Source organism: Comamonas sp. CAH-2 (assembly GCF_009668305.1).
GTDB lineage: Bacteria > Pseudomonadota > Gammaproteobacteria > Burkholderiales > Burkholderiaceae_C > Comamonas > Comamonas aquatica.
Genome location: NZ_VSWF01000006.1, coordinates 1 through 115,343 on the forward strand (window position 1 = coordinate 1; position 115,343 = coordinate 115,343).

General features: G+C 66.8%; 99 protein-coding genes and 2 tRNA genes (1 of these 101 running past the window's edge). 43 read left to right on the forward strand and 58 right to left on the reverse strand.

Annotated features, from left to right (window positions below):
- Positions 1 to 163: 163 nt before the first annotated feature.
- Positions 164 to 817: a TetR family transcriptional regulator gene (locus FYM52_RS05845; protein WP_043381420.1), complete on the reverse strand. Its 654-nt coding sequence runs from the start codon at positions 815 to 817 to the stop codon at positions 164 to 166.
- 227 nt (positions 818 to 1,044) lie between these two features.
- Positions 1,045 to 2,142, reverse strand: coding sequence for a hypothetical protein (locus tag FYM52_RS05850; protein ID WP_154163418.1), 1,098 nt, complete (start codon positions 2,140 to 2,142; stop codon positions 1,045 to 1,047).
- 63 nt (positions 2,143 to 2,205) lie between these two features.
- On the opposite strand from FYM52_RS05850, the gene FYM52_RS05855 reads away from it, so the two are divergent.
- Entirely contained in the window at positions 2,206 to 2,763 is a 558-nt protein-coding gene (locus tag FYM52_RS05855) for a hypothetical protein (RefSeq protein ID WP_154163419.1), read from the forward strand.
- 130 nt (positions 2,764 to 2,893) lie between these two features.
- Here the strand turns inward: FYM52_RS05855 and FYM52_RS05860 are convergent, their stop codons facing one another.
- Positions 2,894 to 5,338 (reverse strand): membrane-bound PQQ-dependent dehydrogenase, glucose/quinate/shikimate family, encoded by a 2,445-nt coding sequence (locus FYM52_RS05860; protein ID WP_154163420.1) that lies wholly within the window; start codon positions 5,336 to 5,338, stop codon positions 2,894 to 2,896.
- 343 nt (positions 5,339 to 5,681) lie between these two features.
- Between FYM52_RS05860 and FYM52_RS05865 the strand changes: the two genes are divergently transcribed.
- Positions 5,682 to 6,257, forward strand: a complete 576-nt coding sequence (locus FYM52_RS05865; protein ID WP_154163421.1) for a GNAT family N-acetyltransferase — start codon at positions 5,682 to 5,684, stop codon at positions 6,255 to 6,257.
- A gap of 232 nt (positions 6,258 to 6,489) precedes the next feature.
- Here the strand turns inward: FYM52_RS05865 and FYM52_RS05870 are convergent, their stop codons facing one another.
- On the reverse strand, positions 6,490 to 6,936 hold the full coding sequence (locus FYM52_RS05870) for a thioesterase family protein (protein WP_162524659.1): 447 nt from the start codon (positions 6,934 to 6,936) through the stop codon (positions 6,490 to 6,492).
- 254 nt (positions 6,937 to 7,190) lie between these two features.
- Between FYM52_RS05870 and FYM52_RS05875 the strand changes: the two genes are divergently transcribed.
- From FYM52_RS05875 to FYM52_RS05905, 7 genes are all read left to right on the forward strand, one after another.
- Complete coding sequence (locus FYM52_RS05875) at positions 7,191 to 8,219, forward strand: ABC transporter substrate-binding protein (RefSeq protein WP_043381021.1); 1,029 nt, start codon at positions 7,191 to 7,193, stop codon at positions 8,217 to 8,219.
- Positions 8,220 to 8,281: 62 nt separating this feature from the next.
- Positions 8,282 to 9,109 (forward strand): ABC transporter ATP-binding protein, encoded by an 828-nt coding sequence (locus FYM52_RS05880; RefSeq protein WP_154163423.1) that lies wholly within the window; start codon positions 8,282 to 8,284, stop codon positions 9,107 to 9,109.
- A 17-nt stretch (positions 9,110 to 9,126) separates the two neighbouring features.
- The gene (locus tag FYM52_RS05885) at positions 9,127 to 9,903 is read left to right on the forward strand and encodes an ABC transporter permease (RefSeq protein WP_043381006.1); all 777 of its coding nucleotides are present in this window, start codon (positions 9,127 to 9,129) and stop codon (positions 9,901 to 9,903) included.
- A gap of 442 nt (positions 9,904 to 10,345) precedes the next feature.
- Positions 10,346 to 10,915, forward strand: a complete 570-nt coding sequence (locus FYM52_RS05890) for a nucleoside deaminase (protein ID WP_238826139.1) — start codon at positions 10,346 to 10,348, stop codon at positions 10,913 to 10,915.
- A gap of 65 nt (positions 10,916 to 10,980) precedes the next feature.
- On the forward strand, positions 10,981 to 11,811 hold the full coding sequence (locus FYM52_RS05895) for an urease accessory protein UreD (RefSeq protein ID WP_154163424.1): 831 nt from the start codon (positions 10,981 to 10,983) through the stop codon (positions 11,809 to 11,811).
- Positions 11,812 to 12,328: 517 nt separating this feature from the next.
- Positions 12,329 to 12,700 carry an Hsp20/alpha crystallin family protein gene (locus FYM52_RS05900; RefSeq protein WP_043380976.1) on the forward strand — a complete coding sequence of 124 codons (372 nt, stop codon included), beginning with the start codon at positions 12,329 to 12,331 and terminating at the stop codon, positions 12,698 to 12,700.
- 190 nt (positions 12,701 to 12,890) lie between these two features.
- Positions 12,891 to 13,733, forward strand: coding sequence for a M48 family metallopeptidase (locus FYM52_RS05905; protein WP_154163425.1), 843 nt, complete (start codon positions 12,891 to 12,893; stop codon positions 13,731 to 13,733).
- Between the two features lie 34 nt (positions 13,734 to 13,767).
- Here the strand turns inward: FYM52_RS05905 and urtE are convergent, their stop codons facing one another.
- From urtE to FYM52_RS05940, 7 genes are all read right to left on the reverse strand, one after another.
- The gene (urtE, locus tag FYM52_RS05910) at positions 13,768 to 14,460 is read right to left on the reverse strand and encodes an urea ABC transporter ATP-binding subunit UrtE (protein ID WP_154163426.1); all 693 of its coding nucleotides are present in this window, start codon (positions 14,458 to 14,460) and stop codon (positions 13,768 to 13,770) included.
- Positions 14,461 to 14,757: 297 nt separating this feature from the next.
- A complete protein-coding gene (urtD, locus tag FYM52_RS05915; RefSeq protein ID WP_154163427.1) occupies positions 14,758 to 15,630 on the reverse strand; it encodes an urea ABC transporter ATP-binding protein UrtD in 873 nt (290 codons plus the stop codon).
- Positions 15,627 to 16,772, reverse strand: coding sequence for an urea ABC transporter permease subunit UrtC (urtC, locus tag FYM52_RS05920; RefSeq protein WP_154163428.1), 1,146 nt, complete (start codon positions 16,770 to 16,772; stop codon positions 15,627 to 15,629). Before urtC ends, urtD begins: the two co-directional genes overlap by 4 nt.
- Before the next feature lie 148 nt (positions 16,773 to 16,920).
- Complete coding sequence (gene urtB / locus FYM52_RS05925) at positions 16,921 to 18,522, reverse strand: urea ABC transporter permease subunit UrtB (protein ID WP_154163429.1); 1,602 nt, start codon at positions 18,520 to 18,522, stop codon at positions 16,921 to 16,923.
- A gap of 100 nt (positions 18,523 to 18,622) precedes the next feature.
- Positions 18,623 to 19,891 (reverse strand): urea ABC transporter substrate-binding protein, encoded by a 1,269-nt coding sequence (gene urtA, locus FYM52_RS05930; protein ID WP_043380954.1) that lies wholly within the window; start codon positions 19,889 to 19,891, stop codon positions 18,623 to 18,625.
- A 92-nt stretch (positions 19,892 to 19,983) separates the two neighbouring features.
- Positions 19,984 to 20,961 carry a response regulator gene (locus FYM52_RS05935; RefSeq protein WP_154163430.1) on the reverse strand — a complete coding sequence of 326 codons (978 nt, stop codon included), beginning with the start codon at positions 20,959 to 20,961 and terminating at the stop codon, positions 19,984 to 19,986.
- Positions 20,958 to 24,548, reverse strand: a complete 3,591-nt coding sequence (locus FYM52_RS05940) for an ATP-binding protein (protein WP_154163431.1) — start codon at positions 24,546 to 24,548, stop codon at positions 20,958 to 20,960. The genes FYM52_RS05935 and FYM52_RS05940 overlap by 4 nt, the downstream gene beginning before the upstream one ends.
- Before the next feature lie 197 nt (positions 24,549 to 24,745).
- Between FYM52_RS05940 and FYM52_RS05945 the strand changes: the two genes are divergently transcribed.
- The 4 genes from FYM52_RS05945 to ureC all read left to right on the forward strand — a co-directional run bounded on the left by FYM52_RS05945 (position 24,746) and on the right by ureC (position 27,772).
- Positions 24,746 to 25,048: an urease subunit gamma gene (locus FYM52_RS05945; RefSeq protein ID WP_042415127.1), complete on the forward strand. Its 303-nt coding sequence runs from the start codon at positions 24,746 to 24,748 to the stop codon at positions 25,046 to 25,048.
- Positions 25,049 to 25,111: 63 nt separating this feature from the next.
- A complete protein-coding gene (locus tag FYM52_RS05950) occupies positions 25,112 to 25,729 on the forward strand; it encodes a HupE/UreJ family protein (protein ID WP_154163432.1) in 618 nt (205 codons plus the stop codon).
- A 17-nt stretch (positions 25,730 to 25,746) separates the two neighbouring features.
- Positions 25,747 to 26,052 (forward strand): urease subunit beta, encoded by a 306-nt coding sequence (locus FYM52_RS05955; protein ID WP_042415133.1) that lies wholly within the window; start codon positions 25,747 to 25,749, stop codon positions 26,050 to 26,052.
- A 1-nt stretch (position 26,053) separates the two neighbouring features.
- The gene (ureC, locus tag FYM52_RS05960; RefSeq protein WP_154163433.1) at positions 26,054 to 27,772 is read left to right on the forward strand and encodes an urease subunit alpha; all 1,719 of its coding nucleotides are present in this window, start codon (positions 26,054 to 26,056) and stop codon (positions 27,770 to 27,772) included.
- A 4-nt stretch (positions 27,773 to 27,776) separates the two neighbouring features.
- Here ureC and FYM52_RS05965 read toward each other — a convergent pair whose 3' ends face one another.
- Positions 27,777 to 28,250 (reverse strand): gamma-glutamylcyclotransferase family protein, encoded by a 474-nt coding sequence (locus FYM52_RS05965; protein ID WP_154163434.1) that lies wholly within the window; start codon positions 28,248 to 28,250, stop codon positions 27,777 to 27,779.
- 81 nt (positions 28,251 to 28,331) lie between these two features.
- On the opposite strand from FYM52_RS05965, the gene ureE reads away from it, so the two are divergent.
- The 6 genes from ureE (at position 28,332) to FYM52_RS05995 (ending at position 32,350) form a co-directional block, all read left to right on the forward strand.
- Positions 28,332 to 29,051 (forward strand): urease accessory protein UreE, encoded by a 720-nt coding sequence (ureE, locus tag FYM52_RS05970; protein WP_154163435.1) that lies wholly within the window; start codon positions 28,332 to 28,334, stop codon positions 29,049 to 29,051.
- Entirely contained in the window at positions 29,048 to 29,383 is a 336-nt protein-coding gene (locus tag FYM52_RS05975; RefSeq protein ID WP_154163436.1) for a multidrug efflux SMR transporter, read from the forward strand. Before ureE ends, FYM52_RS05975 begins: the two co-directional genes overlap by 4 nt.
- 1 nt (position 29,384) lies before the next feature.
- Positions 29,385 to 30,083 carry an urease accessory protein UreF gene (locus FYM52_RS05980; RefSeq protein WP_154163437.1) on the forward strand — a complete coding sequence of 233 codons (699 nt, stop codon included), beginning with the start codon at positions 29,385 to 29,387 and terminating at the stop codon, positions 30,081 to 30,083.
- Between the two features lie 11 nt (positions 30,084 to 30,094).
- Entirely contained in the window at positions 30,095 to 30,427 is a 333-nt protein-coding gene (locus FYM52_RS05985; RefSeq protein ID WP_154163438.1) for an antibiotic biosynthesis monooxygenase, read from the forward strand.
- A 29-nt stretch (positions 30,428 to 30,456) separates the two neighbouring features.
- On the forward strand, positions 30,457 to 31,119 hold the full coding sequence (ureG, locus tag FYM52_RS05990) for an urease accessory protein UreG (RefSeq protein ID WP_042415155.1): 663 nt from the start codon (positions 30,457 to 30,459) through the stop codon (positions 31,117 to 31,119).
- Between the two features lie 148 nt (positions 31,120 to 31,267).
- Positions 31,268 to 32,350 (forward strand): DUF697 domain-containing protein, encoded by a 1,083-nt coding sequence (locus FYM52_RS05995; RefSeq protein ID WP_162524660.1) that lies wholly within the window; start codon positions 31,268 to 31,270, stop codon positions 32,348 to 32,350.
- A gap of 547 nt (positions 32,351 to 32,897) precedes the next feature.
- Here FYM52_RS05995 and arsC read toward each other — a convergent pair.
- The 15 genes from arsC to FYM52_RS06070 all read right to left on the reverse strand — a co-directional run bounded on the left by arsC (position 32,898) and on the right by FYM52_RS06070 (position 50,342).
- The gene (gene arsC / locus FYM52_RS06000) at positions 32,898 to 33,248 is read right to left on the reverse strand and encodes an arsenate reductase (glutaredoxin) (protein WP_042415164.1); all 351 of its coding nucleotides are present in this window, start codon (positions 33,246 to 33,248) and stop codon (positions 32,898 to 32,900) included.
- Between the two features lie 63 nt (positions 33,249 to 33,311).
- Positions 33,312 to 33,707, reverse strand: coding sequence for a DUF423 domain-containing protein (locus FYM52_RS06005; protein ID WP_162524661.1), 396 nt, complete (start codon positions 33,705 to 33,707; stop codon positions 33,312 to 33,314).
- A 51-nt stretch (positions 33,708 to 33,758) separates the two neighbouring features.
- Positions 33,759 to 35,180 carry a dihydrolipoyl dehydrogenase gene (locus tag FYM52_RS06010; RefSeq protein WP_154163441.1) on the reverse strand — a complete coding sequence of 474 codons (1,422 nt, stop codon included), beginning with the start codon at positions 35,178 to 35,180 and terminating at the stop codon, positions 33,759 to 33,761.
- 87 nt (positions 35,181 to 35,267) lie between these two features.
- Complete coding sequence (locus FYM52_RS06015; protein WP_238826140.1) at positions 35,268 to 36,041, reverse strand: 1-acyl-sn-glycerol-3-phosphate acyltransferase; 774 nt, start codon at positions 36,039 to 36,041, stop codon at positions 35,268 to 35,270.
- Positions 36,042 to 36,149: 108 nt separating this feature from the next.
- Complete coding sequence (locus tag FYM52_RS06020) at positions 36,150 to 37,445, reverse strand: dihydroorotase (RefSeq protein ID WP_154163443.1); 1,296 nt, start codon at positions 37,443 to 37,445, stop codon at positions 36,150 to 36,152.
- 209 nt (positions 37,446 to 37,654) lie between these two features.
- Positions 37,655 to 38,617: an aspartate carbamoyltransferase catalytic subunit gene (locus FYM52_RS06025; protein ID WP_042415178.1), complete on the reverse strand. Its 963-nt coding sequence runs from the start codon at positions 38,615 to 38,617 to the stop codon at positions 37,655 to 37,657.
- 1 nt (position 38,618) lies between these two features.
- Positions 38,619 to 39,128, reverse strand: coding sequence for a bifunctional pyr operon transcriptional regulator/uracil phosphoribosyltransferase PyrR (pyrR, locus tag FYM52_RS06030; RefSeq protein WP_042415181.1), 510 nt, complete (start codon positions 39,126 to 39,128; stop codon positions 38,619 to 38,621).
- Positions 39,125 to 39,577 carry a Holliday junction resolvase RuvX gene (ruvX, locus tag FYM52_RS06035; RefSeq protein WP_154163445.1) on the reverse strand — a complete coding sequence of 151 codons (453 nt, stop codon included), beginning with the start codon at positions 39,575 to 39,577 and terminating at the stop codon, positions 39,125 to 39,127. The genes pyrR and ruvX overlap by 4 nt, the downstream gene beginning before the upstream one ends.
- Entirely contained in the window at positions 39,574 to 40,173 is a 600-nt protein-coding gene (locus FYM52_RS06040; RefSeq protein WP_042415187.1) for a YqgE/AlgH family protein, read from the reverse strand. Before FYM52_RS06040 ends, ruvX begins: the two co-directional genes overlap by 4 nt.
- Before the next feature lie 194 nt (positions 40,174 to 40,367).
- Positions 40,368 to 46,457: an Hpt domain-containing protein gene (locus FYM52_RS06045; protein WP_154163446.1), complete on the reverse strand. Its 6,090-nt coding sequence runs from the start codon at positions 46,455 to 46,457 to the stop codon at positions 40,368 to 40,370.
- A gap of 64 nt (positions 46,458 to 46,521) precedes the next feature.
- Positions 46,522 to 48,756 carry a methyl-accepting chemotaxis protein gene (locus FYM52_RS06050; protein ID WP_154163447.1) on the reverse strand — a complete coding sequence of 745 codons (2,235 nt, stop codon included), beginning with the start codon at positions 48,754 to 48,756 and terminating at the stop codon, positions 46,522 to 46,524.
- A 24-nt stretch (positions 48,757 to 48,780) separates the two neighbouring features.
- A complete protein-coding gene (locus tag FYM52_RS06055; RefSeq protein WP_154163448.1) occupies positions 48,781 to 49,323 on the reverse strand; it encodes a chemotaxis protein CheW in 543 nt (180 codons plus the stop codon).
- 11 nt (positions 49,324 to 49,334) lie between these two features.
- Positions 49,335 to 49,706 (reverse strand): response regulator transcription factor, encoded by a 372-nt coding sequence (locus FYM52_RS06060; protein ID WP_042415197.1) that lies wholly within the window; start codon positions 49,704 to 49,706, stop codon positions 49,335 to 49,337.
- Positions 49,707 to 49,743: 37 nt separating this feature from the next.
- A complete protein-coding gene (locus tag FYM52_RS06065; protein WP_043380869.1) occupies positions 49,744 to 50,130 on the reverse strand; it encodes a PleD family two-component system response regulator in 387 nt (128 codons plus the stop codon).
- A 59-nt stretch (positions 50,131 to 50,189) separates the two neighbouring features.
- Entirely contained in the window at positions 50,190 to 50,342 is a 153-nt protein-coding gene (locus FYM52_RS06070) for a rubredoxin (protein WP_042415201.1), read from the reverse strand.
- Positions 50,343 to 50,452: 110 nt separating this feature from the next.
- Here FYM52_RS06070 and FYM52_RS06075 point away from each other — a divergent pair, with 110 nt between their 5' ends.
- Together FYM52_RS06075 and hemL are read left to right on the forward strand one after the other, a co-directional pair.
- Positions 50,453 to 51,442: a bifunctional hydroxymethylpyrimidine kinase/phosphomethylpyrimidine kinase gene (locus FYM52_RS06075; RefSeq protein WP_154163449.1), complete on the forward strand. Its 990-nt coding sequence runs from the start codon at positions 50,453 to 50,455 to the stop codon at positions 51,440 to 51,442.
- Entirely contained in the window at positions 51,426 to 52,730 is a 1,305-nt protein-coding gene (hemL, locus tag FYM52_RS06080) for a glutamate-1-semialdehyde 2,1-aminomutase (protein ID WP_045266247.1), read from the forward strand. Before FYM52_RS06075 ends, hemL begins: the two co-directional genes overlap by 17 nt.
- A gap of 58 nt (positions 52,731 to 52,788) precedes the next feature.
- Here hemL and FYM52_RS06085 read toward each other — a convergent pair whose 3' ends face one another.
- The 7 genes from FYM52_RS06085 to FYM52_RS06115 form a co-directional block, all read right to left on the reverse strand.
- Positions 52,789 to 53,394, reverse strand: a complete 606-nt coding sequence (locus FYM52_RS06085; RefSeq protein WP_154163450.1) for a DNA-3-methyladenine glycosylase I — start codon at positions 53,392 to 53,394, stop codon at positions 52,789 to 52,791.
- Between the two features lie 290 nt (positions 53,395 to 53,684).
- A complete protein-coding gene (locus tag FYM52_RS06090; RefSeq protein ID WP_043380849.1) occupies positions 53,685 to 55,157 on the reverse strand; it encodes an amino acid permease in 1,473 nt (490 codons plus the stop codon).
- Between the two features lie 443 nt (positions 55,158 to 55,600).
- Complete coding sequence (locus FYM52_RS06095; RefSeq protein ID WP_154163451.1) at positions 55,601 to 56,047, reverse strand: c-type cytochrome; 447 nt, start codon at positions 56,045 to 56,047, stop codon at positions 55,601 to 55,603.
- Between the two features lie 236 nt (positions 56,048 to 56,283).
- Positions 56,284 to 57,870, reverse strand: a complete 1,587-nt coding sequence (gene purH / locus FYM52_RS06100; RefSeq protein WP_154163452.1) for a bifunctional phosphoribosylaminoimidazolecarboxamide formyltransferase/IMP cyclohydrolase — start codon at positions 57,868 to 57,870, stop codon at positions 56,284 to 56,286.
- Positions 57,871 to 57,954: 84 nt separating this feature from the next.
- Complete coding sequence (locus FYM52_RS06105; protein WP_042415216.1) at positions 57,955 to 58,203, reverse strand: helix-turn-helix domain-containing protein; 249 nt, start codon at positions 58,201 to 58,203, stop codon at positions 57,955 to 57,957.
- A complete protein-coding gene (gene dusB, locus FYM52_RS06110) occupies positions 58,200 to 59,252 on the reverse strand; it encodes a tRNA dihydrouridine synthase DusB (protein ID WP_154163453.1) in 1,053 nt (350 codons plus the stop codon). Before dusB ends, FYM52_RS06105 begins: the two co-directional genes overlap by 4 nt.
- A gap of 125 nt (positions 59,253 to 59,377) precedes the next feature.
- A complete protein-coding gene (locus FYM52_RS06115; RefSeq protein WP_154163454.1) occupies positions 59,378 to 59,920 on the reverse strand; it encodes a D-Ala-D-Ala dipeptidase in 543 nt (180 codons plus the stop codon).
- Positions 59,921 to 59,980: 60 nt separating this feature from the next.
- Between FYM52_RS06115 and FYM52_RS06120 the strand changes: the two genes are divergently transcribed.
- Entirely contained in the window at positions 59,981 to 60,505 is a 525-nt protein-coding gene (locus FYM52_RS06120) for a YqaA family protein (protein WP_154163455.1), read from the forward strand.
- A 102-nt stretch (positions 60,506 to 60,607) separates the two neighbouring features.
- On the opposite strand, the gene FYM52_RS06125 is transcribed toward FYM52_RS06120, so the two are convergent.
- From FYM52_RS06125 to FYM52_RS06140, 4 genes are all read right to left on the reverse strand, one after another.
- Positions 60,608 to 61,534, reverse strand: coding sequence for a membrane protein (locus FYM52_RS06125; RefSeq protein WP_045266242.1), 927 nt, complete (start codon positions 61,532 to 61,534; stop codon positions 60,608 to 60,610).
- A gap of 1 nt (position 61,535) precedes the next feature.
- Positions 61,536 to 62,630, reverse strand: a complete 1,095-nt coding sequence (ychF, locus tag FYM52_RS06130; protein ID WP_042415225.1) for a redox-regulated ATPase YchF — start codon at positions 62,628 to 62,630, stop codon at positions 61,536 to 61,538.
- Positions 62,631 to 62,913: 283 nt separating this feature from the next.
- Complete coding sequence (locus FYM52_RS06135) at positions 62,914 to 63,216, reverse strand: hypothetical protein (RefSeq protein WP_154163456.1); 303 nt, start codon at positions 63,214 to 63,216, stop codon at positions 62,914 to 62,916.
- Positions 63,217 to 63,264: 48 nt separating this feature from the next.
- Positions 63,265 to 64,149 carry an MOSC domain-containing protein gene (locus FYM52_RS06140; RefSeq protein WP_154163457.1) on the reverse strand — a complete coding sequence of 295 codons (885 nt, stop codon included), beginning with the start codon at positions 64,147 to 64,149 and terminating at the stop codon, positions 63,265 to 63,267.
- 107 nt (positions 64,150 to 64,256) lie between these two features.
- On the opposite strand from FYM52_RS06140, the gene FYM52_RS06145 reads away from it, so the two are divergent.
- From FYM52_RS06145 to FYM52_RS06170, 6 genes are all read left to right on the forward strand, one after another.
- Positions 64,257 to 65,396, forward strand: coding sequence for an FAD-dependent monooxygenase (locus tag FYM52_RS06145; RefSeq protein WP_154163458.1), 1,140 nt, complete (start codon positions 64,257 to 64,259; stop codon positions 65,394 to 65,396).
- An 82-nt stretch (positions 65,397 to 65,478) separates the two neighbouring features.
- Complete coding sequence (locus FYM52_RS06150; protein ID WP_042415235.1) at positions 65,479 to 66,192, forward strand: DsbC family protein; 714 nt, start codon at positions 65,479 to 65,481, stop codon at positions 66,190 to 66,192.
- A gap of 90 nt (positions 66,193 to 66,282) precedes the next feature.
- The gene (locus FYM52_RS06155; protein ID WP_154163459.1) at positions 66,283 to 68,046 is read left to right on the forward strand and encodes a M61 family metallopeptidase; all 1,764 of its coding nucleotides are present in this window, start codon (positions 66,283 to 66,285) and stop codon (positions 68,044 to 68,046) included.
- A 65-nt stretch (positions 68,047 to 68,111) separates the two neighbouring features.
- Positions 68,112 to 68,891: an enoyl-CoA hydratase gene (locus FYM52_RS06160; protein WP_045266227.1), complete on the forward strand. Its 780-nt coding sequence runs from the start codon at positions 68,112 to 68,114 to the stop codon at positions 68,889 to 68,891.
- A gap of 28 nt (positions 68,892 to 68,919) precedes the next feature.
- Positions 68,920 to 68,996: transfer RNA gene (locus tag FYM52_RS06165), tRNA-Met, on the forward strand.
- A 6-nt stretch (positions 68,997 to 69,002) separates the two neighbouring features.
- Positions 69,003 to 69,079, forward strand: a tRNA-Met gene (locus FYM52_RS06170).
- 63 nt (positions 69,080 to 69,142) lie between these two features.
- Here FYM52_RS06170 and FYM52_RS06175 read toward each other — a convergent pair.
- From FYM52_RS06175 to ffh, 3 genes are all read right to left on the reverse strand, one after another.
- Positions 69,143 to 69,562, reverse strand: coding sequence for a hypothetical protein (locus FYM52_RS06175; RefSeq protein WP_154163460.1), 420 nt, complete (start codon positions 69,560 to 69,562; stop codon positions 69,143 to 69,145).
- 84 nt (positions 69,563 to 69,646) lie between these two features.
- Positions 69,647 to 70,210: a C40 family peptidase gene (locus FYM52_RS06180; RefSeq protein WP_238826142.1), complete on the reverse strand. Its 564-nt coding sequence runs from the start codon at positions 70,208 to 70,210 to the stop codon at positions 69,647 to 69,649.
- Between the two features lie 294 nt (positions 70,211 to 70,504).
- Positions 70,505 to 71,896, reverse strand: a complete 1,392-nt coding sequence (gene ffh / locus FYM52_RS06185) for a signal recognition particle protein (protein WP_154163462.1) — start codon at positions 71,894 to 71,896, stop codon at positions 70,505 to 70,507.
- Between the two features lie 287 nt (positions 71,897 to 72,183).
- On the opposite strand from ffh, the gene FYM52_RS06190 reads away from it, so the two are divergent.
- The 8 genes from FYM52_RS06190 to FYM52_RS06225 all read left to right on the forward strand — a co-directional run bounded on the left by FYM52_RS06190 (position 72,184) and on the right by FYM52_RS06225 (position 82,638).
- Complete coding sequence (locus FYM52_RS06190) at positions 72,184 to 72,999, forward strand: inner membrane protein YpjD (protein WP_154163463.1); 816 nt, start codon at positions 72,184 to 72,186, stop codon at positions 72,997 to 72,999.
- Positions 72,996 to 73,229, forward strand: a complete 234-nt coding sequence (locus tag FYM52_RS06195) for a PP0621 family protein (RefSeq protein ID WP_154163464.1) — start codon at positions 72,996 to 72,998, stop codon at positions 73,227 to 73,229. Before FYM52_RS06190 ends, FYM52_RS06195 begins: the two co-directional genes overlap by 4 nt.
- Positions 73,230 to 73,250: 21 nt before the next feature.
- Positions 73,251 to 74,990, forward strand: a complete 1,740-nt coding sequence (locus FYM52_RS06200; RefSeq protein ID WP_238826143.1) for an MFS domain-containing histidine kinase — start codon at positions 73,251 to 73,253, stop codon at positions 74,988 to 74,990.
- An 8-nt stretch (positions 74,991 to 74,998) separates the two neighbouring features.
- On the forward strand, positions 74,999 to 76,465 hold the full coding sequence (locus FYM52_RS06205; protein WP_045267718.1) for a sigma-54 dependent transcriptional regulator: 1,467 nt from the start codon (positions 74,999 to 75,001) through the stop codon (positions 76,463 to 76,465).
- Positions 76,449 to 77,048, forward strand: coding sequence for a 1,6-anhydro-N-acetylmuramyl-L-alanine amidase AmpD (gene ampD, locus FYM52_RS06210; protein ID WP_154163465.1), 600 nt, complete (start codon positions 76,449 to 76,451; stop codon positions 77,046 to 77,048). The genes FYM52_RS06205 and ampD overlap by 17 nt, the downstream gene beginning before the upstream one ends.
- 518 nt (positions 77,049 to 77,566) lie before the next feature.
- Positions 77,567 to 80,482 (forward strand): ribonucleoside-diphosphate reductase subunit alpha, encoded by a 2,916-nt coding sequence (locus FYM52_RS06215; protein WP_154163466.1) that lies wholly within the window; start codon positions 77,567 to 77,569, stop codon positions 80,480 to 80,482.
- Positions 80,483 to 80,605: 123 nt separating this feature from the next.
- Positions 80,606 to 81,691: a ribonucleotide-diphosphate reductase subunit beta gene (locus FYM52_RS06220; protein ID WP_154163467.1), complete on the forward strand. Its 1,086-nt coding sequence runs from the start codon at positions 80,606 to 80,608 to the stop codon at positions 81,689 to 81,691.
- Between the two features lie 197 nt (positions 81,692 to 81,888).
- Positions 81,889 to 82,638, forward strand: coding sequence for a hypothetical protein (locus FYM52_RS06225; RefSeq protein WP_154163468.1), 750 nt, complete (start codon positions 81,889 to 81,891; stop codon positions 82,636 to 82,638).
- A 70-nt stretch (positions 82,639 to 82,708) separates the two neighbouring features.
- Here FYM52_RS06225 and FYM52_RS06230 read toward each other — a convergent pair whose 3' ends face one another.
- From FYM52_RS06230 to FYM52_RS06255, 6 genes are all read right to left on the reverse strand, one after another.
- Positions 82,709 to 84,967 (reverse strand): hypothetical protein, encoded by a 2,259-nt coding sequence (locus FYM52_RS06230; protein ID WP_238826144.1) that lies wholly within the window; start codon positions 84,965 to 84,967, stop codon positions 82,709 to 82,711.
- A 110-nt stretch (positions 84,968 to 85,077) separates the two neighbouring features.
- Positions 85,078 to 86,637, reverse strand: coding sequence for a PAS domain-containing methyl-accepting chemotaxis protein (locus tag FYM52_RS06235; protein WP_162524662.1), 1,560 nt, complete (start codon positions 86,635 to 86,637; stop codon positions 85,078 to 85,080).
- Between the two features lie 180 nt (positions 86,638 to 86,817).
- The gene (dinB, locus tag FYM52_RS06240; protein ID WP_154163497.1) at positions 86,818 to 88,020 is read right to left on the reverse strand and encodes a DNA polymerase IV; all 1,203 of its coding nucleotides are present in this window, start codon (positions 88,018 to 88,020) and stop codon (positions 86,818 to 86,820) included.
- Positions 88,021 to 88,083: 63 nt separating this feature from the next.
- Complete coding sequence (locus FYM52_RS06245) at positions 88,084 to 89,016, reverse strand: DMT family transporter (protein ID WP_154163471.1); 933 nt, start codon at positions 89,014 to 89,016, stop codon at positions 88,084 to 88,086.
- 221 nt (positions 89,017 to 89,237) lie between these two features.
- Complete coding sequence (locus FYM52_RS06250) at positions 89,238 to 90,419, reverse strand: alpha-hydroxy acid oxidase (protein ID WP_162524663.1); 1,182 nt, start codon at positions 90,417 to 90,419, stop codon at positions 89,238 to 89,240.
- Positions 90,420 to 90,551: 132 nt separating this feature from the next.
- Complete coding sequence (locus tag FYM52_RS06255) at positions 90,552 to 90,875, reverse strand: diguanylate cyclase domain-containing protein (RefSeq protein ID WP_154163472.1); 324 nt, start codon at positions 90,873 to 90,875, stop codon at positions 90,552 to 90,554.
- 272 nt (positions 90,876 to 91,147) lie between these two features.
- Between FYM52_RS06255 and FYM52_RS06260 the strand changes: the two genes are divergently transcribed.
- The 3 genes from FYM52_RS06260 (at position 91,148) to lldD (ending at position 94,920) form a co-directional block, all read left to right on the forward strand.
- Positions 91,148 to 92,947: an L-lactate permease gene (locus FYM52_RS06260; RefSeq protein WP_154163473.1), complete on the forward strand. Its 1,800-nt coding sequence runs from the start codon at positions 91,148 to 91,150 to the stop codon at positions 92,945 to 92,947.
- Positions 92,948 to 93,016: 69 nt separating this feature from the next.
- Positions 93,017 to 93,784, forward strand: coding sequence for a transcriptional regulator LldR (gene lldR, locus FYM52_RS06265; protein WP_154163474.1), 768 nt, complete (start codon positions 93,017 to 93,019; stop codon positions 93,782 to 93,784).
- Positions 93,781 to 94,920 carry an FMN-dependent L-lactate dehydrogenase LldD gene (gene lldD / locus FYM52_RS06270; RefSeq protein WP_043380699.1) on the forward strand — a complete coding sequence of 380 codons (1,140 nt, stop codon included), beginning with the start codon at positions 93,781 to 93,783 and terminating at the stop codon, positions 94,918 to 94,920. The genes lldR and lldD overlap by 4 nt, the downstream gene beginning before the upstream one ends.
- A 32-nt stretch (positions 94,921 to 94,952) precedes the next feature.
- Here the strand turns inward: lldD and pbpC are convergent, their stop codons facing one another.
- Both pbpC and FYM52_RS06280 read right to left on the reverse strand, forming a co-directional pair.
- Positions 94,953 to 97,409: a penicillin-binding protein 1C gene (pbpC, locus tag FYM52_RS06275; protein WP_154163475.1), complete on the reverse strand. Its 2,457-nt coding sequence runs from the start codon at positions 97,407 to 97,409 to the stop codon at positions 94,953 to 94,955.
- Positions 97,354 to 98,238 carry an endonuclease/exonuclease/phosphatase family protein gene (locus FYM52_RS06280; RefSeq protein WP_154163476.1) on the reverse strand — a complete coding sequence of 295 codons (885 nt, stop codon included), beginning with the start codon at positions 98,236 to 98,238 and terminating at the stop codon, positions 97,354 to 97,356. Before FYM52_RS06280 ends, pbpC begins: the two co-directional genes overlap by 56 nt.
- A 131-nt stretch (positions 98,239 to 98,369) precedes the next feature.
- Here FYM52_RS06280 and tenA point away from each other — a divergent pair, with 131 nt between their 5' ends.
- A complete protein-coding gene (tenA, locus tag FYM52_RS06285; RefSeq protein ID WP_154163477.1) occupies positions 98,370 to 99,044 on the forward strand; it encodes a thiaminase II in 675 nt (224 codons plus the stop codon).
- A 144-nt stretch (positions 99,045 to 99,188) separates the two neighbouring features.
- Here the strand turns inward: tenA and FYM52_RS06290 are convergent, their stop codons facing one another.
- The 3 genes from FYM52_RS06290 to FYM52_RS06300 all read right to left on the reverse strand — a co-directional run bounded on the left by FYM52_RS06290 (position 99,189) and on the right by FYM52_RS06300 (position 106,809).
- On the reverse strand, positions 99,189 to 99,500 hold the full coding sequence (locus tag FYM52_RS06290) for a YciI-like protein (RefSeq protein WP_043380686.1): 312 nt from the start codon (positions 99,498 to 99,500) through the stop codon (positions 99,189 to 99,191).
- Positions 99,501 to 99,772: 272 nt separating this feature from the next.
- The gene (locus tag FYM52_RS06295) at positions 99,773 to 105,688 is read right to left on the reverse strand and encodes an alpha-2-macroglobulin (RefSeq protein ID WP_370513805.1); all 5,916 of its coding nucleotides are present in this window, start codon (positions 105,686 to 105,688) and stop codon (positions 99,773 to 99,775) included.
- 89 nt (positions 105,689 to 105,777) lie between these two features.
- Entirely contained in the window at positions 105,778 to 106,809 is a 1,032-nt protein-coding gene (locus FYM52_RS06300) for an AraC family transcriptional regulator (protein ID WP_154163479.1), read from the reverse strand.
- Between the two features lie 375 nt (positions 106,810 to 107,184).
- On the opposite strand from FYM52_RS06300, the gene FYM52_RS06305 reads away from it, so the two are divergent.
- Positions 107,185 to 107,979 (forward strand): crotonase/enoyl-CoA hydratase family protein, encoded by a 795-nt coding sequence (locus FYM52_RS06305; protein ID WP_154163480.1) that lies wholly within the window; start codon positions 107,185 to 107,187, stop codon positions 107,977 to 107,979.
- Between the two features lie 33 nt (positions 107,980 to 108,012).
- Here FYM52_RS06305 and FYM52_RS06310 read toward each other — a convergent pair whose 3' ends face one another.
- Complete coding sequence (locus tag FYM52_RS06310) at positions 108,013 to 109,005, reverse strand: Bug family tripartite tricarboxylate transporter substrate binding protein (RefSeq protein WP_162524667.1); 993 nt, start codon at positions 109,003 to 109,005, stop codon at positions 108,013 to 108,015.
- A gap of 218 nt (positions 109,006 to 109,223) precedes the next feature.
- On the reverse strand, positions 109,224 to 110,681 hold the full coding sequence (gene argH / locus FYM52_RS06315; protein WP_154163481.1) for an argininosuccinate lyase: 1,458 nt from the start codon (positions 110,679 to 110,681) through the stop codon (positions 109,224 to 109,226).
- Between the two features lie 52 nt (positions 110,682 to 110,733).
- Here argH and FYM52_RS06320 point away from each other — a divergent pair, with 52 nt between their 5' ends.
- Entirely contained in the window at positions 110,734 to 111,813 is a 1,080-nt protein-coding gene (locus tag FYM52_RS06320) for a sensor histidine kinase (protein ID WP_162524665.1), read from the forward strand.
- Between the two features lie 28 nt (positions 111,814 to 111,841).
- Positions 111,842 to 112,621: a LytTR family DNA-binding domain-containing protein gene (locus FYM52_RS06325; RefSeq protein ID WP_154163483.1), complete on the forward strand. Its 780-nt coding sequence runs from the start codon at positions 111,842 to 111,844 to the stop codon at positions 112,619 to 112,621.
- A gap of 85 nt (positions 112,622 to 112,706) precedes the next feature.
- On the opposite strand, the gene FYM52_RS06330 is transcribed toward FYM52_RS06325, so the two are convergent.
- The 4 genes from FYM52_RS06330 to polA form a co-directional block, all read right to left on the reverse strand.
- Positions 112,707 to 113,531: a ZIP family metal transporter gene (locus FYM52_RS06330; RefSeq protein WP_042419270.1), complete on the reverse strand. Its 825-nt coding sequence runs from the start codon at positions 113,529 to 113,531 to the stop codon at positions 112,707 to 112,709.
- A gap of 169 nt (positions 113,532 to 113,700) precedes the next feature.
- Positions 113,701 to 114,009 (reverse strand): AzlD domain-containing protein, encoded by a 309-nt coding sequence (locus FYM52_RS06335; RefSeq protein WP_154163484.1) that lies wholly within the window; start codon positions 114,007 to 114,009, stop codon positions 113,701 to 113,703.
- The gene (locus FYM52_RS06340; RefSeq protein ID WP_197022610.1) at positions 114,006 to 114,701 is read right to left on the reverse strand and encodes an AzlC family ABC transporter permease; all 696 of its coding nucleotides are present in this window, start codon (positions 114,699 to 114,701) and stop codon (positions 114,006 to 114,008) included. The genes FYM52_RS06335 and FYM52_RS06340 overlap by 4 nt, the downstream gene beginning before the upstream one ends.
- A 134-nt stretch (positions 114,702 to 114,835) precedes the next feature.
- A protein-coding gene (gene polA / locus FYM52_RS06345; protein ID WP_154163485.1) for a DNA polymerase I crosses the window boundary here: on the reverse strand, positions 114,836 to 115,343 show its 3' portion. Its footprint extends 2,288 nt past the window's final position; the window shows 508 of its 2,796 coding nt (coding positions 2,289-2,796); its start codon lies beyond the right edge, outside the window; the stop codon is at positions 114,836 to 114,838.

Sequence of the window (115,343 nt, forward strand, 5' to 3'; positions counted from 1 at the left end):
GCAGCGGACGGGGAGGACGGGGAGGACGGGGAGGACTTGGGGGGCATTGTGGTCTCCATTGGCCCCGTGCATCAGGGCGCAGGAATAAGTGTAGATGCACGTATTCACGCCCTCTGTCATCCCTGCGACGGCCGCCCTAGGGCGCGGCAGACCGGTCGCCGTCTCAGGGCTGGAGGGCCACCATGGCGTCCAGTTGGTCCAGCAGCAACTGCAGGTGGCGGCTGCGGATGGGATCGCTCAGCAGATCGATCTGCAGCAAGCCCGCCCAGGTGGAGGCATGGTCCACACGAAAGCCGGACAAGGCCGAGATCAGGTAGTGCACATCGGCCGCTTCCAGGCCCGCGCGAAAAATGCCCGACTGCTGGCCCCGATCCAGGATGCGCTGCAAGGGCTCCAGGGCCGCCTGGCGCAGGGCATCCATCGTGGGCACCTGGCGCAGCATCTCCCCGCCCTGGAAGTTTTCCTGCAGCACCAGCCGGGTGAAGTTGCGGTTGTTCTCGTGGTAGTGGAAGCTCTGCACGGCCAGGGCACGCAAGGCCTCGCGCGGAGGCAGAGTGTCCAGCGCCAGCTGCTGCTCCGACGCGCGGATGTCGCTGTAGCACTGCTCAATCACCGCCAGGTACACATCCTTCTTGTTGCCGAAGTAGTAGTACAGCATGCGCTTGGCGCACCCGGCCTTGGCCGCAATGCGCTCCAGCCGCGCACCGTCATAGCCGAAGTTGGCAAACTCCTCCTTGCCGGCCTCCAGCAAGGCCTGGCGCATGTCGGCCGTGGCGGTGTCTTCGGTGGAAGGGGTGGGGGTCTCTGGGTTCTGCACGCTCAATACCGTTCTCCATGGCCACAGCGCGACCCGCTGGGGCCATCCGGCCAGGGCCTGTCACTGTTCATCAGCTGGGGCTGCCAGCGTATCACGCAAGGTAAAACCCACGCCGCTTCCATACCCTGCGCGCAGCCCACGTGGCGGACGGCAAGAGCCTGGCCATCCGGCAGTACCCGCTCGCGGCCACGCACCGCGCCCCGGCGGGCTTCTCACTGCGCGGCCGCTCAGGGCGACGCCGGCACACCATCCGGCAGCGCCAGGGGACGCACCCGCAGTTCGTCCGTGGCAAACACATAGTCATAGGCATACACCCCGGACACGGCGTGGATGTCGCCCGCATCGAAGGCGTCTGGGGCCACGATGCCCCGCAACACCATGCGCCCCTGCACACGGTCCAGCAGGGCAAACGCGGTATGGCCTTGCCGCAGACCCTGCGCCTGCAGCCGGGCGGGGATCTGGTAGGCCTCGAGCAGGCTGCGCGATGGCTCCAGGTAGATGCGGTAGCGCTGGAACAGATGGTTGTGCCTGCGCATCGCCTCGATCTCGGCGTAGCACGCCGCACGCAAGCGGGGCTGGCGTGCGCTCACGATGTAGGGCGCCGGCCGTGCCTGGGCACCCAGCCGCCAGTGGGCATCGCCCCCGCTGTCCTGGGCCTGCATGAAGGTCTCGGGCGCCCCCCGGATGAACTCGACCATGCCGTGGTAGCCCTTGGCCAGCGGTTGGGCATATGCCGGTTTCAAGGATGCCGGGTAGATATCGATCATGGGCTCGGGGTCCAGGTGGACCACCTCCGAGAAAGCGCGCAGCACCGCCTCGTCCAGCAGGTCGGCATCCTTGTGCAGGGCCTGCGGGTCCGCAAAAACCGCAATCGACCAGCGCATGCTGCCGTACAGCGGCGACAGGGCGCGCAGCGAGAAGAAGTCGCCCTGCACGCCGGCGCGCTGCAACTGCGCCAGTGCCGCACGCTGGCTAGCGACGAACTCACGCGATGCGGCGCGGGCCACCAGCACCTTGTCGCGCAGGGCCTCGGCACCCTCGCCGGGCTCCAGCCGCACCATGAAGTCGCTGCCCGTGGCTTGGTCCCGCAGGTACACGCCATAGCGCCCCTGCCAGCGCGCCATGGGCTCCGAAGGCTGCAATTGGAGGGTGCGCAGCAACTGCAGCTCACCCGCAAAGTGGCTGTCGATGGTGCGCGCCACCATGTCCGCAGGGGCAGCGGTGGAACAGGCGACCAGCAGCCAGGGCAGTGCCGCTACGCCCAGGGCCCGCTGGCACACCCTGCGGCACAGGCGCCTGCGCCCCAGCGCCCTGATCCATCGCAAGACATTGCTCAACAATCGATAGCGCACGGGGGTAGGATGCCGGTTTGGTTGGAGAGGTACATGGTGCAATTTTGTTTTTCGACGATGGTGCGTGCGGGGATTGTGATGGCAGCCGGGGCGGTGATGGCCGCGGGGGCGGCAGAAAGCCAGCAGCGGGAGCCCGACCCCCACAAGGTCGATGTGGCCCAGATGGTGGCCTGCAAGTATGACGTTCCCACGTACAACGACTACGCGATGGCCTTGGGCGCCTCGGGCGAAGGGGCGGCGGCCCTGGGGCTGACCCGCATCGAGGATACGCCCAACCCCTTCATGCACGAGTACCAGCTGGCGGCGCCCATCGACGTGCTGGGCTGGCGCACACAGCGCGTGGCCCTGGCCTCTGGCGCCTTGCTGGCCGTGCTGGACCAGGTGAAGCCACAGGACGTTGCCCAGCGGCTGGGCATCGAAGAGGCCCTGCGGGACGATGACTTCAAGTACATGGCGATGCGCGTGGCACACCACACGCAGGAGAAGGTGGGCAGCAGCACGCTCAACACAGTCATCAGCCATGAGGTGTCCACCGTGATCACCCACCCCGGTCAGGTGCTGGTCGGCTGCAGCTACCGCGTGAACACGTACTGATCCGCACCTTGCATGCCCGCCACAGCGTGCGCGGGGATGACCATAAAAAAAGCCCTGGCGGCGCAGACTGCGCTTGCAGGGCTTTTTCATGTGCCAGCCTGCCACCGAGGCAGGCTGGATGGCTTGGCGCTTACTTCTTGGCAGCGCCAGGCAGGGCGTAGGCGATCACGTAGTCGCCACGGTCCGGCGACTGGCGGGCGCCGCCTGCGGAAATCACCACGTACTGCTTGCCGGTCTTGGGCGATTGGTAGGTCATGGGGCCACCCTGGCTGCCCACGGGCAGGCGGCCCTTCCAGACTTCCTTGCCGGTGGAGGTGTCCCATGCGCGCAGGTAGTAGTCCTGCGTGCCAGCGAAGAACACCAGACCGCCTTGCGTGGCCAGCGAGCCACCCAGGGTGGGCAGGCCCACGGGGAAGGGCATGCGCATCTTGATGCCCATGGGGCCCTGGTCCTGCACGGTGCCCACGGGGACCTGCCAGGCCACTTGCTGGGTCTTCATGTCGATGGCCGTCAGCGTGCCAAACGGGGGCTTCTGGCAAGGAATGCCCAGCGGCGACATGAAGCGGTCCTTGACCACGGCATACGGTGTGCCCCCCAGGGGCACCTGGCCCATGCCGGCGTTCGGTGCTTCACCGCCATCCGACAGCGCGGCGTCCTGCTTCTGCGGCACCATCTTGACCCACAGGCCCAGACGCATGTCGTTCACGAAGAGCAGGTGGTTGGTCGGGTCGGCCGACAGGCCGCCCCAGTTCATGCCACCCAGCGAACCGGGGAAGCTCAGCGACACATCGGTGTCCGGCACGGTGAACAGGCCGTCATAGCGCATGGACTTGAACTTGATACGGCACATCAGTTGGTCCAGTGGCGTGGCGCCCCACATATCGGCTTCGGTCAGGGTCTGGGTGCCAATCTGCGGCATGCCCACGGACAGTGGCTGGGTGGCCGCGTACTTCTCGTTCGGAATGGTGCCGGGCTTGACGGCCACTTCTTCCACCTTGGTCAGCGGCTGGCCGGTGTGGCGGTCCAGCACGAAGATCTGGCCGGCCTTGGTGCCCACCACCAACGCGGGGGTGGTCGTGCCGTCCTGGCGGGGGAAGTCGATCAGCGTGGGCGCCATGGGAATGTCGAAGTCCCACAGGTCGTTGCGCACGGTCTGGTAGACCCACTTTTCCTTGCCGGTGGCGGCATCCAGCGCCAGGATGGAAGCGCCGTACTTCAGGTCCATGGGCGAACGGGTCGCACCGTACAGGTCCACCGAGGCCGAACCCATGGGCAGGTACACGGTGTTGGAGCTGGGGTCGTAGGTGGTACCGGCCCACACGTTCGCCGAAGAGCGGGTGTAGGTCTCACCGGGCTGGAGCACGGCATTCGGCGTGCTCGAACCCGAGTCGAAGGCCCAGCGCAACGCACCGGTCACCACATCGAAGCCGCGGATCACGCCGCCGGGCATGTCCACCTGCACGTTGTCGGCCACACGGCCACCGATCACCACCGTGGTGCCCGCCACCGTGGGGGCGGCCGTCAGGGTGTAGTAGGCCGGGTTGGGAATGTTGCCAATGCCCTGCTTCAGATCGACCACGCCGTGGTCGCCAAACTCGGCGCACAGCTCGCCGTTGTCGGCGTTGATAGCGAACAGGCGGGCATCGATGGAGTTCATCAGGATGCGGCGCTCACAGCTAGCGCCCGCGGGCAAGGCCACGGCCTGCACCGGGGTGGAACCCGGCACGGTCGGCTGGGCCACCTGCGCGTTGGCGTCGAAATAGGCCAGGCCCCGGCAGCGTTCCCAAACACCGCCGACGTGGGCGTTGACGTCGTGGCGCCACAACTCCTTGCCACTGTCGGCATCCAGCGCGATCACGTTGTTGCTGGGGGTGCAGACGAAGACCTTGTCACCCACCTGCAGCGGGGTGGTCTGGTCTTCGGCGCCAGCGCCCGTGGACTTGGGCACGTCACCGGTGCGGTAGGTCCAGGCCACTTCTAACTGGTTGACGTTGTCCGCGTTGATCTGGTCCAGCGCGGCAAAGCGGTCGTTCTTGTAACCGTTGCCATAGTGGTCCCAGTTCTGCTGCGTCTCACCCTGTGCCACCGGCTTGCGCGTGGCGGCGGCGCTGGCGGCCTTCACCTCGGGGTGGATCTGGAACATAGACACAAAGGCGGCCAGGCCGGCCACCAGGAACACCCCGGCCAGCGACAGCGCGGCCTTGGTCTGCGCGGGTTGGCCGGCGGCCTTGCGCAGCAGCGGCAGGCTGGCGGCGACCACGGCCGCACCAAACGTCAGCGCCAGCAGGCGCGAGATCAGGCTCCAGTAGTCAAAACCCACTTCCCACAGCGCCCAGGCGACGGTGAGGGCAAAAGCGCCCAGGTAGATCCAGGCGCCTGCAGGGCGCTGGCGCACGAACTGCACGCCCGAAGCCAGCAAGGCCGCGCCCGCCAGCGCAAAGTACCAGCTGCCGCCCAGGGTGATCAGCTTGCCGCCGCCCACCAGGAAGAACAGACCGGCCAACGCCAGCACTGCCCCCAGTATGCACAGCCATACGCGTGCCGCAGTGGACTGCGGCTGCTTGTTCTTTTGCATGAGAACCTCTCCGTACAGTCAGTGCCCACTAGCTTTCAAGGCGAAAGCGCACGCGGGACTGCTGCCTAACAATCATGAGTGAGAAAAAAAGTCCATTGTTCATGGGAAAGAAAGTCCACGACCTGCACACGTGTACCGGATTTTTCAGAAAAAACTGAAACTTCTTGTGCGTACCAACCTGCGCCTGGTCTGCGGCAGACCTGTGGCCCGCACGCAGCCACGGAGATCGGGTCTGCCGCCGGTTGATGGGTTGATGGGTTGATGGGTTGATGGGTTGATGGGTTGATGGGGCGATGGGGCGATGGGGCGATGGGGCGATGGCCCACGTCTACACTGCCCCACCATGACCACCGCCCTCCCTGTCCGCCTGACGACCGACCGCCTGCACCTGCGCCCCTGGCAGGTCAGCGATTTGCCGACGATGGCCCAGTTGCACGCCGATGCGCAGGCCATGCGCTACTTTCCGACCACCCTGTCGCGGGCCGACAGCGATGCCCTGGTGGCCCGCTTTCAGGCCCGCATCGACGAGCAGGGCTGGGGGTTCTGGGCGGCCGAGCACCGCGCCAGTGGCGAATGCATCGGCATGATCGGCCTGAACCGCCCGCGCGACGACCTGCCTTGCAGCCCCTGTGTGGAAGTGGGCTGGCGCCTGCGGCCGCGCTACTGGGGCCAGGGCCTGGCTACGGAAGGCGCCAGGGCCTGCGTGGACTGGGCGCTGACCACGCTGGGGCTGGACGAGGTCGTGGCCTTCACCGCCCTGCCCAACACACCGTCCCTGGCGGTGATGCAGCGCCTGGGCATGCGGGCGGATCCGCACACCTTCGTGCACCCGGCACTGCCGGCCGACCACGCGCTGGCCGAACATTGCCTGTACCGCCTGTCGCGTGCGGAGTGGCTGGCGTCGCATTCTCAAAAATAAGAGCTGACTGCGCTTTCCCTTCGGGCATTGCAGGATGAAAGGTCTCTGAAATTCAGGAACAGCGCGCGCAAGCCACTATGGATTTCAGTAGCGCCACGGCCGCCGCGCAGCACCAGCACCAGCACCAGCACCAGGCTGCTGCACAGCACCAAGGGGCCGCAGGCGCTGGCGCTCCCCGGTCCGGCAGGCCACCCGGGGGCCATGCGCCCGTGCGGAGAGGGGCCGCGCCAGATCAGGCCTCTGCCAGCAGCGGCTGCAGTTGCTGCAAGCGCTGGCGCAGGGCCTCGGGCAGGGCACAGGGGCGCTTGCTGTGCGGGTCCACGCAGACGACGCCGATCTTGCCCAGGGCCAGCAGCGTGCCGCTGTCGGCATCGACCAGACGCCAGACCAGGTCAAAGCCCTTGGCCGCGATGTCGCGCACGGCCATCTGCACCTCCACGGCCTGGTGCGGAAAGGCCTCGGCCCGGTACTGCACGGCCTGATCGCCGACGAAGACGCGCACGCCCGCCACATCACTCTCGCGCCAGCGCCACTGGGCGAAGAACTGCATGCGCGTCTGCGAGGCCAGTTGCAGCAGTTGCACATTGTCCGTGTGCGCGCCGGGGTGCAAGGGGGCGGGACACACCAGGCGGGTGGCAAACACTGCGTCGTCAAAGTCAGCGAACTGGATACGGGCCATGGCAAAAAGATTCCAACAGGTGCAGCCATTTGCTGCGATGCAGCATTTTGCGGCAGCCGGCAGGCCCCTGCAATCACCTTGGTGCACCTGCGGCCCCTGGCGCACCAAAGCAGCGCAATCCCTGCGACACCATACAAAAACTGCATACAAAAAAGCAGGCATTGTTTTTGCTCACTGCTGGTTACGAACGCCGCAGCGCCCCCTGGACTTGCAACGCTGTGGACCTTTCCAACCGCTTTGATCCTGGAGTTCCCATGCAAAAACGCAGCTTCCTGCAAGCAACCGCAGCACTGGCCCTGGTGGGCAGCCTGGGCATGGCCCACGCGCAGACCACGCCCCTGAAGTTCCAGCTGGACTGGCGCTTCGAAGGCCCCGCCGCCTTCTTCCTGCTGCCCGTGGCCAAGGGCTACTTCAAGGACGCGGGTCTGGATGTGACCGTCGACGCCGGCAACGGCTCGGGCGGCGCCGTGCAGCGCGTGGCCTCGGGCTCCTACGACATCGGTTTTGCCGACATGGCCTCGCTGATGGAATTCCACGCCAACAACCCCGACGCGCCCAACAAGCCCGTGGGTGTGATGGTGGTCTACAACAACACCCCCGCCGCCGTGATGGCGCTCAAGAAGAGCGGCATCAAAACCCCCGCCGACCTCAGCGGCAAGAAGCTGGGCGCACCCGTGTTCGACGCCGGCCGCAAGGCCTTCCCCACCTTCGCCAAGGTCAACAAGGTCAGCAACGTGGCCTGGACGGCCATGGACCCCCCGCTGCGCGAAACCATGCTGGTGCGCGGTGACATCGACGCCATCACCGGCTTCACCTTCACCAGCCTGCTGAACCTGGAGGCACGCGGCGTCAAGACCAGCGACGTGGTGGTGATGCAGTACGCCGACTATGGCGTGAAGTACTACGGCAACGTGATCATCGCCAGCCCCAAACTGATCAAGGAAAACCCCGAAGCCATCAAGAAGTTCCTGGCCGCCTTCACCAAGGGCGCCAAGGACGTGATGGCCAAGCCGGCCGACGCCATCCAGTACGTCAAGGCGCGCGACGGCATTGCCAACGCGGCCCTGGAAACCCGCCGCCTGCAACTGGCCATCGACACCGTGGTCAACAGCCCCGACGCCCGCAAGGAAGGCTTTGGCCGCCTGGATGTCGGCCGCCTGTCGCTGATGGCCTCGGAAGTCTCGGACGCCTTCGGCACCAAGACCCGCATCGACCCCAAGGCCGTCTGGAACGACAGCTTCCTGCCCAGCGCCGCGCAGCTGGACGTGCTGCCCAAGAAGTAAGACGGCTGTGTACAACCTGCGGCCGGGCCGATTGGTCTGGCCGCCCCCTCTGATGGATTCGTATGCAAAGCGCTGCCGACCCCTATTTCGTTGATTTCCGTGATGTCTGGCTGGCCTACAACGACGAGTTGCTGGCACAAAATCACTTTGCGGTCGAAGCCATTGACCTGCAGGTCAAACAAGGTGAGTTCATTGCCATCGTCGGCCCCTCGGGCTGCGGCAAGTCCACCTTCATGAAGCTGGCCACCGGCCTGCGCATGCCCTCCATGGGCAAGATCCAGATCGACGGCCAGCCCGTCACCGGCCCGTTGAAGATTTCCGGCATGGCCTTCCAGTCGCCCTCGCTGCTGCCCTGGCGCACCACGGTGGACAACGTGCTGCTGCCGCTGGAGATCGTGGAGCCGCACCGCTCCCAGTTCAAGGCGCGCCGCAAGGAATACGTGGAGCGCGCCCGCCACCTGCTGCAGAAAGTCGGCCTGGGTGGCTATGAGGACAAATTCCCCTGGCAGCTGTCGGGCGGCATGCAGCAGCGCGCCAGCATCTGCCGCGCGCTGATCCACGAGCCCAAGATGCTGCTGCTGGACGAGCCCTTCGGCGCCCTCGACGCCTTCACGCGCGAGGAGCTGTGGTGCATCCTGCGCGACCTGCACGCCGAGCAGCAATTCAACGTCATCCTGGTCACGCACGACCTGCGTGAATCCGTGTTCCTGGCCGACACCATCTACGTGATGAGCAAGAGCCCCGGCCGCTTCGTCGTGCGCCGCGATGTGGAGCTGCCTCGCCCCCGCGACCTGGAGCTGACCTACACCAAGGAGTTCACCGACATCGTGCACGAGCTGCGTGGCCACATCGGGGCCATGCGCAAAAGCGGTGCAGTGATCAACCAATGAGCAGCCAAGGATTCGCAATGAACAAACTCAACAACAAACTGCTGGAGCGCTGGTCGCCCTGGGTGCTGCTGCTGATGGTGGTGGTGCTGTGGCAGGTGGTCTGCGCGGCCTTCGAGGTCTCGGAATTCATCTTCCCCAGCCCCTGGCTGATCTTCCGCGACTTCATGGAATACCACGCCGTGATCGCCGGCCACGCCTGGCGCACCTTCTGGGTGACCATGGCCGGCTTCGGCGTCGCCATCGTGGTGGGCGTGCTGCTGGGTTTCCTGATCGGCAGCTCGCGCCTGGCCTATGCCGCCGTCTACCCGCTGATGACGGCCTTCAACGCCCTGCCCAAGGCGGCCTTCGTGCCCATCCTGGTGGTCTGGTTCGGCATCGGTGTGGGCCCGGCCATCCTCACCGCCTTCCTGATCAGCTTCTTCCCCATCATGGTCAACATCGCCACCGGCCTGGCCACGCTGGAGCCCGAGCTGGAAGACGTGCTGCGCGTGCTGGGCGCCAAGCGCTGGGATGTGCTGATGAAGGTCGGTCTGCCGCGCTCCCTGCCCTATTTCTACGGCTCGCTCAAGGTCGCCATCACCCTGGCCTTCGTCGGCACCACGGTGTCGGAGATGACGGCCGCCAACGAGGGCATTGGCTACCTGCTGATCTCGGCCGGCTCGTCCATGCAGATGGGCCTGGCGTTTGCCGGCCTGCTGGTCGTGGGCGCCATGGCCATGGTGATGTACGAACTGTTCAGCTGGGTGGAAAAGCGCACCACGGGCTGGGCCCACCGCGGCTCCCAGAACCACTGAGGGGCCGAGCCTCGTCCCCTTTCACCGATCCCCCGAACCTCGACTTGGGCCTGCCTCGTGCAGGCCTTTTTTTGTGCCTGCTGCGCCCGACGCGCCCACTCCCGCGGGCGCCGCGACCAGGCACTGGCATCCCCACGGTGGAGCGCGGCGGCTGGTACGGACGGCCCCCACGGATTGCACCAAAAACAGGCGCTGGCGCGCTTGCAGGCTGCGGATAGTGCTTTCTTTTTCGCAGCAAACCGATTACAGCAGCCCTTTGCCACCCCGTACCAACGCCCGGCGGCACAACCGCTTACAACTTGCCCCCCCGCCCACCTACAAACCACCCACACTTTTGGCACGGCCTGTGCATTGAAGCTGCGCGCCCCCGGATGCAACAACGCCGTCCCACCACGGTCCTGGTGTTGTGGACCCCGCTGTCTTGCCAGGAAAGGCCCACGCCATGCACACCCAGTTCTTCCAACACCCAGGCCCCACCCACGCCATGCCGCCCGACGACGAATACGCCCTCGACAGCACCGACAGCCACTGGCTGCGCCAGGCCTTCGTCTGGGCGAATGCCGCCCGCCTGCGCGGCAACCGCCCCTTCGGTGCCATCATCGTCTCCGGCAGCGGCCGCATCCTGGCCGAGGCCTTCAGCAACACCCGCGAGACCGGCGACGCCACCGGCCACGCCGAGATGAATGCCATCCGCCAGCTGGGCATGGCCCGCCTGGCGCCCGATGTGCTGGCCGGCGCCACGCTCTACGCCAGTGCCGAACCCTGTGTGATGTGCGCCGGCGCCATCTGCAGCAGCGGCCTGCGCCGCGTGGTCTTCGGTCTGGATGCACAGCGGCTGCACCACATCCGCCCCGACCTGCGCGCCTGCCTGCTGTCCTGCCACGATGTGCTGGCCCACGCCCAGGAGGCCATCAGCTGCACCGGCCCCTGCCTGGTCGAGGAAGCCCTGGCCGTCTACGAAGACAGCTGGCTGTCCCCCGGTGATGCCCCAGCGGATGCGTCCCCGGGCTGAGCCGCACGCCCCGTGCGGCGCTCCAACTTGGTGCAGCAGGCGCATTTCTTGCTTGGATGGCGACCATGCCTTGGCTCGCTCAACTTGATCTGGACTATTCCATGGCCGCGGAACGTACCCGCGTGCACTTCCACCACGACGGACCGCTGCGCGTGCTGCGCAGCCTGTACCCGGAGGGCGATGCCATCTGCCACAACGTGCTGGTGCACCCGCCCGGCGGCCTGGTCGGTGGCGACATCCTGGACATCCGGGTGCGCGTGCAACCCCAGGCCCATGCCCTGGTCACCACCCCCGGCGCCACGCGCTTTTACAAGACCCAGGGCGAAACCGCCACGCAGCGCACCCACCTGCAACTGGACGCCGGCGCCCGCCTGGAATGGCTGCCGCTGGAAGCGCTGGCCTACAACGCCTGCGACGCGCACAACCAGCTGACGCTGGCACTGGCGCCCGGGGCGGAGCTGATCGCCTGGGACATCACCGCCTTCGGCCTGCCCCATGCCGGTGAGCCCTTTGTGCAGGGCCAGTTCACCCAGCACATGGCGTGGCCCGGGCATTGGCTGGAACACGGCACCCTGCGCGCCGAAGACGCACGCCTGATGGACGGCCCCCTGGGCCTGGCCGGCCAGCGCTGCATGGGCAGCCTGGTGCTGGCCTGTGGCACGCCCCTGACCCGCGTGCAGCGCGAGCAACTGCTGGATGCCACGCGCGCCGTGCTCGATGCCCACCCGCAAGGCGCCTGGTGCGGTATCACCGCCCCCAACGAGCACATGCTGGTGCTGCGCGGCCTGGCCCCGGTGGTCGAACCCCTGATGCAGCTGTGGCAGCAGGTGCGGGCCTGCTGGCGCCAGCAGCACTGGGGACTGCAGGGCACGGCACCGCGCATCTGGAGCATGTAAGGCCCGCGGTGCCCGAAAGTAATCGGCACAGCATGGTCTGCAGCCAAGGATGCGCGCTTCCCCGCGTCAAGGCTGGATCCAGGGCTTGCTGCAGTGCGCGCAGGCCGCGCCGCCACAAGGGTGAACGGCCCATCGCCATCCTCGTTTTCCGCACAAGCTCATGCGCACAACGTCGTTCGCGGCGCCGGCCGCCCTGCCTACACTGGCGCACAGCCCCTCCGTTCACCCAGCCCTCGGCTGCCAGGACGGATGCTGTTTTGTCTCCTCGGCATGGCACCCTCGCCGCAGGTATTGGCGCTGCCCTGGGCAGCGCTTTTTTTTCTGCCCGGCCCCACCCACACCGCACACCGCACACCGCACGCCGCGCAGGCAGCGCGCAATAAAGGCTGTTGGCGGTTTTTCAAGGGGTTTTGGCGAAATTTATTGTTGAAAAAACAGGCTTGAAAAGCCCTGGGACGGCGATATCTACGGAACATCCAGGCGCAGACGGCGCCACCCCACACCAAGGAGTTATCGCATGTTCCTCGCAACCCCCATCATCCGCCATGTGACCCGCCCCGATGCCAGCCTGCAACGCTTCATGCAGGCCGCCACAAGTGCCGCCCAGCAGCTCAACGGAGACTTCCAGGTCAGCCAAACCGACGAAGCCACGGTGTTGAGCATCGACGTCCCCGGCCTGAGCCGCGAGCAGCTGCAGTTGCGCATCGAAGACAACATGGTGCACCTGCACAGCGTGGAAGGCGCGCCCCGCCAGGTGCGCCGCAGTTGGGAGCTGCCCCACGAGATCGATGTGCCAGCCTCCAGCGCCAAGCTGGACCTGGGCGTGCTGACCTTGACCCTGCAGCGCCGCAAGCCCGTCGACAAGACGGTCACGCTGAACATCCAGTAATTCCGGCGCACTGCCCCTCCCACGCCGTGGTCGCTTCACCGCCCCACGGCGTGCTGCCGTCCGGGTGGGACCACCCCGCACGTGCCAGGCCCAGCCGCTGCGCGGCCGACGCGGCAGGCTGTATGAAAATAGGCGCTTTGGTCTGCACACACCCTGGACCGTGCAGGCGCTGTTTTCCAAAGGACTGCACATGACCCGGGCACCCGCCTCCTTCTGGCGCACCATGGCCGCGCTGGCCTGCACCATCGGCCTGCTGCAAGGCTGCGCCAGCACCACCCAATCAGGGGCCATCGGCCTGCAACGCAGCCAGCTGATGCTGGTGTCCAGCGACAGCATCAACGCCCAGGCGGCCAAGGGCTTCCAGCAGCTCACGGCCGATGCCCAGTCCAAGAAAAAACTCAACACCGATGCGGCGATGACGCAGCGCGTGCGCCGCATCGGCCACGACCTGATTGCCCAGGTCGGGGTGTTCCGCCCCGATGCGCGCAACTGGGCCTGGGAAATCAATGTCTTCGAGTCCGATGACATCAATGCCTTCTGCGCCCCCGGCGGCAAGATCGGCGTGTACACCGGCCTCGTCAACCGGCTGCGCCTGACCGACGATGAGCTGGCCGCCGTCATGGGCCACGAAATCGCCCACGCCCTGCGCGAACACTCGCGCGAGCAGATGTCGCAAAAGGCCCTCTCCGGCCTCATCACCAGCACCATCGCCGTGGCCACGGGCGTCCCCGGGGAGCTGATGGATGCCGGCTCGCAGATGCTGGTGCACCTGCCCAATTCGCGCGCCATGGAGCTGGAGTCGGACGTGATCGGCCTGGAGCTGATGGCCCGCGCCGGCTACGACCCGCGCAATGCCTCGTCCATCTGGCGCAAGATGCAGCAGGTCAGCGGCGGCCAGCAAGGGGCCTCGTTCCTCAGCACCCACCCCGCGGGCGATCAACGCATTGCCGAGCTGGACGCCTATGTGCCCAAGGTGCTGCCGCTGTACCAGGCGGCCGTGGTGCAGAAAAAGGCCCCGGCCCGCAGCCGCTGAGGCTGGCCCCTACGCAGGGGCTGCCCAACCCACTCTAAATCGCCACCAGCTTCTGAATCCCCTTGGCCTGCATCTCGGTGCCCGGCCCTGCGGCGATCACCTCGCCGCGCTCCATCACCACGTACTGGTCGGCCAGCGCTTCGGCAAAGTCGTAGTACTGCTCGCACAGCAGCACGGCCATGCCGCGCTCCTTGGCCAGCATGCGGATCACGCGGCCGATGTCCTTGATGATGCTGGGCTGGATGCCTTCGGTCGGCTCGTCCAGGATCAGCAGGCCCGGCGCGGGCGCCAGGGCGCGGGCAATCGCCAGCTGCTGCTGCTGGCCGCCGGACAGATCACCGCCCCGGCGCTGCAGCATCTGCTGGAGCACCGGGAACAGCGTGTACAAGTCCTGCGGAATCGGCGTGCGGCCACTTTGGTAGGCCAGGCCCATGCGCAGGTTGTCCTCCACCGTCAGGCGGCCGAAAATCTCGCGCCCCTGGGGCACGAAACCGATGCCGGCACGCGCGCGCTCGTAAGGCGTCAGCCCCTGGATGGGCTGGCCGTTCCAGGTGATGGTGCCGCTGCGGATGGGCACCAGCCCCATCAGGCTCTTGAGCAGCGTGGTTTTGCCCACGCCGTTGCGCCCCAGCAGCACGGTGATCTGGCCGGACTCGGCCTGCACGCTCACATCGCGCAGGATGTGCGAGCCGCCATAGTACTGATGCAGGTTTTGAACTTTGAGCATTTTTGGCCTCCAGCGCAGATCAAGCCTGCGCAAGCAGCTCTTATTTCGAGAGCTGCCGTTTCAATTTTCATAGCTGCTTGTGCTGGTATTCAGAGGCTTTCAAAGCAAAAATCATTGAAGAACCTCTTAAGACAAGCGCTGACAGCTATCCATCTTCATTGACCCCCAGGTATGCAGACTCGCCAGCACCGCGTCGCGCTGCGGTGGCGACGAGGTGCCAAGCCGCAGACAGTCGCTGCGCTGCACTGCGATTTGGCTTGGCTTGGCAACGACGTATCCAGGCTGGTGTGCATCTCGCTAGCGACCCAGATAGACCTCGATCACGCGCTCGTCGGCCTGCACCTGGGCCAGCGTGCCTTCGGCCAGCACGCTGCCGTCGCACAGCACGGTGACCTTCTCGCTGATGGTGGCGATGAAGGACATGTCGTGCTCCACCACCATCAACGAGTGCTGGCCCTTGAGCGTCAGGAACAGCTCGGCCGTGCGCGCGGTCTCGTCATCGGTCATGCCGGCCACGGGTTCGTCGAGCAGCAGCAGCTTGGGCTCCTGCATCAGCAGCATGCCGATCTCCAGCCACTGCTTCTGGCCGTGGCTGAGCACGCCGGCCTGGCGGTGGACTTCGCTGGCCAGGTGGATGGTGTGCAGGATGCCGGCCAGCCGGTCGCTTTGCGCGCTGTCGAGCCGGAAGAACAAGGAGTGCTGCACACCCTTGTGCGTCTTGAGCGCCAGCTCCAGGTTCTCGAACACCGTCAGTTGCTCGAACACCGTGGGCTTCTGGAACTTGCGGCCAATCCCCAGCTGGGCGATCTGCGGCTCGTTGTGGCGCAACAGGTCGATGGTGGAGCCAAAGAACACCGAGCCTTTGTCCGGCCGGGTCTTGCCGGTGATGATGTCCATCATCGTGGTCTTGCCCGCGCCATTCGGTCCGATGATGCAGCGCAGCTCACCCGGCGCAATGTCCAGGTTCAGGCCGTTGATGGCCTTGAAGCCGTCGAAGCTGACGTGCACGTCTTCCAGGTACAGGATGCGGCCATGGGTCACATCGACTTCGCCCGGCGTCGCGATGCGCGCCATGCTGGCGCTGCGGCCACCTGACGCGGTGTGGTGCGTGGCCTTCTCGACCGCGGCACGCATGCGGACCGCGCCCGCTTCCATCAGGTCCGGGGTCATGCCGCACCTCCCTCTTGCTTCGATCCGAACTTGCCGCGCAGCTTGCGCACCACACCGACGATGCCCTGGGGCATCCACAGCGTCACAGCGATGAACAGGGCGCCCAGGAAATACAACCAGAACTCCGGCGCCGCCACGGTGAGCCAGCTCTTGGCGCCATTCACAGCAAACGCGCCGACGATGGGGCCGATCAGGCTGCCACGCCCGCCCACGGCCGTCCACACGGCGATCTCGATCGAGCTGGCGGCCGACATTTCCACCGGGTTGATGATGCCCACCTGGGGCACGTACAAGGCCCCGGCCAGGCCGCACATCATGGCGCTGATGACCCAGATGGTCAGCTTGTAGGGCAGCGGCGCATAGCCCGAGAACATGACGCGACTTTCGGCATCGCGGATGGCCTGCAGCACGCGGCCAAACTTGCTGCGCACCAGCCAGCGCGCCAGCAGAAAACAGCCCAGCAGGGTGCAACCCGTAAGCACGAACAGGGCCATGCGCATCTCCTGCGTGGCCAGCGGCATGCCGAGGATGCGCTTGAAGTCCGTGAAGCCGTTGTTGCCGCCAAAGCCGGTTTCATTGCGAAAAAACAGCAGCATCGCCGCATAGGTCAGCGCCTGCGTGATGATGGAGAAATACACGCCCTTGATGCGCGAGCGGAAGGCAAACCAGCCAAACACGAAGGCCACGACACCGGGCACCGCGAAGATCAGGATGAAGGTGGCGATGAAACTGTCCGACAGCGCCCAGAACCAGGGCAGCTCCTTCCAGGCCAGGAACACCATGAAGGCGGGCAGCTCCTCGGCGCCCACAGACTGGCGGCTCAGGTACATGCCCATGACGTAGCCGCCCAGCGCAAAGAACAGGCCGTGGCCCAGGCTCAGGATGCCGGTGTAGCCCCAGATCAGGTCCATGGCCAGCGCGCAGATGGCATAGCACATGATCTTGCCCAGCAGGCGCACGGCATAGTCGGACAGGTGGAACACGCTGCCCTCGCCCACCCACAGGTTCAGCACCGGGGCCACGGCACAGACCACGACCAGCGCCAGCATGAAGGCCGACCAGCCGGCCTTGGTGAGCAGCGGTTGGCGTGTTGGCAGCTCCACAGGCACAAACACGCTTGATTTCAAAACAGAACTTGTCATTACTTAGCTCCCGCACCCAGCAAGGAATAAAGCCAGCTTTCGCGGTAGACAGCCCGCAAGGGCCGCCCCGCAGCGAGGCTGTCGTCCCCTTTCCCGCGCAGCGAGAGAAAGGGGAAGCGGCGTAGCCGCACAGGGGATTGATTCAGGTTCATTCCGCGCTCCGCCCCTTCATCGCAAAGATGCCCTGGGGCCGCTTCTGGATGAAGGCGATGATGAACACCAGCACCGCGATCTTGGCCAGCACCGCGCCGGTCCAGCCTTCGAGGAACTTGTTCAGGATGCCCAGCCCCAGCGCGGCATACACCGTGCCCGCCAGCTGGCCCACGCCGCCCAGCACCACCACCATGAAGGAGTCCACGATGTAGCTCTGCCCCAGGTCGGGGCCGACATTGCCCACCTGGCTCAGCGCGCAGCCGGCCAGGCCGGCAATGCCGCTGCCCAGGGCAAACGCCAGCGTGTCCACGCGCGCCGTGTTCACGCCCATGCAGGCCGCAATCGGGCGGTTCTGCGTGACCCCGCGCACGAACAGGCCCAGGCGGGTGCGTGCAATCAGGTAGGCCACGCCCGCCAGCACGGCGAAGGCAAAGGCGATGATGATCAGGCGGTTGAAAGGCAGGGTCAGGTTGGGCAGCAGCTGCCAACCGCCGCTCATCCACACCGGGTTTTCCACGGCCACGTTCTGCGCGCCGAAGGTGGAACGCACCAGCTGCATCAGCACCAGCGAGATGCCCCAGGTAGCCAGCAAAGTTTCCAGCGGGCGGCCGTACAGAAAGCGCAGCACACCGCGCTCCATCACCGCGCCCACCAGGGCCGAGGCCAGGAAGGCCACGGGCAGGGCCGCCAGCAGGTACCAGTCAAAGAAATCGGGCAGGTAGCTGCGGAACACGCCCTGCACCACATAGGTGGCGTAGGCGCCGATCATCATCAGCTCGCCGTGGGCCATGTTGATCACGCCCATCAGGCCGTAGGTGATGGCCAGGCCCAGGGCCACCAGCAGCAGGATGGAGCCCAGGCTGATGCCGGTGAAGGCCACGCCCAGGCGTTCGCCCCAGGCCAGCTGGTCCTTGACCTCGGCCAGGGCGCGCTTGAGCGCCGCCTGCACCTGGGCATCCTGCTCCTGCGCCAGTTGCTCGTTCAGCAGCAGGCGCGTGGCGGGCGTGGCGTGGCGCGCCAGCAGGGCCGCGGCGTCGATGCGCTGCTCGGCCTGCGGACTGCCCAGCAGGGCCGCGGATTTCGCCAGCGCCAGCGCGGCCTTAACGTCCGCCTGCTGCTCGCGCGCCAAGGCCTTGTCGAGCAGCGGCAGGCGTTCGGGCGTCGCGCCCTGCAACATGGCCTGGGCCGCTTCCAGGCGTTCGGCATCGTTGCCCACCAGCAGGTTCAGTGCGGCCAGGGCGTTGCCGATCTCGCGGCGCAGGCGGTTGTTGGTGCTGGCGTCGCTGGCCCCCTCGGGCAGCGGCACGGCCTGGCCCGTCACGGGGTCACGCGCTTCGCCCCCGCGCACGATGAAGGCCCCCGCGCCGGTGAACTGCACCTCACCGTCGCGCAGGGCCTGCAGGAAGTCGGCCGTGCGGGCGGCATCGCCCGTGGCCGCGGCATCCTGCATGGCGGCAATGCGGCTGTTGTTGTCGCCATCGGCCATGGCCAGCGCCTGCTCGGCCGTCAGCGCCTGGGCCGGGGCCTGCCACAAGGCCGCGCAGGCCAGCGCTGCGCCCAGCCAGGGCCGGAGGGTGCGCAAGAGGGGAAAAAGCATAGGTCATCCAATCAGCAAAAGGCCCGTCCGGTGGGGACGGGCCTTCGGGTCGAGGTGCGGTTCACCGGTGCGACCGCGCAGCGGCCGCACGCGTGTCCCCTCACTTCTTCTCGGGCTCGTCCTTCTTCTTGTCGTTGCCGTCGATGAAGGGGCTCCAGGGCTGGGCCTTGATGGGTTCCTTGGTCTTCCAGACCACGTTGAACTGGCCATCGGCCTTGATCTCGCCGATCAGCACCGGCTTGTGCAGGTGGTGGTTCTTGGCATCCATGGTCAGCGTGAAGCCGCTGGGCGCCTTGAAGGTCTGGCCGGCCATGGCGGCGATGACCTTGTTCACCTCCAGGGACTTGGCCTTTTCCACGGCCTGCTTCCACATGTGGATGCCGACGTAGGTGGCTTCCATGGGGTCGTTGGTCAGCGGCTTGGTGGACTGGCCGGGCAGGTTCTTGGCCTTGGCATAGGCGCTCCACTGCTTGATCCAGGCATCGTTGGTGGGGTTCTTGACGCTCATGAAGTAGTTCCACGAGGCCAGGTGGCCGACCAGGGGCTTGGGATCGAGGCCGCGCAGCTCTTCCTCGCCGACCGAGAAGGCCACCACGGGCACCTCGGTGGCCTTGATGCCGGCGTTGCCCAGTTCCTTGTAGAAGGGCACGTTGGAGTCGCCGTTGATGGTGGAGATCACGGCCGTCTTGCCCCCGGCGGCGAACTTCTTGATGTCGGCCACGATGGTCTGGTAGTCGCTGTGGCCAAACGGGGTGTAGGCCTCCATGATGTCCTTGTCGGCCACGCCCTTCTTCTTCAGGAAGGCACGCAGGATCTTGTTGGCCGTGCGCGGGTAGACGTAGTCGGTGCCCAGCAGCACCCAGCGCTTGGCGCTGCCGCCGTCCTCGCCCATCAGGTATTCCACGGCGGGAATGGCCTGCTGGTTGGGCGCCGCACCGGTGTAGAACACGTTCTTGGACAGCTCCTCACCCTCGTACTGCACAGGGTAGAACAGCAGGGCGTTGTTTTCCTCATAGACCGGCAGCACCGACTTGCGGCACACCGAGGTCCAGCAGCCGAAGGTCACGGCCACCTTGTCTTGGCTGATCAGCTGCTTGGCCTTTTCCGCCGCCAGCGGCCAGTTGGAGGCGGTGTCGATCACCACGGGCTCCAGCTTCTTGCCCAGCACGCCGCCCTTGGCGTTGATGTCCTCGATGGTCATCAGGGCCATGTCCTTGAGGGCGGTCTCCGAAATCGCCATGGTGCCCGACAGGGCGTGCAGCACACCCACCTTGATGGTGTCGGCCGCCTGGGCGGACAGTGCGGTAAAGCCCATGCCAGCAACGGTTGCGGCAGCGGCCAGGGTCTTCAGGGTGAAACGGCGTGGCATGGTGAGAACTCCTCTCGGTGGGTTGATGGAGTCCATGCTAGGGATGACCCGGTACGGCGCCTATACGCCGGATGGCGTACGCCCTGCGCCGTTCATCCGCCCTGGCGCAGCCGCCCCAGGGCCAGGGCCGCGGCGGCCGTGCGCGTTTCCACGCCCAGCTTGGCGTGGATGCGCTCCAGGTGCTTTTTCACCGTGGCCGGGCTGCTGCCCACGATGTCGGCAATGTCGCGGTTGATCTTGCCCTGCGCCACCCAGAACAGCACCTCGGCCTCCTTGGCCGTCAGCGCAAAGGCCTCGCGCAGCAGCTGGGCCGCGGCGCTGCCCGACTCCTCGCGCATCACCACCAGCAGCTCGCCACCCTGGCCCTCTTCCATCGGCGGGTGCAGGTGCAGCACCAGCCGCCGGTCGCTGCCGGCCACAGGCTGCGGGGCCGCCAGCACCCAGCGGGGTGGCTCGGCCAGCCCTTGCAGCACCCCGTCCAGCTGCCGCGCCATCCAGTGGCGCAGGGTCTCGCCCACGGTGGCGCCGCCGGCGTCACCGGGGCTGTCGCCATAGGCCAGCAGCAGGCGCCGCGCCAGCGCGGTCTGCCACAGGATGCGGCCGTCCGCCACGCGCACCGTCATGCTGGCATAGCCAAAGGCATCCAGCGCACTGCGCGCCTGCAGGGCCTGCTGCGCCTGGCTGCGGGCACGCCGGGCGGTGCCCAGGTGCACCTGCATGCGGGCCAGCACCTCGGCAGGCTTCAGGGGCTTGGTCACATAGTCCACGCCGCCGGCGGCCAGGGCGGCCACCAGGTGCTCGGTCTCGGTCAGCCCGGTCATGAAGACCACCGGGATGGCCGCGGTCTGCGCATCGGCCTTGAGGCGGCGCGCCACCTCGAAACCGTCCATGCCCGGCATCAGCGCATCCAGCAAGATGATGTCCGGCTGGGCCTGCGCGGCGCGCTGCAAGGCCTGCTCGCCATGCGTGGCCACCAGGACGGTGTAGCCCGCCTCATCCAGCGCGTCGTGCAGCACCGACAGGTTGTCGGGCACGTCGTCCACGATCAGCACCACGTCCGGCACGTTCATGGCTGCCCCACGCCCGTCGCCTGCTGCTGCGCCACTGCGCGCGCCAGGCCGTCCATGTCGAACTGCTGCACCAGGCCGCGCCACTGCGTCCACAGCGCCGCCTGCGCGGGGTGCGCCTGCTCCAACTGCGCCAGGGCCTGGCGCACGCCGCGCACATAGCCCAGTTGCAGCGCCTGGCACAGCGGTGCCAGGGCCTCGGCCGGGACCGCGGCGACGGGTGGGCCATTGCCCCCAGGTTCTTCGCTATTGAATTGCATAGCATCCTGCGCCCGCTGTCCGGGCGTTGCGGTGGGTTTTGCTTCTAGGGCGTAGTGCCACACCAGTTCCAGGCGCTGGGCCAGCCAGTGCAGCAGCTCGCTGTGGCGCACGGGCTTGACCAGGAAGTCCTGCGGCGCAATCCCCACGTCGTTGGGCAGCTCGCGGTCAAAGGCATTGGCCGAGACCACGGCGCAGGCGATGTCGCCGGCCTGCAGCGCCCGCAGGCGGCGCAACGTTTCCCAGCCGTCGATGCCGGGCATGGCCAGGTCCATGAAGACGGCATCGGGCACCCAACCGCCCGCCACCCAGGCCAGGGCCGCATGGCCGCTGTCGGCCTGCTGCACCTCAAAGCCCAGCGGCGCCAGCAGCTGCCGCAGCACGCCGCGGTCGGCCTCCTCGTTGTCCACCACCAGCACCCGGCGACGCGGCCCGGCATAACCCACGGGCATGCGCTGCAGCGGCGCGGCGGCCGGCGCCACGCCCTCGACCGAGGGCAGGAACAGCCGCACCTCGAACACCGCGCCCTGGCCCGGCGCGCTGTGCAGGGTCAGCATGCCGCCCATCAGCTCGGTCAGCATCTTGGCCATGGTCAGGCCCAGGCCCGCACCGCCCGCCGCCGTGGCGGCCTGGCCGCGCTCAAACGGCTCGAAGATGCGCGCCTGCTCCTCGGGCCCCAGGCCCGGGCCGGTGTCGATCACGCGCAGGATGGCCATCTGCCGCGCATGCTGCACCTGCAGGGTGACGTGGCCCTGCTGGGTGAACTTCAGCGCATTGCCCAGCAGGTTGATGACGATCTGGCGCAGCCGCTTTTCGTCGGCCCGCACCACGGCGGGCAGCCGCCCCTGCACCTCGTAGTGGAAGCCCAGGCCCTTGGCCTGGGCCTGCAGGGCGAACAGATCGGCCAGGGCCTGCATGCCTTCGGCAAAGTGCATGGGCGCCACCTGCAGGGCCAGCTTGCCCGATTCGATGCGCGCCACGTCCAGCGTGCCCTCGATCAGCGACAGCAGGTGCTCGCCGCCTCGCCGGATCACCTGCACCGCGTGCTGGCGGTGCGGGGGCACGCTGTCATCGGCCCCCATGAGCTGGGCGTAGCCCAGGATGCTGTTGAGCGGCGTGCGCAGCTCGTGGCTGATGGCGCTGAGGTAGCGGCTCTTGGCCTGGTTGGCGTGGTCGGCGGTTTCGCGCGCCGCCTCGGCCACGGCGCGCGCTTCTTCGGCGGCCTTGCGGGCGCTTTGCAGCGCGGCATCGGTCTGCTGGTGCAGGGCGATTTCGCGCACCAGCAGGCCGGTCTGGCGGTTGGACTCTTCCTGCGCCACGCGGCGGCTCTGGTGCGCCAGCACCAGCCACCAGGCCACGATGCCGGCAATCAGCAGCAGGCCCAGGTAGGCCTTGAGCATGGCCGAGCCCAGCGCCGCCTGTGCGGCCTGCAGCGCGGCCGGCGTCATGGCGGTGCGCTGCAGGGTCTGCAGCTCCTGGTGGTAGAGCAGGCCGAGCACCGCAGCCAGCAGCGGGGCAATCACCAGCATCAGCAGCAGAAAGTGCCCCAGGCCCTTGTCGAACAGCCGCCACAGCTGCTCCGGCAGCAGCCAGCGCAGCGCGGCGCGCCACTGCACGCCCCAGTGCGCCTGGGGCTTGCACAGGTCGCCGCAGCGCGCATCCAGGGTGCAGCACAGCGAACAGATGTGACCGCCATAGGCCGGGCAGTGGGCCATGTCCGGCACTTCGTAGTCGCGCTCGCACACGGTGCAGCGCAGGGTGTGCACGGCCTGGGCCTGGGGAATTGCGCTGCAGCCCGCACAGCCGGTGCAGGCGGGCAGCGTGGCCGTGCGCGCCAGGTAGTAGCGCCCGCGCGTGGCCCAGGCGATCAGCGGTGCGGCGACCAGGGCCACCACCATGGCGATCAGGGCCGAGAACGCCTGGGCCAGTGGCCCGAACACGCCCAGGTGGGCCGCGATCGACAGCCCCGAGGCCAGGCCCATCGCCCCCACGCCCACGGGGTTGATGTCGTACAGGTGGGCGCGCTTGAATTCGATGCCCCGGGGCGACCAGCCCAGCGGCTTGTTGATGACCAGATCGGCCACCACAGCCATGATCCAGGCGATGGCGATGTTGGAGTACAGGCCCAGCACCTCGCCCAGGGCGCGGAACACGTTCATCTCCATCAGCATGAAGGCGATCAGCGTGTTGAACACCACCCAGACCACGCGCCCGGGGTGGCTGTGCGTGAGGCGCGAGAAGAAGTTGGACCAGGCCAGCGAGCCCGCATAGGCATTGGTCACATTGATCTTGAGCTGCGAGATCACCACGAACAGTGCCGTGGCCGCCACCGCCCAGCCGTAGTGCGGGAACACGTACTCGTACGCCGCCAGGTACATCTGGTTGGGATCGACCGCATGGCTGGCCGGCACGGAGTGCGAGATCGCCAGGTAGGCCAGCAGCGCCCCGCCCAGCATCTTGGCCACGCCCAGCACCACCCAGCCCGGCCCGCCCAGCAGCACGCCGGACCACCAGCGCAGCCGCGTGGTCTGCGCACGCGCCGGCATGAAGCGCAGGTAGTCGGCCTGCTCCCCCATCTGGGTGATCAGCGCAATGCCCACGGTCAGCGCCGCACCAAAAAGAGGCAGTGAAAAATGTGCACCCGCGCCCGACTCACCACCGTAGTGCACCACCTGCGCAAACGCACCGGGATTGCGCAGCAGCACGTAGACAAAGGGCACGACCAGCATCAGCAACCACAGCGGCTGGGTCCACATCTGCAGCCGGCTGATCATGGACACCCCGTGCGTGACCAGTGGAATCACCACCAGGGCGCAGATCAGGTAGCCCCAGGCGGGCGGGATGTCCAGCGCCAGCTCCAGCGCATAGGCCATCACGGCCGCCTCCAGCGCGAAGAAGATGAAGGTGAAGGTGGCGTAGATCAGCGAGGTGATGGTCGAGCCGATGTAGCCAAAGCCCGCGCCGCGCGTTAGCAGGTCCATGTCCACGCCGTAGCGCGCCGCGTAGACGCTGATGGGCAGGCCCGCCGCAAAGATGATCAGGCCGGTGGCCACGATGGCCCAGAAAGCATTCGCCCAGCCGTACTGCACCAGCAGCGTGGCGCCCACGGCCTCCAGGATCAGGAACGAAGCCGCGCCGAAGGCGGTGTTCGCCACCCGCCACGCGGACCAGCGCCGAAAGCGCTGCGGCGTGTAGCGCAGGGCGTAGTCCTCCAGGGTTTCCGTCGCCACCCAGCCGTTGTAGTCGCGGCGCACCTTGACCACCTGCTGCGGCACGCAGGGGTCGGTCGAGGCAGGCGTCGCAGGCGCGGCAGCGGCAGGGGACTGGGTCATGGTGGGGCCAGCGATGCAGCTTCTGTGCCCGACTGGCACGGTGCTTGCACTGCAGGTGCCATGCCCTGGTGACCACCCGGGCGCCGCACGGCCCCGCCGTGTGTGCGCGCGCCGGGCGGCATGCAGGCCGCGACATGGCATGGCCGCCCCGTCCCCGTCCACAGGGCCGGCGCTGCGGACCGATGGAGGGAATCGACATGGAATTAACGCCGCGAGAAAAAGACAAGCTGCTTATCTTCACCGCCGCGCTGCTGGCCGAGCGCCGCCAGGCCCGTGGCCTGAAGCTGAACTACCCGGAATCCGTGGCCCTGATCAGCGCCTTCGTCATGGAAGGCGCCCGCGACGGCAAGACCGTGGCCCAGCTGATGAGCGCAGGCCGCACCGTACTGACGCGCGCCGACGTGATGGACGGCGTGGCCGAGATGATTCCCGACATCCAGATCGAGGCCACCTTCCCCGATGGCACCAAGCTGGTCACGGTGCACGAACCCATCGTCTGAGCGACCACCCAGAACTTGCAGGCTTTTAGGCCTCCATCCCTTATTCCACCAGCGCAGACAGCTATGAAAACCAAGAACCTGATCACCACCCTCCTCGCCACCGCGTCGGCCCTGCCGCTGAGCGCCCTGGCCCACGTGGGCGCGGACGGTGGCGGCCACCACAATTTCCTCGACAGCCTGGCCCACGCCTTCGCCCACCCCTTCGGCGGCGCCGACCACCTGGCGGCCATGCTGGCCGTGGGCGCCTGGAGCGCCCTGGCCTTTCCCCACCACGGCACGGCCTGGCGCGCCCCGGCAGCCTTTGTGACCCTGCTGGTGGCCGGCTGCCTGGCCGGCTTTGCGGGCCTGCACGTGCCGGCCGTCGAGCCCATGATTGCCGCCTCGGTGCTGGTGCTGGGCCTGCTGGTGATGGTGCGGCAGAAGATGGCCTGGGGTGCCGCCGCCGCCCTGGTGGGGGTGTTTGCCTTCTTCCACGGCGCGGCCCACGGCTATGAGCTGTTCGAGGACAGCGCCGCCGCTGCAGCCGGTGCCGTGCTGGGCATGGCAGCCGGATCGGCCCTGCTGCACCTGGGCGGCATGGCCCTGGGCCACCGCGTGATGCAGCGCCACCAGTTGCTGGCCAGGCTGGCAGGCGCCGCGACCGCCGTCCTGGGCGTGGCCCTGCTGACACGTCTGGCCTGATCCCACGGAGGCACCGCATGATTCCTGGTGAACTGCTCCTGGACGAGGGGGCCCACCCCCTCAACCCCGGCCGGCGCACGGTCACGCTGCTGGTCAAGAACGCCAGCGACCGGCCCATCCAGGTCGGCTCGCACTACCACTTTGCCGAAACCAACGCCGGCCTGGACTTCGACCGCGCCAGCGCCCACGGCATGCGCCTGAACATCGCCAGCGGCATGGCCGTGCGCTTCGAGCCCGGCCAGCAACGCACGGTGGAGCTGGTCGACATCGGCGGCGACCGCCAGATCTACGGCTTTCGCGGCCTGATTCAAGGAGCACTGTGATATGGCCACCATGGACCGACGTGCCTACGCCGAAACCTTTGGCCCCACCGTGGGCGACCGCCTGCGCCTGGCCGATACCGAACTGATCGTCGAGGTCGAGAAAGACTACACCCTGGCCGCGGGCGGCTATGGCGAGGAAGTGAAGTTCGGCGGCGGCAAGACCATCCGCGACGGCATGGCGCAAAGCCAGCGCACGCGCGAGCAAGGCGCGGTCGATACCGTGCTGACCAATGCCCTGATCCTGGACCACTGGGGCATTGTCAAAGCCGACATCGGCCTGAAGGGTGGCCGCATCGTGGCCATCGGCAAGGCCGGCAACCCCGACACCCAGCCGGGCGTGGACATCATCATCGGCCCGGGCACGGAAATCATCTCCTGCGAAGGCCATATCGTCACAGCCGGCGGCATCGACACCCACATCCACTTCATCGCCCCGCAGCAGATCGAGGAAGCACTGACCAGCGGCGTGACCACCATGATTGGCGGCGGCACCGGCCCGGCCACCGGCACCTTCGCCACCACCTGCACGCCCGGCCCCTGGCACCTGGAGCGCATGCTGCAGGCCGCCGACGCCTTCCCCATGAATCTGGGTTTTCTGGGCAAGGGCAATGCCAGCCTGCCAGCCGGCCTGCACGAGCAGATCAGCGCCGGCGCGATTGGCCTGAAGCTGCACGAAGACTGGGGCAGCACACCCGCGGCCATCAGCAACTGCCTGGATGTGGCCGAAGAGACCGACACGCAGGTCGCCATCCACACCGACACGCTCAACGAATCGGGTTTTGTGGAGGACACCGTGGCCGCCTTCAAGGGCCGCACCATCCACACCTTCCACACCGAAGGCGCGGGCGGCGGCCATGCGCCCGACATCCTGAAGGTGGTGGGCGAGGCGAATGTGCTGCCCTCGTCGACCAACCCCACGCGCCCCTACACCATCAACACGCTGGACGAGCACGTCGACATGCTGATGGTCTGCCACCACCTGGACGCCGGCATTGCCGAGGACCTGGCCTTTGCCGAAAGCCGCATCCGCAAGGAAACGATTGCGGCCGAGGACATCCTGCACGACATCGGCGCCATCAGCATGTTCAGCTCCGACAGCCAGGCCATGGGCCGCGTGGGCGAGGTCATCCTGCGCACCTGGCAGACCGCCCACAAGATGAAGCTGCAGCGCGGTGCACTGCAAGGCGACGGCGCGCGCAACGACAACTTCCGCATCAAGCGCTACATCGCCAAGTACACCATCAACCCGGCGATTGCCCACGGCATCAGCCACGAGGTGGGCAGCATCGAACTGGGCAAGTGGGCCGACCTGGTGATCTGGAAACCCGCCTTCTTCGGCGTCAAGCCGTTTTGCATCTTGAAAGGCGGCAGCATCGCCATGGCCGCCATGGGTGACCCGAACGCCTCCATCCCCACGCCCCAGCCCGTGCACTACCGCCCCATGTTTGCCAGCTTTGGCGGCGCGATTGCCAAGACCTCGCTGACCTTTGTCTCGCAGGCCGGACTGGCGGCCTGCATCGGCGAGCGCTTTGGCCTGGCCAAGACCCTGTCGGCCGTGAAGGGCATCCGCGGTGTGCAAAAGCAGCACATGGTCCACAACGACCTGGCGCCGCGCATGGAGGTGGATGCCCAGACCTATGCCGTGCGCGCCGACGGGCAGCTGCTGACCTGCGAACCCGCGGTCAGCCTGCCCATGGCACAGCGCTATTTCCTGTTTTGAGCGCTCACGCGCCGGGAGCTGTCTTATGGGCCTTGAACCACGCCAGCCAGTCGCCGCTGTCAATCACCGGCGCGGCCTGCACGGTCGCTGGCAAGGCCTCGTAGACCAGCACCGCCAGCATCTGCGTGCCGCCACCGGTCAGGGCCACGGGCACGGTGAGGGTGCGCTTGGTGTATTCGCCCGTGTCCTGCGGCCAGATGCCTTCGTAGCCGTCGAGCACCTGCTCCAGGGCCGCATCCAGCGGATAGACCTCGGCCAGCACCTGCTGCGTGCCCTGCAGCACCAGGCCGGGGTACCAGCCCAGGTCGTGCAACGTGCCCGTCAGCGTGGTGCGGCCGGTGATCACCATGCCGTCGCGCAAGCGCGCAATGTCATTCACTGCGCCGGCGCGCAGCGTGCCGTAGACGGCCACATGGCCCACACCGCAGGGCTGCCAGCCGGACTTATCAGACCGAGAGAGTTCAGAGGGGGTTGACATGTTTGTCATGCTATTGGATAGGAAAGCGCTTGGGAATGCACAAAGCGCGCCAGTCTGTAGCTCTCCTTTTGAAAGTAACCTATGTTGACCATCCACAAACTCCTGCCCCAGGGCCAAGGCCTGGCCAAAGTGCTGCTGCAGCGCGCCGCCACCGTCGAGCTGGACTGGGACGTGCGCCAGAAATCGCGCTTTGCCGCCACCGACAGCCAGGGCCGCGAACTGGCCATCTTCCTGCCGCGCGGCCAGGCCGTGCGCGGCGGTGACGTGCTGGTGGCCGAAGACGGATCGCTGATCCGTGCGATTGCCGCGCCCCAGCGCGTGCTGAAGATCACCGCCTGCGCCACGAACGGCACGGCCTTTGACCTGGTGCGTGCCGCCTACCACCTGGGCAACCGCCATGTGCCCATCGAGCTGCAGCCCGACCACCTGAAGATCGAACCCGACCACGTGCTGGCCGACATGCTGCGCAGCCTGCACATGACCGTGGTGGCGGCCGATCTGCCGTTCGAGCCCGAAGGCGGCGCCTATGGCGGCCATGTGACCCACGACGGACACAGCCACCATCACCACAGCCACGGGGCAGGGCATGCCCATGGGCACGAGCATGCACACAGCCACAGCCACAGCCACAGCCACAGCCACAACCACAACCACAGCCATGATCACGCCCCGGCACAGCCTGCTGGCGGCTGCGGTCATGCGCATGCGCAGCCCAAGGCCCAGGGCGCCTGCGGGGCGGGCTGCGGCCACTGCGATCACCACGACCATGCCCACCACCCCGGCCAGGGCTGTGGCGGATGAGCTGGCTCTACCTGATCGCGGCCGGCCTGTGCGAGATCGCCTACGCCGCCGCCATGCCGCGCACCGCAGGGTTCACGCGGCTGGGGCCCAGCCTGTTCTGCCTCGGCTTCATCGCCGCCAGCATGTACCTGCTGTCGCTGGCCACGCGCAGCATTCCCGTCGGGACCGCGTATGCGGTCTGGGTCGGTATCGGCGCCGTGGGCACAGCCGCCTACGGCATGCTGTGGCTGGGCGAAGACCGCAGCGTGGCGCGCATGGCCTGCTTCGGCCTGATCCTGGTGGGCATCGTGGGCCTGAAGCTGCTCACCCTGCGCAGCGACACGGGGGCCTGAGATGCTGAGCCATCCCACCGCCGCCACCTTCCTGCAGCTGATGTGGCTGGCCTCGCCGGCCTTGCCGATCGGGGGGTTTTCGTACTCCGAGGGGCTGGAGGCCGCCATCGACAGCGGCCGCGTCACCACGGAGGCCGAGGCCGCCGAGTGGCTGCGCCACCAGTTGCACCTGACGCAGTCGCGCGGCGACATGGCCGCCATCGCCCAGGCCCTGCCGGCGTGGGCGGCGCAGGACCGGGCCCGCCTCGCCCAGCTGAACGACTGGGTGCGCCACACCCGCGAAAGCGCCGAGCTGCGCCTGCAGACCGAGCAGATGGGCCGCTCGCTGATCGAATGGCTGAAGAACCGCCATGCCGGCGATGCCGCCATCCAGGCCCAGGTGCAATGGCTGGCCGCGCAGGACGCCAGCTACCCCCTGGCGTTTGCGCTGGCCGCGCACCTGACGGGGGCCCACGCCCCCGATGCGCTGCTGGCCTATGCCTTTGGCTGGGCCGAGAACATGGTCCAGGCCGCCATCAAGGCCGTGCCGCTGGGGCAAAGCGCCGGCCAGCGCATCCTGGCACGCCTGACGCAGGAGATTCCCGCCGCCGTCGAACTGGCCCTGGCCTTGCCCGATTCCGAACGCCAGGCCTTCTCGCCGATGCTGGCGATTCTGTCGGCGCGGCATGAACACCAGTACTCTCGACTGTTCCGCAGCTGAGCCCCCGCACCATGTCCCCTGGTTTCGCCCCCACCCCGCAGCCGCCCTACTACGCGGCCATCTTCACCTCGCAGCGCACCGCCGGCGACCAGGGCTATGGCGCCATGGCCGACCGCATGCTGGAGCTGGCCGGCCAGCAACCCGGCTACCTGGGTGCGGAAAGCGTCCGCGATGCCCACGGCTTCGGCATCACCGTGTCCTACTGGACCAGCGAAGCCGCCATCCGCGACTGGAAACAGCACGCCGAACACCAGGTGGCCCAGGCACAGGGCCACGCCCGCTGGTACCAGCACTTTGAACTGCGCATCGCCAAGGTCGAACGGGCCTATGGCACGCACCCCTGAGACCCCCTTGTTTTGAGAAAGCACCGACCATGTCCAGCGCCCTGCACCACATCCCCCACCGCACCAAGAAGCTGCCCCCGCTGCGCGTGGGCATCGGCGGGCCCGTCGGCTCCGGCAAGACCACCATCCTCGAGATGCTGTGCAAGGCCATGCGCGAGAAATGGGACCTGGTGGCGATCACCAACGACATCTACACCAAGGAAGACCAGCGCCTGCTGACCATCAGCGGCGCCCTGCCACCCGAGCGCATCATGGGCGTGGAGACCGGCGGCTGCCCGCACACCGCCATCCGCGAAGACGCCTCCATCAACCTGGAAGCCATCGACCGCATGCTGGGCCAGTTCCCGGATGCCGACATCGTCTTCATCGAATCCGGCGGCGACAACCTGGCCGCCACCTTCAGCCCCGAGCTGTCGGACCTGACCATCTACGTGATCGACGTGGCCGCGGGCGAGAAGATCCCGCGCAAGGGCGGCCCCGGCATCACCAAGAGCGACCTGTTCGTCATCAACAAGACCGACCTGGCCCCGCACGTGGGCGCCGATCTGGCCATCATGCGCAGCGACACCGTGAAGCAGCGCACGACGCCCAAGGGCCTCAAGCCCTTTGTGATGACCAACCTCAAGACGCTGGAAGGCCTGGACGAGGTGGTGGCCTTCATCGAGCGCCAGGGGCTGCTGCACGGCGCCTGAAGGCAGCGCCACGGCAGCAGGGGCGGTAGCCTGCGGCTGCTCGGCGCAGAGAAGGGCCTGCCCGGGCCGCCCAATGCCCCGGCTGCTGTCACCAGCAACGGCATTCAGGCAGACTGGATGCCGTTTTTTGCTTTGGAGGATGCCGCCCATGTCCCGCTTCACGTCCCGCCTGCTGCTCCTGGGAACCTGCGCCCTGGTGGTCTGGAGCGCTGTGTTTGCCGTGGCCATGGTCAGCCAGCTGGCCGATGCGGCCGACCGCGTGCATGCCGGGGCCGGGCAGCCCGTGTTCTGGAGCCTGCTGACCCTGCTGGTGGCCACGGTGCTGGCACCCAGCGTCTGGCTGCTGCGCCTGCCGCCGGCCCTGCGCCACCCGCCCGAGGGCGATGCCCAGGCCCTGGCCGACTACGCCACCCGCCTGCGCGCCCACCTGGCGCGCAACCCCCGGCTGGCAGGCCGCCCGCTGGACAGCACGCAGGACGTGGAGGCGGCGCTGACCGTGCTGCGCGATGCGGCCGAGACCGAAACCCGGCGCAGCGCCGCCAGCGTGCTGGCCAGCACGGCCCTGCTGCAGAACGGGCGCCTGGACGGTCTGGTGGTGCTGGTCAGCCAGGTGCAGCTGGTGTGGCGCATTGCGCGCATCTATGGCCTGCGCCCCTCGCTGCGCCAGCTGTCCTACCTGTACGGCAATGTCGGCGCCTGCGTGCTGGTCGCCTATGGGCTGGACGAGGTGGACTTTGCCGAGCTGACCGCTCCCATCGTGCAATCGGCCACGCCCGCCGCCATGGGCAGCGTGCCCGGGCTGGGCGGCATGGGGCAGTTGCTGACCAACAGCATGGCCAGCGGGGCCGCCAACGCCTTTCTGACGCTGCGCGTCGGCCTAGTGGCCGATGCCTACTGCGCCCCGCAGCACCTGCCGCAACGCCAACTGGTGCGCCACCACGCCACGCACCGCGCGGCGCAGATGCTGGGCGGCATCGTCAAGGACTGCGGCACGCAGATCACCCAGGCGGTGTACGGCCGCCTCAAGCAGGGCGTGCTGCACACGGCCCAGGCCGCGGCAGACAGCGTCAAGCAGGCCGGCCGCTCCGTCAGCGAAGCCACCCAGTCGGCCTACCAGGCCACGGCGCAGGGGCTGAACCAGGCCGTACACCAGGTGCGCGGCACCACCTCGGCCGCCACCCAGCGCCTGCAGCAGACCCTCCGCCGCCAGGACGGCCCGGACAAGCCTTGAAGTGTTTTTTGGCTGCAGCGCATACACAGCAATCGCTGACGGCTATGATTTTTTATTTCCGGATGGCTGCGCTTGAGCCCCTGTCGGCAAACGCCTAGCATCTGGACATGCCCATCCTGCCCCCGCCCCGACTCCCCCTGATCGCCACCGCGGTGTGGCTGGCTTGCACCGCGTGGCCGCTCAGCGGCCAGGCCCAGGTCTTCCGCTGCGGCAACAGCTACAGCAGCACCCCGTGCGCCGACGGCAAGCCCGTGCCGGTCGAGCCCATCGTGGAAGTCCATCCCCCCACCCAGGGCGCGGCAGAGCGCCGTGCCACACGGCGCCATGCAGACCGCGAAGAACGGGCCTGGGACCGCATGGAACGCGAGCTGGACAAGGCCCAGGCCAAGGCCCCGCCGCAACGCAAATCCGGTGTGGACCGCAGCCAGTGCGAAGCCCGCGACCGGCGCATCCAGAAGATCGACCAGTTGGCACGGTGCAGCAAATGGAGCGCCTGCGCGAGGAGCGCCAGGAAGCGCGCGACTGGCAGTTCCGCGCGGGCTGCTGATTACAGCAGCGCCAGCACCTTCTCGGGCGGGCGGCACAGCGCCGCGCCCTTGGGCGTGACCACGATCGGGCGGTTCAGCAGCTGCGGGTGCTGGGCCACGGCCAGCAGGATCTGGGCGTCGCTCACCGCCGGCTGGTCCAGTCCCAGCGCTTGGTAGGCCGCTTCCTTGGTGCGCAGCAGCTCGCGCACCGGCACGCCGATGTGGGCCACCAACTCGGCCAGTTCGGGGGCCGTCAGCGGCGTGGCGATGTAGTCGACGATGTTGGGCTCAATGCCGCGCGCGCGCAGCAGCTCCAGGGCGCCGCGCGAGTTGCTGCAGCGGTTGTTGTGGAAGATGGTGATATCGCTCATGGCGGCAAGTGTAGGCCGCCGCACGCCCACGGGCGATCTCGGCACGAGATCCCCCATGCGTCTTCAGGCCCGGCGCGCCAGCTTCCAGCCGCCGATGCCCAGGCTCAACCAGCCCAGCATCAGGCAGGTACCGCCCCAGGGCACGAACGGGCGGAAGGTCTCGATCCCAGTGAAGGTGCGCAGATAGATCAGGCCGCTGAACAACAACAGCCCCAGCACAAACAGCCCGCCCGCGGCGCACAGCCAGCGGTTGCCGGCCGTGGTCAGCGCCGCCACGCCCAGGCCCAGCAGCGCCAGGGCATGGAACATCTGCAGCTGCACCGCCAGTTGCAGCGAGGCGCGCGTGGCCTCACGGACCTGCGGATCGACAATGAACCCCAGACCGTGCGAAGCGTAGGCGGCCATGCCGACCGCCGTCAGTCCCAAAAACGCGGCCACAGGCAGCCACCAGTTGCGCATGCTCGACTCCCTCATTCCCCAGCAAAGCCCCGATTATCGGCCGTGCGGCGCTCAGGCCGCACGCAGCTGCTTGCGCAGGTCGCGCAAGGCGTTGTCCAGCATTTCCTCCACCGTCGGGTGGTAGTAGGGCAGTGCCAGCAGTTGCTCCACAGTGTCCGCACGCTGGATCGCCCAGGCCAGCAGGTGGGCCAGGTGCTCGCCCCCGGCGCACAGCAGGCTGGCACCCAGCAACTGGCGGCTGGCCGGGTCGGCGTACAGGCGCAGCACGTGCTCGGGGGCCTGCATGATCTTGGAGCGGCCATTGCCCGCGCCCCGGGCCGTGACCACCACCGCCTCGGGCGGCAGCTCGGAGAAACGCAGCCCCACCTCGGCCACATCCGGGGCGCTGAAGACGATGGACAGGGGCACACTGCGCCCGCGCACCGGCAGGTCCTGCCAGCGGGCGTCGCCCACTGCGCGCAAGGCCTGCTGGGCGGCGATCGTACCCTCCTGCGCGGCCTCGTGCATCAGCGGGCGCTCGCCCGTGGCGTCGCCCGCCAGGAACACCCGGCTGTCCAGGCAGCGCAGGCTGGCGCGGTCCCACAGCGGCCGGCCCTGGGCATCAAAACGCACCCCGGCCTGGTCCAGCGCCAGGTCCGCCAGCCGGGGGCTGCGCCCCTGGGTGACCAGCACATACTGCACATCGGCCTTGAGGGCGCCGGCCTCGAAGCGCACCATGTCGCCGCGGCGCTCGGCCAGCACGTCGCGGCACCCCAGGGCCATGGGCATCTGGTGGGCGAAATAGGTCTGGGCCGCCTTGGCCACCTCGGGGTCGGCGATCTTGGCCAGCACCGGATTGCGCCCCGTCGCCACCACCTGCACCCCCAGGCGCGAAAGGGCCACGCCCATCTCCAGGCCGATGGCCCCCATCCCCCACACCGCCACGCTGTGCGGCAGGTCGTGCAGGGCAAACAGTTCATCGGTCGTGATCAGCGCCGCACCCAGCTGTTCCTGCAGTTGCGCTGGCTTGCGGGCTTCGGAGCCGGTCGCCACCACAAAGGCACGCGCCTGCACGCGGCGGCCGTCGCCCAGCTCCAGCAGGTCGGGGGCCGCAAAGCGTGCCCCGGTCTGCAGCAGATCGCTGTCAGCCAGGGCATGCAGCTGGCGCACATTGCCTTGCACCAACTGGTCGCGGATCTGCAGGGCCTCCTGCCACAGCTGCTGCGGCGTGGCATACCCCTTGGGCAGGGCCGCCCGCCATTGCGCCTGCGGCATGCCGGCCGGCATCAGCTGGCGCAAACCGTCCCAGCGCTGGGCGGCGTGCAGCACGGCCTTGGAGGGCATGCAGCCCACACGCGCGCAGGTGGTGCCCAGCGGCCCCTGGTCGATCAGCACCGCCCGGGCGCCGGCCCGGCGCAGCGTGCTGTACGCGTTCATGCCTGCCGTACCGGCGCCGATGACGGCAACGTCCACGGTCATGGAAGAAGGGGCCATGTGCACACTCCTGGTCAGCGGGGCAAGATGCCCCCATTGTGCAAAACCGGCAGCGCGGCGGCCACGATGCCATGCTGCGGTAAATGCCTATTGCGCCAGGTCGGCCACCACGGGCGGGACGGGCGCGGTCTGCGGCTGGGGTGTGTGCGGTGCTTCCTGGTTGCGGCGCAGCGACTCGATGCGCTGCTGCAGGTCGCGCGCCCAGGTGCGGCGATCCCGACCTTCGGCCTTCTCTGGCGCGCCGTAGCGCACCACGGCCACCAGGTGCTCGGTAGCAATCGTGCGCCACAGGCTGCGCAGCATGGCTTCGTCGGGGGTGGCCTCGCAGGGCACATACGATGCCTGGCCAGTGCGGGCATCGACAAAGGTCATGGCCACGGGCTGAACCGGCACGTCGGCATCGATGGCCGCTTGCAGCATGTTGCCGTGAAAAGGCAACAGGTCACGGCCATTGCCCACCGTGCCCTCGGGGAAGACGGTGAGGACGTCACCGTGGCGCAGGGCCTCGACCATGGCCTGGACGGTGCGCTGGGTGTCCCGGCGCACGCTGCGCTGCACGAACAGGGTGCCGGCCGCCTGCGCCAGCGCTCCCACCAGGGGCCAGCGGGCGATCTCGGCCTTGGAGACAAAGCGGCAGTGGCGCGCCGCGTGCAGGGTGGGAATGTCCAGCCAGGACTGGTGGTTGGCGACCAGCAGCACCGGGCCCTGGGCCACGGGGCTGCCCTGGACCTGCAGGGCCACGCCGGCCTCGGTCAGGAAGCCGCGGGCCCAGCGCTCGACCGCGCGATGCTGGCTGGCCGCATCCAGATCGTGGAAACCGTTGCGCGCCAGGCGCAGCCCCTGCAGGGTGTGCCGCAGCATCCGAGTGAATCGTCCGATCGCACGCCAAGTTCCAGCCATCCGGGCCGCCCTCCTTCACAAGTTAAATACAGTCACCTTTCCCGCACCGGTGGTCGCCCTGCCCTGGGCTCAGCCGCGCTCGAAAGCGACGTGGCCCGCCACCACGGTGCATTGCACGCGGGCGGGCAGCTCGTAGCCCTGGAAGGGCGTGCTCTTGCCCTGGCTGACCAGCGCCTCGGGTCCCACGGTCCAGGCGGCCTGGGGTTGCACGACGCACAGGTCGGCCACTCCACCTTCCACCAACTGACCCAGGCTGGCCTGCAGCGTTCCCAGCGCCTGACCCAGCACGCGGGCGGGGGCAGCGGTCACCACCTCCAGCGCGCGGGTCAGGGGGACGTTCTGGTCCTGCGACCACTTGACGGCCAGCGACAGCAGCAGCTCCACGCCGGTGGCGCCGGCCTCGGCCTCGGCAAAGGGCAGCACCTTGGCGTCATCGTCCACCGGGCAGTGGTCGGAAACCAGGGCGTCGATGGTGCCGTCGGCCAGGGCCGCGCTCAGTGCCTCGCGGTCGCGCTGCTGGCGCAGCACCGGCACCAGGCGGGCGCTGCTGTCGAAGTAGCCGAGGTCGTTTTCGGTCAGGTGCAGCGAGTTGATGGACACGTCGGCCGTCACATTCAGGCCCTCGGCCTTGGCCTTGCGCACCAGCTCCACGCCAGCGGCGCTGGACAGTCGGCACAGGTGCACGCGGGTCTGCGAGCCACGGATCAGCTCAAAGATGGTGTGCAGCGCAATTGTCTCGGCCGCCACCGGCACACCGGACAGGCCCATGCGCGTGGCCAGGGCCCCGCTGGCCGCCACGCCCTTGCCCAGGTCCTTGTCCTGGGGACGCAGCCACACGGCATAGCCGAAGGTGTTGGCATAGGCCAGCGCGCGGCTCAGCGTGGTGATGCTGGACAGCGGCGTGTCCGCCTGGCCGAAGGCCACGCAGCCGGACTCGGTCAGCTCGGCCATCTCGGTCAGCACCGCGCCTTCCAGACCCTTGGTCAGCGCCCCCATGGGGAACAGGCGCGACTGGTGCAGCTTCTTGGCGCGCAGCTTGAGCATTTCCACCAGGCCCTGCTCGTCCAGCACCGGGTCGGTGTCGGGCAGGCACACCAGGCTGGTCACACCACCGGCCACGCTGGCGGCCATTTCGGAGGCCAGCATGCCTTCGTGCTCATGCCCCGGCTCGCGCAGGCGCACGGCCAGGTCCACCAGACCGGGCAGCACCCACTGGCCGCTGGCGTCGATCACACGGTCCGCCTCAAACCCGGCGGGCGCCTGGCCGATGGCCACCACCCGGCCGGTGGCCAGCGCCACATCACAGACCTGGTCAAAACCACGGGCCGGATCGATCACGCGGCCGTTTTGAATCAAGATTTTCATGGTTAATCACCCAATTGGCCACTAGCCCTTACCCAGCAAGCGCTAGCAGCTATCAAAAACATCTTCACCCGCCCCACCCAGCGCACAGCCACGGCTGGCCTGGCCCACTTTCGCAGGGGCACCGAGCTAGGGCCTCCCCGACGCGAAGGTGCCGTCCCCCTCGCGCGCAGCGCAGAGAGGGGGAAGCCGTGCAGCGGCTCAGGGGGTGCTTAAGCTTCATTCCCCGCCACGATGGACATCACCGCCATGCGCACTGCGATGCCGAAGGTCACCTGCGACAGGATCACGGCCTGCGGGCCGTCGACCACGGCGGAGTCGATCTCCACACCGCGGTTGATGGGGCCGGGGTGCATGACGATGGCATCGGGCTTGGCCAGCTGCAGGCGCTTTTCGGTCAGGCCGAAGCTCTTGAAATACTCCTGACTGGACGGCAGCAGGGCACCGCTCATGCGCTCGTTCTGCAGGCGCAGCATGATGATGACGTCGCAGTCCTTGATGCCCTCTTCCAGGTTGTGGAACACGCGCACGCCCATGCTGGCCAGATCGGCAGGCACCAGGGTGCGGGGGCCCACCACGCGCACTTCGGCCGCGCCCAGCGTGGTCAGCGCATGGATGTCCGAGCGCGCCACGCGCGAGTGCAGCACGTCGCCCACAATCGCCACGCGCAGGTTGGAGAAATCTTTTTTGTAGTGACGGATGGTGTACATGTCCAGCAAACCCTGCGTGGGGTGTGCGTGGCGACCGTCACCGGCATTGACCACGTGCACGTGGGGGGCCACGTGCTGGGCGATCAGGTACGGCGCGCCCGACTCACTGTGGCGCACCACAAAGATGTCGGCGGCCATGGCGCTCAGGTTGTCGATGGTGTCCAGCAGCGTCTCGCCCTTGCTGGCCGAGCTGCGCGCGATGTCCAGGTTGAACACGTCGGCCGACAGGCGCTTGGCGGCAATTTCAAACGTGGTGCGGGTGCGCGTGCTGTTCTCGAAGAACAGGTTGAACACGCTCTTGCCGCGCAGCAGCGGCACTTTCTTGACTTCGCGGTCGTTGACGCTGACGAAGTTGCTGGCCGTGTCCAGGATGTGGGTCAGGATGTCCTTGGACAGCCCTTCGGTGGACAGCAGGTGGATCAGCTCGCCGTTCTTGTTCAGTTGGGGGTTGCGCTTGTACAGCACGTTATGCCTCTTTGACTTCAAATTGGAAGGTGCCGTCTTCTGTGCGCGCCAGCGCCAGCGACTGGCTGGCGGGCAGCGCCACACGCGCGGCGGCAAATTCGGCGGCCACAGGCAGCTCACGGCCGCCGCGGTCCACCAGCACGGCCAGGCGCACGCAACCGGGGCGGCCATAGTCGTACAGCTCGTTGAGGATGGCGCGCACCGTGCGGCCGGTGTAGAGCACATCGTCCAGCACCAGGATGTCGGCGCCGTTCACGTCGAAGTCCAGCTGGGTCTGCACGCTCTGCGCCATGCCGCGCTGGGCGAAGTCGTCGCGGTGCAGGGCCGAGGACAGCACGCCCGGCTTGCCAGCCAACCCCAGGTCCTTGTGCAGGCGCTCGACCAGCCAGGCGCCGCCGGAGGCCACGCCGGCCAGCTGGGTGTTCGGGCCCATCAGGCTGCGCACGCCACGCAGCAGTTCACGGTACAGGGCTTCGGCGTCCAGGACCAAAGAACCAGCGGAAAGACTCATGGAAGACTCCTCAAAAATTGCTCCAGGATGATGCAGGCCGACGCGGCATCGGCATCCTTGGCACCACTGGCCAGGGCCTCGGTGGTGCTGTAGCGCTCATCCACTTCATACACCGGCAGGCGGAAGCGGCCGCGCAGCTGGCGCCCGAACTTCAGCGCCCGGGCCGTGTTCTCGTGCGGCGCACCGTCCGGGTGGTAGGGCACGCCAATCACCAGGGCCTGGGGCTGCCATTCCCGGATCAGTTGCTCGATCGCCGCAAAGCGCGCATCCGCGCCCTCGGCCTTGATGGTGGGCAGGGGACTGGCACCGCCGAACACGCGGTTGCCCGAGGCCGCCCCGGTGCGCTTGGTGCCAAAGTCGAAAGCCAGGAACTGCTGGATGTGCGCAGGAAAATCCACGGCCTGTACAGCAGCGTTGCTGGGCCGTGGGGAAGAAGTCTCGGGGTTCATGCGTGTCCTGCTTCGGGCGACAGCATCCAGGGCTGCAGCCCCAGCAGGCCCAGGGCCTTGTTGTAGCGGTCTTCGGCGGGGGTGTCGAAGATGACCTGGGGGTCGGCGTCCACGGTCAGCCAGGCGTTCTCGCCCAGCTCGGACTCCAGCTGGCCTTCGCCCCAGGAGGCGTAGCCCAGCGTGACCAGCACGCGGCGCGGGCCGGCGCCGTTGGCGATCGCCTCCAGCACGTCCTTGGAGGTGGTCATCTCCAGGCCGCCGGGAATGGCCAGGGTGGACGCGTAGGCGGATTCATCGGCCTCGGCGCCCTCGATCAGGATGGGGTCGTGCAGCACGAAGCCGCGGTCGGTCTGCACCGGACCGCCCTTGAAGACCAGGTCTTCGCGCAGGTCCTCGCGCCCCAGGGGCAGGTCGATCTTGTTGAGCAGGGATTGCAGGCTCAGCGTGGAGGGCTTGTTGATGATCAGCCCGAGCGCACCGCGCTCGTTGTGCTCACACAAATACACCACGCTGCGAGAAAACGACTCATCTTCCAGACCGGGCATGGCGATCAGGAAGTGGTGCGTCAGATTGATAGGCGCAGATTCAGCGGGCATAAGCCGGCATTTTAGCGGCGAACCACCGACCTGCCCGGGGCGCGCACGATGTCCTTGGGCCGGGTGCTGCAGCACCAGGTTTTTTCAGAAAAAAGAGCTGCCTGCACTGAATCCACAAGGAGTTCACATACTTTCATATGCCAAACCCTTGAGAAACAGGCTCTTGCAGCTCTTTTTATCGAAGCACACGCGTATCAGCCATCGACCGCCTCGGCACCGGCGGATTCCGCCGCCAGCGGCAGCGGCTTGCCGACGGCATAGTGGTGCACCAGGCCCATCAGCTCCTCGTCCGAATACGGCTTGCCCAGGTAGTGGTTGGCCCCCAGCTCCATGGCCAGATCGCGGTGCTTTTGCGCCATGCGCGAGGTGATCATGATGATGGGCAGGTGCTGCAGCCGCGCCTGCGCGCGGATGTTGCGCAGCAGGTCGAACCCGTCCATGCGCGGCATCTCGATGTCCGACAGCACCACGCAGGGCAGCTCCTCCTGCAGCTGCTCCAGCGCCTGCAGGCCATCAGCCGCCGTGACCACCCGGTAGCCCTCGCGCTGCAGCAGGCGCTGCGAGACACGGCGCACGGTGATGGAATCGTCCACCACCATCACCAGGGGCACCTGGCTGGCGGCCTGCATCCCGGACAGCGGCACCTGCGGCGCCATCGCGTGCTGCAGCTGCTGGGCCGCCTGCGCGTCCAGCAAGGCCGGCAGGCCCGCACCCAGCTGGCGAATCTGCGTGCCATACACGGCCGTCAGCGCCACCGGGTTGTAGATCAGCACCACCGCCCCGGAAGCCAGCACCGACATGCCGGTCAGCCCCGGCAGGCGCGACATCTGCGCCCCCAGGTGCTTGACCACCACTTCCTGGTGGCCCAGCACTTCGTCCACGTGCAGCGCAATGCGCTGCGAGGCGCTGCGGCAGATGACCACGGGGCGCGTCTTGCCGGCGCCGACTTCCAGGCTGCGCGGCGACTGGCTCCACACCGCACCGGCCCAGAAGAAGGGCACGCGATCCTCGCCATCGACCAGCTCGCCGGTGCGGTAGGCCGCCTCCAGGTCCGCCAGGCTGACGCGGCGCACCACCTCGACCAGGCTGGCGGGCACGCCCACCGAGAACTCGCCCGCGCGCAGCATCACCACCTGCGTCACGGCCGTGGTCAGCGGCAGCACCAGGCGGAAGGACGAGCCCTGCCCGTCCTGGGTCACGGTCTCGATGCGCCCCCCCAGGGCCTGGACTTCCGAGCGCACCACGTCCATGCCGATGCCGCGACCGGACACACCGGTCAGCTGCTCGGCCGTGGTGAAGCCCGGCATGAACACCAACTGCGCCGCGCGGGCGGCATCCACCGTTTCCTCGGCCGTGATCAGGCCACGCTCCAGCGCCTTGTCGCGGATGCGCGCCACGTTCAGGCCGGCGCCGTCGTCGCTGACGCGGACGGCCACGTCGTTGCCTTCCTGCTGCACCTGGACCTGGATGCTGCCGGTGGCCGGCTTGCCCGCGGCCACGCGCTCCTCGGGGGTCTCGATGCCATGGTCCACGCAGTTGCGCAGCAGGTGCTCGAAAGCTGGCACCATGCGCTCCAGCACGCCGCGGTCCATCTCGATGGTGCCGCCGGACAGGCCCAGCTTCACCTGCTTGCCGGTTTCCTTGGCTGTCATGCGCACCACAGCGTACAGGCGCTCCGAGATCGCATCGAACTCCACCATGCGCGTGCGCAGCAGGTCGCGCTGCAGCTCGCGCGCCTGGCGGCCCTGGGCCACCAGATCGTCTTCCGCCCCCGCCACATCGCGCAGCAGGTTGCGTTGCACCGTGGCCACGTCGTTGACCGACTCGGCCATCATGCGGGTCAGCTCCTGCACCCGGGTGAAGCGGTCAAATTCCAGCGGATCGAAGTCCGCGCCCGCCTCCTTGGACAGCTGCATGCGCGACTGCATCTGGGATTCGGCCTGCACCTCGATGTCGCGCAGCTGGTGGCGCAGACGCTCGAGGTTGTGGGTCAGGTCGTTGAGCGAATGCTTGATGCTGCCCACCCGCTCATCCAGGCGCGAGCGGGCAATCATCACCTCGCCAGCCTCGTTGATCAGGCGGTCCAGCAGCTGCGCGCGCACGCGCACGGTCTGCTGCACGCCCTGGCGCACGCCACCGGCCAGCGCTGGTGGCGGCGCTTCTGGGGCCACGGCCACAGGCTGTGCCACGGCCGCCGGGGCGGGGGCGGCATCCACCACATTCGCCACCTGGGGCTGCGCCGCCGTGGCTGGCGGCACGGCATCGTCGGGCAGTGCCCCCTCCAGGCTGCTGGCCACCGGTTCGATGCGGACCGGGGTTTCGGGGGCTTGCTCGCCCACCGCGCGCAACAGGCCGAAGCTGGCTTCCATGCTGTCCAGGCGCCCGAACAGCGGCTCGATCTGCTCGGTGGTGACCGTGTCGACATCCAGCGCCTCCAGCGCCGACTCCAGGCGATGGGCCATTTCGCCCAGGCGCAAGGCACCGGCCAGCCGGGCGCTGCCCTTGAGGGTGTGCAAGGCGCGCAGCAAGGTGCTGCGGGCTTCAAGCCGCGTCGGATGCCCTGCCCATTCCCGCATCGCGGCGCCCAACACGGGCAGCAGTTCCACCGCTTCCTCTTCAAAGATCGGGAACAGGTCCGGATCAATGACATCGAACGCATCGATGTCATCGTCGCCGTCCACCACAGCCTGGGGCATCGCGGCATCGGATGGCGGCACCAGCGGCGCACTGCGCTCCTGTGCCACGGCGGCAGCCTGCGGCAGGGGTTCGTCCACCTCGGCCGGTGCTTGCGCCGCGACCGGTGCGGGCGCCAGCTCCAGATTGGCTTGCAGCACGTCCTGCAAACGCTGCTGCACCTCGGCCGAAGCCGTGCGCAGGAAGCCGGCCGCAAACTGGTGCAGCAAACCACGGATTTCCTCCGCTGCCTGCACAAACACCTGGACCTGCTCGGCCACACCGCAGGCCTGGGGCTCCACGTGCTGCAGCGCGGCTTCCAGCTTGCGTGCCAGGCCCGACAGTGCCTGGAAGCCGACGGTGGCCGAGCTGCCAGCCAGCGAGTGGGCCCACGCGATCACGGAATCGGGCTGGGCTTCCTCCAGGTTCTCCTGCCAGGCAGTCAGTGCATCCAGCAAACGGTAGGACCAGCCCTCGGCCTCGCTCAGATACACGTTGAACAGGGGCAGAGGCACCGACAGATCCCCGATCTGCTTGACCTGCGCGGCAGGCGGCTCCGCCGGCGCTGCATCGGCTGCGGGGATGGCCGCGGGAGCAAAGGGCACCTCGTCCACCCCGGACAAGATGAGCTCGGACTCGGACTCGGGATCGAGCTCGGCAGTGGCGGCCACATCCTCCAGCATCCCGGCTTCGGCGGTCGCCTCCACAGACTCCGCCACCTCGGACGGCGCGGGCCGCTCCACCACCTCTTCACGCGATGGCGCAACCGGCAAGATGGGCGCAGAGATGCCGTCGCCCGCCTCGTGCAACAGCGCATCGAACTCGTCAAAACTGATTTCCTCGGCCTGCGGCACCTCCATCGCACGGGCCTCGGGCTCCTCCAGCGCGGGCAGCGCCGCGACTGGTTCCTCCGCCCATGCCTCGGTCACGGCCTCCGGCGCCAGCGGCGCAGCAGCTTCTGCCGTCACGGGCACGTCGCCCGACAGTGCTGCCACGTCCAGGCTGTCGAACGCAGCCGGTGGCGCTGCCTCGGCAGCCTCGATCAACGCTGGCGCACTGGCCGTCAGGTCCTCGAGGTCCAAGGCCTGCGCTGTCGACCACTGTGCCGCATCGACCTCGGCCACCGGCGGTGCCACCTCCGTGGCTGCCGCGCCCTGCACCGCCTGCCTGTCCAGCGGAATGAAACGGGCGTCCAGGCGCATGGCATCGGCACTGGCGCGAAACGGTGCGGACTGCCAGTGCTGGTCCGCCTGGGCTTCGATCGCTCCGACCCAGGCCTCGAAGGCATCCAGCGCCTGCCCGGACAGTTGCCGCATGGGCTCGGGCATGGCCTTCTGCTCAGCCAGCCAGGCGTTGAGCATCTGCTCCATGGCCCATCCAGCCTGCCCGAAATCGTCGAGCCCCACCATGCGCGAGCTGCCCTTGAGCGTATGGAAAGCCCGGCGCAGCACGGTTTGCTCGCTCAGGTTGGCAGGCTCCTCGGCCAGGGCCTGCAAGGCTGCACGGCCGTTGGACACCACCTCCCGGGCCTCTTCCAGGAAGATGCCCAGCAGTTCGCCGTCCGTATCTTCCGGCTCCACCTGCAACACGGGTGTGGGGACAGGGGCAGCCACGGCCTGGGTGTCCGCCACAGGCGGCGTGATTGCGGCCTTGGATGCCGGCGCAAGGTCTGCGGATGGCTGCGACACGGCCTCTGTGGCGGCGGCAGGCACCGCCTCGGGAGTGACTGGGACCTCCGGCGCGACAAGCTCCACAGGGGGTGGACTCTGTGGCTCGCGGGCCTGCATGGCCTCCCGGGATGCCGGCCCCTCGCCATCGCTGGCACGGTGGCGCACGCGCCCCATCAGCAGCTTCAGCTCGCCCTCTTGCTCATCGAACTCGTAGAGCTTGCGCGCCAAGTTGCGCTGGTAGCTGAGCATGTCGATCAGAAAGCCCAAGGCGCCCAGGCTGTTGCCCATTTTGTTAAACAGGCGGTGCTGTTCGTCCTCCGGCACCTGCTCGGTCTGCAGGCGCTCCACGTTCTGGCGCATGCGCACCATGGCCTGCGAGGCCTGGTCCAGCCCCAGGACCGACAGCACGCCACGCATCTGCGACAAATGCGCCGCCACGGGTGCCAGCACCGCCGTATCGGCAGGGTTGCGGAAATACTGGTCCAGCAGTTTTTCGGCATCGGCCAGGGTGCCGCGCAATTCGCCCACCACGCTGCCCATGGTCTGCTGGTCGCTGACCTGGCGGTACAGCTGCTCCATCCAGGGCTCCAGCGGCTGGGCCGGTTGCCCGGCCAGCACCTGCAGCAGACGGCCCGCCAAAGTGTCGGCATGCGAAGCCATCGCATCGTCGGCCATGTCCAGCGAGGCGAAGGCCGCCTGCAGGTACAGCACGGCCGTGGCCACCTCCATCGCCACTTCTGGCGACGGCGACTGGGCCTGGGTGGCCACGCTGTGCACCACCTGCATCAAGGCCCTGGCCAGGGGCAGGCTGCCCGGATGCAGCTTGACCAAGGAATCGCAGACCAGGGTGAATTGGTCCACGGCAGGCTTGCATTTCTGGACATCCCCCCCGGCCAGGGCCGACCAGACTTCGGTGGCCGTCGCAATCCGCTTGCGCGCCTGGGCCAGCAGGTGGGGATCGAAACGGCCAAACCGCGGCTGTTCGTAATTGACGACCGCATGGCGCTGCAGATCGAAGGCCTCGTGCACCGCACGCCAGACCACGGCCACGGCCTGCCCGGGGTGCCCTTCCTGCGCCGCCTGGGCACAGAAGAACAGCATGTCCTGCAGCAGCCGCTCGGGTGCGACGGGATCGCTTTTGGCCAGGGCCGCACTCACCGTCAACAGCCGCGAGGCCACGCGTTTGGTGTAGATGTCGGGCTTGAGCAGGCCGTGCGCCATCGCATCGAAAAACGCCGCGGCCACCTTCCAGAAGATGCGCATCTGCACATCGGTCTGGGCCTGGGCAAAACCCAGGCAGATTTCCCGCATGCGCTCGCCAGCAGGGGCCACCTCACTGCCCTTGACGATCTGCAAGACCGACGTATCCAGCACCTTGCGGGGCTCGGGGCCATAGCCCAGCGGCGACACCTCGTACGGCAGCGCCGGGTCGCGCAGTCGGCGTTCCACCGGCCACAGGTCGGCCGGGTGCACCTTGGTGTGGTTGCCGAACAAGGCCTGCACGTCGCGGTACTGCGGGAACAGCGCCACGGCAGAGACCGGCTTGCCGGCCAGCACCGACTCCAGGAACTCCAGCAAGGCAAAGCTGGCTTTTTCCAGGGTCAAGGCCACGGCCTCGGTGCAATCCGCGGGTTGCTGCACATAGTGCTGCATCGCCGTTTCCATGGCCCGCAGCAACAGCGCAGCCTGGGGCATGCCCACCATGTCCAGGGCACCGCTGGACTGGTGCAACTGCTGCTTGGCCATGCGCAAGGGACTGCTGTCCAGCGCCGCCAGGTCCGAATCGCGGGCCTCTTCGGCCTCGCGCACAAAACGACGCGTCGCCTTGACGGCGGCGTCCATCGACTTGCGCAGTTCGTCAAGCACCCAGGCCAGCGGTCCGAGATCCCGGTCGCTCTGGGAAACATGCCCGATCGGTGCGGTGGCTTCAGTTGGTGACATGGTTCATCCTTGGCTTCTCCCAGCCGCAATCCTGTGCGCCGCGCCCCATCCGTCGCGCTGCACGTCAGTCAATCTTGAATCGAGCCACCGACTGGCGCAGCTCCTCGGCCATGTGCGCCAAGTCACGCACCTGCTGGGCGGTGGTGCGCGTACTTTCGCCGGTCTGCTCGGTCACCGCAAAAATGTGCTGGATGTTGCCAGCCACATCGTTGGCCAGCTCGGCCTCGCTCTGGGTGGTGTGCGCAATCTGCTCGATCAGCTCGGCCAGACGGCGTGACACGCTGTCAATCTCCGACAAGGCCGTGCCCGCAGAGTCTGACAGACGCGCGCCTTCGACCACACCCTGGGTCGACCGCTCCATCGCCGCCACCGCATCCTGGGTGTCCGTCTGAATCGTTTTCACCAGCACCGAAATCTGCCGCGTCGCATCCGCAGAGCGTTCTGCCAGGCGCTGCACTTCTTCTGCCACCACGGAGAAGCCGCGCCCGGCCTCCCCTGCCGAAGCAGCCTGGATGGCGGCGTTCAAGGCCAGCACGTTGGTCTGTTCGGTAATGTCCGAGATCAGCTCGGTGATTTCACCGATCTCCTGCGAGGATTCGCCGAGGCGCTTGATGCGCTTGGAGGTTTCCTGAATCTGGTCGCGGATGGCATTCATACCGCCAATCGTGTTCTGCACCGCCTGCTGCCCCTGCTCGGCCGCCAGCAGCGACTGGCGCGCCACCGTGGCAGACTCCTGGGCCTGGCCCGACACCGTCGTGATGCGGGAGGCCATGTCCAGAATCGACTGCCCGGTTTCACGAATCTCACGCAGCTGCTCGGCCGAGGTCGCCAGCAGCTCCGACGAGGTGCTGTCCACCTGGGCCGTGGTCTGGGCCACGCGGGTCGCCGTGTTCTGCACGCTGCCCACCAGCAGTCGCAGCTCTTCCACCGTGTAGTTCACCGAGTCGGCAATCGCACCGGTGATGTCCTCGGTCACCGTGGCTTCCTGCGTCAGATCCCCTTCCGCCACGTTCTGCAGCTCGTTCATCAAGCGCAAGATGGCGGCCTGGTTGGCGTCATTGACGCGCTTGGCCTCCTGCTCCTGGCGCCGTGCATCGCGTTGCTGCTGCTCGGCCAGCTCCTGGCGTTGGCGGCTGTCCAGCAGTTGCACGCGGGAAATGCCCACACCGCACACCAGCACGAACAGGCCCAACAGCACCAGCAGGGCCATCTGGCCGGCGGAGATACCCGCCTGCTCCGACAGCTTGTTCTGCAGGTTTTCCAGCTGCGAGCGCAGCGGCTCGCTGTCGCCAATGATGGAATTCTGCGCCTCGCGGGCAGCCACCAGGCCTTGCAGATTGGTCAGGATCGAGGTCGCCTGGGTTCGTGTCTGCTCATACTCCTGCAGCATGGCCTTGAGCTGTTCGCGCACCTGCCCATCGCGCGCCGGCGACAGGCGCAGCTCAGCGTTGCCTTGCAACAGCCCTTCGGCCAGCTCCTTGAACGAGTTCAAGTCGCGTCCCAGCAAAAACACGGCCTCGGGGCTCACGCCATCGACCGTCTGGAATTCGTTGGCCGATTTGCCGATCCGCTGGGTCAGCATCAGCAACTGGCTGGATGCGGCAATCTCGGTGGCCGAGGCGCCGAGCTGCAGCTTGCTGTTGGCCACCGCTTCCGCCAGCTCGAGCAGCGTGGAGGACTGGCGGTTGATCGAACGCAGGGCATCCCCGGCCTGGATCAGCACGGCTTTTTGCGCCAGCACCGCCTGCGCATTCTTTTCCGCACGCTGGGCCAAGGCGCTGACGGACCCCAGGTCCTGCTCGAACGCGGCATCCACGCTTTGCACGCCCAGTTCGGCATCGCCCTGTGTCAAGGCACGCACATTGCGCCCCAGCACGCTGGCACTGTCCTGCAGCTCCACAAACGCGCTCTCCTTGCCCAGCAAGGCCTGCGTCACCGATTTGGCCAAACGCTGCGACTGCATCAGCGACTGCCCCGTGGCGGCCAGCTGCTTGGCGGAGCGGTCGGCCTGCTGCAGCACCCAGCCGGCCACCAGGGCCAGCAGCAACACCCCGAGCGCCAGCATGGTCAGCAGGCGGCGCTGGTGCGTGGCGGCAGGTGCCGGGCCTAGCAAGGGCAGCTCGATGCTGCCCTGCTCCAGCGTCAAGTCATCCATCAGGTCCGTGTCCTGGACACTCTGCAGGGTATCTGCCGTCAGCGTGTGCTGGCTGGAATCCTCCGTCGCTGCCGCTGCCACCGCCTCATTCTTTTCGCCGGACCTGCGACGAAAAATACTCCCGACCTGCTGGATAAAAGACATGCTCGTCCTCGAAGAATCAATGGATCAGATGCGTATGCTCAAGAATTCCGGGGTCTGGACCAGGTGGTGCAACTGCAGTACCTGCCACACGGCCCCGGCGCTGTCGGCATAGCTCGCACCCACCATACCCGCAGCCAAGGGGCCTGCGCCCTGCGGCACCTCAACACCCTCGGAGATAAAGTCCTCCACGCCACGCAGGCCCATCAAGCGGTCCACCACCAGGGCGGCATTCACCTGCAGGGTGGGATTGACCGCCAGCAGGCTGACTTCGTGCAGGGACTGCTCGGTACGTTCCACCGGGTGCTCCAGAAAGGCACACAGATCGACCACCCCGGCCAGGGTGCCGCGCAGGTTGGCCACCCCCCAGAACCAGGGCAGGGTGTATGGCACACGCAGCACGCCCGACCAGGGGAAGATCTCCCCGGCCTGCTCCAGCGGCAGCAAATAATTGCGTCCACCGGCCTGGATGGCGAGCCAGCGGGCGCTGCGGGACGTGTTGCTGCGCGCCGCCTGCAAGCGCTCAGCCAGGCGCGTTTGAAGATCGCGCAGCGCTTGTCGGTTGGCCATAGGTCACCGCCTCACGCGTTGTTCAGGGCTGCAATCTTGGCCTGCAGTTCCGCAGGGTTCACGGGCTTGGTGATGTAGTCACGCGCGCCCTGGCGCAAGCCCCAGACCTTGTCGGTCTCCTGGTTCTTGCTGGTGCACATGATGATGGGCACATCGGCGTACTTGGTGTCGCGGGCGATCGAGCGCGTGAGCTGGAAACCATTTTGCCCGGGCATGACCACGTCCATCAGGATCAGGTCCGGCTTTTCCTCGCCCAGCCGCTGGATCGCCTCCTGCGCATTCTCCGCCGTGCGCACGCTATAGCCCTGCTTTTGCAGCAGGTCCGTCAAGAACATGAGCTCCGTCTTGGAGTCATCCACGACCAACACCTTCTCGATAGGCATATGCCTCTCCTCTCGTTGTATTTTTCAGGGGACCGAGTCAGGCGGTGCGTCCGAACTGTTGCACAGCCTGCAGCAACTGATCCTTGGAGAACGGCTTGGTGAGGTATTCCTGGCACCCCACCATCCTGCCGCGGGCCTTGTCGAAGACGCCGTCCTTGGAAGACAGCATGACGATCGGCGTGTCCGAAAAATGGGCGTTGCGCTTGATGATGGCGCAGGTCTGGTAGCCATCCAGCTTGGGCATCAGGATGTCGCAAAAAATCAGCTGCGGCTGAAAGTCGTTGACCTTGGCCAGCGCATCGAAGCCATCCTCAGCCAGGAGCACCTCGTGCCCCCCTTGCTTGAGGAAGATCTCGGCACTGCGGCGGATCGTATTGCTGTCATCGACAACCAGCACCTTGAACGATGCGTTTGCTGCACTCAATTGGCACCCCTTGAGTTAGTGGAACTCCCCAGCAGGGCCACACGCTACCTGCCTGCCTCTCAAATTTCGACCATCTCAAAGTCTGATTTGCCCACCGCGCATTCAGGGCAGGTCCAGTCATCGGGAACATCTTCCCAGCGCGTTCCGGCCGGAATGCCATGTTCGGGGTCGCCCACCGACTCGTCGTACATCCATCCGCAAATCAAACACATCCAAGTTTTAGGGTCGGCCACAGCTTAAAGTCGCATCCAATAGAATGCAACGATTGTATATAGCCGCCTGCCGCACCCTCTTGACAGACAGGCGGCCATTGGGACAACGCATGGCCTTTCAGCCCCCCGCAGTTCCAACTGCACCAAACACCCCCGAAGATTCCGAAGCTGCCCTGGCACAGCCAATGTGCGTGATGAGTTTCAACGCCTGCGACCCCAGCGGAGCCGGCGGTCTGACGGCCGACATCACCACCATCGCCTCTGTGGGCGGCCATCCGGTGGCCGTGGTGACGGGCGTTGTCGTGCGCGACACCAGCCACGTGTTCTCGCACTCGGCCATCGACGATGAAACCGTCAGCGACCAGGCGCGCGCCGTGCTGGAAGACATTCCCGTGCGGGCCATCAAGGTCGGCTTTGCCGGCAGCCCCGCCAACCTGGCGGCGATTGCCGAGCTGGCCAGCGACTACCCGGACATTCCCATCGTCAGCTACATGCCCGACCTGTCCTGGTGGCAGGGCGATGGCCTGGAAGAGTACCTGGATGCCTTTCAGGCTCTTGTCATGCCTCAAACCTCGGTGTTGGTTGGCAACCACGGCACGCTCAGCCGCTGGCTGCTACCGGACTGGTCGCAAAGCCGTCCGCCCAGCGCTCGCGACATCGCCAAGGCCGCCGAGGCCCTGGACGTGCCCTTCGTGCTGGTCACCGGCATCCCCCTGCCCGACCAGTACATCGACAACGTGCTGGCCTCGACCGAGACCGTGATTGGCAGCAGCAAGTTCGAGATGTTCGACGGCAGCTTCCACGGGGCGGGCGACACGCTGTCGGCGGCGCTGACGGCGCTGCTGGCCGCGGGCAACGACCTGGGCGCGGCAGCGCAGGACGCACTGGAATACCTGGACCACAGCCTGGGCAGCGGCTTTCGCCCAGGCATGGGTCAACTGATACCCGACCGTATGTTTTGGGCGCAGCCCGATGACGCTGCCGAAGCCGCCGAAAGCGACGAAGATAGCGCGCACCCCCCGACTGACGCCCCACCTGCGGACGACGAACCGCCGCCGCTGGAAGGCTTCGAGATGCATCCCCATGACACCAAACACTGATCTGAATCTTCCCCTGTTCGAGCGCGCCAAGACCATCATCCCTGGTGGCGTGAACTCCCCGGTGCGTGCCTTCAATGCCGTGGGCGGCACGCCGCGCTTTGTGCAGCGTGCGCAAGGCGCCTACTTCTGGGACACCAACGACCAGCAGTTCGTCGACTACATCGGCAGTTGGGGCCCAATGATCCTGGGCCACGGCCACCCCGAGGTGGTCGCCACCGTGCAGGCGGCCGTGCTGGAAGGCTTCAGCTTTGGCGCGCCGACCGAACGCGAAGTGGTGCTGGCCGAGAAGATCCGCGAGCTGGTGCCGTCCATGGAGATGCTGCGCATGGTGTCTTCCGGCACCGAGGCCGGCATGAGCGCCCTGCGCCTGGCACGCGGCTACACCGGTCGCAACAAGATCATCAAGTTCAACGGCTGCTACCACGGCCACGCCGACTCCCTGCTGGTCAAGGCCGGCTCGGGCCTGGCCACGTTCGGCGCTTCGTCGTCGGCCGGTGTGCCAGCCGATGTGGTCAAGGACACCATCGTGCTGGAGTACAACGATGTGGCCCAGCTGGAGGAAGCCTTCGCCAAGATCGGCAGCGAAGTCGCCTGCGTGATCCTGGAGCCGATCGCCGGCAACATGAACTTCGTGCGCGCCTCGGTCGAGTTCACCCGCCGCATCCGCGAGCTGACGCAGGAACACGGCGCGCTGATGATCTACGACGAGGTGATGACGGGCTTCCGCGTCGCCCTGGGCTGCGCGCAAAGCCTCTACGCCCAGCACATCGAGGGCTTTGTGCCCGACCTGACCGTGCTGGGCAAGGTGATTGGCGGTGGCATGCCCATGGCGGCCTTCGGCGGGCGGCGCGAGATCATGCAAAAGCTCTCGCCCCTGGGCCCGGTCTACCAGGCCGGCACGCTGTCGGGCAACCCGATTGCCACGGCCTGTGGCCTGAAAACGCTGGAGCTGATCAGCCAGCCCGGCTTCCATGCCGAGCTGCACCTCAAGACCGGCCACCTGATGCAGGGCCTGAAGGCCGAGGCGGACGCCGCCGGCATTCCCTTCAGCATCGACTGGCAGGGCGGCCTGTTCGGCTTCTACCTGCTGCCCGAGCTGCCCAGCACCTACCACGCGGTGATGAAGACCGACGGCGCGCTGTTCAACAAGTTCTACCACGGCATGCTGGCGCGCGGTCACTACTTCGCCCCGGCGCTGTACGAGGCCGGCTTTGTGAGCAGTGCCCACACCGAGGCCGACATCGAACGCACGGTGGAAGCCGCCCGCGCGGTGTTCCAGACGCTGTAAGCGTTTTTTCACGCCCTGGCGCCCGCCCCGCACGCTGCCGCGTCGCGGGGCGTTGTTTTTAGCGCGGTGGCTGAAAATCCTTTTTCACCCGCTCGACCGCCACGCGCGTCACGCAATCGGGGGCGTGGTCGTTGACCATGCCCATGGACTGCATGAAGGCGTAGACCGTGGTGGGGCCGACGAACTTCCAGCCACGCTGCTTCAGGGCCTTGGCCAGGGCCTGGGATTCGGCCGTCTGCGCCAGCAGCGCCGTCCCCTGGCCGGGCGTGGCGGGCGCGAAGCGCCAGAAGAAGGCGGCCAACGAGCCCTCCTGCGCCACCATCTCCACGGCGCGGGCGGCGTTGTGGATCACGGCTTCGATCTTGCCGCGGTGGCGCACGATGCCGGCATCCTGCAGCAGGCGCTGCACATCGGCCTCCGTGAAGCGGGCCACCTGGTGAAAGTCGAACTGCGCAAAGGCAGCACGAAAATGGTCGCGCTTTTGCAGGATGGTGTACCAGCTCAGGCCGGACTGGAAGGCTTCCAGGCTGATCTTCTCGAACAACCGGCGGTCGTCCGCCACGGGAAAGCCCCATTCATGGTCGTGGTAGTGGATGTAGCGGTCGGTGGCCAGGCACCAGCTGCAACGCGAGTGGCCGTCGGGGCCGGGTCCAGAGGGAATCATGCAAAGCGCTCCTTGGCGGCCACTGTAAGGCAAACAGGGCCCACCAAAAACCCAGCATCTCCAGACGTTGGGTTTTAAAAAGCATAGCTTTTAGCGCTGAAGGAACAACGCTTTCAAATGCTTTTCGCACGGAAACTTTGATCTATCGAGCGCTAACCGCTCACTTTTAGCAAGCACCACCGCCACGCCCGCACGCTGCGGCAGACAGGGGGCATGCGCGGCGTCCTGCGCCAGGGCAGGCTGCCCGCAGGGGGCCGTCCGGCATCGCCGCCCCGCTGGCGGGCGCAGCCCTAGGCCTGGGCCAGGCGCGAATGGCGCATGCCGTAGCCCACATAGATCAGCACGCCCAGCGCCATCCAGCCCACAAAGCGCAGCCAGGTCAGCGTGGTCAGGTTCAGCATCAGGTAGACGCACAACAGCGCCGACAGCACGGGCAGCGCGGGCGCCAGGGGCACGCGGTAGCCCCGCGCCTGCGGGTTCTTGCGGCGCAGCACCAGCACGCCCAGGCTGACCAGCACGAAGGCCGACAGCGTGCCGATGTTGATCATTTCTTCCAGCAGTTCCACCTTGGTGAAGCCGGCCAGCACCGCCACCACCGCCCCCACGGCCAGCTGCAGGCGCACCGGCGTCTTGCGGGTGCTGGAGGTCACGCCCCAGCTGCGCGGCAGCAGGCCGTCACGGCACAGCGCCAGCAGCACGCGCGAGCTGCCCATCAGCAGCACCATGACCACGGTGGTCATGCCGATCAGCACGCCGACCGAGATGACCTGCGCTGCCCAGCCCGCGCCCACGGCGATGAAGGCCGTGGCCAGCGAGGGGTTCTCGGCCTTGGCCAGCTCGGTGTAGGGCACCATGCCGGTCAGGGCCAACGTCACCAGGATGTAGAGCACCGTCACCAGTGCCAGCCCGCCCAGGATGCCGCGCGGCAAGGTGCGCTGCGGGTCCTTGACCTCCTCGGCCGAGGTGGCCACCACGTCGAAGCCCAGGAAGGCGAAGAACACCAGCGCAGCGCCCGACACCACCCCCAGCCAGCCGTACTGGCTGGGCGCGGCACCAAACAGCCATGCCAGCATGGGCTGGCCCCAAGCGTCGCCCGTCACCCCGTGCGCCACCACCGGCGGCTGGGCCGGCGGCACAAAGGGCGTGAAGTGGTCGGGGTTCATGTAGGTGAAGCCCACCACGATGACAAACAGGGTGATGGCGATCTTCACCAGCGTGAACACGTTGTTGACCCGCGCCGACACCTGGGTGCCGGCAATCAACAAGCCCGTGAACACGGCGACGATGAAGAACGGCCCCCAGTTCAGCGACAGCGCGCCCAGCTGCAGGGTCTGGGGGATGTCCACCCCGGCCGTCGAGAACACCGCCGACAGGTAGATGCCCCAGTACTTGGCAATCACGGCAGCGGCGGAAATCATCTCCAGCAGCAGGTTCCAGCCAATGATCCAGGCCAGCCCCTCGCCCAGGGTCAGGTAGGTGTAGGTGTAGGCACTGCCGGTGACCGGCACGTTGGAGGCGAACTCCGCGTAGCACATGATGGCCAGCGCGCAGGTGAAGGCCGCCAGGATGAAGGAGAAGATCACCGCCGGCCCGGCGAAGGTGCCCGCCGCGCGCGCGCCCACCGAGAAGATGCCCGCGCCCACGGCCACCGCCATGCCCAGGATGATCAGGTCAAAAGTGCCCAGCGTGCGCTTGAGCTGGCGCCCTGGTTCGTCGGCATCGGCCAGCGCCTGTGCGACGGTCTTGGTTCGTAACCACTGCATGCAAACCCTTTGGGCCGCCCACCACCGCGCACGGCGCAGGCTGCCATATCGTTTCAAAACGACAATCCTAGGGATTACCCTTTGCCCACGCACAAAGCCTGCGCTTACGCCCTGTAGAGCGCTTGATTTTTGCAACGGCCACTGCAGCCCGGGCACAGGCACGTTAGCGTGCACCGACGCTCAAAAAACCTGCTTCACATCTTCAAAGTGCCACTGCATACTGCAAGAAAAGATCGCTGCACGCAAAAAATCACCCCCATGGCAACAGGGATCGAGATCGGCACCTTCGCTGACGAGGGACGGGGCGGGGGCTGGCCGCCAGTCCCTGCCCCGCTCTGCCACCAGGGGCCGCGGGCTGCGGTACACCACGTGCCCACCACCGCGCACTGCCAGGGCGTTCGGCCCGGCGCAAACACCCAGGCCCCGGCCTGCGTGGACCCTGCCTAGGGCTGGGGCGCGGGCAGGGCCAGGATCCACTGCGCCATCAGCTCGGCCTGCTCTGGCGTCACCTGCGGGTGGCGCGGCATGATGGTGCGGCCCCAGACGCCGACACTGCCCTCGCGGATCTTGCCGGCCAGGTACTCGGTAGCATCGCTGCGGCCCTGGTAGCGCTGCGCCACCTCGGCCAGGCTGGGGCCCACAAACTTGCGGTCCACCCCGTGGCAGCGCATGCAGTCACTGCCTTGCACCAGGCGCTGGCCCTGCACCAGCTCGGGCCGCTGCTGCGCCACGGCCTCGGTCTTGGCCGCCGTGGCCTGGTCCGAGGGCGTGCCGATGTACAGCCGCACGCCCAGATTCAGCAGCCCCAGCACCACCAGGATCATGCCAATGATGATGACCCAGGCCAGCCACTTGGGGCGCTGCACCGGCTCGTCGTCGTAGTCCTGCATGGATACGCTTCCTTTTTCCTCAAAACAAAAACGGCACGGAGGCCGAAACCACCATGCCGAGTGTGCAATGCCTGGCCCAAGCTGGGTTCCAGCAGGGGCTTGGCCGGCCGTGCCGTGCGCGCAGCCCGCCGCGGAGGGGCGATGGGCCGCAGCGCCCATCCCGAAGACCGTCGCCGTGCTACGGCAGGGGATGGCCACGCGGCCTCACGCGCGCCAGGCGGCGCGGTTCCGTGCGATCAGTGGCGGAAGTGGCGCACGCCGGTGAAGACCATGGCCACGCCGCGCTCATTGGCGGCGTCGATGACTTCCTGGTCGCGCATGGAGCCACCGGGCTGGGCCACGCAGGTCGCGCCAGCGTCCACCACCACGTCCAGACCGTCGCGGAAGGGGAAGAAGGCATCCGACGCCACCACGGTGTTCTGCAGGCTCAGCTTGGCCGCTTCGGCCTTGATGGAGGCAATCCGCGCCGAATCCAGGCGCGACATCTGACCCGCGCCCACGCCCATGGTCATGCCGTTCTTGCAGAAGACGATGGCGTTGGACTTGACGAACTTGGCCACCTTCCAGGCGAACAGCAGGTCTTGCAGTTCTTCTTGGGTAGGCTGCTTGATGGTTACGACCTTCAGCTCTTCCAGCTTCAACTCGTGGTTGTCAGCCGATTGCAGCAGCAAGCCCGAACCCACGCGCTTGGTTTCCAGTGCGTTGCGCACGCTGCCGTAGTTCTCTGGCAGGGCAATCTTCATCAAGCGCACATTGACCTTGGACTTGAAGATCTCCAGCGCTTCGGCTGTGAAGTCCGGGGCCATCAGCACTTCCACGAACTGCTTGGACACCGCTTCGGCCGCGGCCTTGTCCACGGGGCGGTTGAAGGCAATGATGCCGCCGAAGGCGCTGGTGGGGTCGGTCTGGAAGGCCTTGGAGTAGGCTTCAAAGGGGTTGGCACCAATGGCCACACCGCAAGGGTTGGCGTGCTTGATGATCACGCAAGCAGGCACGTCAAAGCTCTTGACGCATTCCCAGGCCGCATCGGCGTCGGCGATGTTGTTGTAGCTCAGCTCCTTGCCCTGCAGCTGCACGCCGGTGGCCAGCGAACCGGCCGCCGGGGCCAGGTCACGGTACCAGGCGGCCTGCTGGTGGCTGTTTTCACCGTAGCGCAGGTCTTGCACCTTGACGTACTGCTCGTTGAACTGGCCGGGGAATTCGGCACGGGCAGGCACGTAGTCTTCGCTCAGCTTTTCGTCTTCAAACTTCACCGAAGACAGGTAGTTGCTGATGGCGCCGTCGTACTGGCTGATGCGGTTGAATGCGGCCACGGACAGGGCAAAGCGCAGCTTGTCCGACAGCTTGCCGGCGGCCTTGAGTTCGGCGATCACGGCCTCGTACTGGTCGGCGGCAGTGATCACGCCCACATCCTTCCAGTTCTTCGCAGCCGAGCGCACCATGGCGGGACCACCGATGTCGATGTTCTCGATGGCATCTGCCAGGGTGCAGCCGGGCTTGGCCACGGTGGCTTCGAATGGGTAGAGGTTCACCACCAGCAGATCGATGGTTTCGATGCCGTGTTCCTTCAGGGCCGCCATGTGCTCAGGAAAATCGCGGCGCGCCAGCAGGCCACCGTGCACCTTGGGGTGCAGGGTCTTGACGCGGCCGTCCAGCATTTCGGGGAACTGGGTGACTTCGGCCACCTCGGTCACGGGCAGACCCTGGTCGGCCAGCAGCTTGGCGGTGCCACCGGTGGACAGCAGTTGCACGCCCAGGGCGTGCAGGGCTTGTGCAAATTCAACGATGCCGGTCTTGTCGGAGACGGAGAGCAGTGCTTTCATGGTGCAACTCAATAATGATGAAATCGTGACTCAGCGCCCATCTGGCAAGCGCTGACAGCTATCAAAGTAGGAATGTCCAACGCCTCAGAGCATCTCGTGCTCAAGCAGCTTCTTGCGCAAGGTGTTGCGGTTCAAGCCCAGCCATTGCGCCGCGCGCGACTGGTTCTGGTCGGCCTGGCTCATGACCACGTCCAGCAGGGGTTTCTCGACCAGCCGCAGCACCATGTCGTACATGTTGCTGGGGATCTCTCCGCCCAGGTCGCTGAAATAGCTCTCCAGGCTGGCGCGTACACATTCCTCGATGCTCTGGTTGTTCTGTGCTTGGGTGCTCATGCAGCCAATTCCTCAATTGCTTGCTCTGCATCGGCCTGCGCCATGCGCGGCAGACGCTCCATCTGCTGGCCCAGCCGATCGAAATAATCGGCCACCGCCTGCCACTGCACCTGGCAGTCGTCGATGGTGTTGATGTGTTGTCGAAGTTCTTCCCCACCCGGCAGCTGGCGCACATACCACGCAATGTGCTTGCGTGCGCTGCGCACCCCGGTCAGCTCGCCATACAGGCGATAGTGGTCGTGCAGGTGCTCCAGCAGCAGGCGGCGCACCTCGGCCACCAGCGGCGGCGCCATGTGCGTGCCCGTGGCCAGAAAGTGGCCGATCTCGCGAAAGATCCAGGGACGGCCCTGCGCCGCACGGCCCACCATCACGGCATCCGCGCCGGTGTAGGCCAGCACGTCGCGCGCCTTCTCGGGGCTGGTGATGTCGCCATTGGCCACCACCGGCACCCGCACGGCCTGCTTGACGGCGGCGATGGTGTCGTACTCTGCAAAGCCCTTGTAGCCCTGCTCGCGCGTGCGACCGTGGACGGTCAGCATCTGGATGCCCACGTCCTCGAACTGGCGCGCCAGCACTTCGGCGTTCTTGTGGGACGCGCACCAGCCGGTGCGCATCTTCAGCGTGACCGGCACCTCGAAGGGGCGCGCAGCCTCGACCACCGCCTGGGCGATGTCGACGGCCAGTGGCTCGTTCTGCATCAGCGCCGAGCCGGCCCATTTGTTGCAGACCTTCTTGGCCGGGCAGCCCATGTTGATGTCGATGATCTGCGCGCCGCGCTCGATGTTGTAGACCGCGGCCTCGGCCATCATCTCGGCGTCGGTGCCGGCGATCTGCACCGCAATCGGCCCGGGCTCGCCCTCATGGTTGGCACGGCGGCTGGTCTTGAGGCTGTTCCACAGGTCCTTGCGTGACGTCACCATCTCGCTGACCGCGTAGCCTGCGCCCAGGGCCTTGCACAACTGGCGAAACGGCCGGTCCGTCACCCCCGCCATGGGGGCGACCAACAGGTTATTGGCCAGGGTGTACTGACCGATACGCAGCGCAGTCATGGAAGCGATCCGAGGGAAATGCAGGTGGGGAAAGGGCGATATTGTATCTGCCCAAAAAATGAGCACTGCGGTGCGCTACAAAGACACTAGCGCATGCACAGGTAACAGCCGGCCCTGGGACAGCTTTACAACCCCTGTGTCTGGCGCCCGGGCAGAAAGCCCCACCAGGCCCCGGGCAAGGGCTGGAAGCCCCGCGCGCGCATCACCGCGGCCAGCCAGGCGCGGTTGAACAGCACGTCGGGCGAGACGTCCTCCTCGGCCGGCAGCCCGCCCACCTCCAGCACCGCGGGCATGCCGCCCAGCTGGATGCCACCCATGTCCACGTCCTCACCGTCCGCCAGTGGTCCGCGCACCACGGTGCCGGCCACATCGCTGTCGACCACGCGCACCGCCACGTCCAGCACCTGCTGCATCTGCCCCGGGCCCGTGCGCACAAAGGGGCAGCCGTTGGTACGCAGCTGCAGGCCCTGGGCCAGCAGCTGCACCCGGACCAGCTGCAGCGCCCGGCGCACCTGGGCCTGGGCCAGCAGCGCCTGGCAATCGGTTTCCACGGTCTGCACGTCGGCATCGTCCGGCACACGCGCCTGGGCGGCGGCCAGGCAGGCCACCAGCAGCAGGCCGCCCACCGCCGTGGGCCGCGAGAAACACTTGGAAGCAAAAAAGTTCATGCCCACAGCGTAGGCCATGGCACCGCCGCCTGTCAGCCAGCCTGCACCTACACTGTGGCAATGGAAGTCTGGTTTCAGGAAATCTTGCAGTCCCTGGCACTGCCGCAGTACGGGCTAAGCACCTTGTTTGTGGTGGCGCTGCTGTCCGCCACCCTGCTGCCCATGGGGTCCGAGCCCGCTGTGGTGGGATTGCTACAACTCAATCCGGAGCTGTTCTGGCCCGCCATCTTCACGGCCACAGCGGGCAACACCATCGGCGGTGCCATCAGCTGGTGGATGGGCCTGGGCGCCCAGCAGGCCTGGCAGGCCGCGCGCCAGCGCCGCCGCGCCGGGCTGCCGGACACCCCGGACGCCAAACCGGCGCGCGCCCTGTCGCGCCATGAGCGGCGCGCCCGCATCTGGCTGCGCAAGTGGGGCGCCAAGACCTGCCTGCTGAGCTGGCTGCCCGTGGTGGGCGACCCGCTGTGCGCCGTCGCGGGCTGGCTGCACCTGCCGTTCTGGCCCTGTGTGTTCTATATGGCCGTGGGCAAGTTCCTGCGCTACCTGACCATGACTGCGGCCATCCTGTGGGCGCTGCCCGGCTGATGGGCACGCCTCGATCAGCGAAAAAATCAGACGTTTTAGGGCGCTGGCGCATATCCCGTCTGCGTCATATGCTCTCGCAAAGAGAGCATCTCCCCGGAGTGCTCAGGCGCCGCGCGCCAGCGGCAGCTTGCTGCCGGTGATCGCCCGCTCCTGCAGCACATCGCTGCGAAAGCGGAACAGCTTGGCCGGGCGGCCTGCCGCCCCCGCCGTCATGGCGCCGGTGTCCTCCACCAGGTGCTGCTGCTCCATCAGGCGGCGGAAGTTTTGCTTGTGCAGACCACGGCCCGCCAGGGCCTCGACGGTCTGCTGCAGTTGCAGCAAGGTGAATTCGGGCGGCATCAGCTCGAACACCACGGGGCGGTATTTGATCTTGGCGCGCAGGCGCGCGATGCCCGTGGCCAGGATGCGGCGGTGGTCGTGCTGCATGGCTCGCCCCGGCAGGCTGGCACGCGCAGCAATGCCGCGGCGCGTGGCCTCCTCGACCAGGCCGGCTTCAAACAGCAACTCGTAGCGCTGCAGCACAAGGTCCTCGTTCCAGGCCTGGCCATCGGCACCAAAGTTGATAGCTACCCGCGCTTGCCGGGATTGCCGCAGCGCCGTATTGGATGCTTCATCCACCCAGGCTTGCAGCGGCGGCAGGATGTGCTGGGCCAGCACCGCGGGCGCCCCATCGCGCCAGTCTTCCCAGGGGAAATAGCTGTACCAGTCCTGCCAGCTGGTGTCGCCCTGCGGTGGCTGCTCGGGCTCGCAGGTCAGCCCCAGGTAGCTGATGGACAGCACATGGGCCGCCTCGGGGCGTTCGCGGTCGGCGAAGGTGTAGAGCTGCTCGACATAGCCCAGGCTGTGCTGGGTCTGGGTCTCGACCCAGCTGCGCAGACCCGCCTGCAGCGAGCGGTGCAGCATCTGGAAAGGCCCGGCCGGCAAGGCCTGCCCGCAGCGCGTGGTCAGCACCCGGGGCTGGCCCAGGCTGACGGCCGCGAGCACCGCCACCAGCTCGGCATGCAAGGCGTGGGCGGGGGCCTCGGTCAATTTAGACGTTGAACAGGAAGTTCATGACATCGCCGTCCTTGACGATGTATTCCTTGCCTTCAGCGCGCATCTTGCCGGCATCCTTGGCACCCTGCTCGCCCTTGTAGGCAATGAAGTCCTCGAAGGCGATGGTCTGCGCGCGAATGAAGCCACGCTCGAAGTCGCCGTGGATCACGCCGGCCGCCTGGGGGGCGGTGGCGCCCACGCGCACGGTCCAGGCGCGCACTTCCTTGACCCCGGCGGTGAAGTAGGTCTGCAGGCCCAGCAGCTTGAAGCCGGCACGGATCAGGCGGTTCAGGCCGGGCTCTTCCAGGCCCAGCTCTTGCAGGAACATGTCGCGGTCTTCATCGTCCATCTCGGACATTTCCGCTTCGATCTTGGCGCAGATGGCCACCACCGGCGCACCTTGGGCTTCGGCATAGGCCTTGAGCTGGTCCAGCAACGGGTTGTTCTCAAAGCCATCTTCGGCCACGTTGCCCACAAACATGGCGGGCTTGGCGGTGATCAGGCAGAAAGGCTTGAGCAGGGGCGCGTCTTCCTTGGACACGGGCACCACGCGGGCTGGCTTGCCTTCGTTCAGCGCGGCTTGGATAGGCTCCAGCAGCGAGACCAGCTTGGCCGCTTCCTTGTCATTGCCCGAACGCGCAGCCTTGGAATAGCGGTTCAGCGCCTTCTCCACGGTGGCCAGGTCGGCCAGGCACAGCTCAGTCTGGATGACTTCGATATCGGCAATCGGGTCGACCTTGTTTGCCACGTGGATCACGTTGGGGTCTTCGAAGCAGCGCACCACGTTGACGATGGCGTCGGTCTCGCGGATGTGGGCCAGGAACTGGTTGCCCAGGCCTTCGCCCTTGGAGGCACCGGCCACCAGGCCAGCGATGTCCACGAACTCGACAATAGCGGGCACGATGCGCTCGGGGGAGATGATCTCGGCCAGCTGGTTCAGGCGTGGATCGGGCACTTCCACCACGCCAGTGTTGGGCTCGATGGTGCAGAAGGGATAGTTCTCGGCGGCGATGCCGGCCTTGGTCAGCGCGTTGAAAAGGGTGGACTTGCCGACGTTGGGCAGGCCCACGATGCCGCATTTGAGGCTCATGGAAATTCCTTTGGTATCAATGCACGATCGAGCACCACAGCAATGTGGCCGATGTGCCCGAGGCGCATGGATGCGTGTTCGGTGTTCTAAAGAGATGTGACGTGGTCGCTCTGTGTTGTGCAGAGTTTTGTGCCAGTTTTGTCACTGAAATCTATGCCGATTGTAATGATCGGCAAATCTCTGCTGGTGCGCGGCAGATTGCCCGGGCAGCCGCCCCGCGCCGGCCACAAAAAAGCAGGCAGCCCGTGAGGGTCTGCCTGCCGGGGCACTCGCCGTGAGGGACTTACTGCGCCGTACGGGGCTTGCACTGCAGCTGCAACAGGCGGTGGGTGGAGCTGTCCACGCTGCTGCCCGGCTCCCGCAGGGGGCGGATGCGCAAGTCCAGGAATCCGCGATCGCCGCACAGCGACTTCAGGGTGGCTTCGCACTTGTGCAGATCGTCGTGGCGGGTGTCACACACCATGGCATGGTCGTAGTCGGGGGCTTCCACATAGGGGGCCGCTTCCTTGGCCATACGGTCGGTGGTCTGGGTGGCACAGCCGGCCAAGGCCAGAACGGCCAACGCGGCAAGGGTGACAAGCTTCATGAAAAATCCTCCAAAACGGGAAACATCTTAACGAAGCCCTGTGCGTGCTCAGTCGAACTTCAGCAGCCCGGCCACCGCCTGCCCCACGTGCAGCACCTGCCCGGCACCCTGCGCCACCACGGCATTCATACCGAAAGTGATAGCACCATCCAAGCGTGCATCCTGGCGATACTGCGCAATCGTGTCGCCCACATCGTGGCTGGACACGGCCGTGGCGGGGTCGATGTCAGGGATGGGGCAACGCGAGCACGGCTTGCCCAGGCGGATGGCCACAGGCTCCGGCGCAGGCAGCCAGAGGGTTTCGATGAAGTCTTCCTCGTGCTCCGCCAGACCGTCCAGCACAAGGTTGGCGCGAAAGCGCAGGCCATCTACCGGCTGCCGCCCCTGGGCCTGCAGGCGATCGTTGAGGGCGTCGAAGGCGGCGCGGGTGGTCACCAGCAAGGGATAGCCATCGGCAAACTGGTTGGGGGCCTGAATCCCCCCCGTCCATTTCGTGCCGGACCAGCGCGCCTGCTCCAGGTCATAGCGCACCAGGCGACAGGGGCGTCCCAGCACCTGGCTGAACCAGTGCGCGGCCTCGTCGCCGACGTCCCAGGCCGGCACGCGGCTCTCCCACACCTGGACCTGGCGCTGGGGCCCTTCGGCGGGGACTGCCAGTGGCAGGCTCAGCTCCGGCTGCCCGGGGAAGCCCACGCGCAGCACGCCGTGGGCGGTATCGATGCGCGGCTGCACCAGCACCATGTGCGCCACTTCGCGCTGGGTGATGAACTGCCCGTCGGGGTCCACCACCATCCAGGCCCGGTCCCATTCCAGGCCGGTCGGCAGCAACCGGGCCTCGGTGACCGAGATGCCGGCACACGATTTGATGGGAAAAACCCACAGCGCACCGATCGTGCCCGTGACGTCGGCTTGATCAAAACCAGAAGTATTCATGCGGCTATTGTCAGCCCAAGCACCCGGCGCACACGTCACCGGCCTGTCAGCCGTCAGGAAAACCGTCCTGCCGCAAGACGCCCCCCAGCCCTCCTACAATCCCGTCCATGGCGCACACCTTTGACGTATGTATCCGCGGAGCCGGCATTGTCGGCCGCACCTTGGCCCTCCTGCTGGCGCGCGAACGCCTGCGCGTCGCGCTGGTGGCCCCCCAGCGCGCGGAGGCCCCCCAGGCGGACGTGCGCGCCTATGCGCTCAACGCCAGCTCCAAACAGTTGCTGGAGTCCCTGCGGACCTGGCCGGACGCCGCCCACGTGACCGCAGTCCGGCACATGGAAGTGCATGGCGACGTCGACGGCAGCGTGCATTTCGATGCACTGGCACAAGGGGTAGATGCCCTGGCCTGGATCGTGGATGTGCCGGCCCTGGAGCAGCGCCTGGCCGAAGCCGTGCGCTACCAACCCCAGATCGAGGTGGTCGCTGCCCCCGTGGAGACGCCGCTGACCGTCGTCTGCGAAGGGCGCGCCAGCCTGACGCGGGCCGAGTTTGGCGTCGACTTTGCCGTCACCCCCTACGGCCAGCATGCGATTGCCACCCGCCTGCGCTGTGAGCTGCCCCATGGGCAGGTGGCCCGCCAATGGTTCAGCCCCCAGGGGATCCTGGCCTTTTTGCCGCTGGACGGTGCGGATGGCCATTCCGTGGCCGTGGTGTGGTCGCTGGACCACAGCCAGGTCGGCCACTGGTTGGCCGCCGAGGCGGCCGACTTCAGCCAGGCCCTGGCGGACATCAGCCAGCACAGCCTGGGCCAGCTGGAGCTGCAAGGCCCCCGCATGGCCTGGCCTTTACAGCAGGCCATCGCCAAGCGCTGGTGCGGCGCCATGCCCGGCACGACCGAGGGACGCCATCCGCGCAGTTGGGCCTTGGCCGGCGATGCCGCGCACAACGTACACCCCCTGGCCGGCCAGGGTCTGAACCTGGGTCTGGCCGATGCACAGGCCTTGGCCCGCATTCTGCGCACCCGTGACGCCTGGCGCAGCACGGGCGACCTGAAGCTGCTGCGCCGCTACGAGCGCGAACGCAAAGCCGGACTGGCCCCGCTGGGCGCGGCCATGGATGGCTTGCAGCAGCTCTTCACCCGTACCGAAGCCCCGCTGCAGACGCTGCGCAACTGGGGGCTGCGAAGCTTCGAGCGCAGCGGCCTGCTCAAAGACTGGACCGTCCGGCAAGCCATGGGGCTGGACCGCTGAGGCCGCAGCCCCAGCGCCAGGAACCTTTTGCGCCGCCGGCGCCCTAACCCCTTAGTTTTTATCTTTTCTTGGAACCGTTGCCATGAAACTGTTTGCCACTGCACTGCTGGCCACTGCGGCCTGGGGCTGCGCGATTGCCGCCCAGCCACAAGACCAAATCGCCAAGACCCTGGCCGAGCGCATTCCGCAGCTGCAGCAGGTGGATGAGATCAAGCCCACCCCGATGAAAGGGCTGTACGAGGTGCGCATCGGCACGGACATCTTCTACTCCAACGCCAGTGGCGACTACCTGATCCAGGGCGAGCTGATCGACACCCGGGCCCAGCGCAACCTGACGGAAGACCGCATCAACCAGCTCACGGCGATCGACTTCAAGAAGCTGCCACTGGCCGACGCCATCAAGATCGTGCGTGGCAACGGTGAGCGCCAACTGGCCGTGTTCGAAGACCCCAACTGCGGCTACTGCAAGCGCTTCGAGCGCGACCTGCAGAGCGTGGACAACGTGACCGTCCACCTGTTCCTCTACCCCATCCTCAGCCGCGACTCGGCCGAGAAGTCGCGCAACATCTGGTGCGCCAAAAGCAGCGAGAAGGCCTGGCACGACCTGATGCTCAAGGACAAGACCCCGGCCGCGGCCAGCTGCGACATCGATGCCATCCAGCGCAACCTGGCCCTGGGCCGCAAGCACAAGATCACCGGCACCCCCACGCTGATCTTTGCCGACAACACCCGCGTGCCCGGCGCCATCCCTGCCAGCGAGGTGGAAAAATACCTCGCCACCGCCCACAAGAAATAAGCCCCTCCTCCAGCAGCGGGCGCTCTGGCGCCTGCTGCATCCCTGCGGCATGACCGCCCATGCATGCCGTTGGACTGCCCGGTCACCGACATGCCCCACACCACCGCCCCCGTTCACTACCGCGTCCAGTTGCATGACCTGCATGCCCACCTGTTCCGCGTCACCCTCACAATTGCGCAGCCCAGCGCCCGCCAGCGGGTGTCGCTGCCGGTCTGGATTCCCGGCAGCTACCTGGTGCGTGAATTCGCCAAGAACCTGCAGCAGCTGCGCGCACGCCAGAGCGAGGAGCCCGTGGACGTGCACCAGCTCAGCAAGCACCAGTGGGAGGTGGACTGCGAGGCCGGTGCCCCGCTGGAACTGGAGTACGACATCAGCGCCTACGATACCTCGGTACGCACCGCCTGGCTGGATGCGCGCCGTGGTTTCTTCAACGGCACCAGCCTGCTACTGCGCGTGCACGGCCAGGAAGCCCTGACACACCGCCTGCAGGTACAAGCCTCGCCCGAGGTGCCACACTGGCAACTGGCCACCGGCATGACCGCTGTGGCGGTGGACGAGCAAGGCTTTGGCACCTACGCGGCCGCCAACTACGACGAGCTGGTGGACTGTCCCGTCGAGATGGGGACTTTCTGGAGCGGCCACTTCAACGCCGGCGGCGTGCCCCACCGCTTTGTCGTGGCGGGAGCCCCGGCGTCTTTCGATGGCGAGCGCCTGCTGGCCGACACCCAGAAGATTTGCGAGGCCGAAATTGCCTTCTGGGGCACGGCCCCGCATGCCAGCTATGTGTTCATGCTGAATGTGACACACGACGGCTATGGCGGCCTGGAACACTGCAACTCCACCGCCCTGATCTGCAGCCGCCCCGACCTGCCACGCATCGGCGTGGACAAAGCCAGCGACGGCTATGTGCAGCTGCTGGGGCTGATCAGCCATGAATACTTCCACACCTGGAACGTCAAGCGCCTGCGCCCGGCCGAACTGGTGCCGTACGACTACGACCAGGAAAACTACACCCAGTTGCTGTGGTTCTTCGAAGGTTTCACCAGCTACTACGACGACCTGCTGCTGCGCCGCGCTGGCCTGATCGACACCGCCACCTACCTCAAGCTGATCACCAAGACCCTGAACCAGGTGCAGCAGACACCGGGCCGCCAGGTGCAAAGCGTGGCCGCCTCCAGCTTCGACGCCTGGGTGAAGTACTACCGCCAGGACGAGAACACGGCCAACGCCACGGTCAGTTACTACACCAAGGGCGCCCTGGTGGCCATGTGCCTGGACCTGAAGCTGCGCCAAGAAGGCAGCACCACCCTGGATGACATCATGCGCGCCCTGTGGCTGCGCTGCCGGGGTGGCGCCATGACCGAAGCCGATGTGCTGGCCGTGCTGCAGGAGCGCACCGGCCGCAGCTGGCAGGCCGAGCTGCAGGCCTGGGTGCACGGCACCGAAGACCTGCCCCTGCCCAGCCTGCTGGCGGCGCACGGAATCCAGCCCGACGCCGACAAGCCCGCACCGGCGCAGGCCCTGGGCCTGCGCGTGCAGGAAACGCACAGCGTGCTGCTCAAGCAGGTCCTGCGCGGCGGGCTGGCCGAGCAGGCCGGCATGATGGCGGGCGACGAGTGGTATGGCATCGAACTCGCCACCGCCAACGGCCCCCAGGCCTGGCGCCTGGCCAAACTGGAGGAACTGGATCTGTACGTGGCCCGCGGCACCACGCAGATCACGGCCCTGGTGGCCCGCGACCGCCAGTTGCTGCGCCTGCCATTGCAGCTGCCCCCGGTCACCACCACGGCGATTGCCAACTACAAGCTCAGCATCACGGATGCCGCGGCCGTGGAGCGCTGGCTGGGCCACTGAAGGCTGCGACTGCAGGCTTGGGTATAGTCGTGTGTGCCACACACATGACTATCAGGAGATAAACCTTGGCATACGAAATGATCGAGGTCCGCGTCGAAGCGGACAAAGTGGGCATCATCACCCTCAACCGCCCCAAACAGCTGAATGCCCTGAACGACCAGCTCATGAACGAGCTGGGCCAGGCCCTGCAGGCCTTCGATGCCGACGAGCGCATCGGCTGCATGATCATCACCGGCAGCGAGCGCGCCTTTGCCGCAGGAGCCGACATCGGCGCCATGGCCAAGTACAGCTTTGCCGATGCCTACAAGGGCGACTACATCACGCGCAACTGGGAAACCATCCGCAGCATCCGCAAGCCGGTGATCGCGGCCGTCAGCGGCTTTGCCCTGGGGGGTGGCTGCGAGCTGGCGATGATGTGCGACTTCATCATTGCCGCCGACAACGCCAAGTTCGGCCAGCCCGAGATCAAGCTGGGCGTGATCCCCGGCGCCGGTGGCACACAGCGTCTGCCACGCGCCGTGGGCAAGTCCAAGGCCATGGACATGGCCCTGACCGCCCGCATGATGGACGCCACCGAGGCCGAGCGCGCCGGCCTGGTCAGCCGCATCGTGCCTTTCGACAAGCTGATGGACGAAGCCCTGGGCGCAGCCCTCATCATCAGCGGCTTCTCGCAGATTGCCGTCATGGCCGCCAAGGAATCGGTCAACCGTGCCTTCGAAGGCAGCCTGAACGATGGCGTGATGTTCGAGCGCCGCCTGTTCCACGCACTGTTCGCCACCCAGGACCAAAAGGAAGGCATGGACGCCTTCGTGAACAAGCGTCCGGCGAACTTCGCCAACCTCTGAAAAACTTGATATATAATCGCGTTCTCTTGGTCGTATAGCTCAGTTGGTTAGAGCGCAGCATTCATAATGCTGATGTCGTAGGTTCAAGTCCCACTACGACCACCAGAGTTCGGTCGTATAGCTCAGTTGGTTAGAGCGCAGCATTCATAATGCTGATGTCGTAGGTTCAAGTCCCACTACGACCACCAAAATTCAAAACCCCGCAGTGTGCAAACGCTGCGGGGTTTTTGTTTGTTCCCACCGGGCCGCCGCTATTTCACGGTATCGCCATCGAGCTTGTGCTTTTCGCCATCGCCCTGGGCATTGGTGATGCCCGCCGCCATGCCGGCCGCTGGCGTCACGCCGCCTTGCTGCGCACCGGGCTCGGCCGTGCTGGCCTGGGGCTGCACCACCGGCTGTGCCGCCGCCATCGCCGGCAAGGGAACGGCGGGCGGCAAGGGCTCCCGGATATCGGCCTTGGCGGGCGGCAGCACATCGTGCGCGCGCAAGTAGTCGCTGGAGCCGAACAAGGGCTTGTCGGGGGGCGGCTGGTCAAACCGTGCCGCCTGTCCCATGGGGAAAGTATCGGCCCGCATCTGGGGGCCGGACTGGTCGCACCCGGCCAGCAGGGCCAGGGCCGTGACTGCGGCGGCAGCGGTGGCGTGCAAGCGCAGTTCTCGGGTCATGGACATGGCGAATTCCTCCTTGGAGGACCGAGGATCACCGCAATCGACGCGACTGTCTGTCAGGCAACGCCCCAAATCGGGCGCACGCACTCAGGCAAAAATGCTGCGTGCTTCGGTGAAGCGCTTGGCGAAGTAGGGGTTGTCCATGCGCACGCGCTGGACGGTGCCGCCCTTGGACGGGGCGTGCACGAACTGGCCGTTGCCCACAAAAATACCCATGTGGGAGTACGGACCACCCAGGGTGTTGAAGAACACAAAGTCGCCACGCTGCAGACCGCACTCACGCACCGGCGCGCTGGACTGTGCCCACTGCGAGGTGGTGCGCGGCAGACGGCCGGTATGAATGCCCTGCACGGCCCACTGAATCAGGCCACTGCAGTCGAAGCCGCCTTCCGGTGAGTTACCGCCATAGGTGTAGGGCGTATTCACCACCAGCATGGTGCGCGCCAGCAGGGCCTCGCGCAGCTCTGCCTGCAATTGCAGGGCGTCGCCACTGGCTGCACCACCGCTGCGCGTGCCCGCGGCCGTGCGCCGGTCCGCCGGAGGTGGCACGGGGGCACTGGAGCACCCGGCCAGCACCGCGGCCGTGCCCGCCAGCAGCCAGGTGCGGCGCGTGCTCAGGCGCGGCGAAGGAGAAAAAGGCCATGCTTGCATGCCGCGCATTATGGGCAAGTTGCCGACAAAAGTAAAAAGCAGAGCTATCTGCGCAGATCCTGCAAGCGTTGCCGATCGTTTTAGCCTGGGAAGCCTTGGATCCAGTGCGTTGACAGCTCTCATTTTCCAAGACGGTAAGGCCCAGAAACACCGGACGACCCATCACTGCAAGCCCGCAATGCGATGCTGACCCCGCAGTGCCTGACTCTCTGTCCATTGCGGCACACCACAGACAGCAAAAAGCCGCATGGCCCGGAGGCGATGCGGCTCGGAGGTCGCGCGAGACCGAGGCAATCAGAACGGCAGCTTGGGCATGCCGCCACCGCCCATCATGCCTTTCATGGCCTTCATGCCGCCCATGCGTTTCATCATCTTCATCAGGCCGCCGCCCTTCATCTTCTTCATCATGGTCTGCATCTGCTCGAATTCCTTGAGCAGGCGGTTCACATCCTGCACCTGCACGCCCGCGCCGTCGGCAATGCGCTTCTTGCGCGTGGCCTTGATCAGGGCCGGGTGCTTGCGCTCCTTGAGCGTCATTGAGCAGATGATGCCTTCCTTGCGCTTGATTTCGCGCTCGGCCTTGTCCATGTCGACCTGACCGGCCTTGGCCGTCAGCTCCGAGGGCAGCTTGTCCATCAGCTGCGACAGGCCGCCCATCTGCTTCATCTGCTGCAGCTGCGCCAGGAAGTCGTTGAGGTCGAAGCCGTCGCCGCTTTTCAGCTTCTCGGCCATCTTCTGCGCGGCATCCATGTCCACGCCCTTGGTGACCTGCTCGACCAGGGCCACGATGTCGCCCATGCCCAGCACACGCTGGGCGTGGCGCTGGGCGTCGAACACCTCCAGGCCGTCGATCTTTTCGGACACACCGGCAAACTTGATGGGCGCACCGGTGATCTGGCGCACCGACAGCGCCGCACCGCCGCGCGAGTCACCGTCCAGCTTGGTCAGCACGATGCCGGTCAGCGGCAGCGCTTCCTTGAAGGCCTTGGCGGTGTTGATCGCGTCCTGGCCCTGCATGGCATCGACCACGAACAGGGTTTCCACCGGATTCAGGGTGGCGTGCAGGTCCTTGATTTCGGCCATCAACAGCTCGTCGATGGCCAGGCGGCCGGCCGTGTCGACCAGCAGCACGTCGAAGTAATGCTTCTTGGCGTAGTCCAAGGCCGCCACGGCGATGTCGTGGGGCTTCTGGTCGGGGGTCGAGGGGAACCACTCGGCGCCGGCCTGGGCAGTCACGGTCTTGAGCTGCTCGATGGCCGCGGGGCGGTACACGTCGCCCGACACGGTCAGCACCTTCTTCTTGCGCTTTTCGACCAGGTGCTTGGCCAGCTTGGCGGTGGTGGTGGTCTTGCCCGCACCCTGCAGACCGGCCATCAGGATGATGGCGGGTGGCTGGGCGTTCAGGTTGATGTCGGCCACGCCTTCGCCCATGGTGGCGGCCAGCTCGGCATTCACGATGCCGACCAGCGCCTGCCCAGGCTTCAGGCTGCCCAGCACCTCCTGGCCCAGGGCCTTGTCCTTGACGCGGGCAATGAAGTCGCGCACCACGGGCAAGGCCACGTCCGCCTCCAGCAAGGCCATGCGCACTTCGCGCAGCATGTCTTGCACATTGGATTCGGTGATGCGGGCCTGGCCACGCATTTCCTTGACGAGGCGCGAGAGTTTGTCGGTGAGTGCGGATGCCATAAGCAGGAATGTCCGAAGAGAGAAAGCAGCGCCGCATGCGGCTGGGCCAACGGGGCCTGGCGCCTTGGGCAGGGGGCGGTGCGCTGGCAGCCAGCCTGTGCCGCCCGCCGCGGGCAGCCCTGTACAAATGAGGGCTCCATTCTACCCGTTGACCACGGGACCTGCCCTGGGCTGGCCACCGCCCGGGCAGGGCCTACCAGCCACGGCCGCAGCAAGCACTGACACGGCGCAAGAATGGCCTGCTGCGGCGGCTCCCGCCGGCAAAACGGGCCGCTATGATTGCGGGCATGGAGTCATCCACCCACTTTTTCACTGCCAGCCCCCCCTGGGTCATGGCCTTGGCCGCGGCGGCGATTGCCGCCTACCTGGTGCCGGCACTGGGCGCGCGCCGCCTGGCCGACGGCCCCACGCGCCTGGCCATGCGTGCCGCCTGGGTGCTGCATTTGCTGACCGTGGCCGCCGGCCTGATGACCTCGCCGACGCGCTTTGGCTTCGCGCCGGCACTGTCCATGACCGCCTGGCTGATGCTGACCGTGTACGCCATCGAGCAGCAGCTCTACCCCAAGCTGCGCGCCGTCGGGGTGCTGTCCGTGCTGGGCGCCCTGGCCGTGCTGCTGGCCCAGATCTTTCCCGGCAAGCCGATGGCGGTCCATGCTTCGGCCTGGCTGCCCCTGCACCTGGCGCTGGGGATTGCCTCGTACGGGCTGTCCGCGGCCGCCGTGGTCCACGCCGGACTGATGTCGCGCGCCGAGCGCCGCATGCGCAGCGCCAGCAACGACGAAAGCGGCATGCCGCTGCTGATGCTGGAGCGCCTGACCTTCCGCTTTGTCGCGGCCGGCTTTGTGCTGCTGAGCGCCACGCTGCTGGCCGGCCTGCTGTTTGGCGAATCCCTCTACGGCCGTGCCTGGGTGTGGGACCACAAGACCATCTTCTCCCTGCTGGCCTGGATGGCGTTCGCCCTGCTGCTGGTGGGCCGTTCACGCTTTGGCTGGCGCGGTCGCCACGCCGTGCACCTGATCTACGCAGGTGCCGCCTTGCTGCTGCTGGCCTATGCCGGCTCGCGTTTTGTTTTGGAAGTCGTCATGCTGGGGCATGGATCATGAAATACCTTCTGGTTGCCGTGGTGCTGATCATCGCGATTGGCATCTGGCGCAATAACCGCCGCAAAGCGGCTGCGCCGCCCCCTGCCCGCCCCAAGCACCACCACGCCACGGAAGACATGGTCACCTGTGCGCACTGCGGACTGCACCTGCCCGCCAGCGATGCGCTGGTCGGTCCGGACCGCAGCCTGCATTACTGCAGCACCGAGCACCGCCACCTCGGCCCGCGCTAGCCCCCACCTGCCAGGCATCCCTTGGCCAGCCCCCACACCCTTCCGCTGCAAAGTGCGCGCCGGCTCTGGCAGGCCTTCCTGTCGGCCCGGGTGCTGGTGGCCACGCTGCTGATCGCCCTGCTGGCGATGCAGACCTGGACCTCGACCGGCATGCCGCCCAGCATGCCCTGGTCCTGGGCGCTGTCCACGGGTTATCTGGTCGTGGCCCTGGTCGGCTGGGTGCTGCTGCACCACAAGCCACCGGCTGCCCACTGGCGCTGGCCCTGGCTGTTGCTGCTGGTGGCCGACATCGTGACCATCTGCCTGCTGCAGGAAATGCAGACCGGCAGGATGTATTACACGCCGCTGCTGGCACTGCCCATCCTCACGGTGTCCGTGCTGGGGCCCATGCGCATGGCCCTGGCCACGACCGCCAGCATCACCTTGCTGCTGCTGGGCGCCAACATCCTCAGCGCCTGGCAGGGCGGCAACTTCAGCAGCGACGGCTACATGCAGACCGCCCTGGTCTGCGCGGGTTTTTTTGCCGTGGCCTATCTGACACGCCAGCTGTCACTGCGCCTGGCCTACCAGGAACGCCAGGCCCGCCAAAGCCGCCAGGCGGCCCGCACGCATGCCCAGGTCAACAGCCTGATCATTGCCAACCTGAGCGAGGGCGTGCTGGTGGTCGATGCCGAGCAGCAGGTGCGACTGGCCAATCCGGCGGCCTGCGAGCTGCTGGGGCTGCCTCCGCCACTGGCCCTGCACAACCTGCACGACATGGCGCTGTGGCAACCGCTGCGCGACATGGTCGCCCACACCTATGCCAGCGGCCAGGCCCAGAGCCAGCACGTGCACCTGCTGGCCGAAGGGGAGCGCCCGGTGGGCCTGTATGTGCGCACCTGGCTGACCACCAGCCTGGAGCCGGAGGTGCTGGCGGCAGAGGCCGAGCACGATGGCGCAGGGGAAAGCCTGCTGGCCCCCCATCTGTGGCTGTGCGTGATCTTCCTGAACGACCTGCGGCTGGTCGAGGCGCGCATACGCACCGAAAAAATGGCCGCCATGGGCCGCATGTCCGCCGCCGTGGCCCATGAGATCCGCAATCCCCTGGCCGCCATCCTGCAGGCCAATGCCCTGCTGGCCGAGGACCTGGACCAGCCTGCCCAGCAGCGCCTGAGCCACATGGTGGAACAGAACGCCCAGCGCCTGGCGCGGATTGCCGAAGACGTGCTGGACATCGCCCGTGTGCAACAGCAGATCCAGCATGCCGACTCGCGCACCCTGACCCTGGACGCGGAGCTGTCCACCATCTGGCACGAATGGCAGCAGCAGGACGCCCCCCAGCGCCAGGGGGTGTTCGCACCCGGTTGCGGCCAGGCGCAGATCGCGTTCGACAGCGAACACCTGCGCCGCGTGGCCATCAACCTGCTGGACAATGCGGCGCGTCACCGCGCCAGCCTGCTGGCCGATGGCCTGCAGCTGCACACTGGCGGCGGCCAGGGCGAGCCCTTCTGGATGCAGGTCTGGAGCGAAGGCCCGCCGGTGGAGGCCTCGGTCGAGAAACACCTGTTCGAGCCCTTCTTCTCCTCGCAAAGCCGCTCCACCGGACTGGGCCTCTACATCTGCCGCGAGCTGTGCCAGCGCCACGGCGGCAGCATCAGCTATGCCCGCGCCGAGCGCCCCACGGCGCGCGGCCCACAGCCGGGCAATGCCTTCACCGTGCACTTTCGCGGACAGCAGCGCCAGCCGGACACGGCTTCCCTGTTCGATCCAATTGTGGTTTGATCGCCGCCATGGTCACTTCCTTCGCCACCATCCTTGTCGTTGACGACGAACCCGATCTGCGCACGCTGTATGAGCTCACACTGCTGCGCGAGGGCTACCGTGTCGAAACGGCCGGCACCCTGGCCGAGGCCCGCGCGCAGTTGCAGCTGTGCCGCTTTGACGTGCTGATCACCGACATGCGCCTGCCCGATGGCAGCGGCATGGAGCTGCTGCGCGAGCTGCGCGACCAGCGCCGCCGCGAGCGCACCATCGTCATGACCGCCTACGGCTCGGCCGAGAACGCGGTGGAGGCCCTGCGCTGCGGCGCCTTCGATTACCTGACCAAGCCCGTGGACCTCAAGCAGTTCCGCACCGTGGTCGCCTCGGCCGTACAGGGCGAAGGCAGCGTGCCCAAGCCGGGCAGTCCGGCGTCCGGACTGGCGGCCGTCGCCCACAGCAAGACCGTCGACATCCTCAGTGCCTCGACGGCGCTGGAGCGCCTGGTGGGCGAATCGCAGGCCATGCGCCAGGTCAAGCAGCGCATCCAGAAAGTGGCGCAAAGCATGGCCCCGGTGCTCATCACCGGGGAGTCCGGCACCGGCAAGGAACTGGTGGCCCGCGCGCTGCACGCCTGCAGCCACCGCGCCCAGGCGCCCTGGGTGGCGGTGAACTGCGGCGCCATCCCCGAGCACCTGCTGGAAGCCGAGTTCTTCGGCGCGCGCAAAGGTGCCTACACCGGTGCCACGGCCGACCGCACCGGCTTCTTTGCTGCGGCCCGCGGCGGCACCCTGTTTCTGGACGAGATTGGCGAGCTGCCGCTGTCCATGCAGGCCAAGCTGCTGCGCGCCATCCAGGAGCGCAGCGTGCGCGCGCTGGGCACCACCCAGGAAGAACCGGTCGATGTGCGCATCGTCAGTGCCACCCACCGCGATTTGGCGGCGGCCGTGCAAAGCGGTGAATTCCGCCAGGACCTGTACTACCGCCTCAACGTCATCGACATTCCCCTGCCCCCGCTGCGCGAACGCCGGGAGGACCTGCCGGCCCTGTGCCGCGCCTTGCTGCAGCGCATTGCCGGCGAGGGCGCCCAGCCGGCGATGCTCTCGCCCCAGTTGATGGAGCAACTGCAGGGCCTGCCGCTGCTGGGCAATGTGCGCGAGCTGGAAAACCTGCTGCACCGGGCCCTGGCGCTGGGCGAGGAGCTGGCGATGGACGGCGTGCCCACCGACAGCCCTTGCGCCGAAGAACGCAGTGCACCCAGCCTGCTGGTGGCGCCAGACGAACTGCCGCACGACCTGCAGGCCTGGCTGGACCAGCAGGAGCGCCACATCCTGACCCGCGCGCTGCACGCCTGCGGCTACAACCGCACGGCCGCGGCCGCGCGCCTGGGCATCAGCCTGCGGCAGATGCGCTACCGGATTGAACGCCTGAACATCCCCGTGTGCCCGGAAGAGCCGCTGGCGGTCAGCGACAATCCGCTGCATGACGCGCTGCACTGACCCCCATTCCCCCCGCTGGCAACAAGGCTGGCTGAGCACCGCGCGGCACCTGCCTTCCCCCAACTTCGGCCCCCGCCCTGCGGGCATGGCCGTGGACCTGGTGGTGGTGCATTCCATCAGCCTGCCGCCCGGGCAGTACGGCACGGGCTGCGTGCAGCAGCTGTTCACCAACCAGCTGGACTGGGAGGCCCACCCCTACTTCCAGGGCATCCGCGGGCTGGAGGTGTCGGCCCATTTCTTCATCGAGCGTGACGGCACGCTGTGGCAGTTTGTCAGCACCGAGGACCGCGCCTGGCACGCCGGCCAGTCGCAATGGGGCGAGCGCCGCAATTGCAACGACTTCTCCATCGGCATCGAACTGGAAGGCCTGGAAGGCCAGACCTTCGAGCCCACCCAGTACCACGCCCTGGCCCAGCTGTGCCAGGCGCTGGCGGACCAGCACCCCATCCGCCACATCGCTGGCCACGAGCACATTGCCCCCGGGCGCAAGCAGGACCCCGGCCCCGGCTTCGACTGGCCGCGCCTGCAGGCCGCCCTGCCGCAACTGGGCGTGGATTACCCGGCAGCGATTCAAAAGGCATAGCTGCTTGCGCAGATCCAACAAGGGTTTCAATGCCCAAAGCATTGAAAACCGCATGCCCTGCTGCGCGACCCGCTCCTCTTTCAGACAGCACCCCGGCGCCAGCGCCGCTGCGGCAAGGCCGGTGCTGATCCGCGTCACAAACACTAGATTTAGTGCAAATCACCCCATCAGAACCCATACCTAGCGCCCCAAGACCTTCTTTGGCCATGGGTTATAAACAAATTCTTACAACTTTTCACCCCTGACGCAACAAGGCCTGCTTGCGGGCCATGGGCCGGCAAGCCGCATGCAGCCTGGCTTTGCGGGCGCGGGGCCACGGCACCCGCCGGCCGCGCGCCTGTCAACACGGGCCACACCCAGGTGCTGCCAGCCCACAACGCAGATTTCGTCACGCTGGCGAAATACACTACCCCTAGTGTCATTGAAATCACATGACGCTACAGGTAGCGCACATTTTTTGTGCAGCACCTCCCTATTCCGGCGCACCGCACGCCCCCTTCCATCCTCCAGAGGCCCTCATGCAGCACGCTATGAACAGCTCCCACACCGACCTTGCAACGCACGGCGCCCCCACGCCCGGGGCCAGCAGCGTTCCGGCGGTCCTGGACCAATACCAGATCATTCGCCGCAGCGGCGACGTCGTGCCCTTCGCGCCGCAGAAGATTGCCATCGCCTTGACCAAGGCCTTCCTGGCCGTGCGCGGCCCCCAGGGCGCCGCCTCGGTCAGCATCCGTGAAACCGTCGAAGCGCTGACCAACGGCGTCGTGCGCGCGCTGCTGCGCTCGCGCCCCGAGGGCGGCACCTTCCACATCGAGGACGTGCAGGACCACGTGGAACTGGCCCTGATGCGCGGTGGCCACCAGGACGTGGCCCGTGCCTACGTGCTGTACCGCGAAGCCCGCAACCAGGAGCGTGCCGCCGCCAAGAAAAAGGCCGCCGAAGACGCTGCAGCCGCCGCCGCCGCGCCCAAGCCCAGCCTGCACGTGACCGACCACGGCCAGCGCATCCCGCTGGACCAGGCCCGCCTGGAGGCGCTGATCACGGCCGCCTGCCACGACCTGAACGCCGACATCAGCCCCGCGCCCATCGTGGCCGAGACCCTGCGCAACCTGTACGACGGTGTGCCCCTGGCCGAGGTCTACAAGGCCGCCATCCTGGCCGCCCGCACGCTGATCGAGCGCGACCCCGACTACACCTACGTCACCGCCCGCCTGCTGCTGCACACCATCGTGCGCGAGGTGCTGGGCCGCGACGTGCAGCCCGCCGACATGGACGCGGCCTACGCCGAGGATTTCCCCGCCTTCATCGCCAAGGGCGTGGAACACGAGCTGCTGAACCCCGAGCTGCTGAAGTTCGACCTGCCGCGCCTGGGCAAGGCCCTGAAGGCCGAGCGCGACCAGCAGTTCGACTACCTGGGCCTGCAGACCCTGTACGACCGCTACTTCCTGCACGTGCGCAAGACCCGCATCGAGCTGCCCCAGTCCTTCTTCATGCGCGTGGCCATGGGCCTGGCACTGAACGAGGACGACCGCAACGCCCGCGCCATCGAGTTCTATGAGCTGCTGAGCTCTTTCGACTTCATGTCGTCCACGCCCACGCTGTTCAACAGCGGCACGCAGCGCTCGCAGCTGTCCAGCTGCTACCTGACCACCGTCGCCGATGACCTGGGCGGCATCTACGACGCCATCAAGGAAAACGCCCTGCTGTCCAAGTTTGCCGGCGGCCTGGGCAACGACTGGACCCCCGTGCGCGCCCTGGGCGCCCGCATCAAGGGCACGAACGGCGAATCGCAGGGCGTGGTGCCCTTCCTGAAGGTGGTCAACGACACGGCCGTCGCTGTGAACCAGGGCGGCAAGCGCAAGGGCGCCGTCTGCGCCTACCTGGAAACCTGGCACCTGGACATCGAGGAGTTTCTGGAGCTGCGCAAAAACACCGGCGACGACCGCCGCCGCACACACGACATGAACACCGCCAACTGGATCCCCGACCTGTTCATGCAGCGCGTGATGGAAAAAGGCCAGTGGACGCTGTTCAGCCCTTCCGACGTGCCCGACCTGCACGACCTGTATGGCCAGGCCTTTACCAAGGCGTACACCGCCTATGAAGCCCAGGCCGATGCGGGCGAGCTCAAGCTCTTCAAGCGCGTGCCCGCCGTGGACCTGTGGCGCAAGATGCTGTCCATGCTGTTCGAGACTGGCCACCCCTGGATCACGTTCAAGGACCCTTGCAACATCCGCTCGCCCCAGCAGCACGTGGGCGTGGTGCACTCGTCCAACCTGTGCACCGAAATCACGCTGAACACCAGCGCGACCGAGACCGCTGTGTGCAACCTGGGCTCGGTCAACCTGGCCCAGCACATTCGCGATGGCCAGCTGGATCACGACAAGCTGCGCAAGACCGTGCGCACGGCGATGCGCATGCTGGACAACGTGATCGACATCAACTACTACGCCGTGGACAAGGCGCGCGACTCCAACCTGCGCCACCGCCCCGTGGGCCTGGGCCTGATGGGCTTCCAGGATGCGCTGTACGCCATGCGCACGCCGTATGCCAGCGACGCAGCGGTGGAGTTCGCCGATGCGTCCATGGAAGCCATCTGCTACTACGCCTACTGGGCCTCGACCGAGCTGGCCAAGGAACGCGGCACCTACTCCAGCTACCAGGGTTCGCTGTGGTCCAAGGGCATCCTGCCGCTGGACTCGCTGAACCTGCTGGAGCAGGCGCGCGGCGGCTACGTCGATGTGGACCGCAGCACCCGCCTGGACTGGGAGGCGCTGCGCGCCAAGATCGCCCAGGATGGCATGCGCAACAGCAACTGCGTGGCGATTGCGCCCACGGCCACCATCTCCAACATCGTCGGCGTCGATGCCTCGATCGAGCCTTCGTTCGGCAACCTGTCGGTGAAGTCCAACCTGTCGGGCGAGTTCACCATCATCAACCAGTACCTGGTGCGTGATCTGAAGCAGCTGGGCCTGTGGGACAGCGTGATGGTCATGGACCTGAAGCACTTCGACGGCTCGCTGCGCGCCATCGACCGCGTGCCGCAGGACCTCAAGCAGCTGTACGCCACGGCCTTCGAGGTGGAGCCCACTTGGCTGGTGGAAGCCGCTGCACGCCGCCAGAAGTGGATCGACCAGGCCCAGAGCCTGAACATCTACATGGCCGGTGCCTCGGGCAAGAAGCTGCACGACACCTACATGCTGGCCTGGCTGCGCGGTTTGAAGACCACCTACTACCTGCGCACCACCAGCGCCACGGCGGCCGAGAAGTCAACCATCCAGAGCCGCGCGCTGAACGCTGTCTCCCCCGCCGCGGTCGAGACCTCCAGTGCCCTGGACCGCGCCGCCGCCGCCGCACGGGCCAGCACCGGGGCTCCGGCCACGGACGTCAAGTTCTGCGCCATCGACGACCCGGGCTGCGAGGCCTGCCAGTAAGGCACCCATTGATTTCATAGCAGCCAGCGCGCAGACCACAAAGTCTTTCAAGCATCATCGCTTGAAACCTTTGTCTGCACTGCGCAGCCAGCTCACTTTTTTGCAGATTGCAGGGAGTACGACATGCTGACTTTTGATGACGAGATTTCGTCCACCACCCACCCCAGCCACACCGCATCGGCCAGCACGCACCAGCGTGTGAATGCCGCCGACAAGCGCATCATCAACGCCAAGACCGACGTCAACCAGCTGGTGCCCTTCAAGTACAAATGGGCCTGGGAGAAATACCTTGCCACCTGCGCCAACCACTGGATGCCGCAGGAGGTGAACATGACGCGCGACATCGCGCTGTGGAAGGACCCGAACGGCCTGACCGACGACGAGCGCCGCATCGTCAAGCGCAACCTGGGCTTCTTCACCACGGCCGACTCGTTGGCTGCCAACAACATCGTCCTAGGGACTTACCGCCATATCACGGCGCCCGAGTGCCGCCAGTTCCTGCTGCGCCAGGCCTTCGAGGAAGCCATCCACACGCATGCCTACCAGTACATCGTGGAGTCGATCGGCCTGGACGAGAGCGAGATCTTCAACGCCTACAACGAGATCCCGTCGATCCGCCACAAGGACGAGTTCCTGATCCCCTTCATCGAAGCGATCATGGACCCCCACTTCCACACCGGCACCCCTGAAACCGACCAGACCCTGCTGAAGTCGCTGATCGTTTTTGCCTGCCTGATGGAGGGCCTGTTCTTCTACGTCGGCTTCACGCAGATCCTGGCCCTGGGCCGCCAGAACAAGATGGTCGGCGCGGCCGAGCAGTACCAGTACATCCTGCGCGACGAGTCCATGCACTGCAACTTCGGCATCGATTTGATCAACCAGCTGAAGCTCGAAAATCCACACCTGTGGACGGCCGAATTCAAGGAAGAAATCAACGCCCTGTTCCGCAAGGCCGTGGACCTGGAATATGCCTATGCCGAGGACACCATGCCGCGCGGTGTGCTGGGCATGAACGCCTCGATGTTCAAGGGCTACCTGCGCTACATCGCCAACCGCCGCGCCACGCAAATCGGCCTCGAAGAGCTGTTCCCCGGCGAAGAAAATCCGTTCCCCTGGATGAGCGAAATGATCGATCTGAAGAAGGAACGTAACTTCTTTGAGACACGCGTGATCGAATACCAAACCGGTGGCGCACTTTCTTGGGATTAAGACGCGATAAAGCCTCGCAAACTCACGCAAGGGAATTCATAATGCGCCCCATGCCATCACAATTATTTCTACAGGTGATGGCATGGGGCGTTTGTGTGTCCATGCGGCGAAACACTCCACGTCGCAATGGCTGGTGAGTCGCTCTTTTTCCAAGCGATCACGCAAATGCTGTGTGCAAATTGATGAAGGAGAAAACGATGGCAACTGCAAAAAAACCGGCTGAGAAAAAGGCCACCACCGCAACCAAGACCGAAGCGCCCAAGAAGGCCGTAACCAAGGCTGCCGCACCTGCCAAGAAGGCTGCGGCACCTGCTGCCAAGAAGGCCGCCGCTCCTGCTGCCAAGAAGGCCGCGGCTCCTGCTGCCAAGAAGGCCGCGGCTCCTGCTGCCAAGAAGGCTGCAGCTCCTGCTGCCAAGAAGGCTGCAGCTCCTGCTGCCAAGAAGGCTGCAGCTCCTGCTGCCAAGAAGGCCGCTGCTCCTGCTGCCAAGAAGGCCGCCGCTCCTGCTGCCAAGAAGGCCGCCGCTCCTGCTGCCAAGAAGGCCGCCGCTCCTGCTGCCAAGAAGGCCGCTGCTCCTGCTGCCAAGAAGGCCGCCGCTCCTGCTGCCAAGAAGGCCGCCGCTCCTGCTGCCAAGAAGGCCGCGGCTCCTGCTGCCAAGAAGGCCGCGGCTCCTGCTGCCAAGAAGGCCGCGGCACCTGCTGCCAAGAAGGCCGCTGCTCCTGCTGCCAAGAAGGCCGCTGCTCCTGCTGCCAAGAAGGCCGCTGCTCCTGCTGCCAAGAAGGCCGCTGCTCCTGCTGCCAAGAAGGCTGCGGCACCTGCTGCCAAGAAGGCCGCTGCACCTGCTGCCAAGAAGGCCGCTGCGCCTGCCACGGAGACCACAGCACCTGTGGCCAAGACCGTGCTGGCACCCCAGGCTGCCTGGCCCTTCCCGACCGGCAACAAGCCTTAAAGCTTCCTGCCCTGCAGCGCCTGCTTGCTGCAGGCACCATAAAAAAACCGGCTCCTCGAAGCCGGTTTTTTTATGCCGTGCGCACAGCGGCCGGCGCCCGTACCCAGGGCCAGTCATCGCGCAGCACGATCGCATCGGCATACACCGCATCCTGCTTGCGAATCCACAAACCTGCCGCGCTTTGCTTGAGCACATCGAGCTGCGCGGACTCCCAGCGCATGGGGGCAATCACGTTGTACTGGATCTCTGGCGCAGGTGCAGCAGACTCCTGCGTGGCAGCCTCGGCTACCGGCAGGCCCTCGTCCATCCACTGCACGCCCTGCTGCGTATCCCAGCCTTGCACCACCGGGGTGAAGGCCCGCAGCTCCAGCGTCCAGACTTCGTGCTTGTGCGGGCGCAGCCAATGCAGCTTCCAGTGGTGGGGCTCGTTCTGCTGCCCGCGCGCCAGCCATTCCAGCACCAGCCAGCCGTCACCCGCATAGTGCGGGCAGACGCTGGGGCCCACACCGCACAGCACGGCCCCCGACTGCGTGACCAGCACGCCTTCGCAGCGCGCGGCTTCCGGCGCCCACTCGTTGTTCATGTGGTTGGTCAGCCCCCCCCACCACCATGCCGCATCGTGTGAGGCCGGCAGGCGCCAGACATAGTCGCCATCGGCGCAGGGGTGCTGGATCTGGCGCACCTCGCGCCAGCGCGGCAGCAGCTTCCACACGCCTTGCGCGTTCACGCCCACTTCCCGCCATTCGTACGCCGGGGTCCAGCCGGGCTTGGCCAGGTTGACCTCATCGGCCACCTGCAGCGGCCAGCGCCACAAGCCGCTGCTGGCATGGTTGCTGTTGTCCGGACCACAGCCCACCAGCACCAGCAACTGCGCCCTCCCCCGCTGCAGGTGTGGGCGCATGCGCAACACCGGCCAGTGCATCTCGATCGCATTCAGTTGCTTGCCGTCCCAGACCCAGGGCACCGGCTTGGCCCCTTGCAGTGGTGATGGCCCCCAGGGGCACAGCAGCGCCCACTGGCCATCGACCACCAGATGTTCCAGTTCCCACAAGCCGGGCAGCTGGTGCTCGCCCCACTGCACGGCATACGCCGGGGTCGCACCGGGCTCGTCCTTGGCCTCGTGCACCAGGCTCCAGCTCAGGGACTGGCCCGCCACCGGCAGGCTCTGCGCCTCCCAGTGCAAGGGGTTGTGCAGATCCCGGCGCCAGCGGAACAACCGCACCGGCAAGGGCTTGACCAGCGGGCGTCCGTCAGGCCGGTGCTGCACCCGTCCCTGCACCGCGTCTCCCACCACGCAGGCGATGCTGCGGCCATCGTGCAGGCGTTCCAGCTGCGGGGTGTCCATCTCCACACACTGCAGCAGTTCCTCGCCCTCCCAGCTCAGCGCGGGATAGCCCGCAGCTTCCTGCGGCAGGTGCAGGTTGACCGTCCAGGGCTTGCGGTCCTCCGGCATCCAGTAGGACCATTGTTGCCGGCCCAGCGCCAGGCTCCACACCCCCAGGCGCATCTTGGGCTTGTGCGCGCTGTCCGTGACCGGGTAACCATAGCTGGCGAAGGCTTGGCCATCCGGGCGCCAGACAAACGGGCTCTGGCTGTCAATCGTCCACTGCTGGGGCTCGCCATTGATCTGCAGTTGCCACTGCGGATGGAGCAAAGGCTCCAGCGGGTCGTCCAGCACCCGCAAGGAGATTGGCCAGTGGCGCTCCACGGCCACCTGGACCACGGCGTTGTCTTGCTGTGCGATCGCGGGCGGGATGGCCTGTGCCTGCACCGGCACACAATCAGCAGGGATCCACAGGTCGCACACCCCGACCAAGGCTTGTGCCTTACCGCTGACGTGCTTGGCCAGCCAGGCCTCGAAGATGCCGTCACTGAGCACATGGCGGCCTTCGGCGGCCACGCCGTTGCCCCCCTGGCTTTCACCGTTCCAGCGCGGCAGGCGCCAATGCAAATCGTCCACCAGGCTGGCTTCGGCCACGCTCATCAGCCAGCTGCAGCGGTTCTTGCGGTCCAGCAGGCGTGGTGTGGAATCCCCATACGAGCCAGTCCGAATCCAGCGGCCATCGAATGAAGTGTGAAAGTCCGACTCCCAGACATAAGGCAAGTACACCCCATCGCTGCACAGCACATCCCCGTAGATGGGCCCGCCCATGCCACGCTCGCCGCGCATGCGGAACTTCACATCGCTGTCCGGCGGAGGTGGCGGCTCGGGCTCCATGGCCACGGCGGCTGCGGGCAATGGCTTGGCTCGCTGCGGTGCAGGCTGGCGCGGGCCCCGGCTTCGCACCCACCACAGCAGCAACGCCAGTATTGCCAAAATAATGAACAAAACTTGCATCCCTGCATGCTAACCAAGCTCACCGGTTTCAGCGTCTAAGTTGTTACACAAACCGGCATAAAAAAAGCAGCCCTGGGGCTGCTTGTCGGTGACAGTCATGCTCACGTCAGTTTGAAGAACGAGACCGAGCGCTGCAAACGCTGGGCGTTCGTGTTCAGCTGTTCCGCAGAACCCGTGGACTGTTCTACCAGGGCGGCGTTCTGCTGGGTCATGGAATCCAGGTTGGCCACGGCTTCGTTGACCTGGGCAATGCCCTGCGATTGCTCGCGCGTGGCCAGGCTGATTTCACGCACCAGGTGGCTGACGCGTTCCACAGCCTCGACCATGCCGTCAATCGTTTTGCCGGCCGCCTGCATGCGCGCATTGCCGTCGTTGATGCCATCCACGGTCTGGTGGATCAGCACGCTGATTTCCTTGGCCGCCGAGGCACTGCGCTGGGCCAGGGCGCGCACTTCGCCCGCCACCACGGCAAAGCCACGGCCCTGCTCGCCGGCACGGGCCGCTTCCACGGCCGCGTTCAAGGCCAGCAGATTGGTCTGGAAGGCGATGCTTTCGATCACACTGATGATTTCGCTCATGCGGGTCGACGATGCGCGGATACGCTCCATGGCCCCGCCAACATCCTGGATGGCCTGTCCGCTGCGCCCCACGACGGTCTTGCTCTGGTTGCTTTCCTGCTCCATTTGCTGGGCGGTCTCGGCCGTTTGCAGCACCGTGCCGGCGATCTCTTCCATCGACGCGGCCGTCTGCTGCAGGCTGGACGATTGCGACTCCGTGCGCTTGGCCAGGTCCAGGCTGGCGTGCGCCATCTCCTTGGACATGTCGTTGAAGCCCTGGACCTCCGTCAGCACGTCACCGACCACCGCATGCAGATTGATCTGGATCTGTTGCAGGCGGGCCATCAGGGTGCCCACGCTGCCGGTGTAGTTGTGGCTGCAGGTACTCGACAGGTTGCAGCTGGCCATCTGGGCCGCCCAGGCACTGGCCTGCTCGATGCCGCGCACACAGCGCGACTCGAAACGCCAGGCCACCCAGGCACCGCCCAACAGCAGCACCGCCAGGCGCGTGCCCCAGGCCGCCACGCCCTGCCAGCCCAGCACATCGGGCAGCAGGGTCAGTGCCGCCACGGTGGCCAGCATCAGCACCATGCGCGCCAGCAGGCCGACATCGCTGCGCTGCGCCCACAGGCCGCGCCAGCCCAGACGGCGTACTTCCCCGGCACGCAGGCGCATGGTTTCGGCACCTGCCTGGGCTTCCTGGTTCATCTGCGCATACAGCGCCTCGGCCGCCTGGATGTCCTGGACCGCCGGCTTGGTGCGCACCGACAGATAGCCCTGGGGCCGGCCCCCTTCCATGATGGGTGTGACGTTGGCGCGCACCCAGTAGTGGTCGCCGTTCTTGCGGCGGTTCTTCACGATCCCCGTCCAGGGGTAGCCGTTGCCGATCGTGCGCCACATGTCCTTGAACGCCCCCTCGGGCATGTCCGGGTGGCGGATCAGGTTGTGTGGCTGCCCAATGAGCTCCTCATACACATAGCCACTCACACGCACAAACGCCGGGTTGCAGTGCGTGATCTCGCCCTTGGTATTGGTCACCGATACCAGCAGTTCATCGCCCGGAAAGTCGTAATTGTTTTGGGTAACGGGGAAATTCGCTCGCACGCTGTCTCTCCAAACTAGCTGACACAACCTGCGCCCGTGCACATTGATTTGCCATAAGCAAACCACGGCCGCGCGCAAGAAAACCTCACATCATCGCACAGCCAGGTTGCAGTTGCTCACAATTGCCATGTTTTTAAGCACCAAACCAGTGCACACCCTCACGGACACCATCGGCGCGGGCTAAAACAGCGGCAGCGACAGCGGATCGGCGCTGCCCCCGGGGGGACGGCGCGCACCAGGCAACGGTGGTCCATCGGCCTGGTGCGTCTGGGCATCCCAGTGCACCAGGCTGCCCACGCGCACCCCCAGCAAGCGAATGCTCTGGGCCAGTGGCACGCGCTTGAGGCACTGCCCGGCAATGCGGCGGATCGTGGCGGCATCCTGGGTGTAGTGCTCCACCGTCACCTCGCGCGTCACGCTCTTGAAGTTGGCGTAGCGCAGCTTCACGCCCACCGTGCGGCCGGCATAGCCCTTGCGCTGCAGGTCCTCGGCCACGCGTTCGCACAGGCGCGTGAAGATGGCGCCCAACTCCGCCTTGTCCTCGCGCACATGCAGGTCGCGCTCGAAGGTGGTTTCACGGCTCATGCTGACCGGCTCGCTGTGCGTGACCACCGGGCGATCGTCCAGCCCGTGCGACACCGCATGCAGCCAGGCCCCATACGATTTGCCGAAATGCTGCACCAGCCAGGGCAGGCTGCAGGCGGCCAGCTCGCCAATCCGCTGGATGCCCAGTTGCTCCAGCCGGGCACCGGCTTTGGGACCGATGCCATTGATCTTGCGGCACGGCAAGGGCCAGATGCGCGTGGCCAGGTCCTGCGGCTGGACGATGGAAATGCCCTGGGGTTTTTCGAATTCGCTGGCCATCTTGGCCAGCAGCTTGTTGGGGGCCACCCCCACTGAGCAGGTCAAGCCCGTCTCGGCGCGGATGGCGGCCTGGATGCGCGCGGCCAGCACGCGCCCACCCTCGTCCTGGCCGCCGGGGACCTCAGTGAAGTCGATGTAGACCTCGTCCACACCGCGGTCCTCCATCAGCGGCGCCATCGAAAGGATGACCTGCTTGAAGGCGCGCGAGAACTGGCGGTAGCGCGCGAAGTCGATGGGCAGCAGGATGGCCTGCGGGCACAGGCGTGCGGCCTTCATCATGCCCATGGCCGAGCCCACGCCGAACTGCCGCGCCGGGTAGGTGGCCGTGGTGATCACGCCGCGCCCCACATAGCCGCCCAGGCGCGGAAAAGCCTCGACAGGGATGGCCGCCAGCGTGCCCCAGCGGTCCAGCAGGGCCTGTTCATGCTCGGGCGTGTGGCGCCCGCCACCGATCACCACCGGCAGGCCCTGCAGCTGCGGGTAGCGCAGCAGTTCCACGGACGCAAAGAAGGCGTCCATGTCCAGATGGGCGATACGGCGGGGCAGGTCGGCAGGGCTCACCGCCCTATTGTCGCCAGAGTTTCAGACCCCTTGCAGGCAGATCAGCACCAGGCCCAGCACCATCAGCGCCATGCCCAGCAGCTCGGTGCGGTTGAACTGCTCGCTGAGCATGCGGCGCGACACCAGGTAGCTGAAGACCACCTCCACCATGCCCAGGGTGCGCACCGCCGCCGCACTTTGCATGGCATAGGCGGTGAACCAGGCCAGCGAGGCCGCCGCCCCCATGGAGCCGGCCAGCAGCGAGATGCGCCAGGCTCGGAAGATAGGCCGGATGCCCTGCGGCGTCTTGAAGGCCACCCAGGCCCCCAGCACGATGCTTTGCAGGGTCTGGGCCACCAGCACGCCCCAGGCCCCCGACAGCCACGGCGTCTGCGCCTGCAGCGCCAGCGCACCGCCGCGAAAGCCGATGACCGCAATCGCAAAGCACGCGCCGCAAGCCAGGCCGTACAGCGCCGACTTGCTGAACCAGGCCTGCAGCGACAGCAGTTGCCCGCGCGGCGGCAGCGACAGCAGCAGCACACCGACGGTGGCAATCACCATGGCCGCCAGTGCCAGGGCCGTGGGCAACTCGTGCAGGAACACGGCCCCGAACAGGGCGACCTGCAGGATCTCGGTCTTGGACAGCGTGACCGCCACGGCGAAATTGCGTTCCTTCATGGCCAGCAGCAGCGCCGCCGTGGCCGCCACCTGGAACACCGCGCCCAGCGTGATCCAGCCCAGGTAGGCGGCGCTGAAGTGCGGCAGCGCCGGAGGCTGCGTCGGCAATACGTACAGCAGCAACAGGAACACAGCGGCAAACGGCAGACCGTACAGAAAGCGCACCAGCGTGGCGGGCAGCGTGCCCAGCTGCTGGGTCAGGCTGCGCTGGGCCGTGTTGCGCACGGTCTGGGCCAGGGCCGCAAACAGGGTGATGGGCACCCACAGCCACATCCAGGAAACAAGCGATTCAGACATGGGCTGGCAGCATACGGCGCGCGGGCCAGGGCGTCTCGCGCCGATTGGCGACGGCGGGCACAGCCAGCAACGACAGATAAAAAAGAAGCGGCTGACGCCTGTCAAACCTTGGTTTCAGATGCTTTTGACATTGAAGTCCAGTCTGCACGAGCGCCAGCCGCTCTGTTTTTTCAATACGCCCACCCACCTGCCACGCTGCGCGGCAGGTACCGGCGCACGGCTCAGCCGCGGTCGTGCCAGGGCTGGGGGTAGGTGCCGGGCAGCAGGATGTCGGTGCCCACGTTGTTGATGTTGGTGTGGCCACAGAAGGCCATGGTGGTGTCCAGCTCCTTCTGGATGATCTGCAGCGCGCGGGTCACGCCGTCCTGGCCAAAGGCCCCCAGGCCGTACAGGAAGCTGCGCCCGATCAGGGTGCCCTGGGCGCCCAGCGCGCGCGCCTTGAGCACGTCCTGGCCGCTGCGGATGCCGCCGTCCATCCACACTTCGATGTCCTTGCCCACGGCCTGTGCAATCGCGGGCAGGGCCTCGATGGACGACGGCGCGCCATCCAGCTGGCGGCCGCCGTGGTTGCTGACGATCAGCGCGTCCGCACCGCTTTGCGCGGCCAGGCGGGCGTCTTCCACATCCATGATGCCCTTGAGGATGAGCTTGCCGCCCCAGCGCTTTTTGATCCACTCCACGTCGCCCCAGTTCAGGCGCGGGTCAAACTGGTCGGCCGTCCACGACGACAGCGAGGACATGTCGCCCACGCCGTCCACATGGCCGACGATGTTGCCGAAGCTGCGCCGCCGCGTGCCCAGCATGCCCAGGCACCAGCGGGGCTTGGTGGCCAGGTTGATCAGGTTGGCCAGCGTGGGCTTGGGCGGGGTCGACAGGCCGTTCTTGATGTCCTTGTGGCGCTGGCCCAGGATCTGCAGGTCCAGCGTCAATTGCAGCGCCGAGCAGTTGGCCGCCTTGGCGCGGTCGATCAGGCGCTCCATGAAGCCGCGGTCGCGCATCACGTACAGCTGGAACCAGAAGGGATGGCGGTCGGTGTGGGTGGCAATGTCTTCCAGCGAACAAATGCTCATGGTCGACAGCGTGAAGGGGATGCCGAAGGCCTTGGCCGCCTTGGCCGCCAGGATCTCGCCATCCGCGTGCTGCATGCCCGTCAGGCCCGTGGGCGCGATCGCCACCGGCATGGCCACATCCTGGCCGACCATGGTGGTGCGCGTGCTGCGCCCTTCCATGTTCACCGCCACGCGCTGGCGCAGCTTGATCTTCTGGAACTCTGCCTCGTTGGCACGGTAAGTGCCCTGGGTGTACGAGCCCGAATCGGCATAGTCATAGAACATGCGCGGCACGCGGCGCTTGGCGATCACGCGCAGGTTTTCAATACAGGTTATTTTGGACAGGTCAGCCACAGGTCAGCCCTTCTTCATTCAGTCATTGCAGTCATGGCGCATATCGTAGTGCGTCGTCATGCACTCCAAGCCCTGCCACCACCCAGCCTGGGCATGCACACCGTGCGCAAGCAAGATGGCGAAAAGTGTGGCTTACGCCTTGGGGCCGACGACCCCCTGTGCGGCGACTTCCGCCCGCGCCAGCAACGCAGCCTCTGCGTGGACCTGGTACAAGCGAATCTGGTGGCGCCCGGCCTGCTTGGACGCGTACATCGCCGTATCGGCACAGTGCAGCAGCGCATCCCACTGCAGGGCATGGTCGGGGTACAGCGCCACACCACCGCTGGCGTGCAGCACCTTCTCGACCATGGAGCAAAGGGCGCTTGTTTTTAAGCAGCCAATCATCCGGGACTTGACACTTAGATGCAGCGCAATGCCTGTGCTGCATTTTTTAAACGCTGCATTACCGAAAGCCATCGATGGGGTGCCAAAGCGGGCTTATGCAATCGCACTCCCTACGTGTGGATAAGCGTTGAACTTGCACACCGATTGGTATGACCAATCAACAAAAAACAAGGGTAAACCACGAAAAAACAGACAAAAACCGTTAAATAGAGTCCATTCAATGACTTTTACAATCTGCACCTCAACTTTAAATAATATTGGTGCGACCAATTAAAACCATGCAAAGGTGACGTGGCATTCATAAGCCACGCGCCCGTGCGCAGCCACCCTTGGAGACATCACACATGAATATTGGACACACGCTTTTAGCCCTCACCCCGATTGCGGTGGTGTTTCTTTTGATGGTGGTTTTAGGGCGGTCGGCCAAACTCTCCATGAGTTCGGCCTACTTGGTCACAGCATTGCTGGCACTGTTTGTGTGGCAGGCGCCCGGTGCGGTAATCGCGGCCGCCACCATCAATGGGGTAGTGACGGCCACCACCTTGCTGTTTATCGTTTTCGGTGCAGTGTTGCTGCTCAACACCCTCAAAGAAAGCGGTGCACTGCTGGCCATTCGCCAAGGCTTCATGGATGTCTCTCCAGACCGCCGCGTGCAAGTCATCATCGTGGCGTGGCTGTTTGGTTCGCTGATTGAAGGCTCGTCGGGCTTTGGCACGCCTTCTGCCGTGGGCGCTCCTTTGCTGCTGGCCCTGGGCTTCCCAGCCATGGCTGCGGTCATGGCGGTGCTGGTCATCCAGTCCACCCCTGTGTCCTTTGGCGCGGTAGGTACCCCCATGCTGGTGGGCGTGCGTTCGGGCATTGACAACAAGACCGATGTGGCGCAATTGCTGGCCCCCATGCAGCCGCTGGAGTACCTGCAGCAAATCGTGGAAAACGTGGCCATGGTTCACGCGCTGGTGGGTTTCGTGATTCCGCTGATTCTGTGCGGCATGCTCACCCGCTTCTTCGGTGCCCAACAATCCTTCACCGAAGGCCTCAAGGCTTGGAAATTTGCACTGTTTGCCGGCGTGGCCTTCACCCTGCCCTACTACCTGATTGCCCGCGTATTAGGCCCTGAGTTCCCCTCGATGGTCGGTGCACTGGTGGGTCTGGTCATCGTGATCAGCGCTGCCAAAAAAGGCTTTTTGGTTCCCAAACAAAGCTTTGACTTTCCTCCCCGTGCAGCGTGGGAGCAAAAGTGGCTGGGCACCGTCTCTAACGATGCTGACAGCTCTGCGACCAGCGCTGCCAAGTTCTCGGTACTGCGTGCGTTTTCTCCCTATGTGCTGGTGGTTGCCCTGCTGATCCTCACCCGCACCGTGGCACCGCTGAAGGCCTTTTTGACCGGCCCTTTGACCACGCTAAAGATTCCTGCGCTGTTTGGCACCAATATTTCGCCCTCGGCACAGTTCCTGTACTCGCCCGGTTTCATCCTGATCCTGGCATCGCTGGCCTGTATCTTGATCTTCAGCATGAAGCAAGGCCAATATGGTCGCGCTGTGAAGTCTTCCGCACACACCATGGTGGAGGCGGCACCCGCCCTGCTGCTGGCCGTGCCGATGGTGCAGGTGTTCATCAATTCCGCATCGGCTGACGGCTCCATGCTGAGCATGCCTTTGGTGCTGGCACAGGGTGCCGCGGCCCTGGCCGGCAATGCATGGCCCAACGTGTCGCCTTGGGTGGGTAGCCTGGGTGCATTCATTGCAGGCTCCAACACCGTCAGCAACATGATGTTCGCGTACTTCCAGTTCTCTACGGCACAGCAAATTGCCCTGAATCTGGACCAGTCCGCCGTCGTCGTGGCATTGCAGGCTGTGGGAGGTGCTGCAGGCAACATGATTTGCGTGCACAACGTGGTCGCTGCGGGCGCTGTGGTGGGCATGATGAACCGCGAAGGTGAAGTGATCCGCAAGACTTTGGTTCCTATGGCCTACTACTGCATCCAAGCGGGCTTGATTGGCCAAGCGCTCATCACCGGTAGCCTGGGTTGGTGGATGGCTGCTGCCGTGTGGCTGGTGGTGGTGCTGGTGGCCCTGTCGATGACCAAGGGCAAGCCTTTGGCAGCTAGCGCGCACCAAGGCCAAAACCTGGCCGCTGCGCGCTAAAGCAGCTGCCTCGGCTATCTCGACAGGACCAACGAATTCGCTGTGGGCGTTATGGACAGAGTCAGCAACATGCGAATTTCCGATCAGATAGCCGGGCAGCTCCACACCCTCATTCAGCAGCGCAAGCTGCAGCCCGGCCAGCGTCTGCCCGCCGAGCGGCAACTGGCCGAAGATCTGGGTGTGTCGCGCACCGCACTGCGCGAAGCCATTCAAAAACTCTCCAGCCGCGGCTTGCTGGAGAGCCGTGTCGGGGCTGGCACCTTTGTGCAAACCCCACCCAGCCAGCCCAACTGGCATGAACAGGTCATCTCCCCGCTGGTTCCCCTGATGCGCGATGACCCCCAGTACCGCTACGATGTACTGGAAACCCGCCAAAGCTTGGAAGTCAGCACCGCCTGGCATGCGGCCCAGCGCGCAACCGCCCAGGACAAGACGCGCATTCAGCGCAGCTTTGACGCTTTGCTGCACTACCAGCACCTGCAAGATACCGAAGCCTCTGCGAATGCCGATGCGCAGTTCCATCTGGCGATTGCGGAGGCTTCCCACAATGCCGTCATCGTGCAAGTCATGCGCAGCCTGTTTGAGCTGATGCTCAACACCGTGGCCGAAAACCGCCGCCTGATGTTTGTGCATGACAACACCAAAGTGCTGGAGCAATTGACGCAACAGCACTACCAGCTCATGCAAGCCATTTTGAATGGCGAGCCGGAGCAAGCCCGCAGCGTGATCAGCGATCACCTGAATTTTGTCCACGACAAACTCACCCAAGCCGATGCAGACACGGCCCGGCTGCAGCGCCTGGGACGCCTTTCACCTTCTGTTGCGACCTCGTCATGATTATTTCCTCCACCACCGACTACCGTGCTGCGGCACAAAAGCGTTTGCCTCCGTTTCTGTTTCACTACATTGACGGTGGTGCTTATGCAGAAAAAACGCTGGCCCGCAACGTGGATGACTTGGCCAACGTGGCCCTGCGCCAACGCGTGCTCAAAGACATGAGCCAGCTGGACACCAGCATTGAGCTGTTTGGCGAAAAGCTATCGCTGCCCGTCACGCTAGCCCCCGTCGGCTTGACGGGCATGTTCGCACGCCGCGGTGAAGTGCAGGCCGCCATGGCCGCTGACCAAAAAGGCATTCCCTTCACGATGTCCAGCGTCTCGGTCTGCCCGATCGAGGAAGTCGCCCCCAAGCTCAAACGCCCCATGTGGTTCCAGCTGTACGTGCTCAAAGACCGCGGCTTCATGAAAAACGCGTTGGAGCGTGCGCAGGCGGCCGGCGTTTCCACCCTGGTGTTCACGGTCGACATGCCCGTGCCGGGAGCGCGCTACCGCGACGCACACTCCGGCATGAGCGGCCCCAACGCGGCCATGCGCCGCTATGTGCAGTCGGTGCTGCACCCACAGTGGGCGCTGGACGTGGGCCTGCTGGGCCGTCCGCACACCCTGGGCAACATCTCCACTTACATGGGCAAAAACGTCAGCCTGGAAGACTACATGGGCTACCTGGGGGCCAACTTTGACCCCTCCATCTCCTGGAAAGACCTGGAATGGATTCGTGACTCCTGGAAGGGGCCCATGGTCATCAAGGGCATTCTGGACGCGGAAGATGCCAAGGATGCCGTGCGCTTTGGTGCCGACGGCATCATCGTCTCCAACCACGGCGGCCGCCAGCTCGATGGCGTGCTGTCTTCGGCCAGCGCCCTGCCCGCAATTGCTGACGCGGTCAAAGGCCAGATCAAGATCTTGGCCGACTCGGGCATCCGCAACGGGCTGGACATTGTGCGCATGCTGGCCCTGGGCGCAGACTGCACCATGATTGGCCGCGCTTTCATCTACGCACTGGCCGCCGAAGGCGGCGCCGGCGTGACCAACTTGCTGAACCTGCTGGAAAAAGAAATGCGCGTGGCCATGACGCTGACCAGCGTGAAAAACGTGGCCGAGATCACCGGCGACTTGCTGGTGCGCGAGCGCTGATTCTCTGCGCCCGATTGGGCCGCCCCACGCCTTCAGCGCGAACGTGCTGAAGATGCAGGTGAAGGTGCCACCTGTTGTGGCTGGCGGGCCCCTGCACCGCGCACTTCCAGCTCCACACTGTCTTGCAACTGGCCTGCGGCATCCCACAGCTCCAGCCGGTGGCGCCCCGGCCAAGGCAACCAAGCCACAGGGCTGCCACGCCCCAGCTCCTGGCGCACGGTTTCCCCGTGCGGCTGGCGCGTCACCAACTGCCAGCGCAGCCCCTGCGGCTGCCAACCGGCGCTGCCCGCCCCCATAGGCCGGGCCTGCAGCTGCAGCCGCTGGTGCTGGGGTGGAATGTCGGGGTCCAGCGCCAAAATGGTGCCGCTGACCGGCTGCGCAATCTGGGCATGAACGACAGGCAACACATTTTTGATAGCTGCTTGCGCTTGATTCTTAGTCTTTTCAGATACTTTCATACCTGAATTGCTTGAATCACGAGCGATAGCAGATTCACTTTCTATAGCAAACACCGGCTGCTGCGTTCCCTCCAGAAACCACTCCTTGCGTCCCGGCTCTAGCGCCGCAGCACCCGCAGCCGCCACAAATTGCACCGCCTGCTGGCGCAAGCCTGGGGGCGCAGGCGGCGCACGGCTGGGCAGCCGCGCATGCAGCGCGGCCATGATGTCGGCCCAGATGGGCGCTGCACCGCTGCTGCCACTGACGCCATGCATGGCTTCGCCCGAGGCATTGCCCACCCACACGCCCACGGTGTAGCGCTGCGACCAGCCCAGGGCCCAGTTGTCGCGCATGTCCTTGCTGGTGCCCGTCTTCACGGCCGTCCAGAAACGCGTGGCCAGCACGCTGTCCAGCCCGAAAGTGGCGGCGCGCGCCTGGTGGTCGGCCAGCACATCACCGACGATGAAGGCCGAGGCCGCCGACACCACCGGCTGGCCCACCGGGGCTGGCTGCGGCGTCCGCGGCAGGCGCGGTGCGGCCACCTCCGACCAGCGCCCGCCGTTGGCCAGGGCGCGGTAGGCGTTGGTCAGGTGCAGCAGCGGCACTTCGGCGCTGCCCAGCGCCAGGCTGTAGCCGTAAAAGCCCGCGCTCTCGCGCAGGGGCAGGCCCAGCCAGCGCAACTGGTGGAAGAAGGCGTCCGGCGTCACCATCACCAGGGTGCGCACGGCGGGCACGTTCAGCGACCCCGCCAGGGCCGAGCGCACGGACACCCAGCCCTTGAACTTGCGATCGTAGTTCTGCGGGATGTACAGGCCGGACGGCGTGGCGATGTGCGCGGGCGAGTCCTCCAGCAAGGACGCTGCCGTCACCCGCCCTTCCTGCAGCGCCTGGGCATACAGGAAAGGCTTGAGCGTGGAGCCCGGCTGGCGCCAGGCCAGCACCCCATCCACCTCGGCGGCCTGGCTCAGCCCGCCCGACGAGCCCACCCAGGCCAGCACCTGGCCGCTGGCGTTGTCCAGCACCAGCACGGCGCCGTCCTCGACATTGCGGCCCTGCAGCTCACGCAGGTGGCGCTGCAGGCTTTCGACCGCCAGGCGCTGCACCGGGGCACTGACGGTGGTCGTCACCCGGGCGGACGGGGCCTGCGCTGCCTCGCGCTGCGACTGCCAGACGCGCTGGGCCCAGTGCGGGGCCAGGCCCTCGCTGGCCGGCCACAGCCGCGCACGCAGGCTCTGCTGCGTGCGCCATTCGATGGCACCGCAGTCTGCGGCCGGCGGCGCGGCACGCGACTCCCAGGCCTGCATGTCCTGCCAGACCCCGCAGGCCCGCTGGGCCACCACTTCGGGGCTGGCGTTCGGGCCCCGCACCAGGGCGGCGGCAATCGCGGCCTCGACCGCATCCAGGCCGTGCGCGGCCTTGCCAAACAGGCTGCGACTGAGCGCATCAATGCCCACCAACTCGCCCCGGAAGGGCAGCAGGTTCAGGTAGGCCTCCAGGATCTGGTCCTTGCGCCACTGGCGCTCCAGCTGCGTGGCGGCCACGGCCTGGCCCAGCTTCTGCCCCACGCTGCGGCCCTGGTTGCTGGCGCGCCAGTCCTCGTCCAGCAAGCCGGCCAGCTGCATGGTGATGGTGCTGGCCCCGCGCGTGCGGCGGTGCCACAGCTGGCCCCAGGCCGCGGCCGACACGGCCTTCCAGTCCACGCCGCTGTGGGCATAGAAGCGCTTGTCCTCGCTGACCAGCAGGGCCAGGCGCAGCGCGGGCGAGGTATCGCTGAGCGCCACCCACTGGCCACGGCGCACCTGCATGTCGGTGCGCAGGCGCTGCAGCAGCTCGCCCTCGCGCGACAGGATGTAGGTTTCCGAAGGCTGAAAGCTGCGGCGCACCTCTTGCGGGCTGGGCAGGGCCTGGGCCACCAGCGGCACCAGCAGGCAGCCCAGCCAGAGCAGGCTGCGGCGGCAGGCCTTGAGGCTGCGCGGCAGCCCCTGCAGTCCGGAACTACGCACCGAGGACAACGCGCACGGGCTGGTGGTCCGACGCCTGGTTCTGGCCATCCACGTCCAGGCTGCGCACCTGCGCGCGCAGGCTGTCGCTGAGCCAGACGAAATCGCAGGCCACGGGATCGGGGCCATAGGTCCGGTCAAACAGCTTGAAGGTGGGCGGCTGGGGGGCCTGGGGCGACAGCACCCGCCAGGCATCGTGCCAGCGGGCCCCCACGACCTGTTCGGGCCAGCCGGCATCCAGGCATTCGATCACGCCCGCCTGGGAGCCCATGGCTTCGTACTCAGGCTCATGGGCCTCGAAATTGAAATCCCCGCAGAGCACCGCATGCGGCGTGTGGGCCTTGGTCTGGAAGGGCGAGCCATCCTGCGCGGGCTGTGGCGCCCAGCACAGCTGCGACAGCGCCTCCAGGTGCAGGCGGCGCAGGTAGCGCACCTGCGACATGCGCTGGCGCTTGGAGTAGTACTCCAGGTGCGTCGTCAGCACGCGCACGGCGCCCAGCTGCGGGTCCTGCACCGTGACCTGGGTGCACATGCGGGGCATGCTGCGCACGCCCGCGTCGGCCGGATAAGGCAAGGGGTAGTGCTGCACCTGCAGCACCGGCAGGCGCGTGGCGATCAGGTTGCCAAAGCGCTGGCGGCCGGCCGGCGTCCATTCGTCCACGGCCGCGCCAAAGAAGATCTGCCAGTCCGGCAGCAGGGCCTGCAGCTGCGCCACCTGGTCGCCGGGCTGGCCTGCCAGCTGCGGGTAGTTCACCGCGATTTCCTGCAGGCAGAGCACATCGCAGGGACCCAGGGCCTGCACCGCCTGCACGATGCGCGCAGGATCGGAACGCCCATCCAGGCCACAGCACCATTGGGTATTCCAGGTCACTAAATGCATGATGATCTCTCTGTCGGCAATCTGTCGTCGGCCGCTGGCGGGCGGTGCACCGTCCGGGCCCTGGCCACAGGCCGGGCGCGGGCACGCCCCTTGGCGGCATGGTTTGACATTGTGTGCATATTTTCTGTCTTATGAGCAACTCTTCCACATTCAGCCAGCAGGCCTGGCAACAGAACCTGGCCTTGTTCGAGGCCACCCTGGCCCTGCCTTTCAACCAGACCCTGGCCGATGGCCGCCTGCCGCGCGACGTGTTCCAGCACTACATGATCCAGGACGCGCACTACCTGGTCGCCTTTGGCCGCGCCCTGGCCGTGGCCGCGGCCAAGGCCGACGATGCGCCGGGCGTGGTGCAGTTTGCGGCCGCCGCCCAGGAGGCCGTGGTGGCCGAGCGGGAGCTGCACCACAGCTTCATGCAGACATACGCCGTGAGCGCCGAGCAGTTTGCCCGCACGCCGCTGTCGCCGACCTGCCACCACTACTGCCACTTCCTGCAGTCCGTGGCCTGGAGCCGTTCCTACCCCGTCGCGCTGGCGGCCCTGCTGCCCTGCTTCTGGATCTATGCCGAAGTCGGCGTGCACCTGCAGGCGCGCAGCGTGGCGCACAACCCCTACCAGGGCTGGATCGACACCTATGGCGGCGACGAATTCCACGCCCATGTGCGCGCCGTGCGCGCCACCGTGGATGCCGTGGCCGCGCAGGCCGACGCCCGCACGCTGGCCGAGATGCACGCGGCCTACACCGACGCCGCGCGGCTGGAGTGGATGTTCTGGGACAGCGCCTACCGCCTGCAGACCTGGCCCTGCTGAGCCACGCAGGCGAACACTGTACAAAAAAGAGCGCGTGGCGCGCTTTCTACAAGGGTTTCAGCATCGAATGCATCGCAAACCTTGTTTGAACGCGCGCCATGCGCTCTTTTTATAGAAGCTGACTGGGTCGGACCCCAGTAGCCCTCAGGCCGGCTTGGCTGGGTACACCGGCGTGCTGGCCGTGGCGCCCAGCACCGTGCTCCAGGGCTGGATGGTGTGGCTGCGCACCAGGCCGTGCTGGAAGTAGGGGTCGGCCTGCACGAAGTCCTCCACCGTCTGCGCGCTGTCGCAGACAAACACCAGCACCGCGCTGTGGGCCGGGGCGCCCACGGTGCCGCCCAGCAGCAGCTGGCCGCGCTCATGCGCCTCCCAGCCCAGGCGCAGGTGCTGGTCGCGGTAGGCGCCGCGGCGCTCCAGGTAATCGTCGGTGTAGTGGTAGGTCAGCAGGTAGTGCATGGCAGGCCGTTCGCAGCAGGCGATGAAAAGAAAGCAAGGGTACCGGGAAGGGATTGTCGGGGCCCGCGCGGGGCCGGCGCGTCGCGGGATCGACAGCGGGGCCAGGCCCCCGAACGTGTGGACGCTGGGCCCAGGCGGGCCGTGGGATACGGATGAGCGCATGAGCGGCCAAGCGCCCACCGCAGACCCGGCCGTCGCCACGGCGCGACGGGGCCGTGCCACAGACCACCCCAGGCCCACGCCCGCAGGCCCGGGGGGCATCAGCAGCATGCTCAGGGCTGCGCCACCTTCCAGCGGGCGTTCGGCAGCTCGCCAAACATCTCGGGGGCGTACAAAGCCTCGGCCCGCGTGGGCGGCAGCGCAAAGTCGCCGGCGTTGTTCAAGCGCAGCGTGTACTCAACCACGCTGGTCCCCTTGGGCAGGTAGTCCCAGTACGCGCGGTAGCTGTCCTGGCCGCGCTCCACAAAGGCCGGCCAGGCCCCTTCCGCGCCCTTGCCTTCACCCTGCTGCGCCACGATGGAATCGCGCCCCAGGCCGTTGCCCAGGATGGTGGCACCGGCCGGGATCGGGTCGCTCAGCGCCACCCAGGTCATGTCCGCGCTGGCCTGCACCTCCAGGCGCACGCGCACCACGTCGCCGCGCTGCCAGCGCTGGGCGTCAGCCCCCTGCACGGCGGTCACGGTCTTGCGCAGCACATAGCCGGCATTCAGCGGCTGGGTGCGCGGCACGGCAGCCACGGACTGCAGGGCCACCCAGGGTTTGCCCGTGCCGCGGTGCTGCACGTTGAGCTGACCCAGACGGCGCTCGCCCCAGGGTAGGAACAGCGTGCGCGGTGGCAGACCCTCGGTCAGCCCGGCACCGCTGCCCGCGGGCAGTGCGGTGGCGCCGGCCGCCGGTGGCGTGACCGCAGCCGCCCAGTGCACGGTCTGGGTGGCGGCCCCCAGCAGGGCCGTGGTGTCGCCCGTGACGGCATCGCGCTCGTACTTCTGGGAGAACTGGCGCAGCGCCAGCCCGGCCCAGGTGTTGGCCGTGGTCGTGCCCCAGTGGCCGCGCTGCTGGCGCGCCAGCAGGCCGGTGACCAGGCGCGTGCGCTCGGCATCCCAGGCGGCATCGTCCAGCGTGGTCAGCAGCAGGCGCGCCACGTTCACGTCGGCGCTTTGCATCAGCCACCACCACTGGTCCTGGGCATCGGTGCTGAAACCGACCTGGCTGCCCGTGTACGACAGCCGGGCCTTAAGCACCTGCTGCGCCTCGGCCAGGCGCTGGTCGTGCTCGGGCACCTGCGGCATCTGCTGCAGGATGCTGAGCCAGTCGATCACCGCGTGCGTCGGCCAGTCCTGGGGCGACAGGCTGATGCTCTGCAGCATGGCCGGGCGGGCCTTGCCGCTGCGCGCCAGCGCCGCAATCGCGGCCAGCTTGCGCACCTCCAGGTCCTTGCGCGGACTCCAGTGCTGACGCTCGATGCGCCCTTCGACAAACGCGATCAGGCCGGACTCCATGCGGGCGCGCTCGGCCGCCGGCAGGGCCAGCGCCGGCGCCACGCGCTGGAGGCTGTGGTGCACCGACAGCAGGTGGGCCGTCAGGCTGTCGCTGCCCCGGGCCTGGTAGACGCCCTGGGGCGGGAAGTACATGGCCAGGCCGTCGTCGTCCAGGTAGGTGGGCAACTTGGCCATGGTGCGCTGCCACAGGTCGGCGTCGTTCAGGCCGATGGCCTTGCCCACGGTCTGCTCCAGGCAGGCATAGGGATAGGCCTGCCACCAGTCGCGCAGCCCGGGCACGCCCTGCTGCGGATCGGCCAACCGGTCGCTGAAGGCCAGGCGCAGGCCGCCCTTGCCGGGCACGGCCTGCTCGGGCCATTCCAGGGGCTGCTGCCAGTGACCATCGATCTGCACCAAGGTGGCCTGCTGCACCGCCAGCGGCACGGCCGGCAGCAGGCGCAGCGTGAAGGCCAGCGCATCCTTGGCACCGGTCTTGGTATCGCGCCCCTCCAGGCGCCAGTCCCAGGCGCTTTCCGCGGCCTGGGCCAGGGCCGTGGGCACCGTGACGTTCCAGCTCACCTCGCGCGCCTGCTGCGCCGCGATCTCGACGGTCTGGGCTGGCAGCTCCAGGCCATGGGCCTTGGGTTGCAGTTGCACCTGCATGGGTTGCTGCGTGGTGTTGCGCACCGTGACCATGGCAAGGAACTGGTCGCCCTCGCGCACCACCGGCGGCAGGCCACTGATGAGCTGCAGGTCCTGCGTGGTGCGGATGTCGGTGCTGCCGGTGCCAAAGCGCTGCACGCCGTCCTCGGCCACCGCGACGATCTGGAAGCTGGTCAGGGCATCGTTGAGCGGCACCTCGACCACGGCCTGGCCCTGGGCATCCAGCTGCACACGGGGTTGCCACAGCAGCAGCGTGTCCAGCAGTTCGCGCGTGGGGGCGCCGTTGCCGCCACCGCCGCCCGGGGGCGCGGCCTTGCGGCCATAGTGGCGCCGGCCCACCACCTCCATCTGGGCCGTGGACGTGGACACCGCCCAGCTGCGGCGCTGCCACATGGCGGCACGCAGGTCCCAAGTGGGGTTGGGCGACAGCTCCAGCAAGGCCTTGTCCACGGCGGCCACGGCCACCTCGGCATGGGCCGCGGGCTTGCCATCCGGCAAGGTGGCGCGGATGGTGACCTTGGCCTTGTCGCGCACCTGGTAGCTGGCCTTGTCGGCCTGCACCGCCACCGTCAGCTGTTGCGAACGGTCCTGCACCTTCAGCTCGGCCACACCCAGGCGGAAGGCCGGCTTGCTCAGGTCCACCAAGGCCGTGGGCGCCACGTATTCCTTGCCGCCGTACCAGAAGGCGTTCCACCACTGCCGGGGCACCTTGTAGCCCCAGGTGAAGAAGCTGTACCAGGGCACCTCATACAGGCGGCCGCGCAGCGCCAGCACGCTGACGTAGACGTTCGGCCCCCAGCCGGCCTGCACCGGCAATTCCACCGTCGGGTCCTTGCCCTGCAGGTGCACCACCTGGGTGTGCAGCACGCCTTCGCGCTCCACGCTCAGCAGTGCCGTGGCCTCGCGGAAGGGCATGCGCACCTGCAGCTTGGCGGTCTCGCCCGGCGCGTAGCTGGCCTTTTCGGCCAGCACGTCCATGCGGTCATGGTCCTGGCCGCCGAACCACAGTTCGCCGCGCCCTGTCACCCAGACGGTGTCGGCAGCACGCGCCACGCGGCCCTGGCCATCCTGGGCCGAGGCGATCAACTCCACCTCCCCGGCTTCGACCACCTGCACTTCGCACAGCAGCAGGCCGCGGGCATCGCTCTTGCCGCTGCACACCGTGCCCAGGTCCTTGCTGCTGCGCTGGTTGTCGTAGCTGTAGAAGCCGCCGACCAGGCGCTTGCGCGTGGAGCTGGTGGTGTGGTGCACGGCCTGCACCTTGAGGGGCACGCCCGCCTGGGGATTGCCCTGGGCGTCCACCGCCAGGGCCTGCAGGCGCATCTTGCGGCCCACGGACATCCAGCCCTCGGTGCGCAAGCCAGCCAGCACGGCCGACGGCCACAGGGTGTGGGTGCTGCGCAGGCTCTGGATTTCGCCGTTCGGATCGGCAAAGCTGGCCTCCAGCACCAGATCCTGCGGTGCGGCCACGGCCGGCAGCGACGGCAGCGCCACCTGGCCCTGGCCCTGCGCATCCAGCGTCAGTGCCAGCTTGTCGGCCACCAGGCGTGCACCGTCATTGCTGCTGCCCATGTCTTCGCTGTCACGATCGGCCTGCTCGGGGGCCCGGGGGGCGCTGAAGTTGTAGCCACGCCAGCGCTCGAAAGAGACATAGCGGTCGCGCAGCAAGGCACTGACCTGCACGGCATGGCCGTTGGCGGCTCCGCCGTTGAGGAAGTTCAGCTGCACGGCCACCGGCAGGGTCTTGGGCTGCACCAGCACGCCCTTGTCCACGGGCTGCACTGCGCCCTGGAACACGGGCAGGCGGAAGGCTTCCACCCGGAAGCTGCCCGACTCCTGAATCCGCTGGCCCTGGCGCGCCGAAGCGCCCCAGCGCAGCTCCACCGTGTACTGCCCCAGCTTGGCGGCCGCGGGCACGGCCCAGGCGTTGGTGGCGTTGCGCCCGCCATTGCGCGTGTCCACCCAGTCCAGCGGCTGGCGGTATTGCTGGCCGCTGCCCACATGGGTGATGACCATCTCGACCGGCCAGTCCGCCGGCAGCGCCAGGCCCTGTAGGTTCTGCAGGCGCACCACGTGCTTCATGGACACGGTTTCCCCGGCACGCACCAGGTTGCGGTCCAGCACCGTGTGTGCCACCAGCTCGGGCCGGTTGCCCCAGGCGACGGGCAGGTTGAAGCGCCAGGGTTCGATGCCGCGCTGCCAGTCACTCCAGACAAAGGCCACATCCTCCACGCCCTGGGACTGGTGGCGGGCACTGACAAACCATTGGCCGCTGCCCTCGTGCTGGTTGCAGCGCGGGGCCTCCTTGTCCAGATCGGGCAGCTGCAGCAAGCCCTGGGCGTCGGTGGTGCCACGCTGGTGCGACTGCCCCCGGCAGTCGGAGACCTGCACCGTGGCACCCGCCACGGGCTGCCCCTTGTCCAGCGAGGTGACCCAGACGGCCGAACCCTCACGCCCCAGCTTCAGGTGCACGGCCAGGTTGGTGACCAGGGCCGAGGTGCGCACGAACATGCTGCGCGGCTGGCCCAGGCGCTCATCCAGCAGGGCGGCGCCCAGGTGCGGAGACTCGATCTCCAGCACATGCAGGCCGGGTTCCTTGAGCGGGATGCCCACCACCTCCAGGGGGCGCGGATCGGCGCTCGCCTTGGGCAGCTGCGACGTCTGCACGCCCTTCTGGCCCGTCAGCAAGGACAGGGTGCGGGTCTGCACATAGTGCTGGTCCGACTCGTCCACCGGCCGCGGCACAGGTGCCTTCAGTTCGCGCTGGGCCGTCTTGCGCGGGATGCTGCCTTGCTCGTAGCGCTGCACCAGGTCCCACCAGCGAATGATGTCGCTGTCGCGCGTCAGCCGCAGGCTGCGCACCTGGGCCCCGGCGCCACTGGCGGGCTGATCGACAGACTCCACCTTGCGCACCGTCACGGGCAGCACGGCCACGCCGTCCTCGCCCTCGGCAAAGCGCTCCAGCACGCCGAACGGCGCCACCGCAAACTTGGCCAGCGGCGGGGTGTCGCCCATCACCACCGTCAGCGGGAACGAGGCAGCGTTCGCCAGCTTGCGCCCCGCGTCGTCCTGCAGCGTGGGCGGCAGCACCAGCTGGTACTGCCCGGTCGGGGTGAACGGCGCGGCAAAGCGCAGGCTTTGCACGCGGTCCGTGCCGGCCTCCAGCACCGGGGACAACGACTTGCCCTGGTGCAGCAGGTGCACCTGGCGCGCCTGGTCCACCGGCACGGGGGCGGTGAACGACAGCGTCACATCGCGGATCGGCAGGCAGCCGGCATTCGCCCGCTCGCGCTGGCACTGCAGCTCGGCGGTGAAGGCCTGGCGCACTTCAAAATCAAACGTACGGCTGGCCTTGTTGGTCACGCCGCTGGCCATCTGCACACCCGCGCCATAGACCAGTTGCACGCGGCTGCCAGCCGTCAGGCGGCGCCCGCATTCCAGGGCGGCATAGTGGCCCTTGGCAGGCAGGTGCAGGGCCTGCACCACCGCGCGCGTTTGCGCGGCATCCAGCACCCGCACGGGAATGCGCTCACCCACGTCCTGGGCCCGGCAATGCACGTGCTGCTGCAGGCTTTGCGGGGTGGCCGCGCCATTGAGCTGCAGCACAAAGGTCTGGGATTCATCCACCGGCTCGTAGGTGGCCGGCCAGGTTTCGCGCACCAGCGGGCCGGCAATCTCAAACTGATAGCTGGAAGCGCCCGTCAATGCTTGACCAGAAGGCAATTTGAAGGATTTTTCCAGCTGCACGCTGCAGCGCGTGCCGGCCGGCAAGGGCTGGTCCAGCTGCCACACCCATTCGCGCGCATTGGTCCAGCGACCGGTGCCCGCCACGTTGCCGGGCGCGCACTGCACGCGCACCGGGGCCGGGGCCTGGGCATTGCCCAGGCGCACCGCATCGGCCGACATCTGCACCACCACCTGCTGCACTTCGTTGACAGCGCCCTGCGGCGTCACCTGGCTGATCTGGACCGCCTGTGCCGCCCAGGGAATGCCTGCGACCAGCCCCAGCGCCCACCCCCACCTTTTGCTCCAACGTCCTTGCAACACCTGATGCTCCCTCAAAACGATAAAAATTGCGCACAGCGTAGCACCAAGCCGGTGCACGGCCGCGCACATGCCGGCACCGGATGGCCTCTTCAGGCCAGTTGGCGCTGTGCGGCGCGGTAGGCGCCGGGCGTCATGCCCGTCCAGTGCCGAAAGGCGCGGTGAAACACCGCGACCGAGCTGAAACCCAGCGCATAGGCGATTTCACCCAGCGCCACCTCGCCGCGTGCCAATTGCAGGATGGCCAGGTCGCGGCGCAGATCGTCCTTGATACCCTGGAAGGACAGCCCCTCCTGGCGCAGCTTGCGGATCAAGGTGCGCGACGACATGTGCAGGCGCGCGGCCACATCCTCCAGGCTGCGGCCCAGTTCCATGTACAGCAGCTCGCGCACCTTCAGCCGCAACGCATGCTCGTGGTAGGCGGTGAAGATCCAGTCCCGGGGGGCCCGCACCAGGAAGGCCCGCACCTCGGTGCGGCTGCGCACGGGCCGGGCCTTGCCCAGCTCGGCCGCGAACACGATCTGCGAATGCGCGGCGTCGAACACCACCGGCGCCGGGAACAGCACCGCATAGTCGGCCGCAAACACGGGCGGGGCAAAGGCAAAGCCTACCTGCTGCACCGGCACCTCGCGCCCGACCAGCCAGGAGACGATGCCATGGGTCAGCTTGAGCATCAGCGCATGGCCGAAGCGATTCAGCCCGGCCGCAGGGCTGCGCGCCACCAGTGCCAGGCACAGCGTGGTGCCCGCGTCGTGCAGCTGCAGCCGGTAGTCATCGAGCAACAGGTTCCAGAACTGCGTGAAGCGGTACAGCGCCACCTGGATGCTGGGCGCATCCAGCACCGCCCGCATGATGTATTTGAGGGCGCCGGTGCGCACCGGGCGACTCCACAAACCCATCATCTCGTCGCCCGTGGCGGCGGCACTGCGCTGGTACAGGCCGACGCACTGGTCGTGCGTCAGCCGTGCCCCGGGGCGGCCGAGGAAGGCCTTGACGATGCCCGCCTGCTTCAGGCAGTCGTCGAGCAGCGGCTCCGGACACAGCCGCTGCAAGCTGTCCAGCCAGTCCTGCACCAGCTCCAGCGACACCGTGGCCGCAACAGCAGCCCCTTGGCGGGATTCCATGGCTCACCCTCTTCTTGTCAGTTTTTGCACATTGCGCGGCGCGATTGGTGATTGGAAGCTGCACCGCAGCTGCCTATGCTGAAGGCATGTCAGATCCAGTTGGCCCTGACCCGTGATCTGCAAATCACATCTCTCTCATCCATCCTAGTGCATACCACCTGCAAATGTGGCGATCTTCACACACAGCACGGCACACCCACCTCAGCCGCCCACGAACACGGCGACGGCAGTGGTGCAAACCTGCCCCCCAGTGAATGGCGTTATTCGCATGTGCATGGCACCGGTATGGCTGCAAGACCCGCACAACCCGCCCGTCGCCATGCCAGCACCCGGCCGCGACGCCGTCTTCCCCCGCAGCCCTCAAGGAGCATTTCCATGACCGAACCCCTCGTGTTGACGTCCGAGCAAGGCCCCATCGGCATCCTCACCCTGAATATGGCCCACAAGCGCAACGCGCTGAACGAGGAGGCGATTGCCGCGATCGACGCCTATTTCTCGGCCGTGCCCGCACACATCCGCGCCATCGTGCTGATGGCCCGGGGCGAGCATTTCTGCGCGGGCCTGGACCTGAAGGAGCACCATGCCAAGGCGCGCAGCGGCGTCGAGTTCATGCGCGTGTGCCAGGGTTGGCACCGCGCGTTCGACAAGATCCAGCACGGCGGCATTCCCGTCATCGCCTGCCTGCAGGGGGCGGTGGTCGGCGGGGGCCTGGAGCTGGCCAGCGCGGCCCATGTGCGCGTAGCCGACAGCAGCACCTTCTTTGCCCTTCCCGAGGGCACGCGCGGCATCTTCACCGGCGGCGGCGCCACGGTGCGCACGGCGCGCATCATTTCTGCGCCGCGCATGGTGGAGATGATGCTCACCGGCCGCGTCCTGGATGCCCAGGAGGGGCGCCAGCTGGGCCTGGCCCACTACGTCTGCGACACCGCCCAGGGCGACACCCCGGCACCGGCGCTGGCCTTGCAGCTGGCCGAAAAAATTGCCGGCAACGCGCCGCTGTCCAACTACGCCATCGTCAGCGCCATCAGCCACATTGCCGACATGTCCGCCACGGACGGGCTCTTCACCGAAGGACTGGTGATGGCCATGATCCAGCAGGGGCACGACGTGCAGCAGCGCCTGGGCGATTTCGTGCACAAGAAGGCGCACAAGGTGCAACTGCAGCGTTGACGGCCGCCCACCCTGGGCTAGTGTCCCGCCGCCTTACTGGGGCTGGAAGCCGCTGTCCTGGATGATGCGCTTCCAGACCGCGGTGTAGGCCTTCTCGCGCTGCGCCAGCTGCTCAGGCCCCATGGCATCGACCACCAGACCGATCGCCTCGAGTTGCTGGCGGATGGCGGGTTCCTGGACGCTGTCCGCCAGGACCTTGGCGAACTGCTGGATGAAGGCCGCAGGCACGCCCTTGGGGGCATAAATGCCGTAGTAGGGCATGTCCTCCAGGCCCTTGAGTCCCAGCTCGCTGAACGTCGGCACCTCGGGCAACAGAGGCTGTCGGCGCCCGCCCAGCACGGCCAGCACGCGCAGCTTGCCCTCCTTGTGGTAGTGCACGAAGTCCTGCACCGAGCCGATCCCGGCCTCGATCTGCCGGCCCAGCATGTCGCCAATCATGGGGGCACTGCCCTTGTAGGGCACGGATTGCAGGTCCAGGTCGTAGCGCTGTGCCAGCTGCTTGACCAGGAACTCGGGCGTGGAGGCTGGCGCGGGAATGCCCACGGCGCTGCGCCCGTGCGAGCTCTTGCGCACCCACTTCAGGTACTCCTCGAAGCTGCGGGCCGGATGCAGTCCCGAGACGGCGAAGGTGTTGACGAAGGAGGCAAAGCCCCCCACGGGCTCGAAGTCCACAGCCGGATCGAAGCCCGCATGGCGCACCACCTGCGGCAGGATGGAAATGCTGTGGTCGTGCGTGAGGAACAGCGTGCTGCCATCGGGCACCGAGGTCTTGAGCTGCTGCGCGGCAATCTGCCCACCGGCGCCGGGCTTGTTCTCGATGATGACGGTGCGCCCCAGGCTGCGGCCCAGAGGCTCCTGCAACAAGCGGGCGATCACGTCCGTGCCACCGCCGGGCGGAAAGCCCACCAGGATGCGCAGGGGTTTTTCGGAGGCCCACGACCATCGCCATCCGGCCACGCTGGCTGCAGCCAGCACTGCGGCTTGCGGCGCAGTTTGGACCAGGAAGCGACGACGGGATGCGTGGATCACGAATTTCTCCAACAATCAAAAACAGAAAAAGCCATACACGGCCATCTGCGAGCTTATCAGCCCCCAGCCCGCCGACAGCTTCAAAATGGATAGCTTTTGGCGAGGTGGCGCATCGTTGCTCGCCGCAGAGCCGTTGCGCGCCAAAGAAAAGGGACGCGGCTGCGTCCCTTGTGCGGTGGATGGACTCGGCCCACCCAGGCCGGGTGGCTGGCTGCTTACGCCAGGCGTGCGCGGTGCTTGGCCAGTTGGATGCGCACTTGCGCAGGGGCGGTGCCGCCCAGGGTGTTGCGCGCGTTCAGCGAGCCTTCCAGGCTCAGCACGTCAAACACATCGGCCTGCACATTCGGGTTGAAGGACTGCAGCTCGGCCAAGGGCAGCTCGCTCAGGTCCACGCCCTTGGCCGTGGCCAGCTTGACGGCATGCGCCACGGTTTCGTGGGCGTCACGGAAGGGCAGACCCTTCTTCACCAGGTAGTCAGCCAGATCGGTAGCCGTGGCATAGCCCTTGAGTGCCGCGGCGCGCATGTTGGCCGCGTTCACGGTGATGCCACCTTCCTTGGCGCCGGTCGCCGGATTGACCTGGCCGCCGATCATTTCCGCGAAGATGCGCAGCGTGTCCTTCAGCGTGTCCACGGTGTCGAACAGCGGTTCCTTGTCTTCCTGGTTGTCCTTGTTGTAGGCCAGGGGCTGGCCCTTCATGAGGGTGATCAGGCCCATCAGGTGACCCACCACACGACCTGTCTTGCCGCGCGCCAGCTCGGGCACGTCGGGGTTCTTCTTCTGCGGCATGATGGACGAACCGGTGGTGAAGCGGTCGGCGATCTTGATGAAGCCGAAGTTCTGGCTCATCCACACGATCAGCTCCTCCGACAGGCGCGAGACGTGCACCATGCACAGCGACGCGGCCGCGGTGAATTCGATGGCGAAGTCACGGTCGGACACGCCGTCCAGCGAGTTCTGGCAAACACCTTCCATACCCAGCGTCTTGGCCACGCGCTCGCGGTCCAGCGGGTAGGTGGTGCCAGCCAGCGCGGCCGAGCCCAGGGGCAGCACGTTCACGCGCTTGCGCACGTCCAGCATGCGCTCGGCGTCGCGCTTGAACATTTCCACATAGGCCAGCATGTGGTGGCCAAAGCTCACGGGCTGGGCCACCTGCAGGTGGGTGAAACCGGGCAGGATCACGTCCACGTTCTGCTCGGCCACTTCCACCAGCGACAGCTGCAGCTCCTTGAGCAGACCTTCGATCAGGTCGATCTCGTCGCGCAGCCACAGGCGCACATCGGTGGCCACCTGGTCGTTGCGGCTGCGGCCGGTGTGCAGGCGCTTGCCGGCATCGCCGACCAGGGCCGTCAGGCGCGCCTCGATGTTCAGGTGCACGTCTTCCAGGTCCAGCTTCCACTCGAACGCACCGGACTCGATCTCTTGCTGGATCTGCGCCATGCCCTTCTGGATGGCGGCGTAGTCGTTCTGGCCGATCACGCCCTGGGCTGCCAGCATTTCCGCGTGCGCCAGGCTGCCGGTGATGTCGGCCTTCCACATGCGCTGGTCGAAGAACACGCTGGAGGTGTAGCGCTTGACCAGATCGCTCATGGGCTCGGAAAACAACGCGGACCACGCCTGCGCCTTGGTGTCGAGTTGGTTGTGGGAGGGCTGCGTGGTGGTGTGATCAGACATGGGAGGGCAGAATTTCCGGTTACGACAGACACCCGGAACACCCGGATGCCCTATGCACAAGCCTGAAATTTTATCGAGCCAATCACCTTCCTCCGAATCCGCAGAAGGGACAACCCCTCAGCCTGCTGCAGCGCTGCCGGTTCTGATCTTCGATGCGTGCCATCTGGGGGTGGTGCTGCGCGCCGTGCTCGGCGTGGAGCTGGTGCTGGCCCTGGCCGCGCTCTACCAGGGGGCCAACGGCTGGGAGTGGCTGCTGCAAATGGCCTGGCTGACCAGTGGCGGCCTGCCGGGCACGCTGGTGTGGCTGCTGATGGCTTGCAGCCTCAAGCGCGTGCTGCACCGGATGGAGGGCCCGCACCAGTATGCGATCGGCATCGTGCTGGGCATGGTGGCCGGCCTCTACGCCACGGCCATGCTGGCGATCAACGGCGACGTGGCGCACCTGCACTGGCTGGCGAACGCCATCTCCGGCGGCGTGATGGCCGCCGTGCTGGTCGGCTACCTGGTGCTGCGCGCCGAGGGCCGCACCCCGGCGGCCACCAAGGCACAGCTGACCGCGCTGCAGGCCCACATTCGCCCGCACTTCCTGTTCAACGCCCTCAACAGCGCGATCGCCCTGGTGCGAGAGCACCCGGGCAAGGCCGAGCGCTTGCTGCAGGACCTGAGCGACCTATTCCGCGCCACCTTGCAGGACCCCCGCAGCAAGATCGCCCTGTCGGAAGAGATTGAGCTGGCGCAACGCTACCTCGACATCGAGCAAATACGCTTCGGCGAACGGCTGCAGGTGCACTGGGACCTGGACCCTGCGGCGCTCGATGCACACCTGCCGCCGTTGCTGTTGCAGCCCTTGGTGGAAAACGCCGTCAAACATGGGGTAGAACCCTCTGAAATTGGCGCAAAAGTAACAATCTCCGCGCAACTCACTCAGAAAAAATTCATTTTGTTACGCGTCACCAATACACTGAATCCGTCCCGACGCCTCGGCGACAAGGCCACGGCACCACAGGGCCAGGGCATGGCCCTGAAGAACGTAGAGCGGCGACTGCGCCTGCTGCACGACGTGCAGGCCAGCTTCAGCGCCACGCGCAAGGAAGGCCGTTTCGAAGTTTTGATATCTCTACCGCTCAGTTAAGAAGTACATAACCATCCGGAGATAAGAGATGCACATCCTCATCGTTGATGATGAACTGCTGGCCCGCAACCGGTTGCGGGTGCTGCTGAGTGAAAGCGAAGACCCCACCGCGCCGTTCACCATTGAAGAAGCTGCCAACGTTGCCCAGGCGCTGGAGTTTGTGCACCGCAGCCCCTTGCCAGTGGACTTGGTGCTGCTCGACATCCAGATGCCCGGCCCCGACGGCATGGTGCTGGCGCAGACCCTGCGCAACCTGCCCAAGCCCCCGGCCATCGTCTTCGTCACGGCCCATTCCATGTACGCCGCCAGCGCCTTTGAGGTGGAGGCGATCGACTACCTGACCAAGCCCGTGCGCCTGGAGCGCCTGCAGCAGGCCATTGCCAAGCTGCGCCGCATCCGCGCCCTCGAAGGCACGCCCAGCAGCAGCGAATCCGCCCCGGCGCTGGTGATCCGTGACCGCGGCCGTGCCGAGCGCGTGCCCCTGCACCAGGTCGTCTACCTCAAGGCCGAGCAGAAATACGTCACCGTGCGCACCGCCTCGCGCACCTACATCCTCGACAACTCCTTGAGCGAGCTGGAGCAGCGCTACCCCGGCCAGTTCCTGCGCCTACACCGCAACGCGCTGGTCAACCCCAGCCAGATGCGGATGCTGGAAAAGCAGTACACCGACGAGGAAGGCGAATGCTGGGCCATGCGCCTGCACAGCGTGCCCGAGATGCTGCAGGTGTCGCGCCGCCAGCTGTCGGCCGTGCGCTCCGTGCTGCAGGGCACGCGCCGCCCCGAGCACCAGCAGACGGAACCGGCATGAGCCAGTGAGCACTGCCGCCGCAAAAAAGGCACCGTACGGTGCCTTTTTTGTTGGGGGGTGGAAAGCGCTCTGGTGCGCGCACGGCTCAGTGGCCGTGGCCGCCGTGCGCCAGTCCGCTGACCGCGGTGACCAACACGATGCCGGTCAGCAGCCAGGCCACCTGCACCAGCGACTCGCGGGCCGACAGGCGCTTTTGCAGCTGCGGGATCAGGTCGGACAGGGCCACATACACAAAGCTGCTGGAGGCCACCACCAGGAAGTAGGGCTGCCAGGTTTCCAGGTGGCCCAGCAGGAAGTAACCGGTCAACCCGCCCAGCGCCGTGACCGCACCGGCCAGCGACACCTTGAACAGCGCCAGATTGCGGTGGGCGCTGTTGCGCAGCACCACCAGATCGCCGATGTGGTGCGGCACCTCGTGCGCCATCACCGACACGGCGGCAATCAGGCCCAGGCGGATGTCGGCGACGAAGGCCGAGGCAATCAGGATGCCATCGCCAAAGCAGTGCACGCTGTCACCGGTCAGCAGCGACCAGCCGCTGCTCTTGGCATGGTGGTGGTGCCCCGTGTGCCCGGGATGGGCGTGGGTGTGGTCATGCACATGGTGCTCATGCTCGTGGGCATGCTCATGGCCGTGGTGCCACAGCTCGGCCTTGGTCAGCAGGAAGAAGAACACCACGCCGATCAGCAGCGTCATGAACAGATCCTGGGCGCTGGCCTCGCTGTTGAAGGCTTCGGGCAGCAGGTGCATGAAGGCCGTGGCCAGCAAGGCCCCGGCGGCCAGGCTGAGCAGGCCTTGCTGCGCGCGGCTGCTGGCGCGCTGGCCGAAACCGGCTTGCAAAAGAAAGTTAGCCACCCAGACGCTGCCGATGCCGGAAGCCAGGGTGGCCACGATGATGGCGACCAATGTCATAACAACTGTTTTCTTTCAGGGCGGTGGCCCGAACTGCTTCGCATTTTCGCTAAAGACGCGGCGGCTTGCTGCGCCGCTGCGCGCTGACTGAGTCGTCAGCGGGGCTGCTTGCGCGCCCGCTTCAACCCCATGACGTTCCAGCGTACACAAGCTGTCAAGCCCCCCGCCGTCAGCCCGCCAGCCAGCGCACCATGGCGGCGCTGACCGCCCCCAGCACCACCACCAGCAAAAAGGGGGTGCGCAGCCACAGGGCCAGGGCGGCCACGCCCAGAGCGGCCAGCCGCGCATCCAGCACCAGCGTCTGGCCGTGCGAGAAGGTGTTCATCACCGTCAGGGCGGCCAGCAGGGCCACCGTCATGCAGGCCGCCACCTGGGTCATGCGCGGGTTGTGCAAGAAACGCGCCGGCACGGCATAGCCCAGTAGCTTGGTCAGCAGCGCGGCGGCGCTGGCCAGTACGATCCAGTGCCACTGGCTCATGCGGGCCTCCCATCTTGCTGCAGGCGCGCACTGCGCCACCAGCCCCAGGCGGCACCGACCAGGGCCGCCAGCAAGATCGGCAGGCCCGGCGGCAGCAGGGGCACGGCCAGGGCCGTGACCACGCCGCACAGCACGGCCAGGGCCACGGGTTCGCGCTGCTGCAGGCGCGGCCACAGCAGACCCAGGAAGGCGGCGACGGCCGCACCGTCCAGCCCCCACTGGCGCGGGTCGCCCAGGGCATCGCCCAGCAGGGCCCCGCACAGGGTGAAGGCATTCCACAGCACGAACACGCCGACGCCGGCGGTCCAGAAGCCGCGCTGCTGCTCGGCCGCATCGATCTGGCCGGACGCGGTGGCGGCCGACTCGTCGATGGTCAGGTGGGCGGCCAGCCACTTGCGCCAGCCCCGGGGCTGCAGCAATCGGTTCATCTGCATGCCGTAGACGGCGTTGCGCACGCCCAGCAAGGTGGCCGCGCCGACCGCGGCCGAGCCAGCGCCCCCGCCCGCGATCACGCCGATGAAGGCGAACTGCGAGCCGCCGGTGAACATCAGCGCGCTCAGCGCCAGCGCCTGCCAGACATGCAGGCCTGCCGCCACGGCCAGGGCCCCGAACGAGATGCCATACAGCCCCGTCGCCACAGAAATCGACAGCCCCATGCGCACGGCGGGCGTCAGTGCAAAGCCAGTTGACACGGCATTCCTTGGATTGGTTTTCAGGAGCACTCAGCGCATGTATTTCAAGCATTTCAGCCACAAAAGTGGCTGAAAGTACGAATTGGCATGCGCCTGCCGCTCTCTTTTTAAAGGCATCGAGCGGGAGACACCGCTCAGTGCGCCTGCTCCCAATTCGGGCCAAAGCCGATCTCGGCCAGCAGCGGCACGGACAGATCGGCCACGCCGGCCATGAGGGCGGGGATTTCGGCCTGCACCCAGTCGCGCGCGGCCACCGGCAGCTCGAACACCAGTTCGTCGTGCACCTGCATGATGACCTGCACCTCGGGGCGCTCGGCATCCAGCCGGGCCTGCACGGCCACCATGGCCTTCTTGATCAGGTCGGCCGCCGTGCCCTGCATGGGCGCGTTGATGGCGGCGCGCTCGGCCGCCTTCTTGCGCGGGCCGCTGCCGCCGTTGATCTCGGGCAGGTACAGGCGCCGGCCGAAGACGGTTTCCACATAGCCCTGGGCATGGGCCAGCTCCACGGTTTGCTCCATGTAGCGCTTCACGCCGGGGTAGCGCTGGAAGTACTTGTCGATGTAGGCCGCCGCGGCCTTGGTCTCTATCCCTAAGTTCTTGGCCAGGCCGAAGCTGCTCATGCCGTAGATCAGGCCGAAGTTG

Coding starts and splice junctions, on each gene's coding strand:
- FYM52_RS06175 (WP_154163460.1), bottom strand. CDS start 69,562: ATGTCCATGACCCGAGAACTGCGCTTGCACGCCACCGCTGCCGCCGCA.
- FYM52_RS05860 (WP_154163420.1), bottom strand. CDS start 5,338: ATGCAAAAGAACAAGCAGCCGCAGTCCACTGCGGCACGCGTATGGCTG.
- FYM52_RS05870 (WP_162524659.1), bottom strand. CDS start 6,936: ATGGCCCGTATCCAGTTCGCTGACTTTGACGACGCAGTGTTTGCCACC.
- ureE (WP_154163435.1), top strand. CDS start 28,332: ATGTTGACCATCCACAAACTCCTGCCCCAGGGCCAAGGCCTGGCCAAA.
- FYM52_RS06040 (WP_042415187.1), bottom strand. CDS start 40,173: ATGCCCGCTGAATCTGCGCCTATCAATCTGACGCACCACTTCCTGATC.
- hemL (WP_045266247.1), top strand. CDS start 51,426: ATGACACCAAACACTGATCTGAATCTTCCCCTGTTCGAGCGCGCCAAG.
- ampD (WP_154163465.1), top strand. CDS start 76,449: ATGACGCGCTGCACTGACCCCCATTCCCCCCGCTGGCAACAAGGCTGG.
- FYM52_RS06095 (WP_154163451.1), bottom strand. CDS start 56,047: ATGCAGGACTACGACGACGAGCCGGTGCAGCGCCCCAAGTGGCTGGCC.
- FYM52_RS06060 (WP_042415197.1), bottom strand. CDS start 49,706: ATGCCTATCGAGAAGGTGTTGGTCGTGGATGACTCCAAGACGGAGCTC.
- FYM52_RS06140 (WP_154163457.1), bottom strand. CDS start 64,149: ATGAATACTTCTGGTTTTGATCAAGCCGACGTCACGGGCACGATCGGT.
- lldD (WP_043380699.1), top strand. CDS start 93,781: ATGATTATTTCCTCCACCACCGACTACCGTGCTGCGGCACAAAAGCGT.
- dinB (WP_154163497.1), bottom strand. CDS start 88,020: ATGGACGCCTTCTTTGCGTCCGTGGAACTGCTGCGCTACCCGCAGCTG.
- urtA (WP_043380954.1), bottom strand. CDS start 19,891: ATGCCACGCCGTTTCACCCTGAAGACCCTGGCCGCTGCCGCAACCGTT.
- argH (WP_154163481.1), bottom strand. CDS start 110,681: ATGTCTGATCACACCACCACGCAGCCCTCCCACAACCAACTCGACACC.
- FYM52_RS06325 (WP_154163483.1), top strand. CDS start 111,842: ATGCACATCCTCATCGTTGATGATGAACTGCTGGCCCGCAACCGGTTG.
- ruvX (WP_154163445.1), bottom strand. CDS start 39,577: ATGAACCCCGAGACTTCTTCCCCACGGCCCAGCAACGCTGCTGTACAG.
- FYM52_RS06255 (WP_154163472.1), bottom strand. CDS start 90,875: ATGGCTTTCGGTAATGCAGCGTTTAAAAAATGCAGCACAGGCATTGCG.
- FYM52_RS05865 (WP_154163421.1), top strand. CDS start 5,682: ATGACCACCGCCCTCCCTGTCCGCCTGACGACCGACCGCCTGCACCTG.
- FYM52_RS05955 (WP_042415133.1), top strand. CDS start 25,747: ATGATTCCTGGTGAACTGCTCCTGGACGAGGGGGCCCACCCCCTCAAC.
- arsC (WP_042415164.1), bottom strand. CDS start 33,248: ATGAGCGATATCACCATCTTCCACAACAACCGCTGCAGCAACTCGCGC.
- FYM52_RS06300 (WP_154163479.1), bottom strand. CDS start 106,809: ATGGAATCCCGCCAAGGGGCTGCTGTTGCGGCCACGGTGTCGCTGGAG.
- FYM52_RS05875 (WP_043381021.1), top strand. CDS start 7,191: ATGCAAAAACGCAGCTTCCTGCAAGCAACCGCAGCACTGGCCCTGGTG.
- FYM52_RS06115 (WP_154163454.1), bottom strand. CDS start 59,920: ATGAACTTTTTTGCTTCCAAGTGTTTCTCGCGGCCCACGGCGGTGGGC.
- FYM52_RS06155 (WP_154163459.1), top strand. CDS start 66,283: ATGCCCCACACCACCGCCCCCGTTCACTACCGCGTCCAGTTGCATGAC.
- FYM52_RS05900 (WP_043380976.1), top strand. CDS start 12,329: ATGTTCCTCGCAACCCCCATCATCCGCCATGTGACCCGCCCCGATGCC.
- FYM52_RS06180 (WP_238826142.1), bottom strand. CDS start 70,210: ATGCAAGCATGGCCTTTTTCTCCTTCGCCGCGCCTGAGCACGCGCCGC.
- FYM52_RS06145 (WP_154163458.1), top strand. CDS start 64,257: ATGGCGCACACCTTTGACGTATGTATCCGCGGAGCCGGCATTGTCGGC.
- FYM52_RS06290 (WP_043380686.1), bottom strand. CDS start 99,500: ATGCACTACCTGCTGACCTACCACTACACCGACGATTACCTGGAGCGC.
- FYM52_RS06225 (WP_154163468.1), top strand. CDS start 81,889: ATGGCAACTGCAAAAAAACCGGCTGAGAAAAAGGCCACCACCGCAACC.
- FYM52_RS06195 (WP_154163464.1), top strand. CDS start 72,996: ATGAAATACCTTCTGGTTGCCGTGGTGCTGATCATCGCGATTGGCATC.
- FYM52_RS05985 (WP_154163438.1), top strand. CDS start 30,095: ATGTCCCCTGGTTTCGCCCCCACCCCGCAGCCGCCCTACTACGCGGCC.
- FYM52_RS05975 (WP_154163436.1), top strand. CDS start 29,048: ATGAGCTGGCTCTACCTGATCGCGGCCGGCCTGTGCGAGATCGCCTAC.
- FYM52_RS06135 (WP_154163456.1), bottom strand. CDS start 63,216: ATGAAGCTTGTCACCCTTGCCGCGTTGGCCGTTCTGGCCTTGGCCGGC.
- FYM52_RS06305 (WP_154163480.1), top strand. CDS start 107,185: ATGACCGAACCCCTCGTGTTGACGTCCGAGCAAGGCCCCATCGGCATC.
- FYM52_RS05995 (WP_162524660.1), top strand. CDS start 31,268: ATGTCCCGCTTCACGTCCCGCCTGCTGCTCCTGGGAACCTGCGCCCTG.
- FYM52_RS05950 (WP_154163432.1), top strand. CDS start 25,112: ATGAAAACCAAGAACCTGATCACCACCCTCCTCGCCACCGCGTCGGCC.
- urtD (WP_154163427.1), bottom strand. CDS start 15,630: ATGACCCCGGACCTGATGGAAGCGGGCGCGGTCCGCATGCGTGCCGCG.
- ureC (WP_154163433.1), top strand. CDS start 26,054: ATGGCCACCATGGACCGACGTGCCTACGCCGAAACCTTTGGCCCCACC.
- pyrR (WP_042415181.1), bottom strand. CDS start 39,128: ATGAGTCTTTCCGCTGGTTCTTTGGTCCTGGACGCCGAAGCCCTGTAC.
- FYM52_RS06260 (WP_154163473.1), top strand. CDS start 91,148: ATGAATATTGGACACACGCTTTTAGCCCTCACCCCGATTGCGGTGGTG.
- FYM52_RS06205 (WP_045267718.1), top strand. CDS start 74,999: ATGGTCACTTCCTTCGCCACCATCCTTGTCGTTGACGACGAACCCGAT.
- FYM52_RS06090 (WP_043380849.1), bottom strand. CDS start 55,157: ATGCAGTGGTTACGAACCAAGACCGTCGCACAGGCGCTGGCCGATGCC.
- FYM52_RS06020 (WP_154163443.1), bottom strand. CDS start 37,445: ATGAAAATCTTGATTCAAAACGGCCGCGTGATCGATCCGGCCCGTGGT.
- FYM52_RS06215 (WP_154163466.1), top strand. CDS start 77,567: ATGCAGCACGCTATGAACAGCTCCCACACCGACCTTGCAACGCACGGC.
- FYM52_RS06320 (WP_162524665.1), top strand. CDS start 110,734: ATGCACAAGCCTGAAATTTTATCGAGCCAATCACCTTCCTCCGAATCC.
- FYM52_RS06010 (WP_154163441.1), bottom strand. CDS start 35,180: ATGGCCCCTTCTTCCATGACCGTGGACGTTGCCGTCATCGGCGCCGGT.
- FYM52_RS05880 (WP_154163423.1), top strand. CDS start 8,282: ATGCAAAGCGCTGCCGACCCCTATTTCGTTGATTTCCGTGATGTCTGG.
- ychF (WP_042415225.1), bottom strand. CDS start 62,630: ATGAGCCTCAAATGCGGCATCGTGGGCCTGCCCAACGTCGGCAAGTCC.
- FYM52_RS06085 (WP_154163450.1), bottom strand. CDS start 53,394: ATGATTCCCTCTGGACCCGGCCCCGACGGCCACTCGCGTTGCAGCTGG.
- purH (WP_154163452.1), bottom strand. CDS start 57,870: ATGAAAGCACTGCTCTCCGTCTCCGACAAGACCGGCATCGTTGAATTT.
- dusB (WP_154163453.1), bottom strand. CDS start 59,252: ATGACTGCGCTGCGTATCGGTCAGTACACCCTGGCCAATAACCTGTTG.
- ffh (WP_154163462.1), bottom strand. CDS start 71,896: ATGGCATCCGCACTCACCGACAAACTCTCGCGCCTCGTCAAGGAAATG.
- FYM52_RS06070 (WP_042415201.1), bottom strand. CDS start 50,342: ATGTGTTTGATTTGCGGATGGATGTACGACGAGTCGGTGGGCGACCCC.
- FYM52_RS06190 (WP_154163463.1), top strand. CDS start 72,184: ATGGAGTCATCCACCCACTTTTTCACTGCCAGCCCCCCCTGGGTCATG.
- FYM52_RS06220 (WP_154163467.1), top strand. CDS start 80,606: ATGCTGACTTTTGATGACGAGATTTCGTCCACCACCCACCCCAGCCAC.
- FYM52_RS06075 (WP_154163449.1), top strand. CDS start 50,453: ATGGCCTTTCAGCCCCCCGCAGTTCCAACTGCACCAAACACCCCCGAA.
- FYM52_RS06335 (WP_154163484.1), bottom strand. CDS start 114,009: ATGAGCCAGTGGCACTGGATCGTACTGGCCAGCGCCGCCGCGCTGCTG.
- FYM52_RS06050 (WP_154163447.1), bottom strand. CDS start 48,756: ATGTCTTTTATCCAGCAGGTCGGGAGTATTTTTCGTCGCAGGTCCGGC.
- FYM52_RS05885 (WP_043381006.1), top strand. CDS start 9,127: ATGAACAAACTCAACAACAAACTGCTGGAGCGCTGGTCGCCCTGGGTG.
- FYM52_RS06245 (WP_154163471.1), bottom strand. CDS start 89,016: ATGTCTGAATCGCTTGTTTCCTGGATGTGGCTGTGGGTGCCCATCACC.
- FYM52_RS05980 (WP_154163437.1), top strand. CDS start 29,385: ATGCTGAGCCATCCCACCGCCGCCACCTTCCTGCAGCTGATGTGGCTG.
- pbpC (WP_154163475.1), bottom strand. CDS start 97,409: ATGGCCAGAACCAGGCGTCGGACCACCAGCCCGTGCGCGTTGTCCTCG.
- urtB (WP_154163429.1), bottom strand. CDS start 18,522: ATGCTTTTTCCCCTCTTGCGCACCCTCCGGCCCTGGCTGGGCGCAGCG.
- FYM52_RS05945 (WP_042415127.1), top strand. CDS start 24,746: ATGGAATTAACGCCGCGAGAAAAAGACAAGCTGCTTATCTTCACCGCC.
- FYM52_RS06150 (WP_042415235.1), top strand. CDS start 65,479: ATGAAACTGTTTGCCACTGCACTGCTGGCCACTGCGGCCTGGGGCTGC.
- FYM52_RS05940 (WP_154163431.1), bottom strand. CDS start 24,548: ATGACCCAGTCCCCTGCCGCTGCCGCGCCTGCGACGCCTGCCTCGACC.
- FYM52_RS05895 (WP_154163424.1), top strand. CDS start 10,981: ATGCCTTGGCTCGCTCAACTTGATCTGGACTATTCCATGGCCGCGGAA.
- FYM52_RS05965 (WP_154163434.1), bottom strand. CDS start 28,250: ATGTCAACCCCCTCTGAACTCTCTCGGTCTGATAAGTCCGGCTGGCAG.
- FYM52_RS06280 (WP_154163476.1), bottom strand. CDS start 98,238: ATGCATTTAGTGACCTGGAATACCCAATGGTGCTGTGGCCTGGATGGG.
- FYM52_RS06055 (WP_154163448.1), bottom strand. CDS start 49,323: ATGGCCAACCGACAAGCGCTGCGCGATCTTCAAACGCGCCTGGCTGAG.
- FYM52_RS06120 (WP_154163455.1), top strand. CDS start 59,981: ATGGAAGTCTGGTTTCAGGAAATCTTGCAGTCCCTGGCACTGCCGCAG.
- urtC (WP_154163428.1), bottom strand. CDS start 16,772: ATGACAAGTTCTGTTTTGAAATCAAGCGTGTTTGTGCCTGTGGAGCTG.
- FYM52_RS06015 (WP_238826140.1), bottom strand. CDS start 36,041: ATGCTGCGGCACACCCTGCAGGGGCTGCGCCTGGCGCGCAACGGTTTC.
- FYM52_RS05905 (WP_154163425.1), top strand. CDS start 12,891: ATGACCCGGGCACCCGCCTCCTTCTGGCGCACCATGGCCGCGCTGGCC.
- tenA (WP_154163477.1), top strand. CDS start 98,370: ATGAGCAACTCTTCCACATTCAGCCAGCAGGCCTGGCAACAGAACCTG.
- urtE (WP_154163426.1), bottom strand. CDS start 14,460: ATGCTCAAAGTTCAAAACCTGCATCAGTACTATGGCGGCTCGCACATC.
- FYM52_RS06005 (WP_162524661.1), bottom strand. CDS start 33,707: ATGCGCAACTGGTGGCTGCCTGTGGCCGCGTTTTTGGGACTGACGGCG.
- FYM52_RS05890 (WP_238826139.1), top strand. CDS start 10,346: ATGCACACCCAGTTCTTCCAACACCCAGGCCCCACCCACGCCATGCCG.
- ureG (WP_042415155.1), top strand. CDS start 30,457: ATGTCCAGCGCCCTGCACCACATCCCCCACCGCACCAAGAAGCTGCCC.
- FYM52_RS06105 (WP_042415216.1), bottom strand. CDS start 58,203: ATGAGCACCCAAGCACAGAACAACCAGAGCATCGAGGAATGTGTACGC.
- FYM52_RS06045 (WP_154163446.1), bottom strand. CDS start 46,457: ATGTCACCAACTGAAGCCACCGCACCGATCGGGCATGTTTCCCAGAGC.
- lldR (WP_154163474.1), top strand. CDS start 93,017: ATGCGAATTTCCGATCAGATAGCCGGGCAGCTCCACACCCTCATTCAG.
- FYM52_RS06330 (WP_042419270.1), bottom strand. CDS start 113,531: ATGACATTGGTCGCCATCATCGTGGCCACCCTGGCTTCCGGCATCGGC.
- FYM52_RS05935 (WP_154163430.1), bottom strand. CDS start 20,961: ATGAACGTGCCGGACGTGGTGCTGATCGTGGACGACGTGCCCGACAAC.